General features: G+C 63.6%; 73 protein-coding genes and 1 tRNA gene. 43 read left to right on the top strand and 31 right to left on the bottom strand.

Going from position 1 to position 89,074, the window contains the following annotated elements; all coding sequences use genetic code 11:
• Positions 1-92: 92 nt before the first annotated feature.
• Entirely contained in the window at positions 93-320 is a 228-nt protein-coding gene (locus GM910_RS12030) for a hypothetical protein (RefSeq protein WP_159587792.1), read from the top strand.
• On the opposite strand, the gene GM910_RS12025 is transcribed toward GM910_RS12030, so the two are convergent.
• On the bottom strand, positions 304-1,023 hold the full coding sequence (locus GM910_RS12025; protein ID WP_159587791.1) for a GntR family transcriptional regulator: 720 nt from the start codon (positions 1,021-1,023) through the stop codon (positions 304-306). The two genes, GM910_RS12030 and GM910_RS12025, sit on opposite strands and share 17 nt — an antisense overlap.
• A 311-nt stretch (positions 1,024-1,334) precedes the next feature.
• Between GM910_RS12025 and GM910_RS12020 the strand changes: the two genes are divergently transcribed.
• Entirely contained in the window at positions 1,335-2,501 is a 1,167-nt protein-coding gene (locus tag GM910_RS12020) for a PrpF domain-containing protein (RefSeq protein WP_159587790.1), read from the top strand.
• Here the strand turns inward: GM910_RS12020 and GM910_RS12015 are convergent.
• Both GM910_RS12015 and GM910_RS12010 read right to left on the bottom strand, forming a co-directional pair.
• Positions 2,498-4,051 carry a M81 family metallopeptidase gene (locus GM910_RS12015; RefSeq protein WP_159587789.1) on the bottom strand — a complete coding sequence of 518 codons (1,554 nt, stop codon included), beginning with the start codon at positions 4,049-4,051 and terminating at the stop codon, positions 2,498-2,500. The two genes, GM910_RS12020 and GM910_RS12015, sit on opposite strands and share 4 nt — an antisense overlap.
• A 44-nt stretch (positions 4,052-4,095) precedes the next feature.
• The gene (locus tag GM910_RS12010) at positions 4,096-4,449 is read right to left on the bottom strand and encodes a RidA family protein (protein ID WP_159587788.1); all 354 of its coding nucleotides are present in this window, start codon (positions 4,447-4,449) and stop codon (positions 4,096-4,098) included.
• A 239-nt stretch (positions 4,450-4,688) separates the two neighbouring features.
• On the opposite strand from GM910_RS12010, the gene GM910_RS12005 reads away from it, so the two are divergent.
• Positions 4,689-5,390 (top strand): GntR family transcriptional regulator, encoded by a 702-nt coding sequence (locus GM910_RS12005; protein ID WP_159587787.1) that lies wholly within the window; start codon positions 4,689-4,691, stop codon positions 5,388-5,390.
• Between the two features lie 41 nt (positions 5,391-5,431).
• On the opposite strand, the gene GM910_RS12000 is transcribed toward GM910_RS12005, so the two are convergent.
• The 8 genes from GM910_RS12000 to GM910_RS11965 form a co-directional block, all read right to left on the bottom strand.
• The gene (locus GM910_RS12000; RefSeq protein ID WP_159587786.1) at positions 5,432-6,322 is read right to left on the bottom strand and encodes an alpha/beta hydrolase; all 891 of its coding nucleotides are present in this window, start codon (positions 6,320-6,322) and stop codon (positions 5,432-5,434) included.
• A 180-nt stretch (positions 6,323-6,502) separates the two neighbouring features.
• Entirely contained in the window at positions 6,503-8,998 is a 2,496-nt protein-coding gene (locus GM910_RS11995) for a CehA/McbA family metallohydrolase (protein ID WP_159587785.1), read from the bottom strand.
• Between the two features lie 203 nt (positions 8,999-9,201).
• Positions 9,202-9,978 carry an NAD-dependent epimerase/dehydratase family protein gene (locus GM910_RS11990; RefSeq protein WP_281354892.1) on the bottom strand — a complete coding sequence of 259 codons (777 nt, stop codon included), beginning with the start codon at positions 9,976-9,978 and terminating at the stop codon, positions 9,202-9,204.
• A gap of 45 nt (positions 9,979-10,023) precedes the next feature.
• Positions 10,024-10,416 (bottom strand): nuclear transport factor 2 family protein, encoded by a 393-nt coding sequence (locus tag GM910_RS11985; RefSeq protein WP_159587783.1) that lies wholly within the window; start codon positions 10,414-10,416, stop codon positions 10,024-10,026.
• A 53-nt stretch (positions 10,417-10,469) separates the two neighbouring features.
• A complete protein-coding gene (locus GM910_RS11980) occupies positions 10,470-12,560 on the bottom strand; it encodes an oxidoreductase (RefSeq protein WP_246226042.1) in 2,091 nt (696 codons plus the stop codon).
• 93 nt (positions 12,561-12,653) lie between these two features.
• Complete coding sequence (locus GM910_RS11975) at positions 12,654-13,049, bottom strand: nuclear transport factor 2 family protein (protein ID WP_159587781.1); 396 nt, start codon at positions 13,047-13,049, stop codon at positions 12,654-12,656.
• A 77-nt stretch (positions 13,050-13,126) separates the two neighbouring features.
• Positions 13,127-15,211 carry an oxidoreductase gene (locus GM910_RS11970; RefSeq protein WP_159587780.1) on the bottom strand — a complete coding sequence of 695 codons (2,085 nt, stop codon included), beginning with the start codon at positions 15,209-15,211 and terminating at the stop codon, positions 13,127-13,129.
• Positions 15,212-15,341: 130 nt separating this feature from the next.
• Entirely contained in the window at positions 15,342-16,865 is a 1,524-nt protein-coding gene (locus tag GM910_RS11965; RefSeq protein WP_159587779.1) for an ABC transporter substrate-binding protein, read from the bottom strand.
• 442 nt (positions 16,866-17,307) lie between these two features.
• Between GM910_RS11965 and GM910_RS11960 the strand changes: the two genes are divergently transcribed.
• The 3 genes from GM910_RS11960 to GM910_RS11950 all read left to right on the top strand — a co-directional run bounded on the left by GM910_RS11960 (position 17,308) and on the right by GM910_RS11950 (position 21,045).
• Positions 17,308-18,588 (top strand): aminotransferase class V-fold PLP-dependent enzyme, encoded by a 1,281-nt coding sequence (locus GM910_RS11960; protein ID WP_159587778.1) that lies wholly within the window; start codon positions 17,308-17,310, stop codon positions 18,586-18,588.
• Positions 18,589-18,751: 163 nt separating this feature from the next.
• Positions 18,752-20,122, top strand: a complete 1,371-nt coding sequence (locus GM910_RS11955; protein ID WP_159587777.1) for an aminotransferase class V-fold PLP-dependent enzyme — start codon at positions 18,752-18,754, stop codon at positions 20,120-20,122.
• Between the two features lie 53 nt (positions 20,123-20,175).
• Positions 20,176-21,045: a carbon-nitrogen hydrolase family protein gene (locus tag GM910_RS11950; protein ID WP_159587776.1), complete on the top strand. Its 870-nt coding sequence runs from the start codon at positions 20,176-20,178 to the stop codon at positions 21,043-21,045.
• Positions 21,046-21,054: 9 nt separating this feature from the next.
• Here the strand turns inward: GM910_RS11950 and GM910_RS11945 are convergent, their stop codons facing one another.
• Positions 21,055-23,085 (bottom strand): CocE/NonD family hydrolase, encoded by a 2,031-nt coding sequence (locus GM910_RS11945; protein WP_159587775.1) that lies wholly within the window; start codon positions 23,083-23,085, stop codon positions 21,055-21,057.
• A gap of 251 nt (positions 23,086-23,336) precedes the next feature.
• Between GM910_RS11945 and GM910_RS11940 the strand changes: the two genes are divergently transcribed.
• From GM910_RS11940 to GM910_RS11915, 6 genes are all read left to right on the top strand, one after another.
• Entirely contained in the window at positions 23,337-25,367 is a 2,031-nt protein-coding gene (locus tag GM910_RS11940; RefSeq protein ID WP_159587774.1) for a CocE/NonD family hydrolase, read from the top strand.
• Positions 25,368-25,756: 389 nt separating this feature from the next.
• Positions 25,757-27,304 (top strand): ABC transporter substrate-binding protein, encoded by a 1,548-nt coding sequence (locus GM910_RS11935; RefSeq protein ID WP_159587773.1) that lies wholly within the window; start codon positions 25,757-25,759, stop codon positions 27,302-27,304.
• A 39-nt stretch (positions 27,305-27,343) separates the two neighbouring features.
• Positions 27,344-28,288: an ABC transporter permease gene (locus tag GM910_RS11930; protein ID WP_159587772.1), complete on the top strand. Its 945-nt coding sequence runs from the start codon at positions 27,344-27,346 to the stop codon at positions 28,286-28,288.
• Between the two features lies 1 nt (position 28,289).
• Entirely contained in the window at positions 28,290-29,195 is a 906-nt protein-coding gene (locus tag GM910_RS11925) for an ABC transporter permease (protein WP_159587771.1), read from the top strand.
• Positions 29,192-31,237, top strand: a complete 2,046-nt coding sequence (locus tag GM910_RS11920; protein ID WP_159587770.1) for a dipeptide ABC transporter ATP-binding protein — start codon at positions 29,192-29,194, stop codon at positions 31,235-31,237. Before GM910_RS11925 ends, GM910_RS11920 begins: the two co-directional genes overlap by 4 nt.
• A gap of 1 nt (position 31,238) precedes the next feature.
• A complete protein-coding gene (locus tag GM910_RS11915) occupies positions 31,239-32,387 on the top strand; it encodes a PrpF domain-containing protein (RefSeq protein ID WP_159587769.1) in 1,149 nt (382 codons plus the stop codon).
• Here GM910_RS11915 and GM910_RS11910 read toward each other — a convergent pair.
• The 4 genes from GM910_RS11910 to GM910_RS11895 form a co-directional block, all read right to left on the bottom strand.
• On the bottom strand, positions 32,367-33,728 hold the full coding sequence (locus GM910_RS11910) for an MmgE/PrpD family protein (protein ID WP_159587768.1): 1,362 nt from the start codon (positions 33,726-33,728) through the stop codon (positions 32,367-32,369). The two genes, GM910_RS11915 and GM910_RS11910, sit on opposite strands and share 21 nt — an antisense overlap.
• 164 nt (positions 33,729-33,892) lie before the next feature.
• A complete protein-coding gene (locus GM910_RS11905; RefSeq protein ID WP_159587767.1) occupies positions 33,893-35,143 on the bottom strand; it encodes an MFS transporter in 1,251 nt (416 codons plus the stop codon).
• Positions 35,144-35,513: 370 nt separating this feature from the next.
• Positions 35,514-36,170 carry a TetR/AcrR family transcriptional regulator gene (locus GM910_RS11900; protein WP_159587797.1) on the bottom strand — a complete coding sequence of 219 codons (657 nt, stop codon included), beginning with the start codon at positions 36,168-36,170 and terminating at the stop codon, positions 35,514-35,516.
• 104 nt (positions 36,171-36,274) lie between these two features.
• Positions 36,275-37,828 carry a trimethylamine methyltransferase family protein gene (locus GM910_RS11895; protein WP_159587766.1) on the bottom strand — a complete coding sequence of 518 codons (1,554 nt, stop codon included), beginning with the start codon at positions 37,826-37,828 and terminating at the stop codon, positions 36,275-36,277.
• Positions 37,829-38,079: 251 nt separating this feature from the next.
• Between GM910_RS11895 and GM910_RS11890 the strand changes: the two genes are divergently transcribed.
• On the top strand, positions 38,080-38,553 hold the full coding sequence (locus tag GM910_RS11890) for an SRPBCC family protein (protein ID WP_159587765.1): 474 nt from the start codon (positions 38,080-38,082) through the stop codon (positions 38,551-38,553).
• Positions 38,554-38,670: 117 nt separating this feature from the next.
• Here GM910_RS11890 and GM910_RS11885 read toward each other — a convergent pair whose 3' ends face one another.
• From GM910_RS11885 to GM910_RS11875, 3 genes are all read right to left on the bottom strand, one after another.
• A complete protein-coding gene (locus GM910_RS11885; protein ID WP_159587764.1) occupies positions 38,671-39,984 on the bottom strand; it encodes a CapA family protein in 1,314 nt (437 codons plus the stop codon).
• 256 nt (positions 39,985-40,240) lie between these two features.
• Complete coding sequence (locus GM910_RS11880) at positions 40,241-42,649, bottom strand: GcvT family protein (RefSeq protein ID WP_159587763.1); 2,409 nt, start codon at positions 42,647-42,649, stop codon at positions 40,241-40,243.
• 75 nt (positions 42,650-42,724) lie between these two features.
• Positions 42,725-44,296: an FAD-binding protein gene (locus tag GM910_RS11875; RefSeq protein WP_246226036.1), complete on the bottom strand. Its 1,572-nt coding sequence runs from the start codon at positions 44,294-44,296 to the stop codon at positions 42,725-42,727.
• A 160-nt stretch (positions 44,297-44,456) separates the two neighbouring features.
• On the opposite strand from GM910_RS11875, the gene GM910_RS11870 reads away from it, so the two are divergent.
• Positions 44,457-45,722 (top strand): amidohydrolase family protein, encoded by a 1,266-nt coding sequence (locus tag GM910_RS11870; protein ID WP_159587761.1) that lies wholly within the window; start codon positions 44,457-44,459, stop codon positions 45,720-45,722.
• A 127-nt stretch (positions 45,723-45,849) separates the two neighbouring features.
• Positions 45,850-47,232 carry an MmgE/PrpD family protein gene (locus GM910_RS11865; protein WP_159587760.1) on the top strand — a complete coding sequence of 461 codons (1,383 nt, stop codon included), beginning with the start codon at positions 45,850-45,852 and terminating at the stop codon, positions 47,230-47,232.
• Here the strand turns inward: GM910_RS11865 and GM910_RS11860 are convergent.
• Entirely contained in the window at positions 47,224-47,934 is a 711-nt protein-coding gene (locus GM910_RS11860) for a GntR family transcriptional regulator (RefSeq protein WP_425482676.1), read from the bottom strand. The genes GM910_RS11865 and GM910_RS11860 overlap by 9 nt on opposite strands.
• Position 47,935: 1 nt before the next feature.
• Positions 47,936-48,712 (bottom strand): maleate cis-trans isomerase family protein, encoded by a 777-nt coding sequence (locus tag GM910_RS11855; RefSeq protein ID WP_159587758.1) that lies wholly within the window; start codon positions 48,710-48,712, stop codon positions 47,936-47,938.
• A gap of 105 nt (positions 48,713-48,817) precedes the next feature.
• On the opposite strand from GM910_RS11855, the gene GM910_RS11850 reads away from it, so the two are divergent.
• Genes GM910_RS11850 through GM910_RS11840 form a run of 3 tightly spaced genes read left to right on the top strand, consistent with a single transcriptional unit; the run spans position 48,818 to position 51,576 of the window.
• Complete coding sequence (locus tag GM910_RS11850) at positions 48,818-49,993, top strand: M24 family metallopeptidase (RefSeq protein ID WP_159587757.1); 1,176 nt, start codon at positions 48,818-48,820, stop codon at positions 49,991-49,993.
• 12 nt (positions 49,994-50,005) lie between these two features.
• Positions 50,006-50,215 carry a hypothetical protein gene (locus tag GM910_RS11845; protein ID WP_159587756.1) on the top strand — a complete coding sequence of 70 codons (210 nt, stop codon included), beginning with the start codon at positions 50,006-50,008 and terminating at the stop codon, positions 50,213-50,215.
• Positions 50,212-51,576, top strand: coding sequence for an amidase (locus GM910_RS11840; protein ID WP_159587755.1), 1,365 nt, complete (start codon positions 50,212-50,214; stop codon positions 51,574-51,576). Before GM910_RS11845 ends, GM910_RS11840 begins: the two co-directional genes overlap by 4 nt.
• Here the strand turns inward: GM910_RS11840 and GM910_RS11835 are convergent.
• Both GM910_RS11835 and GM910_RS11830 read right to left on the bottom strand, forming a co-directional pair.
• On the bottom strand, positions 51,567-52,592 hold the full coding sequence (locus GM910_RS11835; RefSeq protein WP_246226032.1) for a GlxA family transcriptional regulator: 1,026 nt from the start codon (positions 52,590-52,592) through the stop codon (positions 51,567-51,569). The genes GM910_RS11840 and GM910_RS11835 overlap by 10 nt on opposite strands.
• A gap of 2 nt (positions 52,593-52,594) precedes the next feature.
• The gene (locus tag GM910_RS11830) at positions 52,595-53,938 is read right to left on the bottom strand and encodes an NAD(P)/FAD-dependent oxidoreductase (protein WP_159587754.1); all 1,344 of its coding nucleotides are present in this window, start codon (positions 53,936-53,938) and stop codon (positions 52,595-52,597) included.
• A 219-nt stretch (positions 53,939-54,157) separates the two neighbouring features.
• Between GM910_RS11830 and GM910_RS11825 the strand changes: the two genes are divergently transcribed.
• The 3 genes from GM910_RS11825 (at position 54,158) to GM910_RS11815 (ending at position 57,805) form a co-directional block, all read left to right on the top strand.
• Positions 54,158-55,390: an aromatic ring-hydroxylating oxygenase subunit alpha gene (locus tag GM910_RS11825; RefSeq protein ID WP_159587753.1), complete on the top strand. Its 1,233-nt coding sequence runs from the start codon at positions 54,158-54,160 to the stop codon at positions 55,388-55,390.
• A 10-nt stretch (positions 55,391-55,400) separates the two neighbouring features.
• Positions 55,401-56,462 carry a flavin reductase family protein gene (locus GM910_RS11820; protein ID WP_159587752.1) on the top strand — a complete coding sequence of 354 codons (1,062 nt, stop codon included), beginning with the start codon at positions 55,401-55,403 and terminating at the stop codon, positions 56,460-56,462.
• A gap of 266 nt (positions 56,463-56,728) precedes the next feature.
• Positions 56,729-57,805 carry a DSD1 family PLP-dependent enzyme gene (locus tag GM910_RS11815; RefSeq protein WP_159587751.1) on the top strand — a complete coding sequence of 359 codons (1,077 nt, stop codon included), beginning with the start codon at positions 56,729-56,731 and terminating at the stop codon, positions 57,803-57,805.
• Positions 57,806-57,836: 31 nt separating this feature from the next.
• On the opposite strand, the gene GM910_RS11810 is transcribed toward GM910_RS11815, so the two are convergent.
• Positions 57,837-58,517, bottom strand: a complete 681-nt coding sequence (locus tag GM910_RS11810) for a GntR family transcriptional regulator (protein ID WP_159587750.1) — start codon at positions 58,515-58,517, stop codon at positions 57,837-57,839.
• A gap of 523 nt (positions 58,518-59,040) precedes the next feature.
• Here GM910_RS11810 and GM910_RS11805 point away from each other — a divergent pair.
• Genes GM910_RS11805 through GM910_RS11790 form a run of 4 tightly spaced genes read left to right on the top strand, consistent with a single transcriptional unit; the run spans position 59,041 to position 64,099 of the window.
• Positions 59,041-60,624: an ABC transporter substrate-binding protein gene (locus tag GM910_RS11805; protein ID WP_159587749.1), complete on the top strand. Its 1,584-nt coding sequence runs from the start codon at positions 59,041-59,043 to the stop codon at positions 60,622-60,624.
• A 22-nt stretch (positions 60,625-60,646) separates the two neighbouring features.
• Positions 60,647-61,588 carry an ABC transporter permease gene (locus tag GM910_RS11800; RefSeq protein WP_159587748.1) on the top strand — a complete coding sequence of 314 codons (942 nt, stop codon included), beginning with the start codon at positions 60,647-60,649 and terminating at the stop codon, positions 61,586-61,588.
• Positions 61,557-62,426 (top strand): ABC transporter permease, encoded by an 870-nt coding sequence (locus GM910_RS11795; RefSeq protein ID WP_159587747.1) that lies wholly within the window; start codon positions 61,557-61,559, stop codon positions 62,424-62,426. Before GM910_RS11800 ends, GM910_RS11795 begins: the two co-directional genes overlap by 32 nt.
• A gap of 11 nt (positions 62,427-62,437) precedes the next feature.
• Positions 62,438-64,099: an ABC transporter ATP-binding protein gene (locus GM910_RS11790; protein WP_159587746.1), complete on the top strand. Its 1,662-nt coding sequence runs from the start codon at positions 62,438-62,440 to the stop codon at positions 64,097-64,099.
• A gap of 57 nt (positions 64,100-64,156) precedes the next feature.
• Here the strand turns inward: GM910_RS11790 and GM910_RS11785 are convergent, their stop codons facing one another.
• Positions 64,157-64,543 (bottom strand): ectoine synthase, encoded by a 387-nt coding sequence (locus GM910_RS11785; protein WP_159587745.1) that lies wholly within the window; start codon positions 64,541-64,543, stop codon positions 64,157-64,159.
• A 131-nt stretch (positions 64,544-64,674) separates the two neighbouring features.
• On the opposite strand from GM910_RS11785, the gene GM910_RS11780 reads away from it, so the two are divergent.
• Complete coding sequence (locus GM910_RS11780) at positions 64,675-65,568, top strand: LysR substrate-binding domain-containing protein (RefSeq protein WP_159587744.1); 894 nt, start codon at positions 64,675-64,677, stop codon at positions 65,566-65,568.
• On the opposite strand, the gene GM910_RS11775 is transcribed toward GM910_RS11780, so the two are convergent.
• Positions 65,534-66,268 (bottom strand): creatininase family protein, encoded by a 735-nt coding sequence (locus GM910_RS11775; RefSeq protein WP_159587743.1) that lies wholly within the window; start codon positions 66,266-66,268, stop codon positions 65,534-65,536. The two genes, GM910_RS11780 and GM910_RS11775, sit on opposite strands and share 35 nt — an antisense overlap.
• A gap of 92 nt (positions 66,269-66,360) precedes the next feature.
• On the opposite strand from GM910_RS11775, the gene GM910_RS27820 reads away from it, so the two are divergent.
• The 3 genes from GM910_RS27820 to ltrA all read left to right on the top strand — a co-directional run bounded on the left by GM910_RS27820 (position 66,361) and on the right by ltrA (position 69,484).
• Positions 66,361-66,651, top strand: coding sequence for an autoinducer binding domain-containing protein (locus tag GM910_RS27820; RefSeq protein ID WP_159587742.1), 291 nt, complete (start codon positions 66,361-66,363; stop codon positions 66,649-66,651).
• On the top strand, positions 66,651-67,064 hold the full coding sequence (locus GM910_RS11765; RefSeq protein ID WP_159587741.1) for a S26 family signal peptidase: 414 nt from the start codon (positions 66,651-66,653) through the stop codon (positions 67,062-67,064). The genes GM910_RS27820 and GM910_RS11765 overlap by 1 nt, the downstream gene beginning before the upstream one ends.
• 1,088 nt (positions 67,065-68,152) lie before the next feature.
• Positions 68,153-69,484, top strand: coding sequence for a group II intron reverse transcriptase/maturase (gene ltrA, locus GM910_RS11760; protein WP_159587740.1), 1,332 nt, complete (start codon positions 68,153-68,155; stop codon positions 69,482-69,484).
• A 335-nt stretch (positions 69,485-69,819) separates the two neighbouring features.
• Here the strand turns inward: ltrA and GM910_RS11755 are convergent, their stop codons facing one another.
• A complete protein-coding gene (locus GM910_RS11755) occupies positions 69,820-70,089 on the bottom strand; it encodes a helix-turn-helix domain-containing protein (protein ID WP_159587739.1) in 270 nt (89 codons plus the stop codon).
• A gap of 77 nt (positions 70,090-70,166) precedes the next feature.
• On the opposite strand from GM910_RS11755, the gene GM910_RS11750 reads away from it, so the two are divergent.
• Positions 70,167-70,652 carry a hypothetical protein gene (locus GM910_RS11750; protein ID WP_159587738.1) on the top strand — a complete coding sequence of 162 codons (486 nt, stop codon included), beginning with the start codon at positions 70,167-70,169 and terminating at the stop codon, positions 70,650-70,652.
• A gap of 201 nt (positions 70,653-70,853) precedes the next feature.
• Entirely contained in the window at positions 70,854-72,803 is a 1,950-nt protein-coding gene (locus GM910_RS11745) for an ATP-dependent helicase (RefSeq protein WP_246226028.1), read from the top strand.
• 16 nt (positions 72,804-72,819) lie between these two features.
• Here GM910_RS11745 and GM910_RS11740 read toward each other — a convergent pair whose 3' ends face one another.
• Positions 72,820-73,272, bottom strand: coding sequence for a hypothetical protein (locus GM910_RS11740; RefSeq protein WP_159587736.1), 453 nt, complete (start codon positions 73,270-73,272; stop codon positions 72,820-72,822).
• Between the two features lie 221 nt (positions 73,273-73,493).
• The gene (locus tag GM910_RS11735) at positions 73,494-75,647 is read right to left on the bottom strand and encodes a ParB/RepB/Spo0J family partition protein (RefSeq protein WP_246226040.1); all 2,154 of its coding nucleotides are present in this window, start codon (positions 75,645-75,647) and stop codon (positions 73,494-73,496) included.
• 466 nt (positions 75,648-76,113) lie between these two features.
• Here GM910_RS11735 and GM910_RS11730 point away from each other — a divergent pair, with 466 nt between their 5' ends.
• Complete coding sequence (locus GM910_RS11730) at positions 76,114-76,968, top strand: type IV toxin-antitoxin system AbiEi family antitoxin domain-containing protein (protein ID WP_425482675.1); 855 nt, start codon at positions 76,114-76,116, stop codon at positions 76,966-76,968.
• Complete coding sequence (locus GM910_RS11725) at positions 76,958-77,875, top strand: nucleotidyl transferase AbiEii/AbiGii toxin family protein (protein WP_159587734.1); 918 nt, start codon at positions 76,958-76,960, stop codon at positions 77,873-77,875. The genes GM910_RS11730 and GM910_RS11725 overlap by 11 nt, the downstream gene beginning before the upstream one ends.
• Positions 77,876-78,119: 244 nt before the next feature.
• Here GM910_RS11725 and GM910_RS11720 read toward each other — a convergent pair.
• Positions 78,120-78,196, bottom strand: a tRNA-Arg gene (locus GM910_RS11720).
• A gap of 265 nt (positions 78,197-78,461) precedes the next feature.
• On the opposite strand from GM910_RS11720, the gene GM910_RS11715 reads away from it, so the two are divergent.
• From GM910_RS11715 to GM910_RS11675, 9 genes are all read left to right on the top strand, one after another.
• Entirely contained in the window at positions 78,462-78,722 is a 261-nt protein-coding gene (locus GM910_RS11715) for a hypothetical protein (protein ID WP_159587733.1), read from the top strand.
• A 405-nt stretch (positions 78,723-79,127) separates the two neighbouring features.
• On the top strand, positions 79,128-81,302 hold the full coding sequence (locus GM910_RS11710; protein WP_159587732.1) for a malate synthase G: 2,175 nt from the start codon (positions 79,128-79,130) through the stop codon (positions 81,300-81,302).
• A gap of 295 nt (positions 81,303-81,597) precedes the next feature.
• Entirely contained in the window at positions 81,598-82,275 is a 678-nt protein-coding gene (gene tsaB / locus GM910_RS11705) for a tRNA (adenosine(37)-N6)-threonylcarbamoyltransferase complex dimerization subunit type 1 TsaB (RefSeq protein WP_159587731.1), read from the top strand.
• Positions 82,272-82,766: a ribosomal protein S18-alanine N-acetyltransferase gene (gene rimI / locus GM910_RS11700; protein ID WP_201285482.1), complete on the top strand. Its 495-nt coding sequence runs from the start codon at positions 82,272-82,274 to the stop codon at positions 82,764-82,766. Before tsaB ends, rimI begins: the two co-directional genes overlap by 4 nt.
• 21 nt (positions 82,767-82,787) lie before the next feature.
• Positions 82,788-83,576 carry a lyso-ornithine lipid O-acyltransferase gene (gene olsA, locus GM910_RS11695; RefSeq protein ID WP_159587794.1) on the top strand — a complete coding sequence of 263 codons (789 nt, stop codon included), beginning with the start codon at positions 82,788-82,790 and terminating at the stop codon, positions 83,574-83,576.
• A 155-nt stretch (positions 83,577-83,731) separates the two neighbouring features.
• A complete protein-coding gene (gene miaB, locus GM910_RS11690; RefSeq protein WP_246226038.1) occupies positions 83,732-85,180 on the top strand; it encodes a tRNA (N6-isopentenyl adenosine(37)-C2)-methylthiotransferase MiaB in 1,449 nt (482 codons plus the stop codon).
• A 44-nt stretch (positions 85,181-85,224) separates the two neighbouring features.
• Positions 85,225-86,220 (top strand): PhoH family protein, encoded by a 996-nt coding sequence (locus GM910_RS11685; RefSeq protein ID WP_159587793.1) that lies wholly within the window; start codon positions 85,225-85,227, stop codon positions 86,218-86,220.
• Entirely contained in the window at positions 86,213-86,707 is a 495-nt protein-coding gene (gene ybeY / locus GM910_RS11680) for an rRNA maturation RNase YbeY (protein ID WP_159587728.1), read from the top strand. Before GM910_RS11685 ends, ybeY begins: the two co-directional genes overlap by 8 nt.
• Before the next feature lie 27 nt (positions 86,708-86,734).
• Positions 86,735-87,790, top strand: coding sequence for a hemolysin family protein (locus tag GM910_RS11675; protein WP_159587727.1), 1,056 nt, complete (start codon positions 86,735-86,737; stop codon positions 87,788-87,790).
• A 6-nt stretch (positions 87,791-87,796) separates the two neighbouring features.
• Here the strand turns inward: GM910_RS11675 and GM910_RS11670 are convergent, their stop codons facing one another.
• The gene (locus GM910_RS11670; protein WP_159587726.1) at positions 87,797-88,402 is read right to left on the bottom strand and encodes a CDP-alcohol phosphatidyltransferase family protein; all 606 of its coding nucleotides are present in this window, start codon (positions 88,400-88,402) and stop codon (positions 87,797-87,799) included.
• 151 nt (positions 88,403-88,553) lie between these two features.
• Between GM910_RS11670 and apaG the strand changes: the two genes are divergently transcribed.
• On the top strand, positions 88,554-88,946 hold the full coding sequence (gene apaG, locus GM910_RS11665; protein WP_159587725.1) for a Co2+/Mg2+ efflux protein ApaG: 393 nt from the start codon (positions 88,554-88,556) through the stop codon (positions 88,944-88,946).
• Positions 88,947-89,074: the final 128 nt, after the last annotated feature.

Here is an 89,074-nt window from a genome sequence, read left to right as displayed (position 1 = left end):
GGCTTGTGCTTCTTCTGGGGCATTCCAACGTCCTCTCTACGGCTCAATAGCCTACTTCAGGGAGGACCACTTTCCAGGGGGCAGGCCAAGCCGTGAAATGCGTCATCCGCATCGGCTCCGTCGGCATTGCGGACGCGCCCGGGGAGAACCGATGCCAGGCGGCCTTGGCAGGCGCGATGTATCTCGGCGGTCATTGGGAGCACATCTTCGACATCGGCGGCACCACCATCCGTGCGCAGCACTCCGAACGCCTGCGGAACGGCGACTACTGGCTCGACTTTCCGGCCGATCGTCTATGGGTGTTCAATCGGTCTTGCTAGCGCGGCGCCGCTTGCGGGGCGCTTGCGCGACCTCGGAGGCTTTCTGCGCCTCGAGCGCCTTGATCAGCTCCTCGCGGCGGCTTCCTATATGACGCCGGGTCATCAACTCGGCCAGTTCAGCGTCCCGGTCGGCGAGAGCGTCGACAATCCTCGAATGCTCGATAAATGCTCGCCTTGCCGGCCAGCGCTCCTGCGGAATGATGTTCTGGATCTGGAAGCGGGAGAGTCTGATGAGGTTATAGTAGGTGTCGCAGAGGATCGAGATCAGGCTCTCGTTCCGCGTGCATTTCGTGATGAAATAGTGGATGTCCTGGTTCTGGACGCCTTGGACGTAGGGCTCGGCGTCGAGGTCGGCGATTGCCCGCTCGTGCGCTGTCAGAAGACCGCGCAGATGCCTGATCTCGTCGTCGGTGATGTTTGCCGCCGCCTCCCGGGCGGCGACAACCTCGAGCTGCTCGCGAATCGTATAGATCTCGATCAGCGTCTTCAGCGAAAGCGTGGCGACGCGCACCCCGCGCCGCGGAATGCGGGTGATGAGCTTGCGTTCCTCGAGCCGCCTGGTCGCCTCGCGCAGCGGCGCCCTGCTGACGCCGAATTCCGCCGAGAGCTCGGCCTCGCTGAGGCGCTGGCCCGCCGTGTAGCGGCCTTCGAGTATGGCCGCGCTTATCATTTCGAAGACCCGATCGCTGAGCGTCTTGGACATGGACTGTTCGCCTCGCATACCAGCTCGAAACGAGCTAGTGGAACTGCATGGAACGAGAATCCTAAGGACCTGTTACGACGCTTGCAAATGAGCCGCAGTCCTTGGGTCGTTTCGCGCTGGAATATGGATCGGCTTACGTGGCGAAAACTTTCTACCTGCTCAGGGGTCGATTGCCTCTCATTTTGGAATTCGGTATACAGATCGATGTAGGCAAGCCGTTTCGGTCGTGCAGTGGAAGCTTGGGCGTCTGCCTAGTCTGAAATTGCCGGTCGTCCACGAGGCGTTGGTCTTTCCTGTTCTGAAGAGGCGATATGAAATATTTTTCCCAAGACGGCGGCTGGAAGGAGGCCCCGCGTATCGAGCACGGCCTCGTGGCGGTCCCGTGCGCGCTCTACCGCGGCGGCACGTCCAAGGGCCCCGTCTTCCTGGCCTCCGACCTGCCCGCCGACCGGGTGTTGCGCAACCAGCTCATTCTGGCCGCGCTCAACCCCGATCATCCCGGCCAGATCGACGGCGTCGGCGGGGCGGAGACCTTGTCGAACAAAGTCGTCATCGTCTCCCCCTCGCGCGAGCCCGGCGCCGATGTCGACTACAAGTTCATCCAGCTCACGCCCGGCAGCACCGTGGTCAGGGACGATTGCGGCACCAGCGGCAACATGGCGGCAGCCGTCGGCCCCTTTGCCCTGGAACGGGGGCTGGTCCGGACGAATGGGGACGAGACGAAGGTGCGCATATTCGCCGTCGACTCGCGCATGCTGATCTCGGCCAAGGTCCGCTCGCCCGACGGAGAAGTCACCTACCGGGGCGAGACGGCCATTGCCGGGATTTCGCATGCGGCCGCACCCGTGGTGCTCACCTACCGCGCGCCCTTCGGCAATCTCACCGGCACGGGCGCCCCGACGCCCACCGGCAATCGGCGCGAGGTGATCGACGGCGTGCCGGTGACGGTGATCGACGCCGGCGGCGCGCTGGCGATGATCTTCCGTGCCGATGCGGTCGGCCGGACCGGTTATGAGAGCAAGGCCGCGCTCGATGCCGACGAGGCGCTCGCGGTGCGGATGGAGCCCATCCGGCGGGAGGCCGGCCGCCGGCTCGGGCTGCGCGAGGCCTTTGTCGACGACGCGCTCGGAACCATGATGATCGCGCCGGCGCGCGACGGCGGATCGATCAGCTCGCGCAAGCTGTCGACGCTGGCCGACGCGCCCGCACGCTGCCACGCCGCCCATTCCGGCTCCGGCGCGGTCTGCCTGGCGATCGCCGCGATGCTGCCCGGCACGGTGGCGGCCGAGATCTCGACCGCCGGTCCGGGTGGAGGGCAGAGGGAATTCGGGATCGAGCACCCGTCGGGCATCATGAGCGTTGTCGTCGAAACGGAGGGTTCGGGTGCGGGCACCTCCGTTTCGGGGGTCTCGCTCTTACGTACCAGCCGCAAGCTCTTCGACGGCACGCTCTACGTCCCGGCGGATGTGTTGCGCTAAGGTGCCGGGAAAGTGCTGACAAGTTCGCCGTCCAGCACGTTCCAACGGACATCCCGGTCCAGCGGGTAAATGGGGCGGCGGATGTTCCTGAAGTCGATGCGGTCGAGGCGCCGCATTGTCAGGCCCGGCGCGTCGATGTCGTGAATTTGCGCGCCCGTGAAAAATTCGTCGAAGCCGGCTCGGAAATGGCCGCGGGACTTGATGACGAGCGCGCGCACCTTCTTCAGGTCGACGCCCAGCATCTCGAACATGACCGGATCGGCCGTTTGCAGGGGCTTCGAGATCACCGCCGCCAGCACGGGACCGACCTGCAGCAGGCAACTCGGCCCAAGCGACAGCGCCTGACCCGCATAGAGGCCTTTGCGCCCGACACACTCGCCGTCGTGCAGCCGCAGCACGCACGCGGGCGCGTCGAACCGGCCGGAGGTCGGCTCGGTCTCGTCCCGATTGAACTCGGCGAGGAGAGACGAGCCTTCCCCCGCCTGATGTGCTGCCCGCGCAAGCGCGGGATCACAAAGCGCGCCGATCAGGGCCCCCTCCACGCCGCCTTCCACGAATGCCTTCAGCGCCCAGATCGTGTTGCCGCGGGCGCCGCCGCCGGGGTTGTCGTTGGTGTCGGCGAAGGCTAGCGCGGGCAGGCCTGGGTTGCGCACGGCCTTCAAGGCGAGCTCCACCGCCTGCTCGAGGCCCATCAGATCGAGTTTGAATTCGTCCCGCGACTCCCAGAGCAGCGTTGCCGCACGCCTTCCCGCCGTTCTGACCTCCCGTAGGCAGTCTCCCTCTCCGGTCACGATGACCGACATTCCACTCTTGGGGCTGTCACCGTGGGTGTATCCGGTCAGGATCGAGATGTTGAGGATCGGCGGCCGCCAATGGCGGCGCATCTCTCGCCAGATGCTCCTGATCGGATCGGCATCCGTCAGATGGGTGGGCGAGGGCGCGATGAGCGGCAGCTTGTAGAAGGCCGAGACGACCCGTGCTCCGCCCACCAGGCGCCCGAGAATTTGAGCGGCCTCCGCTCCGCGCTCATACATGTCGACATGCGGGTTGGTGCGGTAGCCGATCAAGGCGGAGGCGGCCCGAACCACTTCCGCCGAAACATTTGCGTGCATGTCGAGCGTTGCCACGACCGGCATTCCGGCGCCGACAACGGAGTGGACTTTCTGAAGCAGCGTCGCCTCCGGATCCTCGTCCCGCGTCGTCTTGGCCGCACCGTGGAGAGCCAGATAGACCCCGTCGAGCGGCAGCACCGCGCTCAGCATCCCGCACAAGCGCTCGACGATGTCCTCGAAACACGCGTGATCGATCGGCCCCGCCGCCGAAGCGTCGGCATAAAGGAGGGGGACCAGTTGGGCTCCATCCATCTCCTGCAAGGCCGTGTCGTAGAAGCCCTTCAGCTCCCGGGACACCGCAGGCGCGGCAAGGCTCAACTCCTTCAGCAGAGCCTCGCCTTCCCGGTAGCCGATGGCCTCGAAATGCGGCCAGGCGACGGGCGGTGCGTTCGGATTGCACTCGCCCATGAAGCTTCCGATCGCTATCCGCTTCACCATCGACCTCTACCCCTACCTCATGTGATGGGATGCTTCCGTTCCGCCTATTCCGCGCCGGCCGCGGCGGTCACGGTGATTTCGAGGAGGCACTGGTGGCGCGCCGGAGTAGCGCGCGCGCATGTGCGCGCCGGAGCGCAACCCTCCGGAACCCACTCCTCCCAGATCCTGTTGATCTCCGGGATGTTCTCGATTTCGCGCGTCCAGACGATGCCGGTCAGAAGCCGGCTCTTGTCCGTCCCTGCCCTCTCCAGGAAATGATCGATCTTGCGCAGGATCTGCCGTGTCTGGGCGGCCACGTCGTCGTCCGGATCGTCGGGCGTGAGGCCGGACAGGTAGACCACCCCGTTGTATTTGACCACTCGACTTGATTTTTCGCTCGTTTCAAAACGTTCGATCATAGATCGGTCCCTCCACCTTGCCTGCACGGGGCAGGCCGGCCCATTGCAAGTAGATATGGAATACCGTATTCATACCCCATGCTGTCAAGCGCAAAAATGGCTCGAAGGAAGGCGACCAGTGAGTGGAGGCACCGGAACAATGCTCTCTGGTGGTGGCGTTCGAGGTAGGCTAGAAAAGGAAATGGTTGTATTCCGAATTACAAATACCATGATCTCAAGGCTCATCGGCGGTGGACAGTATGCTGAAGGACAAGAATGAGCCCGGGCTGCCCGAACGGTCTGCTCACCTTTTCGAGCAGATCCACGAAATCCTCTGGGACAAGATTCTGAACGGCGAAATCGAGCCTGCTCAAAGGCTGAGGGACCGTGAGTGGGCGAAACGCCTTGAGGTTAGTCGTACGCCGGTGCGGGAGGCGATGAGGAAGATGCAACAGGAGGGCATCCTCCTGCCTCTCAGCCAAGGCGGCTATGAAGTTCGAAGTGTCTCCAACAAGGACCTGCAGGGCTTGTACAGTTGCCGCGCCGCCCTGGAGGCGCTGGCAGCGCATCAGGCCGCCGAACTCACGACCCCCAAGTCGGCCCGAGCGCTCGAGCTTATTATTGAGCAAACGGAAAAGGCACTGGCAAAGGAGGATCTGGATCGCGTGTTTGCCGGCAATTCCTCGTTCCATGGCCTGATAATAGACCTGAGCGACAATGCGCATCTAAAGGGCTTGTGCGAGGCGATTCGGAAGCTGATCCTGTTTTACAGGGCCACACTGCTGAACAAGGTCAAGAACGAGTTGAAGGACAAGGGAGCCTATCTGGAGAGACTTCGAGTGAAGAACGAAGAACATAGAAACATACTGGATGCGCTGAGAGAAAATGACGCGTCGCTGGCCAGCAAGCTCATGCAAGACCACCTGATCGAGTCCGCGATGGACATGCGCGTCGACGGCTGAAGAGTATTCGGCGACGCCCTTGCCGATGCGCTGTATCGCGGTCAGCCCAGGTGACGGTGGAAGAACGGCATGGCCGCCGCCAAGACTTCGGGCAGGGCCGCGGTGAACAGGTCGCCATGCTGCAGACCCGGGATGGTCGTGTGTTCCTTCGAGCCGGGCCATTTCCGGAAGATGCTTTCGGACTCCGCATCCGGCACGACGAGATCATTCACCATGGAGATGATGAGGCCCGGCCGCGGCTGGCTCCGCGCTACCTCGTCCTCCGGACTCCACTCGATGATCGTCTGCGCGCATTCGAGCGGCATTTCGAAGATACGTTCCGGCATTTGGGCATTGAGCGTCTTCTGCCGTTCCGACGAGGCAGGATCGAGAACCACAACATAGTCAGGACTCACACGTCGAGAAATCCCGGTCGTCACTCTCCCGATACGGTCACGTTCAATGTCGACAAGGAATTCGAGCCATTCATGATGTCGCCGCAGGCTCTGGAGCCACCGACGCCCGTTGCCCACCCCGACTGAGCAGGCGGTGCATTTGACGCGATCGTCCTGGGCGGTCGCGCTTAGGGCAACGCCACCTCCGAAGCTCGAGCCGTGAAGGCCAACCCGGTTCGCATCGATCTCCGCCTGGACCGAAGCGAAAGTGATGGCGTTGCGCGTGTCCTCCACCTGCCGGCGCGGGTCCAGACGGCCGCGATCGCCTTCGCTGTCGCCAAACCCGCGATAGTCGCAAGAGAGTGCGGCAAAGCCTTCCTCTGCATACCGTTTCGCCATGGCCGGTATCGACGTCTTTCTCAAGCTGCCGAAGCCTTGCAGGCACAGAATGACGGGAAAGCCGCCGTCTGGTGCGGGGCCTGCCGGTAGCCAAAGGTCCCCCACGACGCGGTCGCCGCGACTGAAGAAGGTGACCGTGCGTGTTTCGATATCAGCCATTTCCTATTCCTTCTCCAGCTTCCTTCTCCCGTTCCGTGAACTAGCAAAGGCTGATAACTCCCCTCGGGTCCGAATGGCTGGAAGCGGCGTTCGTGCGGGGATGTCTGGATAGCCCGTGGCCGCGCTCATCTATGCCGGCCCAATCTGCGGCGCGCCAACCAGACGGACCGATGATGTCGCTCAATGATGATGATGGCGAGTGATGTGGCCGTGATCAAGGCCCAGCTCATGCATGCGGTTGTGAAGCCGACGGTGAGCAGATTCCAACACCATTCTCATTGCTTTGTAGCGTTCAGTCTCCGCGCGGGTACCAATCGTGTCCACATAGGCCATCGCACCTTCAATCTGCTCAAGGATCGTCAGTGCATCTGTCGCAGAAAAGAGCTCCGACCCTGAGACATTCACCGCGACAGGCGAAGAATGAGCGGCAATCATCTGCGGCTTGTCCGGGTATTTCGCGCGAACGAGCAGTGCGATCCACGAACTTCGATCTATCGATATCGGCCAGCAACCCGAATCCTTGTCTTTCCTGATCTTCCTGCTCTCGCGAACCATTCCGTTCACGATCAGCTGCACTTCAGTCATTGGGACGGTTACACTCGCGACTTCCCAACTGACATTCACGGTGCCTCCGGAAGCCGCCAGATCAAGCCGGCTTCCTACACCCTGGCCTTCGACGGATAGCTCCATCAAGGGCCCGTAGGTGACAAACGTTCGAGAGGATCGAACGGCATCCATCCAAGTCTCGTAGCTGAACTCCTGGTCGGGCGGTATCCGGGCGTAGGTTCGGACCGTTCCGACCGCGAACTCCGCGCTCATTTTGTCCGTGCCGCCGACGGCTGCCACGAAATACCCGTTGTTCAGATATCGATACCAGTCAGAAAGCGTGTAAGGGTCGATGCCGGCATAGAAATCCGAAAGGGAGCACATCTCCACGGCGTCCGCCTTGCGCAGGACGTATGTTGCAGCGCTCTCCAGCCGCGGGTCGGGGAAATGAGGAAGCACCACGAGTCCACCCTGTTCGCGGCACCGTTCCGCCCACTCGGTGACAAGAATATCCACCGGATCACCGATTGCCGATTCGTTGGGCCCCCCAGCACAAAGCGGCGTGATGATGTTACCCTTGTAGCCAAGCAATGAGATATGGCCGAGAATGCGTTGGCGATTTTCGGTGCCAACCCGAACGAGATGCTCGCCGTCCCCACCTGCTTCCTTCGATCCGTAGGTGCTCTTGCCGTCAAAATCGCCGACATTGGTCATCATCTCACCCCACTGGCTTGCGAGCAGATTGATGACATTGATCCCTTCCGCCGCGCCTTCGAGCATGGCGGTCGCAGGTGAGAGAAAGTGGACGTGGGTATCCGCGGTTACCCAGCCCCTCTCCCGCCAGTTCAATCGCCTTCCAAGCTCGATCGTGACAACGTCGGTTAAGGAGTTCACCTCGAAGGTTTGGCGGACGGGTTCGAACTCGAATCCCTTTGTGACCTCGATATGGATCGCACCTAACGGTACCTCGATGGTCGTCTCTCCAGGAATGTACGCGCACACGTGATCGCCATGGACCAGGTCGGCGCCATCCAAACCTTCGTACCAGCGCGGGTTCGGGATGCGATGGTGGTCCAGGGGAGCCAGATAGTCGCCATAGGGACCGTGGACATGCAGCTTGGCCGGCGTGATCCTGCCGGTAAGCTCGTCGATCACTTTGATGATGATGCGCTTTCTTCTGGTTCCGATCGAGCAAAGAGACCAGCCGTTTTTCGAACTTGACCGGTCGAGATCTGCCGCGGGAATTCGTACGCCGCCTGCCAGATGAAATACGGCATCGGGATGGGCGGAGTATTCGACGAACATCTCGTTCGGAGAACGCAGAGGCTGCAGATTGTGGCGGGTGGCGCTCCACTCGTCGTCTGGATAGATCAGCCGCGGCACGGCGGAGATGACTTGGCCAAGATCGAGCTGTATTTGGCCGAACTGCCCGAATTCGTCCATGGATGAGTCAAATTCGACGCCTTCAGGCAAGCCGAGAACAGCTTTGCGCCGGGCTTGCCATCGCAGGGGCATCGACGTTGCGTCTCCGGCCGCCAATCCGGAAACGATCATGGCTCCGGATGCCGGCTCGAACCGAACCGCCCTTATCGTCTTGTCCGGATATGGATTTTCGAGCGCCCAGACATAGTTGTTCCAAGGTCCGCCTTCGATCATCACCCTCCTTTGGCGCATCCCCCAACTGTCAGGGCTGCGAGCTCGACCAGGATCGCTTCGCGCAATCGGCTGATCGGCAAAATCGCCTACCGGCTTTGGCTTTATTGCCTGAACTGCGCAGACGCAGAATTCTCCCCATCTGGAGTGAAAAGGCCCGACGTGGTGGCGGCGCAGGACACGTGCCTTCTCCACCGATCCGTCGTCGTAGATCAGCGCATAGTAAGCGGCGAGCTCACCGAGCTTTCCTGTGCCGCGCATGGGTGAGATGAAGCCATGTTCATCGCTGTCATCTGGCCTGGCATCGGACGTATGAATAAATACAAACCATCGTGCGCGTGTGGGTCTGATCTCCATTTCGACAGGCGCGTCGCCGGCGCGGATGACAACCGGGTCCAGAATATCGAATGGAATCCCCCAGGCAACGCAACGGCCCGTGTGTGCATGGGGCGCGGCGTTGACAATCCCGCTGGACAATCCCGTTCGCCGGATTGCGTGAAAGCTACAGTTTCCTCGCAGTATAACCGGCGAAAACCTCTCTGAAGCGGGGCCATCTCGAAGCGCTGCCAATGTGATCGCTCTCAATTGAGGAATTGTGGTGACATTTCGCCGATTCAACGCCCTCAGAGCCGGTAATCAAGCTTTTGCACCGATGGTTTTCCGGCCCGCTCCGACGAGGTTCAAACACCTCGCTCCTCGGCAGGGCGGCGATCGAATTCCGTCGTGAACTGGATTCCCAGGCTTTTCTCCGTCCTCGCAACGTCGAACACCTGCTTGGCCTCCGGCGCGCCGATCAGGTGAAACACCTGGAAGCCTTGCGGATTCTCCTCCAAGGCGCGCAGGCAAGCCCTGCCGACGTCGTAGCGGTCGATCCAGCTGTGTTTTCTCATGCTCTTGTTCCAGCCCTCCGGTCCGCCGTGCCGCTTGCGGCCGAGCTTCAAGTCGACGATTGTACCAAGCCGGAACGCCACCACGTCGAGCCCGTACATTGCCGCGAACCAGCTGCCAATTTCCTCCTGGAGCCGCTTGGTGAGGTCATAGATTTTCGGCACGCCGCGATAGGGAGTCTTGTGGTCAACAAGGGTGCCGGGGGAATGGTCGACATGGGTCTCGGCCGCGGCGATGAGAATGATCCGCTTGATTCCCGCCAGCCTCGCCGCATCGAGGATATTGTAAGTGCCCCACACATTGACGTCGAAGGGATGCGGGTCGCCTACCTCGTGCATGCCCGCGCGCCAGTCGGCGACCGCGGCGTGAATGACCGCGTCCTGTCCGGAGACGGCGTCCGCCACCGCCTGCCTGTCGGTGATACTGCCAACGATGCCTTTTACATGCAAATCTTTGCGGATGTCGGGAAAGGGCTGGGGATCAAAGGCTCGTACGACGTGGTGTTGCGCCACGACCTCGGAGAGAGCCATGCCCAACCAACCCGCTCCGCCTGTTATCAGTACGTTCATAGAGTCATCCTTTCCTTGGGTTCGTCGTTGAATTGGTCGGCGGATCTACGCGTCCGGTTCGCTACCGAGCGAATACCAATGCTGCCACTCGCGCAGTTTCGTGCAGCGCATGGCATCGTCGAAATCGAGGATGAAGATGCCGTTGCCGGCGCGCCGCTCATCGGTTTTGACGCGCAGATAGGTCGCCTCGAAATTGGCGAATGCGCGATCGGCGCAGATCCCGAGCAGCTCAAAATCAATACGGTTCTCGGCCTGGCGCGTGGCGAGGTCCGACCAGAACCGGTGAAAATCGCGTGCTTCCACCGGCTTGCTGAACGGCCGGTCGATATAGACAGCATTGTCCGTGTAGAGCGAGACGAACGCATCCGCGTCCTGCTTCTCCCAGCTGTGCTTGTAACCGGATAGCCATTGCTGAACGTCCTCGGGATCCAAGGTCATTGGCGGCTCCTTTCCTTCCATGCTGTTGCTGGCCTCCAGTGCAGATGCCACGCCTACAGTTTCGATGCTTGCAGGGGCGTCGTCGTATGCATTGCGATGCGAGCCTGCGGAGTGACAACGGCGCGATCCAAAAGATGCAGCCCTCGAACTGGTCCCAGCTCAGCGGTGGCGCCTGCCTTCAGGCCATCGAGAACGGCCTCTTCGGCCGTTCGCGGCGCGAGGCAGTCGCCGACGATATGGACGATGCCGGTGTAGCCCGATAGGGATTCTTCGAGTTCCGTTTCGGGCACAGGCGGTGCAACATGGATGACGGTGTCGACCGGCCGCACCAACACCTCGCGGCCACCGGTCATATGGGCAAACCGGGCGGTGTCGCCTTCCGCGCCCAGGTACCGCATATAGGGGAGCACCTCGACGCCGAGCCGGTGCAGGACACCGGCCCAATGGTCGCGGACCTGCTTGGGTATGTTCTGGCCGGGCATGTAACCCAGGACGGCGAGGCGCACCTTGCAGCCTCCGAGCGCCAATTGCTCGGCAAGCCCCATCGCCAGCCAGTCCAGGCGGCTGTCGACGACGACCACCTCGGCCCCGACATTCGCCTGGCCGAGTTCCCAGAAAAGCTTGCGCCGACGATGTTCGCCGGCATGGTCATGGAGAATCTGGAACAGCCGCCACGCGTCGACCTCGTTCTGTCCGAGATCGGGCGTTCGGCGCCGGACCCCCGTCGCGACGATTACGACGTCCGGGGCTTCGCGGTCCACCAACTCGCGGGTGACGGTGACGCCCGGCACGAGCCTGGCGCCGGCCCGCTCCGCCTCGCCGACAAGGTTGCTGACGATCCCGCCGAACTCCTCGCGGCCCGGCAAGGCGGCGGCGAGCATCGCCTGGCCGCCCAATTCATTACGCTTCTCCAACAGCGTGACGTCATGGCCGCGCGACGCCGCGACCGCCGCCGCCTTCAATCCAGCCGGCCCGCCGCCGGCCACCAGAACCCTGCAGCGCCTTGCCGCTGGCGGCAGATCGCCGAACTGAAGCTCGCGCCCGCTTTCGGGATATTGGATGCAGGAAATGGGCGCGCCCTTGGGGCTGTGACCGATGCAGGCCTGGTTGCAGCCGATGCACAGCCTGATGGTCTGGGGCGTGTCGGCGGCCGCCTTGCTGGGCAAATCGGGATCGCAGATCAGCCCGCGTACGATGCCGCAGAGATCGGCCTTTGCCGAGGCGATGATTCCTTCCGCGAGATCCGGCGTGTTGATGCGGCCGGTGGCGATGACGGGCTTCGTCACCACTTTCTTGATGGCTGCGGAATATTTGCCGACATAGCCGGCCTCGATCGCCATCGGGGGCACGACGTGGATGCTGCCGTCGAAGGCCGAGCAGGAGCCGGAATTGACGCTGAAATAGTCGACCAGCCCGAGCCGGTCGACTGCCTGGGCGATGGCGTTGGTCTCATCCGGCCTGAGGCCGAAGGTCGCCTGCTCGTCGCCCGATATGCGCACGCCGAGCGCGAAGCCATCGCCGATTTCAGCACGCACTTCATGGAGGATCTCGACGAGGAAGCGCATGCGGTTCTCGAAGCTGCCGCCGTAGGCGTCGTTCCGCCGGTTGCTTCGCGGATTGAGGAACTGCGAGACGAGATGGCTGTGGTGGGCCATGACCTCGACGCCGTCGAGACCGGCCTCCGCCATGCGCCGGGCCGCCTCGCCATAGCTTCGGACGATCTCGCGTACCAGGCCGACCGGCATGGCCCGCGGCGTCAATTGCTTGCTTTCGCAGGCGATGGCGGACGGCGCGTAGATCGGAAAAATCGTTCCATCGTCGCTGCCGCCGGCGATATCGCCCCGGCCAGGGTGATAGAGTTGGCCGAAAATTTTCGTGCCGTGCCGGTGCACGGCCCCTGCAATGCGCCGGTAGCCGGGGATGCAGTCGTCGGTGTAGGCGACGGCATAGCTGCTCGATCCGCCGGCCGTTTCATGGACGGAGGCCGCCTCGCAGATGATGAGGCCCACACCGCCCCTTGCCCGCGCCTCGTGATAGGCGACGAGGCGCTCGTCCGGCACACCGCGCGTGCTCATCTTTGTTCCATGCGCCGAAAACACGATGCGGTTGCGCAACCGCACGGGCCCGATTTCGGTCGGGGACATCAGGTTCGGATATGGCATCGGCGTTTCAACCTTGCATTGATCGTCCAAGCGGCCGACACGGCCGTCGTCTGCGCAATCGGCGCAGGCCGGGCTCTATCGTGCCGGTTTGCCATCGACGGGATACCAGTGCTGCCACTCGCGAAACACGCGGCAACGGCCGCTCTCGTCGAAGCTCAGCACAAAGATTCCATCGCCCGTGCGATGCTCGCCCGTGGTGGTGCGGTAGTAGTTCGCTCTGAAATGCGCGATGCCGACCGGTCCGTTGACCCCCAGGACTTCGAACTCGATGTGGTTTTGCGCCTGCCGCGTGGCGAGTTCCGTCCAGAACCGGTGAAAGTCGCGCGCCTGCACCGGCTCGCTGAAAGGCCGATCGACATAGACCGCATCATCCGTATAGAGAGAAACGAACGCGTCCACGTCCTGCTTCTCCCAGCTGTGCTTGTAGCCAGCCAGCCATTGTTCAAGTTGCTCAAGACCAAGTTCGCTCACTAAGAATTCTCCTTCCGTCTTCCTGGGTTCATCACGAGCCGCCACCTCCACGAGAGTCGGCGACCCGGTCGCGACACCTAGGCCGCTCCCAGCCTGACCGGTACTGGAATGTCGGCGCCGCCGAGAAGATGCAGGCTGCGGCGTTGCTCCAGCTCGGCAGCGGTTCCGGCCTTCAGCCCCTCAAAAACAGCTTCCTCGGCTGTTCGCGGCGACAGGCAATCGCCGATCACATGCACGTTCCCGGAATAGCCGACGAGCGATTCCTCCAATGCCGTGTCAGCTATGAAGGGAGCGACGTCGATGATCGTGTCGACCGGCCGCACCATGGATTCACCGCCCCCGGTCATATGTGCGAGGCGTGCCGCATCGCCGCTCAGGTCGAGGAAGCGCATGTAGGGCATGACCACCACGCCGAGTTGATGCAGCACCCCGGCCCAGTGATCACGCACGTGTTTGGGAATGTTCTGGCCAGGCATGTAACCAAGGACGGCAAGGCGAACCCTGCAGTCACCGCGCGCAAGCTGCTCGGCCAGCCCCATCGCAACCCAATCGAGGCGGCGATCCACGATCAGGACATCCTTTCCCACGCCCGCCTCGGCAAGTTCCAAAGAGAGCTTGCGCTTGCGATGCGCGCCCGCATTGTCGCGCAATATCCCCAGTATCTTCGAAGCGTCCGCACCATCAGGCTCGGCGTCTGCGTTCGGCCTCCTGCCGGTGGCGCCCGTCGCCACAATCACCACGTCCGGTGCCTCGCGCTCGACAAGCTCTCGCGTCACGGCAACGCCGGGCACGAGTTGCGCCCCGGCGCGTTCGGCTTCGCCGATCAGGTTGCTGACGAGGCCGCCAAATTCGGCACGTCCCGGAAGGGCCGCGGCAAGCAGCGCTTGTCCGCCGAATTCCCTGGCGCGTTCGAAAAGCGTTACGGTATGACCCCGCGCGGCGGCTGTCGCGGCCACCTTCAGCCCTGCCGGACCGCCGCCGGCAACAAGCACCCTGCACGGTTCGTTAGCCGGGATCAGATTGCCGAACTGAAGCTCCCGACCGCTTTCGGGGTATTGGATACAGGAGAGTGACGCTCCTTTGTTGCTGTGACCGATGCATGCCTGGTTGCAGGCAATGCAGACACGGATCGTTTCGGCAGCTCCGGCGGCTACCTTGCTCGCCAATTCGGGGTCGCAGATCATTGCACGCACCATGCCGCAGAGATCGGCTTTCCCGGAGGCGATGATGGCTTCGGCAAGCTCCGGTGTGTTGATGCGGCCGGAGGCGATGACGGGCTTTGTGACCACGTCCCTGATCATCGCCGAATACGCGCCGATGTATCCCGCCTTGATCGCCATCGGCGGCACCACGTGGATGCTGCCGTCATAGGCGGCCACCGATCCGGAATTGATGCTGAAATAGTCCACCAGCCCGAGCCCATTCACCGCCTGCGCGATGCGACGGGTCTCGTCCGGCCTGAGCCCGGATGTCGCCTGTTCGTTGCAGGAAATGCGCACGCCCAGCGCTATTGCCTCGCCCACGCTCGCGCGGATTTCACGGAGGATTTCAATGAGAAACCGCATCCGGCCGTCAAAGCTGCCACCATACACATCCGACCGTCGATTGCTTCTTGGGTTGAGGAATTGCGAGACGAGATGGCTGTGGTGGGCCATGACCTCGACTCCATCCAGGCCGGCTTCGACCATGCGCCGGGCGGCGTCGCCGTAGCTTCTGACGACGTCGCGGACCAGGCTGGTCGGCATTGCCCGCGGCGTAAAGTGCTTGATCTCGGCGGGGATAGCCGAGGGCGCATACATGACGGCGATGGTGCCGTCTTGGGTGCTGCCCGCAATCGAACTGCGCCCGGGGTGGTAGAGCTGTCCGAATATTGCCGTCCCATGCCGATGCACCGCCTCCGCAAGTCTTCGGTAGCCGGGGATGCACGCGTCGGTGTGGGCCGTCGCATAGCGACCTGTGCCGACGGCCGTCTCATGAACGGAAGCTGCTTCGCTGATGATCAGGCCGGCGCCGCCCCTGGCGCGCGCCTCGTGGTAGGCGACGATGCGCTCGCTGGGCAGACCGTTGCTGCTCATATCCGTCCCATGAGCCGAGGAGACAATGCGGTTGCGGAGCGTCACACGTCCGATCGCGATCGGCGAAGTCAGGTTCGGATATGGCATGAAGCCTTCAACCTCTCGTTCATCTGCGGTCGACTTTGCTCAGGCCACCCGCGTAGCCGGTGCCGGCTCAAAGTCCCACAGGGCCTCCATCAGAAGACGAGCCCGGTGCGGGCACGTCCCTGCGCAAATCTCAAAGTGTCCTGAATCTGCGAAGATCCATGTTGCCTGTCGGCGTGATGGAGATCTCGATATCGTCGGGATGGATGAAAGCCTCCGGCTCATGCCAGAGCCAGACATAGGCACCCGTGTCTTCCATGATCTCCTGCATCCGAAAGGCGGTCTCGGCCCGCTTCTTGTCGTCGGTCTCTACCCTCAGACTTTCATACAGTTTGTCGAACTCGGGGTCCGACCAACGCTCCCAGTTCCAGACGCCGATCTGGCTTTTGACAAACCATTCGAAGGAAGCCTCCGCCACCAGACCGGTCCCGAAACGGGTCACGTAGATCTGCAGGTCCTTCCACTCGTCTCCCTTGCTTTCCCGGCCCTGGTTCCAGAACGTGCCGGTTTCGAGGGGAATGACGTTCACCTTGATGCCGACATCCGCAAGATTGGCCTGGATGACCTGGGACACGTTCATGCGCTCCTGCATGTTCATTACCTTCAGGTCCAGCTCCAGACCCGAAACCCCGGCTTCGTTTAGAAGTGCCCGCGCGCGGTCGGGATCATAACTGTGGCCTTTCTCCTGGCGTCGGCCGGGAACTCCAGGCGCGACGACGCCGTAGGAGACCATGGCCGCATCGCCGAAACCGGCAGCCACCGCCGTTTCGGTATCGATCGCGTGCTGGATAGCCTTGCGAACCCGGATGTCCGAAAGCTTCGGATGCTGCGTATTCATGCCGAGCCACCCATAATTGAGGTAGCCTGCGATCGTGATCTTGGAATTGGGAGGCGGATTTTCCGTATAGCGCTTCAAGGTCGCGGCCGCGATCCGGGTACAGTCGATTTCGCCGGCCTCGTATGCGAGATCTGCCGCCGCTGCCTCGGTGATGACGATGTGCTGAATCTCGTCGAAATCCGGCTTTGGACCCGGCCATTCGTCATTGCGTGCGAATACGATGCGCTGCTTCGGCATCCACTCCTTGACCACGTAGGGACCGCAGGTTGCGGGTATCTCCGTCGTGTATTTCCCGCCCATCGCCTCGGTCGCCTCCTTGCAGACCAGGCAGCCTGGATCTCCGCCGATGGTGTTCACCGCAAAGGCCTCTTCAGGCTGCTTCAGAACGATGGCGCCGCTGTATTTGCCGGTGACCTCGACGTGATCGAGGGCGTTGAAGAATCCGGTTCCATACTGGGAACCTATCATCCGCCCATAGGAATATTTGACGTCTTCGGCGGTCAGCTCGCCATAGCCGTTGGTCCACATGAACCCCGGCTTGAGTTCAAAGGCGTAACGGGTCGGATCGGTCTGCTCCAGCCTTTCCATGTATTCCGTTGGAGCCCAGGTAAAGAAATCCCCCTCCTTCACGACCCTGGCCAACCGCGGCATCGTGGGCATCTGGGTTTCGATGTCGACGTTTCCTATCATGTATGCCGGGTCTAGATTTTCCAGGTCTCGATAGGCCCGGGTCCTCAGGATTTTCTTGCCTTGCGCGTGGATGATTTCGACTGAGGAACCTAAAGCCGTCAGTCCCGCGACACCGGCGGCTCCGTGCATGAACATGCGGCGTGACAGCTGTTTCCTTGGCATTGAAACCTCCTGTTCCGGCTTATTTGGGCCAGTTCCCCTCGAACTCTCCTCTTCTCGCATCGTTGGTGCCAATGAGAGTCCTTCAATAGTATACAGAATACAGAAATTTGCAAGAAGTTTGAATTCTGCCGGGAATGAACGACGCCATCGCCCCTCGGCCTTCGGGGGCAATCGGAAAGTTCGGCGTGCAGGTGCGTCGATTCCTCGGCCGACAAGTCCGAATGCTGCTCCCTCGGCGGTGCCAAGTTCATTGGTTGACCAAACAACGCACATCCGCTATAAAAGTATACCGTATTCAGAAAAAAACGTTTCGTTGAGGTTTCGATGGCCCGCGAAATTAACGCGGCCCGTTCCCGTCGGAGCAATCATCTCGAGAAGCGGAATGGAGAGGGCGGAGACCGCCAAAATCATGCTGCATAGCAACATTGCAACCGGCCAGGAACATCGCAACGTGTTCGAGGATGCGAGAAGGCGATTTCCGCGAGCCGCCAACGGAACCTATCTGGACGTGGCGGCGAACGGCCTACTCTCCGTTGATTCCGTCACGGCGATCGAGAGGCATCTCGATACCTTGCGCGACGGTCGGCTGGACAAGCGGGAATGCTTCGAGAGGGTCGAAAGCTGCCGCGGAAAGATCGCCCGGCTGATCAAGGCCGAGCCGGACGAGGTCGCCTTCACCAAGAACGTCTCGGACGGGCTGAACATCATCGCCGCCGCGATGGATTGGCGGGCCGGCGACAATATCGTCCTGTGCATGAGCCTCGAGCATCTGAACAACGTCTTTCCCTGGCTCAATCTCGAAAGGCGGCGCGGCATCGAAGTGCGCGCCGTGGCGGACCGCAGCGGCGCGATCGACATCGACGCCATGATCGGCGCGATCGATGAGCGGACCAGGCTGGTAACGCTCTCGCCCGTCACTTTCGCGCCCGGTCTGGCCGTCGATGTGACACCGTTGGGCAAGGTCTGCCGGGGGAGGGGGATCTTCCTCTTGGCGGACGGCGCCCAGTGGGTCGGCGCCAGCGGCATCGACGTGGGCAGGATGCAGGTGGATGGGCTTGCGGCATCGACCCAGAAGGGCCTGCTCGGTCTCTACGGCCTCGGTTTTCTCTACTGCCGGCGCGAATGGGCCGAGAAGCTCAACCCGGTAGCGCTCGCGCGTTTCAGCGTCGATCTCGGAAGCGGGACCCACGAGGCCTCCATGGGCAACCACTATGGCGCTCATGCGCATGGACGCGACTACGTTCATATGCCGGGAGCAAGGCGGTTTGACATCGGCAATTACAACTATCCGGCGATCTTCGCGCTGGAGCCGTCTCTCGACCTCCTCCTGGAAATCGGCACCGGTGAAATAGAAAACCATACCCGGAACCTGGCGGTACAGCTCACCGATGGCGTGCGACGACTCGGTCTTCCGGTCTGCGCGGATGGCGCCATAGCGGGTGCATCGCGTCCATCGCACATCGTGACCGTCGGCCGGTTCAGCCGGACAATGCGCGACAACGAAGCCGATCCGGAGTTGGCGGGCCTCTACCGGTTCCTCAGGAGCCGGAACGTGGGGCTGACCATACGAAGAGGCATGCTTCGGTTCTCGATGCACCTCTACAACAACAGCGATGACATCGAACGCGTCCTCGGGTTGATCAAGTCATATGGCAACGGGGCGATACAGAGCCAACGAACCTCTTGGTAAGAAGAACCTTGGACGAGCAAATCGATACGGTTCTCAAGAGCCGGTCTCATCGTCCACCCGGAGCTGTCGGGCTCTGCGAAAAATGGAAGACCGAGATTGCGGATTGACCGGACGCCGAACATTCGTTAAATGTGTATACTGTATTCCACATTGAGGTAGAGCGATGCTGGCCGGATCGCTGCAGAACCCGGTCGATATGGCCCTCTCCGCCGACAATTGCGGCGACAGAGCGGAAGGAGAGGGCGCGGCCCGGCAACACGAGGCAACCATGCTGCAAAGCGAACCATCGACCGCCCCCGAGCGCCGTGACATCTTCGAGCGCGTGCGAGGACGATTTCCCGGGACCTTGGACGGAACATATCTGGACGTAGCGGCGCGCGGCCTGCTCTCCATTGACACCCGTATGGCGATCGAAAGGCACCTCGACATCCTGCGCGACGGTCTCTTGGACAAGCAGGAGTGCTTCGAGAAGGTCGAAAGCTGCCGCGGAAAGATCGCCCGGCTGATCAAGGCCGAGCCGGACGAGGTCGCCTTCACCAAGAACGTCTCGGACGGGCTGAACATCATCGCCGCCGCGATGGATTGGCGGGCCGGCGACAATGTCGTCCTGTGCATGAGCCTCGAACACCCGAACAATGTCTTTCCCTGGCTCAATCTGGAGAAGCGCTGCGGCATCGAAGTGCGCGCCGTGGCCGACAGCAGCGGCGCGATCGACCTTGACGCCATGATCAAAGCGATCGACGAACGCACCAGGCTGGTGACCGTCTCCCCTGTGACATTCGCGCCCGGGCTTGCCGTCGACGTGTCGGCCCTGGGCAAGGTCTGCCGCGAAAGGGGAATTTTCCTCCTGGCCGACGGCGCACAGTGGGTCGGCACCAGCGATATCGACGTGCGCAGGATGCAGGTGGACGGGCTCGCTGCATCGACCCAGAAGGGGCTGCTTGGGCTCTATGGTCTCGGCTTCCTCTATTGCCGACGCGAATGGGCGGAGAAGCTGAGGCCGGCGGCACTCGCGCGCTTCAGTGTCGATTTGGGAAGCGAGACCCATGAGGCCTCTATGGGGAGCCACGAAAGCGACCACGCCCATGGGCGCGGCTACATGCACATGCCCGGCGCGCGGCGGTTCGACATCGGAAACTACAACTATCCGGCGATCTTCGCGCTGGAACCGTCTCTCGACCTCCTGCTGGAGATCGGCACCCGTGAAATAGAAACCTATCTCCGCGACCTGGCGCTACGGCTGACCGAAGGCGTGCGGCAACTCGCTCTTCCGGTCTGCGCGGACGGCGCCATGCCGCGGGCATCTAGTCTGTCGCACATCGTGACGGTCGGTCGCTTCAGCGAGACGATGCGCGATGACGAAACCGATCCGGCGCTGCGAGAGCTCTACCGCTTCCTGAAAGACCGGCAGGTCGGGCTGACGACCAGGCGGGGCATGCTCCGCTTCTCCATGCACCTCTACAACAACGGTGACGACATCGATCGCGTGCTCGGCCTGATCAAGACATATCGTGACAAGGCGATGCCGAGCTAGAATTCGCCGATGAAGAACGGACGAGCTGGGAAGGGACCCGGATGGGCGGATCGATGAGCTTCTACTCTCATGACGGTGAGCGGCGCCGGATTCCGAGCCGCGTTTCCCGAAACGCCGCAGCGTTTTCCAATCGCGCGCCCGACCGGCCGCTGCGCCTCGCTCTTTTCCAGATGGCTTCGAACGATCTTGGCGCCGATGCTCGGCTCGAGCGGCTGGATGCGCTTTTGCGCGAGACCGGCGGCACGGCCGACCTGCTTGTTTGCCCGGAACTGTTCCTGTCTGGTTACGATATCGGCGAACGCCTGCCCGAACTCGCCCAGCCGAGCGACGGGCCGTTCGCCCGGGCGGTCGCAGGGCTTGCAAGGAAATGGGGCACGGCGGTCGCCTATGGCTATCCCGAGGAGGCGGCCGGCCGGTTCCACAATTCCGCGATCTGCTTTGATAAAAAGGGCGACGTCTTGGCGAACTTCCGCAAGCTGCACCAGTGCAACGCCTTTGAGCGCGCGAATTTCACGCCCGGCGAGGAGCTTGTCCTGTTCGATCTGGAAGGTTGGCGTGTCGGGATGCTGATCTGCTATGATTTCGAGTTTCCGGAGACTGTTCGCGGCTATGCGCTGGCGGGTGCCGACCTCGTCGTCGCGCCCACCGGCGTCGGCGACCGCTGGAGCGTCATTTCCGAGCGCGTGGTGCCGGCGCGCGCCTTCGAGAACGGGCTGTTTGTCGCCTACGCCAACTATGGTGGGGCGCATCTCGACGGCCGTCCCTTCCTGGGAAAGAGCTGCATCGCCTCGCCGCACGGCACCGACCTCGCGCGGGCGGAGGACGCCCGGGAGACCATGCTGACGGCCACGCTGGACCGGGCGGCGATCCGCGAGGCGCGGGAGCGCATAGCTTATCTGGAAGACAGGCGCAGCTTGGGTTGAGAGGCGGCTTCAGATCCCGTCGCGCGGGATCTTGTCGAGCCAGCTCCTGGCAAAGACAGGCCGTCCGTTTTCATAGGCGCTCATGCGCGTTTCGAGATGGAAATGGTCCTCCGTTGAGGTCATCGCCGTGGACCCCTCGATGCACAGGTCGAGGTCGCCGTGACGACCGAAGGCCAACTCGCAGCGCATCCATACACGCGCCGACAGCGGATCGCCTTCGACGATCGACCGCTCGGTTTCGACGATGGAACTGTATTCCCAGCCGCTCGCGTCGATACGGACCCTACCTGTGTCCCTGACGTCATGCACCGTGATGCGGCCCTGGCCGAGATCGCGCAGGACCGTGGCCGTCCGGCCGGCGGGAGGGCGCAGCTCCGTGGTCGGCAATGCCGGCGATTGCTCGGCCGGCGCGAACGACCTCAAATCCGCATCCTCCGATCGCGGCGGGCGGACGGGCAGTCGTAGCTGGCTCGCGCCCGTGTGGACCGTCAGCGTGACCGGAGAGGGCGACGGCCAGACCAGGGGCCAGAACGATGTCGAGCAGGCGACACGGATGCGGTGTCCGGCGGGGAAGCGGTAGGCGGCATCGTTGAGCCTGACCTGGATGCGCTTCCGTTCGCCGGGGGTCACCGGCTCGACCCTTTCATGCGTCGCGTCATGGGTGAGGTTGAGGAGACCGTAGCTTATGCGGGTCGACGCGCCGCCCGGCGCGACGTCGCACAGGCGCACGCAGACGAAGGCGACGGGCCGGTCGACGGAGACCTCCAGGACGACGACCGGCGCTCCGAGGATCTCCAGGTCCTCCTTAAGCGGTGGCGTATCGAAGGAGAACGAGCGGGCATCGTCCACCCGCTGGTCCTCCGGGTCCTCCGGCGCTCCGTCGCTCGTGCCCTTGTTCATCCAAAAGGGGCTGGCCTGGCCCACCGTCTGGCATGGCTCGAGAGTAAAAGCCGCCTCGGCCTTGGCGGTGTCCCCCGGCCCGTCCGGATTGATCGCGAATTCCCGCGTCTCGATGCGCGGCGAGGGCCAGCGGTCCTCCGCCACCCAGCGGCCGGGCAGTTCCTCCTGGACCGAGGAGGGCTCCACCGTGTCCTGCATCCAGACGCGATAGGCCGGCTCCTCCATGATGCCGGTGTCGATGCCCTTCAGCCAGTGGTCCCACCAGCGCAGGCATTCCTGCAGGAAGCCGATGCGCGGACCGGGGCTCGCCCGGTGCGCATATTGGTGACCCCAGGGACCGATCAGCCCTTTGCACGGCACCTGGAGGCCGGCGAGCAGTCGCGGCACGGCATTGGAGTATCCGTCTCCCCAGCCGCCGACGGCATAGACCGGACACTTGATCGCCGCAAAATCCTCACACACGGATCCGTGCTTCCAATAGGCGTCGCGGCGCGGGTGCTCGAGCCACCGGGTGAGCCATGGGCGGTTTTCCTCGAGCCGCGCGAGCCACATCTCCTTCCAGCGCGGCCCGACCAGATCGGGATCCGGCGGCTGGCCGTTGCGGCAGAACATGCGGAAGCCCCAGTCGACATTGTGGGTCAGCAGACAGCCACCCATGTAGTGCACGTCGTCCGCATAGCGGTCGTCCGTCGAATAGACGGTGACGATGCAGGCGAGCGCTTGCGGAGCGCGGGCGGCGATCTGCAGCGTGTTGAAGCCGGCCCAGCTCTTGCCGATCATGCCGACCTTGCCGGAGCACCAGGGTTGCGCCGCGATCCAGGCGATCACCTCCAGCGCGTCGTCCTGCTCCTGGGCGAGATACTCGTCGTGGAGGATGCCGTCGGACTCTCCGCTGCCACGCAGGTCTACGCGGAACGCGCAATAGCCGTGGCCGGCAAAATAGGGGTGCATCGTCTCGTCGCGCACGCGCGTGTGGTCGCGCTTGCGATAGGGATAATATTCGAGGATGGCGGGAACCGGATTCTCGGCGGCATCCTCCGGAAGCCAATAGCGTGCCGAGAGCTTGGTGCCATCCGAGAGCGGTACCCACGCGTGCTCCACTTCACGGGCGCGATGCGGAAATTCGGTCCTCGTCTTCATCCACTCCCCTCCTCTCTCCCAAAGGCTCTCGTCGTTCCGGCACCATGCCTCCGTCCCGCCGAACGGCAGGCCCCCCTCCGGAAATCGCCGGAGTCGTTCTTGAATACCGTATACATCAATGCTAGAACCAATTGCAAGCCGGCGGAGGATCCCTCGCGTCATTCGGGTTCGAAAGGCTAGAAGAGAGGGCGGATGGCCCAAGGGATCATGGCGGGACGGATGAAGGCAGGAATGTAGGAGAGGAGTGGCCAATGCGCGTGAGATTGACATTTCCCCACCGAGTCCGGGAAGTCGAGAACGAGTGGATACCGATGTCGGACGGAACGCGGCTCGCCACGCGCTACTGGCTGCCGGAGGGCGCTCTGGACAATCCGGTGCCGGCGATCCTCGAATACATCCCCTACCGCAAGCGCGACCAGACGGCCGGCCGCGACGAGACGATGCACCCCTATTTCGCCGGTCACGGCTATTGCGCGATCCGGGTCGACATGCGCGGCAGCGGCGATTCCGAGGGCATCCTGCACGACGAATATCTAAAGCAGGAGCAGGACGACGGGCTGGAGGTGATCGCCTGGATCGCGGCACAGCCCTGGTGCACGGGCAAGGTGGGCATGATCGGCAAGAGTTGGGGCGGCTTCAACGGACTGCAGGTCGCAGCCCGGCGGCCGCCGGCGCTCAGATGCATCATCACGGTCTATTCCGTGGTCGACCGCTACACCGAGGATATCCACTACAAGGGCGGCTGCCTGCTCACTCACAACCTCTATTGGGCTTTTCAGATGTTCGGCCACAACGCCCGCCCGCCGGACCCCGACGTCGTGGGCGAAAAATGGCGCGAGATGTGGCTGGAGCGGCTGGAGGCGAACCAGCCCTGGGTGATCGACTGGCTCCGACACCAGCGCCGCGACGCCTATTGGAAGCACGGGTCCGTGTGCGAGGACTATGCCGCCATCGAGTGCCCGGTCTACGCGGTGGGTGGCTGGGCCGACATCTATCCGAGCACCGTCGCCTCCGTAGTCGAGCACCTGAAGGCGCCGCGCAAGGGCCTGGTTGGGCCGTGGGGCCACAACTACGCGCACCAGGCCGAGCCCGGGCCGCAGATCGGGTTCCTTCAGGAATGCCTGCGCTGGTGGGACCACTGGCTGAAGGGCGCCGACACCGGCATCATGGACGAGCCGGCTTACCGTGTGTGGATGCAGCACAGCGTGCCACCGAGGACGCGGCACCGGGAGCGCCCGGGCGAGTGGATCGCGGAGGAAGTCTGGCCGTCGCCGCGCATCGAGAGGCGGGAACTTGCGCTCAATGCCGACGGAATCGGGGCCGAGGGTGGCCCCGAAACGCCGCTGACCGTGCGATGTCCGCAGAGCGTCGGGATTGCAAGCCCTGTCTGGTACAATCACGGCGACATGGACGCGGCGGCGGAAGATCCTGCCGACCAGAGGATCGACGATGCGCGCTCCATCTCCTTCGACGGCACGCCGCTCGAACAGCCGACCGCCGTGCTCGGCGCTCCCGAGGTGGTGCTCGATCTCGCCGTGGATCGTCCAAAAGCCTTCGTCTGCGTGCGCCTGTGCGATGTCGCGCCCGACGGGTCGTCGACGCGCGTCGCCTTCGGCCTCCACAACCTTACCCACGATGCGACGCACGAGACCGTGACGCCAGTCACGCCCGGCGAGCGGCGGCGGGTGACGGTGAGGCTGCACGAGGTCGCGCACAAGTTCGCGGCTGGCCACCGCATCCGTATCGCGGTCTCCACATCGTTCTGGCCGAATGTATGGCCCTCGCCCGAACCGATCTCGCTGATGCTTCACGCCGGCGCCAGTCGGCTCTTCCTGCCGATCCGGCCCGACCGCAGAGAGGATGCGGATCTGCCGGCGTTTCCCGAGCCCGAGGGGAGCGCGCCGCTTGCCGCGACGGCCATTCGCCCCGTCAGCCCGAAGACCACGACGATCACGCATGACCACGCCACGGGCCGCGTGACCGTCACGAACGAAAAGGATTTCGGCCGCAAGCGCATCGACCGGTTCGGCTGGAAGTTCGGCCGCCGCTGGCGGGAGCGGCGGTCGATCGTTGACGACGATCCGCTGACGGCGACGGCCGAGTTCGAGGCCGAGATGGTCTATTTCCGCGCCGGGCAGCTCGACCTCCGGGTGGAGATGTCCTGTACAGTGACGGCCGATGCGGAGCACTTCGCGGTGGAGGCGCACCAGCAGGCCTATGAGAGCGGCCATCCTGTCTTCGCTAGAAGCTGGCTGGAAAAGATCCCACGGGACGGTATCTGAGCGTCATCAGCCGCGCCCGTCCTTCCGGGATAAATATTTCCACAGGCCGATGCCCGCGATCCCGGTCGTTTTTCTGCAGCAAGACGCCGACAGCGGAATTCGCGGTCGAGCCTGGCCGCGCTGGCCGCCCCGGCGCGGGATGCGCCGGGCCCATCCAGCCGGATGGCTTCTCTCACCCCGCCCCCTGGCGCGATCCTTGTCGAGGAATGCGTCACGGAGGCCGATCTTCGCTCTCACAGAGCCTCGTCTCGCCTAATCCTCCCGCAAATTTCAGCTTGAAAAAGAATGTATCCGGTATACAATTATCTTTGGAGTGGAACGTTGATAGTGGCGCATCAGGGCCATCTCGAAGAGGGAGCGACCTGCCAGCGCTGAAAGCGGAGGTAATCATGTTGCAGGAAGGGATTTCACGCCGCGACCTGATGCTGGGCGCCGGGGTGTTGACCGCCGGCTGCCTGACCGGCGAGGTGATATATGCCCAGGGCAGGACGATCCTGCGCTCGCGCAACAAGGCGGATATCGAGTCCCTCGACCCGCTGACGATGGGGACGACGCAGGAGCGCGAGGTGATGACGGCCACCCTGCCGCGTCTGGCGCGCGTGGTGACGACTGGGGGTGCCTACGACTGGGAGCCCAGCGTCTATGTCGAATCCTTCGAGATTGTCGACGATACGACGATAGCATTCAAGCTCAAACCCGGCTTCAATTGGTCGAGCGATTTCGGCGAACTGACCGCCGAGGACGTGAAGTATTCCTTCGAGCGCGCCAAGGGGGACTCGCAATGGAAGGACAAGTGGGCCGCTTTCGACCGCGTGGAGGTGACCGGCGAATACAGCGGCAACATCGTTCTCGCCTACCCCTTTCCGGCATTCACGCTCACCGTCCTGGCGCATGGCATGGCCTGCGTCGTAAGCCGAGCGGCGGTCGAGGCGGCCGGCGGCAAATATACCGTTGAGATGCCCGCGACCTGTGGTCCCTACATGGTCAAGGAGTGGATTCCAAAGCAACGCATGTCGTTGGTGCCGGACCCGCAGTGGCCGGGGGAAAAGCCGGATTTCGACGAGGTTCAGGCGATTCTCGTGGCCGAGATCACGGCCGCCGAGCTTGCCTACGAGGCGGGTGAACTGGACGTGACACAGATTTCGCCGGAGGGGTTCCTTCGCTATGAGGAGGCGCTCCCGGCAGGTTCGGCGATCGCCAATGCGGGGCATCTGAACTACGCCTGGCTCGGCATGAATACCGAGCACCCGAAATTGTCGGACATTCGGGTGCGCAAGGCCATCCAGCACGCGATCGATGTCGACACCGCCCTGCAGGCGGGCTTCTCGGGATCGGTGATCAAGGCGAACGGGATCATCCCGCCCGGCCTCGCGGGGCATCGCGAAAAGTCGGGCTATGATTACGATCCCGAGAAGGCGCGCGCCGTTCTGGCGGAAGCCGGCGTTTCCGGGCTCGAGCTGGACCTGAAGACCATGAACCTTCCCGAGCGGCTGGTCATCGCCCAGGTCTTCCAGGCCAATCTCGCGGCGGTCGGCATCAAGGTGAACATTATTCCCCTGGAGGTCGGAACTTACTGGAATCAGGGTCGCGAGAAAAAAGGCGAGGAGTGGAAGGACCTGCAGATCTACCTCACGCGTTTCGGCGGCGGGCTCGATCCGTCCGGCTACGTCAACTGGTTCGTCAAGGAGCAGATTGGCAACTGGAATTGGGAGCGCTGGACGGATCCGGAGTTCGAGGAACTCTATCTGGCGGCGGCCAAGGAGTCCGACACGGAGAAGAGAGCCGAAATGTATCTGCGCATGCAGCAGATCATGGAAGACACCGGCGCTTATGTGTGGCTATGGCACGACCCCGAGTCCTTCATCCATCGCACCGCGATCGTGCCCTCTATCGTTCCCGGCGGTGAATTCGAATACGCTTACTTCAAGAAGGCTTGAACGAGGACCGGTTCTCGCCGCCAATGGAGGGCAAACCCGTTGCTGTTCTACGCCGCAAAGCGCATCGGCCTGACCGCGGTGATCGTCACGGCGATCGTTTTCACGCTGTTCTGCCTGATTCATCTGATCCCGGGCGATCCGGCTGCTGTGGCGCTCGGACCCTACGCCACGCCGGAGATGGAGGCGCGCTTTATCGAGAAGATGCAGCTCGACAAGCCGGTCCATGTACGCTTTCTCTCCTTCGCCTGGAACGCGCTGCAAGGTAATCTGGGCGAGGATATCTTCTCGGAGCGGCCGGTGAGCCGCATCGTTGCCGAGGCGCTGCCCTACACGATCGCGCTCGCCTTCGCCTCGCTCGGGTGGGCCATCCTCATCGGCATTCCGCTCGGCTGCTTCTCGGCGGCCCATCCCAATTCCTGGATCGACAGGCTGACGGGTGTGATCTCGATCGCCACGATCACCATCCCCTCCTTCGTGGTTTCGATCTATTCCTTGCTCATTTTCTCGGTGACCCTCCGTTGGTTCCCGGTGATCGGCGCGGGCGAGGCGGGCGATCTGGGCGACCAGCTCTGGCATCTGGTGCTGCCCGCCTTCGCGGTCGGGCTCGGCTGGGTCGGCTATCTGGCGCGCATGGTGCGCGCCTCGATGCTGGAGGTGCTGGGCGAGACGCATATCCGCTCGGCCCGGGCCTTCGGCCTGCCCGAGCGCGTCGTCGTCTACCGCTATGCGCTGCGCGTGGCGATCCTGCCCACGGTGACGCTTCTCGGCATGGGCTTCGGCAGCGCATTTTCGGGCGCGGTGTTCGCCGAGATCATCTTCTCCCGGCCGGGCATCGGCAAGCTGATCTACGACATGGTGGTGGCGCGCAACTATCCGGTCGTTCAGGGCGGCGTGATGACCGCGGCGATCCTTTTCGTCACCGCCACCCTCATCGCCGACCTGGTCGCGGCCGCCCTCGACCCTCGCATGAGAGCGAATCTCTGACATGGCCGTCGCACCCGATGTCCCTTCCTCCTCCCTGCCCGAGACGCCGGCTGCAAGGCGCGCCCGCGCCTTTTGGCAAGGCCTGAAGGAGCTCACACGCAACCCGTTCGGCGCGGTCGGTCTCGTAATCGTCGTCCTGTTCTTCCTCAGCGCTCTCTTCGCGCCCTATCTCACGCCCTACGATCCCTATGCCCTCGACGTTCCGTCGCGGCTTGCGCGGCCCTCCTTCGAGCATCTTCTGGGTACTGACCAACTCGGCCGGGACACTTTTACGCGCGTGCTCTATGGCGGGCGGATCGCCATGCAGCTCGCCCTGGTCGCGGTGACGGCGGCGCTGGTCATCGGACTCGTGCTCGGCATGATCGCCGGCTACGGCCCGCGCTGGCTCGACAGCATCCTGATCCTCGTCTTCGACACGCTGCGCTCCTTCCCGACCATCATCATGGGGCTCGCCATCGTCGCCGTGACGCAGCCGAGCCTCACGGTCATCATGGTGATCTTCGTCCTGCACGCCGCCCCGGCCTTCGGCCGTATCGCCAGGACGCAGACCATGGCGCTCAAGAACACCGAGTTCATCTTGGCGGAGAAATCGCTCGGCGCGCGCACCCCCCTGGTGCTCACCCGCCACATGATGCCGAACGTGCTGGGGCCGCTCCTGATCCTGGCCGCCATGGACGTGCCGGTGGTGGTGACGGTCGAAGCGGGCCTGAGCTTTCTCGGCCTCGGCATCCAGCCGCCGACGGCGAGTTGGGGCGGCATCCTCAAGGAGGGCTATTCCGTCCTGCGCGAGACGCCGTGGCTGGTCATCGCCGGCGGCATGCCGCTGGTGCTCACCACGCTCGGCTTCACCTTCCTCGGCGAGGCCCTGCGCGACAGCTTCGACCCCAAGCTGCGCGAGGCGAGATGACGCCGACCATGACCGACGTGCTCGACATCCGGAAGCTGAGTGTGGAATACGCCACGGCGCGCGGCGCGGTCCACGCGTTGCGCGACGTCAGCCTCTGCGTGCCGAGGAAGAAGACCGTCGGCATCGTCGGCGAGTCCGGCTGCGGCAAGAGCACGCTGATCGCCTCGATCCTGCATCTCATGTCGAGGAACGCGCGCGTGCCGGCCGGCCAGATCCTCTTCAACGGCATCGATACGTTGACGCTCGGAGAGGACGCGCTGCGGGATCTGCGCGGCAACAAGGTCTCGATGGTCTTCCAGGACCCGATGACCGCGCAGAACCCGGTGATCCCCATCGCCCGGCAGATGGTCGACATCCAGTACCGCGAGCGGCTGAGCACGGAAGAAAAGCGCAAGCGCGCGGTCGCGATGCTGCGTCGGGTCGGCATCCCCGATCCCGAGAGCAGGATCGACGGCTACCCGCACGAGTTCTCCGGCGGCATGCGGCAGCGCATCTCCATCGCTATGGCGCTCCTGGTAAGGCCCGACCTGCTGATCGCCGACGAGCCGACCACAGCCCTCGACGTCAACATGGAAGCGCAGATCATCTTCCTGTTGCGCGAATTGCAGCAGGAGTTCGGCACAAGCCTCTTGTTCGCCTCGCACAATCTCGGCCTCATTGCCGAGCTGTGCGACGACGTCGTCGTCATGTATGCCGGCGAGGTGGTGGAGAGGGGCAGCGTGCGCGACATCTTCCATGAGCCGCAGCACCCCTATACGCAAAGACTGCTCGAATGCGACCCGGCGCTGGTCAAGGACGGAAGGCGGACCCTGCCGACCATCCCCGGGCGCGTTCCCGACCTCAGGGTGATTCCGGAAGCCTGCATCTTCGAGGCGCGCTGCCACAAGGCCTTTTCCGTGTGCCGGGAACGGCATCCGGCACCCGTCGAGATCTCCGACACGCAGTCCGTCCGTTGCCATCTGGCGAGCGGGCTGACGGGGGCGCCGGTGCGACGCGCCGAGCCGCGTCCGCAGGGCGGGGGCCTTCGCCGCAAACATGCCGGCGAGCCGCTGCTTGCCGTCGAGAACCTCCGCGTGCGCTATAGGACCGAGGGTTTTCTCAAGGCGCTCGCCAGCGGCAACCGCGATCCGTTCCTCGATGGCGTGAAGCAGGTTTCGCTGATGTTGCGGCGGGGCGAGACGCTGGGGCTGGTGGGTGAAAGCGGTTCCGGCAAGACCTCGCTCGGCCGGGCGATAATCGGCCTCACCCCTTGCCATTCGGGATCGATCCGATTCGACGGCACCGAGCTCGTGGGGCTGCCCGATGCCGAATACAATCTCCAGCGCCGCAAGATGGCGATGATGTTCCAGGACCCGATCGCCTCCTTGAGCCCGCGCCGTACGGCGCGCAGCCTCGTCATGGAGCCCTTCGAGATCCACGGCATCAAGCTGGAGGACGAAGACGCGGAAGCCGAGCGCCTGTTCGCCATGGTCGGGCTGTCGACCGCCTTCTTCAACCGCTATCCGCACGAGCTTTCGGGCGGCCAGGCGCGGCGGGTGGGCGCAGCGCGCGCTCTGGCGCTCTCGCCGGAGCTGATCATCGCCGACGAGCCGACGGCGGGCCTCGACACGTCCGTGCAGGGCGAGATCCTGAACCTGATGGGCGAACTACAGCGCGAGCACGGGCTGAGCTATCTCGTCATCTCGCACAATCTGCCCGCCATACGGCACATCAGCGACCGCATCGGCGTCATGTATCTCGGGCGCCTCGTCGAGGAGGGGCCGGTTGCCGAGATTTTCGAGAACCCGGCGCATCCCTATACCCGCGCCCTGATCGAGGGCACGCCGCACCCGGACCCCGACCGCCGCCGCACCCTCCTGTCCATCGAGGGCGAGGTGCCGAGCCTCAAGGACAGGCCGCGCGGCTGCGAGTTCCACCCACGCTGCCCCATTGCCGAACCGATGTGCAGCCGCGAGGCGCCGCAAGCACGCGACATCGCGCCGGCGCATGCCGCCGCCTGCCACTTTCCGCTCAACCGCGAGCACCTGAAGCAGAGGGCCTGAGATGAACGAGATGACGCCGCGCTGGACGCCCCGGATCGAGAACGACCTCTTGACGCTGCCCTGCACCTTCTATCGCGGCGGCACCTCGAAGGGGCCCGCCTTCCTCGCCTCGGACCTGCCGCCGGACCCGCGCCTGCGCAACCGGGTGATCCTCGCCGCGCTCAATTCCTCTCACCCGCGCCAGATCGACGGCATCGGCGGCGCGGAAACCCATTCGAACAAGGTGGTGATCGTCTCGAAATCGCGCCGTCCGGACGCCGATGTCGATTACAAGTTCCTCCAGTTCTACCCGGGCAGCAGCCATATCGGCGACGACGAGGGCACCTGCGGCAACATGTCGACCGTCGTCGGCCCCTTCGCTCTGGAAATGGGGCTGGTCGCAGCGACGGACGGCCGGTCCGTCGTGCGCATCTTCGCTGTCGATTCCAACATGCTGATGAGCGCGCGGGTCGAGACACCGGGCGGCCGCGTCAGCTACCGGGGCGATGCCAGGGTCGCGGGCGTCGACGGCACGGCCGCACCCGTCGAGCTCACATACCTCCCGCCCTACGGCAAATTCACCGGCAAGCTCCTGCCGACCGGCAACAGGCAGGATGAGATCGACGGCGTGCCGGTCACCATCGTCGACGCCGGCGGCGGCGTTGCGGTCATCTTCCCAGCCGCCGCCATCGGCAGGACCGGCTATGAAAGCGCGGCAGAGCTCGACGCCGACGACACGCTTGTCGCCCAGGTGGAGCCGATCAGGGCCGCGGCGGTGCGCCTCGCCGGTATGAATGGAACCCCCATCGCCGCTATCCTCAAGCCGATCATGGTCGCGCCCCCGACGCAGGGCGGCACGATCAGCGCCCGCGACCTCACCACCAAGCCCGAGGCTCCGCACCATTGCCACCCCGCGCACTCCGCCTCGGGCGCCGTGAAACTGGCGCTCGCCCAGGCGCTGCCGGGCACGGTCCCGTTCGGCCTTGCGGACGTACGCCGCGACGGGAACACCACCTTCGTGGCTCTGGAGCATCCGTCCGGCACCATGAACGTATCCGTCGAGATGGGCGAGGAGGATGGGAAGGTCGACGGCGTTTCGGCTCTCAGGACCTGCCGCAAGCTCTTTCGCGGCGAGGTTTGCGTTCCGGTTTCAGTGCTCGATCCGGTGTGAAGGCTGGCACGGCGCACCGATGCCGTCCGTGACGAGGTCGAGCAGCTGGCCAAGTGCCGTCTCCGGTCCAAGCCCTTCGACGAGTCGTGCAATCTCGGCGCTGCGCTCGGGGCCGAGCGAAGGCACGGTCATGTCCTGATATTTGCGGCGGACCTCTTCATGGGCCGCCGGCCGCTCCGGATCGCCGGGCGCTTCGGTTGGCGGCGAGGTCAGCCGCCGGCCGTCGGAGAGGACAAGGCTTACCCGCGCAAGCCGGCGGGCGGGAAAGGCCTCGTTGAAGCCCTGCTCCTCAGTAAAACTCATGCCGTCCGACAGGCGCATGACCTCCGGATCCGCGAAGGCATCCTCGCTCACGTCCCGCGGCCCGAGCCCGCCGCGCACGAGGACGACCGCCGTTGGGAAGGATGTCGAATACTGCGCCTGCTCGGTCGTCAGCGGGCGCCGCACGGCCAGGCGGATCGCCTGGTGGAAGGTCGCGACCTCGACGCGCTCGATCTGTTCCGACGCAAGGCCATGCTCGCGGGAAAGATCCAGGGCCGCCTTGACGGCCGGCTGGGCCCAGCGGCACACGGGATAGGGCTTGTAGTACTGCTCGCATATCCGCCAGTTGCTGCCGAGATCGGACCAGAGGTCGGCGACCTCGTCGCCTTCGACTGTGACCGCCGGCGCGCCCGTGAAGCCGGCCTCGGCCAGGAAGGCGGCCGACACGCCCGCCATCGCGCCCCAGCCGGAGCCGTCCTTCACCATGGTCGGCCAGTCGATGCATCGCATCATCTGGCTGCGCGGCCCGTGATACTCGGCGATGCCTATCGCCTCGCGCGTGGCGGCGGGGCCGAGGCCGAGATAGCGCGCGCCGATCGCCGCCGCCGCGATCGTCACCCAGGCGCCCGAGGAGTGATAGTCGGGCGCCGTGCGATGCAGCGCGATGCCGGCGCGCGTGCCGATCTCGTAGCCGAGCACGAGTGCGGTGAGGAATTCCCCGCCATCATCCTGCCGCTGCGTCTCGGCGAAGGCGAGGCAGGCCGGCAGCACGCCGCAGCCGACATGGCCCTTGGTCAGCTTGTGCCCGTCATGACCGTCGAGCGCATCGATGGTCATGCCGCCGGCGAGCGCCGCCCCGGCCGGGCTGACGCTGCGCCCGTCGAACAGCATGCGCGCGCTGCTCCCTTCCGTGCAAAAATGTTCGGCTGCGTGATCGCAGATGATCTGCGCGAGCTGGGTCCGGCGTCCGCCTACGGCGACGCCGACGAGGTCGAGCAGCCAGCGCCGCGCATGGCCACGGACCGCCTCCGGCAGATCCTCATAGGTCAGCCCGTGCACAAAGTCGTCGAAAGCAGCCATCGTTCGACCAATCCGGCGTCTGGGCGGAACGCGGTCCCCGCTGAGAATTTTCGTATGAGAGAATACGCCGGCGGGCCGAACTGAACCGCGAGAATCCGTCAGCCGACGGCAAAGCTCCGACATCGTCCGCGGCGGCCGGCGCGTCTTGACAAAGGCGCGCCGCCTCAGGGCCAGCGCACGCGCAGGACGCTGCGCAGGACCAGCATGTTGACGACACCGATCACGCCGCACAGAAGCCATGTCGGCGTCGCGCCGATGAGCGCGAAGCCCCAGATGCCGATCAGCGGCCCGAGGCTGCGGCACGCCGAGACCGTCGCGAAATAGACGCCGAGCAGCTTTCCCTTGTTCTTCTCGAGCACCAGGAAATAGGCCAGCGACACCATCGACGGGGCGAACAGCACATCGCCCACCGACATGACGACGCACAGAAGGAATGCGACGGCGATGTGGGTGCTGACCGGCAGCAGGGCGAGGCTGAGGCACAGGAGCAGCGTGCCCCACCCGGCGACCTTGCGCTGGTCGACATGTTTGAGCAGGTTCGTCGTCACGAGCCCCATCAGCGCGATCAGGAGGCCGTTGACCGCGAAGATGGCGCCGAGTTGCGTCGTGTCGAGGCCGTAGTGGCTGGTCAGGTACAGGGGATAGATCGCGTGCCGCTGATTGCCGACGCAATGGTGCAGCACGGCCGCACCGCAAAGGACGATGAACGGCCAGCGGCCCTTGGGCGGCGCGTTCGCATCTTCAGGTGTCGCGGGGGCGTTCCCGGGCATCCCGGCCACACCGCCGGCGAGATGAGCGGGCAGCCAGACGAGCACCGCGGCGGCCGCGGCCAGATACACGCCGCCGCTCGCCCAGAACATCAGGGAAAAATCGATCCGGGAGACGAGCCCGCCGATCACCGACCCGACCGCATAGCCGAGACCGATCGCGGTGTAGTAGACCGCGTGCGCGCGCGGCCGGTCGATCGGCGCGCAGTGCTTGAGAAACAAGAGCATGATCGGCGTGCGAAGCGCCCCCTCGAAATTCGCGCAGGCAAAGATGCCGGCGAGAAAGAAGAGAGGGCTTGCGACGGCGGAGAGCAAGATGAAGCCAGCGCCGAGGCAGACCATGGACGCGGCCATCTGCGCAACCGCCGACAGGCGGGCGGAGGCCCAGCCGCCGATGAGCGTACCGGTGACGATGCCGGCGCCATAGGCGGCGACGGTGATGCCGATCTGGTTTTCCGAGAAATTCAGCACCGCCAGGAGATAGACGGCGAGAAAGGTCGCCACCATCTTCCCAAGCGACGTGAGGAACGAGATCGCACCCAGCACCCAGACCAGTCGCGGCAAGCCGCTGACGCTCGCCTTGAGCTTCAGCGGGACCAGGGTGCGCAGGCCGTTCGGCAACGACGTTTGACCCCTCCCTCCCGTCATATCTGGGTCCCGCTGCGGCCATCAGTCGACGCGGGCGTGCAGTCGCAGCCGGCCGCAGGGAGCTTCCCAGCCTCGCCTCTCGAGATTCGAGCGATAGTTCATGTATACTGGATTCTCTTATCCAGCGATGGGGATGATGTCAAATCGTGCCATTGTGCCGGTGGGAGTCGGGAAAGGGGCAGATCGATGAAAGGATCGGATACTGAACCTGGAATGCCGCGATCTGTCCCCGCGGACATGGCACTTTGACACGCTGGAGAATGGCTGCCTCTGGGGCGGGATGCATTCAAGTGGCGTCAGGTTTGCCCGGCAGGGCAGAGGAGGGACAAAGGCAGAGGCTACACCCGCATCGAGCTAAGCACGGCTTGCTCTAGCTGCTCTCGCTTGTTGCCGAGGCTTGGACATGGCGGCGGAAGGATTCGAGGTCGTCCCGGGCCGGCTCCTCTCCGGTGAACGCCCGGAGGTAGGCCTCCACATGCGACAGGCGGCTTTCCATGGACTCGCGGAGCTCAAGTGCATAATAACCGATCTGCATGTAGTACAGCACCCGGGCCCGAACGAAGGCATCCTCGTCCGAATAGCCGTGGCGCGCAAACATTTGCCGAATGGCGTCGACCCTCTCATCATCGGCCTGATCGATGGCGCGCCGGACGGAGCCGGACTTGCGCGACCATGCCCGAATTGCAAAGTCAAGCCGCGGGTCAAAAAGCTGATCATTGACCCAGCATTCAAAAACGTTGAGTACCCCGCGAACAATGACCCGTGAGGGCCGCCGAGTTCGTTCGACTATGACGCGCGTATTCTTTACCCGCCAATAGTCGAGCAACTGATCCAGCAAATCCTGTCTGCTCTTGAAGTACCAGTAGAAGCTCGACCGGGAGACACCCAGCTTATGTCCCAACGTCTGCACGCGAACGCTTTCGACTCCATCGGAGATCAACGCGTCGAGCGCGGCATTTATCCAGTCTTGCTTGGTCGCCTTGATGTTTCCGTTGGCGATCGGAGAGTCTGTACTGATATCGCTCATTGGCGTGAAATGCCACGGTTGATCACGCAAATCAAACCCCCATCGTCGCTGGGGAAGCGCGGCTTGGTCCGGCATGACGCTATCTGCGCAACTCGCGTGGGAACTCAGGAAATCGGCGGGGCCCCTCCCTCCGCAATGCGTGGTGCGATGAACGCGTCGAGCACTTCTCCGGCGGCCGCAGCAGACGCGGGAGGCTCGAAATCGACGAGGACCTTCTTCCAGACGAGGTTTGCCCGCTGCGTCGCATTCAAGCTTCCTGACTCGGTCCAGTTGCCGAAGTTAGACCAGTCCGCAACAATTGGCTCGTAGAACGCCGTCCGAAAGCGGCCCATGGTGTGCGGCGTCGAGAAGAAGTGCCCGCCCGGCTGGACATCGGCGACGGCATCATAGCCGATAGCCTCCTCATCTCCCGGTGGTGCCGAGAAGAGCTCGGCCATCCCTTGGAGGACTTCAACATCGGTAACTAGCTTTTCATAGGAAACACTGAGGCCGCCTTCGAGCCATCCGGCGGCATGCACGAGCACGGTTGCGCCAGCCAGCACCGCTCCCCAAAGCGCGAACTGCGTTTCGTTCGCGGCTTGCGCATCGGCGTCGTTCGATGCGCTGCCGCCGCCCGCCCTCCAGGGAAGGCCGATATATCTGGCGAGCTGCCCCGCGCCGAGCGTTGCCTTCACGTGCTCGGGCGTACCGAAGGCCGGTGCCCCCGACTTCATGTCGACATTCGATGAGAAGCTTCCGTATATGACCGGCGCTCCCTTCCGGCTTGCCTGAGCCAGAACAATACCTGCGAGCGCTTCGGCATGCTGCAGCGCGAGCGCACCAGCAACGGTGATTGGCGCCATGGCGCCTGCCAGGCAAAATGGTGTGATGATCGAGGCCTGCCCGGCCCTGGCAAAGTCGATGATGCCTTGCGCCATCGGCACGTCGAGCTGGCGCGGCGAGTTGGTGTTCACGATCGTGTAGCAGTGGACGCCGTCGCGGAACTCTTCCCGTGAAAGTCCACGCGCCAGACGAACCATCTCGAAGCAATCTTCCACCTGCGGCGTCCCGCGTGAGAAGATGAACGGCAGCTTGTCGGAGAGCGTGAGTTGTGCGCGCATCGTTCCGTAGTGGCGAACGGGCAGTTCGAGATCCTGCGGCTCCACATATGGTCCATGTAGATGCAGGACGTCGAAATGCTGCGCAAGGCGCACGAGGTCCTCGAAATCGGCAAGCATCCCCGTGCGGCGGCCGCGGTCGAGATCCGTCACGTTCGGCGCGCCGCAACCGGCCACGAAAGCCAGCGTCCCGTGCTCAAATACGGAGTCGCGTTGGCGGCTGCCCGCTTTCGCGGAAATGGACTTCGGTGAGCAGGAAAGCGCATCGGCCACAGCCTCCGGTCCTATGCGGACGAGAAGGCTCTCCTCATCGACGCAGCACCCGATGGAGCGAAAAATCTCACGCGCCTCGGGAAGAAGGATCCTGATGCCGAGGTCCTTCAGAATTCTCACGGCTGAATGGTGAATGGCCTCGATCTGATCTGCTGAGAAGATGGGCTGCGGCTTAAATGGATTGCGCAGGGCTTTATAGCCAGTTGTGCGGACTGCCGGTATGCTGTCAGAACTCCGACGTCGGCGTCTTCGCTCCTGCTGTTGTCCGCCCTCGGAGTCGCTCGCCATCGGGCACTCACCCCTTGCCGCAGTTCAACGGTCTTCAAAAATGAAGATACATGTACTAGACATCAATGTCTAGTACATCGAGAGCCGATCACGGGCTGCACCGGCGTGGCAGCAGCCCTTCGATCAAGACGAGCAATCGGCAAGGCTCGAAGCCAGACTGCTCAGAATGCCGATTATCGAGCCGTCGATCAGATTGTCGAAGAGGTGTGTGCTTCGCACTGCAGCCACTCGCAAAATCTATGCACCATCCCATGAACTCTTCGGCCATCCGCGACCACGCAGTAAAAGCATCCCTCCGGCTTGTGGGCGTGCTGCAAGACCCCCACCAATTGGCCGGATGCTTCCAGCCCGCCGGTCAACCCCGACCAGCCCTGGTTGAAATCAAACGGTGGGAGAAAGCCGGCGTTCCCTCGAAGCTTGTCGAAGAGATGACCGGGTGCGCGACACCTTTCCGCACAGAGCGTTTCGCCATCGCGGGTGCGCGGGAGTCGTTGACGATCGATACACGCGCCGCCTGCGAAAAGCCGCTCGGGAGCGTCCCCCAGAAGCGCTTCGGAGACTTCCACTTCTTGTCACTCAACTCGTGGAAACACTTCCGTGGCGACCATGCGGTCACCACGTTCATCCTTCCGCTAGCTCCTCGGCAAACGCTGGTCCGGACGCGTTGGCTTGTCCACAAGGACGCGATGGAAGGCATCGACTACGACCTGGATCGATTGGGATAAAGGCACGGGAAATCGAATGGGACTGGATCCTGCCCTGCTGTAGCAAGCCGAAGTCAGACGTGGTGTTGGATTGCTGAATCCGCCCGTGCCGAGGTTGAATCCGCTGGCGTAGGTTCCTTACAATGCAACAACGCCTACCCCGTCTTCAAACCTTACCCTGGTACCAAACTGCTGCGACAGTTGTTCCAGCTCTCGAACGACGTCCTCCGCCTTCCCGTTGCGCGCGACCATCGGTCGCCCCTGCTGTGCCCGGTGCGCATGCTGGCCGAGTTCAACGGGATAGAGGAACAGCCTTGCCAATTTGCCTGCTTCGAAATCGCAGCGCGCGATAATCGTGTGCCACCAGCGCGGGTCACGCCGCAGGCCGTAATCCCACATGCGGGCGTCGGACGTATCCGCCGGAAGCCCCCGGAGCTCATCGAGCCCGTGCTGTTCGTAGACATCCGCAGGAAGATATTCGATGGTCTGGCTCTGATAGATGAAGTTTCCCAGGCTGTAGAAGATCGGACATCCGGAATAGATCTCGACGCCCTGGAGAATGTGAGGGCCGTGGCCAAGAATTGCGTGCGCCCCCGCGTCGATGCACGCTCTCGCGAAGGTCCGCACGAATTGGCTTGGATTTTCTATCGCATCATCGGTCTCGTGATGATGAAGACTGACAAACACGAAATCAGCCTGGCGTTTTGCCGCTTCAATGCCCTTGATCATCGCCTGAAGGTCTGAAGCATCCGGCTCGCTGCATGCGCCGGGATTTTCGCCGGAAATGAACTCGTGGCCGAGGAAATCGTACCGACCGAGCTTAGCCTCGGAGTCGCCGCGTTCTGTCGTTGCCGGTTCAGATTCTTCCAATCCGATGCTGCTTCCGATGCGCCGCAACGCGTCGATTTGCTCTACCGGTACGACAAATCTCTTCTTGTGCCGCAGCCCGCTGATTCCGGGCCGCCCCTGCATGTCCGGTCGCTGCTGGCCCGCCCGCGACCCCGGCGGACAGGTGGAGCAAATCGAGAGCAGGGCGATACGGCCCCTGGGAGTGTCCAGATAGGCGGGGCTGCGAGCTTTGGCGAGGTTTTCCCCGACACCCGAATAAGCCAGACCTTGAGCGTCGAGGTGACGGGACGTGGCCGCCAACCCGCCGTGCGAAAAATCCATGGCATGATTGTTGGCGCGAGATAAGAGATTGAAACCTGCCCACTTCATTTCCTCGGCGATGAAAGAGGGCATTGCCATATAGGTTCCGCCGCTGTGCTCGGAAGGAAAGCCTTCGAAGTCGTTGATGAGCACTTCCAGATTGGCGAAGGAAACGTCTGCTTGCCGGATGCGGTCGATCACAGCCTTGAATCGTTCCTCACCATGTATCGACAGCCGCCGACCAACTATCGCGTCGCCCACTGCGACCAAGCTCAGGTTCCCGCTTTCCGCCTCATACAACATGTCCATCTCCAAATGATCGTATTCCGTATCCAGATGATAGCTACTTTCAATACGGGTTCAATCGATGAGTTGCCCAGTGAAGCCTGCTCATCGCATAGGGCATGTGCGGCGAGGTCGCCATTGATCGTGGCCGGTGGCCGAATGCTCTTTGGCAGGTTTGGGGACGGATGGGCGCTTTCGCGACTGGAGACGGCACGCCTCCGCTCAACGCCAGACAACGTCCGAGAGGCCGATGCGCGGCGGCATGCATGGCGCATCACGCGCGCATCTTCAGGCCTTCCGGATCGTAGGGGGACGGCGGGATTATCCGGGCGCTCCGCTCGACACCCACGATATGGGCCGTCAGCTCGAGGCCGGTCTCGGAGGCTTCCCAATCTACAAGCGCCATTGCCAGGCTCTTGCCGATCGTATGGCCATAGCCGCCCGATGTGACGAACCCGATCCGCTCGCCGTTGCGCCAAACGGGCTCGTATCCGCTGGCGTCCGCATCCTTTGCGTCGACTTCGAGCGTGACCAGCAGCCTGGAAGGGCCGGCACACCTCTCGTCCAAGGCGGCCTGCCTGCCAATGAAATCGCCCTTGTCGAATGCGATCCAGCGGTGCATTCCGGTCATGCCGGGGGTGTATTCCTGGGTAAATTCACGCGACCATATGCCGAAGCTCTTCTCCAGCCGAAGCGCGTTCAGTGCGTTGAATCCGTATTCCCGCGCCTCGAGGTCCTTGCCCGCCTCCAGCAATGTCCTTCTAAGCGTCGCGTGCTCATTGGCTTGGCAATGGATCTCATAGCCGAGTTCGCCCGTCACGGAGAGCCGTCCGACCTTGGCCCGGATCAGCCCGACATCCACCTCCGTGCACCCCATAAAGCCCAGCGTCTCGTGGGAGATGTCCTGGTGCGTGAGACGCTGCAAGAGTTTGCGGGAATTCGGCCCAGAGAGCGAGAGTCCGACAACCGCGTCCGAAATGTCGCGTATGGCGACACCTTTGGCCAAATGCTTTTCAAACCAGCGCATATGCCACTCGCGCAAATAGTAAGATCCCATGATCCACCATTTGCCGCCGCCCCAGTTGAAGACCGTGAGATCGCCATGCAGCTTGCCGTTCGGCTTCAACATGGGCGCCAACTTTGCCCGCCCCGGCCTCGGGAGACGGCAGGCAAGCAGCCGGTCGAGCCATGCCTCGGCTTGCTGGCCGGTGATCTCGTACCTGGAGAAGGCCGTGATATCGAGGATGCCGACGCCCTCGCGCACGCTGCGACACTCCTCGCCGACGATGTCGAAGGCGTTCGAGCGGTTGAGCGTCGGCGTTTCGGAAAAATCCTTCGGCGCGAAATAAAGGGGAACTTCCATCCCCCATACGCTGCCCCAGCGGGCACCTGCCGCGTCCATGGCGTCATGCGCGCCTGCCATGCGCCGAGGCCGTCCGGCAGGAAGCTGCTCGTTCGGATAGCTCATGACGAAGCGCCGGGAATAGAACTGCCCCGTCGTCTGCCGGACATATTCGCGGTTCGATGCGAAGGCGCCGTAGCGCGCGATGTCCATGCCGTAGACGTCGACCTCCGGCTCGCCGTGGACCATCCATTCGGCGAGCGATTTGCCGACGCCGCCCCCTTGCAGAAAGCCGGCCATGACGCCGCACGCGACCCAGTAGTTCGGAACGCCGCGCACAGGCCCGACGAGCGGATTGCCGTCGGGTGAGAAGGTGAAGGCGCCGTTCACCCACCGCTTGATGCCAGCCCTCTCCAAGCAGGGATATCTGCTGAACCCGAGCGCCAGCTCGTCGGCGATCCGATCGGTGTCCTCCTGAATGAGCTCAATGCCGTAGTCCCACGGCGCGCCATCCATGTTCCAGTGCTTGTGCTGGATCTCATAGATGCCGAGGAGCAGCCCCTTCTGCTCCTGCCGCATATAAGTGAAGCCCTCGAGGTCGACGACGAGAGGTAGCTCGCGTTCAAGCGCCCCAATCTCGGGAAGGGCTTCGGTGACGAGATAGTGGTGCTCCAGCGGCGAGACGGGCAGGTCGATGCCCGCCATGCGGCCGACCTGTTTGGCCCAGAGGCCTCCGGCGTTGACGACATGCTCGGCCACGACGGTGCCTTTCTCCGCGACGACATCCCAATTGCCGTCGCTGCGCCGGTTCAGTTCCAGGACCCGGTTGTGCTCGATAATGTCGGCGCCGCGCAGCTTGGCAGCCCTGGCATAGGCGTGGACCGTTCCCGACGGGTCGATGTGGCCTTCCCGTGACGCGTATAGCCCTCCCAGGACTCCATCGGTGTCGAGGATCGGACAGAGCTTCCCTATCTCGTCGGCGCCCACCAGATATACGTCCTCGATGCCCATTGTCTGGAAGACGCGGTAGGAGGCCTTGAGCCACGTCCAGCGCTCCGGTGCCGATGCGATCGATATGCCTCCGGTCATGTGCATGCCGATATTCTGACCGGATTCCCGCTCGACTTCCGAAAGAAGATCGATCGTATAGGCTTGCAGCGCGGCGATGTTGGGATCGGCGTTCAGGGCATGGAATCCACCCGCTGCGTGCCAGCTCGAACCGGCCGTCAGAACGTTGCGCTCGATCAACGCGACATCCGTCCACCCCAACTTCGCCAGGTGATAGAGCACCGATGCTCCGACGACGCCGCCGCCGATCACGATTGCGCGGTAGTGTTTCATGTGCCCTCCGGAACTAAGGCTCACCGCTCGACCGCCATACAGCCGCTCGAAAGGCAGCTATCGCCTATGGCTCACTCACCAAGTCGCACGAGACCGCTCGCGCGCTCGCAAACGGCTGAAAGCGGAGCCGACTTGCTCAACTTTGTCTTCCCAGCGGAACCGTGCGGCGTTCCGGCCCGCTATCTCGCCGCTCACGAAGCATTCGGTGACATTTCCGCTGCCCAGATAGAGATGGCCGAACGCGCTGCTGCACTCTCCCGCCACATAAAGGCCCGGAATCGGATCACCAAAGGCGTCGAGGACGCGCTGCTCCTCGTCACGCAACGGGCCGCCTTGCGTGTTCGAGACGATCTGGTGAACCTCGGCGACGTAGAACGGCGGCTCCCGCAGGGGATGCATTGAATTCGGGGGACGGCCGAATTCCGGATCAAGCCCGTTGGCGCAGGCGGAGTTCCACCGGTCAATGCTGTTAGCGACCACCTGCGGGTCGGCATCAATCAGGCTCGCGAGTTCCTCCACGGTTGCCGCCTTCCGGAAGAGGCCGCTGGCAATCTCGCGGCTGTTGTCGCGGCTCCATTCGTAGCTCACCTCAGGGTCGTTCCGGATTGGGCGACCTAGCGGGTAGAGCAGGCGTCCTGCCTCGTTCGTCACCAAGTAGGATGGCTTGCGCGGATAGGATTGCGTTGCCGGGTCGAAGTGAGCGAGAGGGCGGTGCCCCGTGTCCTGGCCGTATGGCTCGTACTCGTTCATGAAGCGCCGGCCGTAGCAGTCCAGCAGAATCCAAACCATTTTGGGAATGTGGGGATTGTCGATCGACCACCAATTGGGAAGAGACTTCACGCGGATCCCGTATGGGTAGCTAGGATCAGGAAGTCGGTAGCCGTAGGATCCGTGGTAGTGCCACATATGCCATAGGCCCGCCCCGAGTGCTTGCGCCATGCGCAGACCGTCACCGGTATTGTGCCTATAGCCGCATGGAAGGGCTGGTCCGCCGGGCCAGTATTGCGCTTGAAGCTCGGCATCGGCTTCAAAACCACCGCAGGCAAGGATAATGCCCCCCCTGGGTGCGACGGTTGTGCCGCCGGCGAGTTCAAGCTGCAAGGCACCGCTGTCGGTCCGGCGCAGACGCCTGGCGGCGCAGTTCGTCACGACCTCGATCTTATCCGTATTGGCGGAGACATTGTCCTCCATGACCTTGAACAGCAGCGCCCCGTTCTCGGCGGAGCCCCTTACATGCGGATAAGACACGGCGGGGTCGAAATTCGGTATGCTCTCGATGAACATCGAGCCAAGAGACCCCGTGCCGGGCAAGGGATAATTGCCGGGATACACGCGCTGCGCGACCACGGCGCCGTTGACCCGCGCGAATCCGGTGAGTGTCTCGCGCATCCTGACCATGCCCTCGGCGAGCCGACGCAATATCGGGTCCGGGGTTTTTCCCGCGCAAGTGGCCTTCAAATAGGCAAATGCGTTGTCCTCATCCGTCGCGGCGCGAACGCCGCCACCTGAACAGATCGAGATACCCCCCGGCGTTGCTGCCTTTTCCAGGAGCAGCACGCGGGCACCGCTGCTGGCGGCGGAAAGCGCCGCGGCCGCACCGGCATACCCGTAGCCGACGACCACAACATCAATATCGCTACTTCTCATTGGCATCCCCAAGCCTGGATTGTGGGGGTTCGCGGGCCTTTGAGGGAGTCCGTTCACCCGTCCGGAACATCACTGCGCCAACGGACTCGACAGATATGTCCGTGTGCACTACGCTGAATACTGAATACAGAATTGCTTGACTAGACACATATGTCAAGTAGTGTCGAATGGTGCCCGGCAGGCGTGCAGTTCTGCGTTCTTTCGGCTCACCCACGGCAAAACAGGAGGGATTTTCATGTGGCTCAAATCCGGCCGAATCTTCGACGCCAATACCGGCGAATACCGGAATGCCGATATCTTGGTGGAGGACGGTCGCATCGCCGATGTCGCGCGCGCGCCCAACCAGGGGGCAGAGGTTGTCGATCTGGATGGCCGCTATCTCTTCCCAGGGTTCATCGATTGTCATGTGCATATCTGCGTCAAGTCGGACAATGCCAATCCGCACAATCCCTGGCGCGATGTATTGCCTGGCACCATTGCCATCTGGGGAGTGCGGGCCGCAAAACGGATGCTGCACGCAGGCGTGACGACGGCCCGCGAGGTGGGCGGCTGGGACTATCACGAGATCGCAGTGCGCGATGCGATCGATGCAGGCTGGATCGAGGGTCCTCGCCTGTTCTGCTCAGGCAGGATCCTTACGATCACCTCCTCCACCACCCCTTACTTTGCGGGCATGTATGAGGAGGCGGATGGGCCGGAGGCGGTTCGAGCGGCGGCGCGCAAGCAGTTTGCCAAAGGGGCCAATCTCATCAAGATACTCGCTTCCGGCTCGCTTCAGTCGTCAAGATACGAAAGGGCGGATGCCATCCAATACCGCCCCGACGAAATCCGCGCCGCCGTCGAAATCGCTGAGGACAACTTCACCCATGTTGCCGCACACGCACATGCGAACAAGGCCATTCGCAACGCCGTCGAATGCGGTTGCCACAGTATTGAGCATGGGACCTATGGTTCGGCCGATATATTCGATCTGATGGTCGAGCGCGGAACCTATCTGGTGCCCACGTTGTGCACTACGCCTGGCCTGCTCGGGGACGAAACCTTTGCAAGGGACGTTCCACCGCACATTCGCGAACGCAAGGAGAAGGCGCATAAGATCAAGGTCGCCAATCTGAAGCTCGCTCGCGAGCGTGGCGTCAAGGTGGCGATGGGCTCGGACGTGGGGGCTCCGGGATGCCACTGCGGCGACAATCTGTTCGAGTTGGAGGTCATGGTGGAGGAGGCAGGCTACCAGCCCGTGGAAGCCATACGTTCGGCCACCTTGATCGCAGCTGAGCTCATGGGCCTGGAAAAGGAACTGGGCAGCCTCGAAATCGGCAAGCGCGCCGACGTCGTGGCTTTCACCGACGATCCCCTGAACGCTATCGGAGCACTGCGTCGGCCGATCTTTGTCATGAAAGACGGCGCTATTGTCCGGAATGAATAGGGCATGCGGATGTGGAGACGAAACGACCGTTCGCCCGGTCGCCTCTCGCATCGCCTTAGTTGGATCGTGGACCACCCCGAGTGGGGCGACGACATCCAGTGAACCGGTATTGGTGGGATCAAGGAAAATGACTTTTTCAATGGAGTTGGCGACGAGAGCCAACGCGATCCGAAAGCACGAGGTGCCGCCCGAGGCCATCAGGATCGCCAAGCGCGCCGTCCTCGATACGCTCGGCGTGGCTCTCGTGGGTTCCCGAGCGAGATTTGTCCCCAGTATCCTCGCCACCTTCCCACCGGCCACGGGAAAAGATGCGTGCACGACGATCGGCCACCCAGGCAAGAGGGGGATGCTGGATGCGGCGCTCGTCAACGGCGTTTCTGCTCATGCGGTCGATTTCGACGACGATTCGACCACCATGGGCGGGCACCCCTCCGCACCCGTCGTGCCGGGAATTCTGGCGCTCGCCGAGGTCGAGGGGTCGGGCGGCAGGACGTTGCTGGAAGCCTATGTCGTGGGCTTCGAAACGCAGACGCACCTCGCGCGCGCGCTCATGCCCGTCCACTACGACAAGGGATGGCACCCTACGAGCACCATCGGCACCTTCGGTGCGGCCGCCGCCTGCGGGTTCCTGCTGCGGCTCGACGACGCGCGTTTGGCGGCCGCATTCTCCATCGCCGCCTCCTTCGCGGCCGGTCTGAAAGCGAATTTCGGTACGCCCGTGAAGCCGCTGCAGGTGGGCCAGGCCGCGCGCAACGGGCTTGTTGCGGCGCTTCTGGCAAAGAACGGCATTGACGCGAACGGGAGCGCGTTCGAGCACCCGCAGGGCTTCTTCAACCTCTTCAACGGTGCAACGGGCTTCGATCCCGAAAAAGCTCTGGGCGCGTGGCACGAGAATTGGGAAATTCTCGCAAGCGGCATCTCCATCAAGCAGCATCCGTGCTGCGGCAGCGCGCATTCGGCGATCGACGCCGCGATCAAGCTGCGCCGCGAGTTCGGCTCCTTTCCGCCCGACTCCATCGCCGGCATCGAGGTCACGCTGCACGAGCGCCGCCTGGCGCATGTGGACCGGCCGTTTCCCAAGTCGGGGCTGGATGCCAAGTTCAGCGTGCAGTTCCTCACCGCCAAGGCGCTGCTTGCGGGCGCCATTACCCTGGACGATTTCGACGACGGAGGCTTCATGACACACGATACGCACCGTCTCATGGACGTCGCCGGGGTCCGTGCGCATCGGCTGGACGACGAATATTTCGCCGAGGTGGTCGTTCGGATGAGGGACGGCACCGTACGACGCGCGTCGGCTTCGACCCCGTTCGGGCGCGGTCGCGACAACCCCATGAGGGACGAGGAACTGCGGTCGAAATTTCTCGATTGCGCGGCCCGCGCCATCGCGCCGGGGCAGGCAAGCGAACTTTACGAGCGCCTGATGCGGCTGGAGCAGGCGCCGGACATCACAGCCATCGCCGCGCGTCTTGCGCGCGCGCCCGCGGTGCTTCCGGCCGCCTCAGCCTGAGACATATCTTGCCACGCGCGACAGGCCGAAGGCGATGTGGTTGCGCTGGATGAATCCGACTGCGCGCAGGTCGCCCGCGCGCAGCGCTCGGCGATGCTCCAACAGCTCTTCGAGCAGGAAATCGACCTCCTCTTCCCACATCTTGTCGACGAAGCTGTACCAGACCCGCGACGCCTGGAAATAGAGCCTGTCGTGGACCTCCTTTAAGGAGGCGTTCGCAATCAGGCTGTTGGTGGCGAACTGCAGTTCGTGGTTGACCGCCCAGAACTCCTCGAAGTTCTGCGAGCCCTTGAGCGCCTCGACGCGGGGTATGAGGCCCTCGATCCGCTCCAACGCTTCAGGCACGCCGTCAAGCGAGCTGAAGTCGCCGATCATCTCGCTCAGCCGCAGCCTGAAGGCATAGATCTCCTTGAACTCGGGGAAGTCGACGCCGGTCACGCTCGTGCCGACGCCGTTCCTCGTCTCCGCTAGTCCCTCATAGACCAGCCGCTGCAGCGCCTGCCGGATTGGCGTGCGGCTGACCTGGAACTCGTTGGCGAGCGTCGTCTCCACGAGCAGTGTGCCCGGTGGATAGCGCAGCAGGCAGATCCGTTCGCGCAAGGCGCGATGGATGTCGGGAGCCTGGCCACGCGGCGCCGGGAACCGCTGCGCGGCACCCTTGCTCTTCCGCGAAGGACGGGCCTGTGTAGCGTGATCCTGCAAATCAGTGGTCCCGGAGCAACTGGCCATGGCGGGGCATCCGGTCGTGCACCCCTGCCAATCTCAGACAGTTCCATAGCATAGCCTGGTTGCTGGTGATAACCGGCTTGTTCAACTGGGCCTCGAGTCCATCGATGATCTCGACGGCGCGCAACGCACCGCAACTGACGAACAGGGCATCGGCCTCAGCGCGGTCCACGTAGCGGGCGAACTCAGCGATGAAATCCGGTGCAAGGCGTGCCATGTCCGCATCGTTCTCGATGCCGAGCCCCTCCATGTTGACGATCTCGAAGCCGTTCCTCTCGAGATAGACACGTTCGATCTCGTTGACGGGGTCGAGATAGGGGGTCGCGACTGCAACCTTCCTGGCCCCCACGGCACGGAGCGCCTGCATGACCGAGCTGATCAGGCACGTGGCGCGGGCCTTGGGCGCGCCACGGCGGAGTTCGGCGAACACACGCTCCTCGCCGATGACGACGCTGCCCGAGGTGCATGCATAGCACACGACGTCTGGTTGCCGGTCGGGGAGCAGGAGCGCGGCCGCCTCGCCGATGCCTTCCGCCATCTCCAGAAGCGTGGCGACGTCGATGCGGTTGGCCATCGCCGCGCGGGAGAAGTGGACGCCGACGCCGGGCGGCACCAGGGCGAACATGTCGCTTTCCACCGTCTGCTCCATCGCCAGCACGACGAAACCCAGCCTGGCGCGATGGTGGCGCCCCCCATCGAAGCGGACTTCGGGGCTGGAGCGGGCGCGCGGCTTCGTGACTTCCCCACTGTTCATCGGGGCCTCCATCGGCAATCTGTGCACAGCTTACATGACTTTGCAGGAAAGCCAGCTATTTTTTCCGCGTTGACGGGAAATTTATGACGTGATCTACAGTGCGACATGCAAGCTGCATACAGCTCGGGAACGCATTCAAGCCTCCGGAAAAGGACGGCCGACCTGCGCGCCGCGCTCGCCGAGGGCGGCCTGTCGGCGGCGGTACTGGCCGATCCTGACTCCATCGCCTATTTCGCCGGGTACTGGAACTACCTCGGCGTCGAGTTCGGGCGACCGACGCTGCTTGCCGTCTTTTGCGACCGCGATCCCGTGATCGTCACGCCACGCATGGAAGCCGAGATGTGCACCGCCATGACGTGGATCCAGGATATCCGCCCCTGGAGCGACGGGGCTGGCGAGGAATGGCGCGGCGCTCTGCGATCGGTTCTCGGCAGCGGACTTGCAGGCCGGATCGGCATCGAGAAGCGGTCGATCCCGGCGCTCGTCGCGAACGAGCTTCTGCCGATGCTGGCCGACACCGAAATCATGGATGTCGGCCCGCTCGTTGCCCGGATGCGGATGGTCAAATCGGCCGACGAGATCGCTGTCATGCGCCGGGCGGGCGAGGTGGCGATCGCAATGGTGGAGGGCGCGAAGGAGGCGATCGGCGAGGGCGCGCCGGAATACGAGGTCGCCCTTTCGGTGATCGCGGCGGGCACGCGCAAGGCGGCGTCGTTCCTCGAAGACGGCAACGACCGCTTCGTCTCCCCGACCATCCACAACCTGCAGATCCTGCAATCGGGTTCGGACACCTGTATGGTGCACCGCCGCTCTTCCGTGCGACGCATGCAGCGCGGCGATCCCGTCTATCTGTGCTTTTGCGGCATCGCCAATTTCCGCAACTACAAGCTCGGCTTCGACCGCGAGTTCTTCGTCGGAACGGTGACCGACGAGGAGGCGCGGGTCTACGAAACGGCGGTTGCCGCGCAGCAGGCCGCGCTCGCGGCGATCCGGCCCGGCATCGCTTGCGAGGAGGTCAACGCCGCCGCCGAGGAGGTCTACCGGCAGGAAGGCTTCGAGGCGGGCTACCGCACGGGCCGCTCGATCGGCTGCTCCTTCCTCGAGCCGCCGGAGCTCAAGCGCGGCGAGAAGAGTGTGCTCCAGCCGGGCATGACCTTCGCCGTCGACGGCGGCATCACCGTGTCGGGCAAGTTCGGCGGCCGGGTCGGCGATTCCATCGTCGTGACCGAGGACGGGTTCGAGTACCTGACGCCCTATCCGCGCGATCTGACGATCATCTGAAGGGAGGATTTGATGTCCAAAGTGACGTTCGAGACGCTGAGAGCACTGAACAGGGAGATGTTCGGCGGGCGCTGGAGCGAGGACGATCTGCGCCAGCTCGTCGATCCGCGCTTCGGCGTGGTGTCGGACTTCGAAAGCATGCTGCACGGTCTCGAGCGAATCCTCGACAAAGATTTGGGCGACCTGCCGCCCGACAGCCCCGTTGCGGGGTGCGGCGAGTGAGCGGCGGCCGGTCGGTCGAAAGCTTCGCCGCCGATCTTTTGGCGGGCCGCCGGTCGGCCGTCGAGCTCACGAAGGCGAGTCTTGCTGCTGCCAAGCGCACGCAGGCCTCGCTCAGGAGCTTCATCACGATTGCTGCCGAAGAAGCGCTGGCGCAGGCTACAGAGTCCGACCTAAGGCGAAAGGTCGGGGGGCAGCTCGGTCCTCTGGACGGCATGCCTTATGCCGCCAAGGACATCTTCCAGACGCGAGGAATCCGCACCACTGCGGGCAGCCGGGTGCTCGAGGACTGGATTCCCGACCGGTCGGCCGTCGCCATAGAACGCCTTGCCGATGCAGGCGCCGTGCTGATCGGCAAGACCAACCTGCATGAATTCGCCTATGGCGCGACGGGGGAGAACGCCTGGTCGGGCACCGTCGCCAATCCGCACGACGAGACACGGCTGGCGGGCGGGTCGAGCGGCGGGTCGGCGGCGGCCGTCGCCGTCGGCGTTGTGCCCTTCGCGCTCGGCACCGACACGGGCGGCTCGGCGCGCGTGCCCGCGGCGCTCTGTGGAATCGCAGGCTACAAGCCGAGCATGGGGCGCATCAGTCTCGAAGGGGCCATTCCCTATTGCTGGAGTCTCGACCACGCCGGCATTCTTGGTTCGACCGCCGGAGACCTGATCGCCGTGGCCGAATGCCTCGGCGCGGTCGGCGTAGGCGTCGTCGTGGCTGCTCTGCCCGCGCGGCCGCTGCGGGTGGGCTTGGTGCGCGGATGGGCGGAAAGGTCGGCGCCGGCGGTGCGACAGGGCTTCAAAACGGCGCGGGACGCCCTCGCCGGAATGGGTGCGGTGCTGTGCGACGTGGACCTCCCGGACCTCGAGGAGGCGCGGACCGTCTCGCTGACCATCCAGCTTGCCGAAACGCTGACCTATCACGGGCCGAACCTGCGCCGGCCGGGTGCCGCCTTCGGCGACGACATTCGCGCCGGATTGGTGCTCGGCCAGTTCCTCTCCGCCGAGAGCTACATCCAGTGCAAGCGGCTCGTTGCGCGGTATCTGGAGGCGTTCCGGGCTCTTTTCGACGACGACGTCGACATCCTCCTGACGCCCGCATGTCCCGTCGTCGCTCCCCCGATCGGCGCCGTTCACGTCGAGGTCGGCGGTGAAAAGATGCCGGTCGGCAACGCGCTGACCCTGTTCACCTCGTTCTTCAATCTCGTTGGCGCGCCGGCCGTCGTGCTGCGCGCCGGCGCCGACCCGGCCGGCCTTCCGGTCGGGGTCCAACTCGTCGGCGATGTCGGAGCCGACGCCCTCGTGCTCGCCGCCGCACACGCGCTTGAGGGGCAAGGCCTGGGCATGTTGGCCGCGCGTCACCCCTGAAGCGTGCTGCGGACGCGCGCCTCCGAGGGCTTTACGCCGAAGACGCGCCGATAGCAGGTCGCGAAGTAGGAAGTGGATGCGAAGCCCGTCTGCACGGCGATGTCGATGATCGGACGGTCGGAATAGATGAGCAGCTCGCGCGCCCGCTCCAGGCGCATCTGCATGTAATAGCGGTGCGGCGTGAGGCCCGTATGCCTCATGAATAGGCGCTCGAGCTGCCGTGAGCTCGTTCCGGACCTCTGGGCGATGGCGGGAAGCGGGACCGGGTCCTCGATGTTGCTGCGCATGATGCCGACGGCGGTGCGCAGGCGCTCGGGCATTCGCTCGACGAATTCCATGCGCCCGCCGCGCTGCTCCGCCCCGTCGCCGCGGATGCGCTCGTGGTGGAACTGGTTGGCGACCGCGCAGGCCAGCTCCTCGCCGTGGCGCGCCGCGATCAGGTGAAGCATCAGGTCCATCGCCGCCGTGCCGCCGGAGCAGGTCATCCGGTCGCGGTCGATCTCGTAGAGATTGTTGGTGCATTCGATGTCCGGGAAATCCTCCTGGAAGGCGGTCCGGTTCTCCCAGTGGATCGTGCAGCGATAGCCGTCGAGCAGGCCCGCGCGGGCGAGCAGATAGGTGCCCGTCGACAGGGAGCCCAGAGGAATTCCCTTGTGCGCCGCGTAACGCAGGACCTTCAGATAGGCGCGTTCGTAGGATGCATCGACGGGCGGGCCGCCGCAGACGAGCAGATGATCGGCACCCTCCAGCGCTTCCCCGTAGCTGACGGTCTTCACCGCGATGCCGTTCGATGCCTCCACTTCGCCGCCCTCGGGGCTCACCAGCCGCCAGCTATAGGCCTGCCTGGCAGAAAGTCGGTTGAGCGAGCGCAGCGGCTCGATCGCCGCCGACAGGCTCATCATGGAAAAGCTCGGCACCGGCAGGAGCGCGAAGGCCTGCGTCCTGTCTTCCGCCTGGACCCGCAGCGATGGATGGAAGACGTTCATCATCGAACTCTCGCCCCGCGCCGCTTCCACCGTCAGCTCCAGGGAAAGGGGCTGTGCGAGACGGGATGCAGCCTGCCTTCCTCATAGCGCGACATCCGGAACGGCTCCAGGAGCGCGCTCTTCTCGCCGAGAAGCTCGCCGGCGACCAATGCCCCCACGCCCAGCATCTTGTAGCCGTGGTTGGAGTCGGCGATCACGGTGCAATTCTCCCGGAAGACGTCGAAGACGGGGAAGGAATCGGGCGTGAAGCAGCCGATCCCGCCGGAGCTCTCCCGCCGATAGCGCATGTGCTTGCCCTCGAAGCGCTTGTGGCAGAAGGCGAGCGCGGACGTCCACATGTCGGCGAAATCCGCCGAGGCGACGAATTGCGGGCTCTTGGGGCCGTAGGGGTCGACGGCGACCTCCTCGGCGGGAAGGCCCACCTCGTAGGGCATGGCACCGCCCTGAATGCCGCCGAAATTGAAATCCGGCTTGTAATAGACGCCCCACAATCCCTCGGCGATGAGCCGGCCTGTTGCCTGCGAATAGAGCGGCGCGTCGGTATCGAGGTGGATCACGGGCGGCATCCCGCCGTCATTGGTGACGAGGCAGCCGGGCTCGACCTCCAGCACGCCCTCCTCGAGCTGCCAGTAGCGCCACATCGGCACATCATCGTGCATGCGACCGTCGCGGCCCTTGACGCGGATCGCGCGCGGCAGGCCGAGCATCGCCCAGAAATCGCGCACCCACGGGCCGGCTCCGATCACCACATGGTCGCAGTCGAACCGCCCCGCATGCGTGTTCACCGCCGCGACAGCCCCGCTTTGTCGCCCGAACTCGAAGCCCGTGACGGTCACGCCCTCTCGGATCGTCACGCCGGCCTCCCTCGCCTTGGCGGCAAGTCCGCCGAGCGAGGCGAGATTGTTGGCATAGCCGCCGCGCTTTTCGTGCAGGACCGAGGTGATGCCCTTCGCCTGCCAGTCCTCGAACAGGCCTCTCATGTAGCGGTGACAGTCCCGCTCTCCCTCGATGAAGACGGAGTCGTAGCCGATCGCCTGCTGCTGCGCGAAGATGGCGGCGACGTCCTCGCGCATGACCTCCGGGCTTATCTGCATATAGCCGACCGGATGATAGGCGTAGGCTTCGGGATCGCTCTCCCAGACCCCGACCGAATGCGCCATCAGTTCGCGCATGGCCGGCTGGTAGTAGTTGTTGCGCACGACGCCGCAAGCGATGCCGGAGGCGCCGGAGCCGACCGTGCCTTTGTCGAGAACCGTGATTTCCGCCGAAGACCGGCGCCCCTTGGCCTCCAGCATGCGGGCAAGGTTGTAGGCGGTCGAAAGGCCGTGAATTCCCGCGCCGATGATCACATAGCGCGTCTTCACCTGAGGGGGCATGGGTCGCTCCAGATTGTCGAAACGACGGATATCCTCCCAAGCTTCGGATCGCTACAGGACCGAATTTGCGACCATTTGCTCTAGAAATGCGACCAGAGGCTGCGAATGCACGTCTGGCGTATTCCGTATCCGAGCTGTCGGAAAGGTGAAAGTCCCGACTTCACAGGCGACTATCCTCCGCTCGTGACGATAGAACCCGATACGGAACCGCGACATCTCATGAAGAACCGACTTCGCGCCCTGCTGGACGAAGCCCGCGATGGCTTTTCCCTGCCGCAGGCATTCTATACCGACCACGACCTCTTCGAGGCCGACATACAGGCGATCTTCGGGGGCGAATGGCTGTTCGCCTGCAATGCCGCCGAGATTTCGCGGCCGGGGGACTATCTGACCTTGGAGGTCGGGCGCGAGTCCATCGTGGTGCTGCGCGGCCCGGACGGCGAGATCCGCGCCTTCCACAACACCTGCCGGCATCGCGGCGCGCGCATCTGCACCGACGCGTCCGGCTCGGCGAGCCGCCTCGTCTGCCCCTATCACCAGTGGGTCTACGGGCTCGACGGCAGGCTTCTTCATGCGCGCCAAATGCCCGCCGGCTTCGACACTTCGCGCTACGGCCTGGCGCCAGTGGCGGTGCAGTTCGTCTGCGGGCTCGTCTATGTTTCGATGGCGCCGGACCCGCCGGCCTTGGAAGGCTTCCGCGCGGCGGTCACGCCCTATATCGCGCCGCACCAGCCGGACCGCACGAAGGTCGCCTTCACCTCGACCATCGTCGAGAAGGCGAACTGGAAGCTCGTCATCGAGAACAACCGCGAGTGCTACCACTGCGCCGGCAGCCATCCCGAACTCCTGGTTTCGCTGGTCGAGTTCGCCTTACCGGAGGATGCCGAAGAGGAGGAGGGGTTAGCCGCGCTGATGCAGGATGCGGCGCGGCGGTGGGAGGCACTCCGACTGCCGCACCGGCCTGCCGAGGGCGGCGACGAATTCCGCTGCATCCGGCTTCCCTTCAACCGCGGCGCCGTCTCCTTCACGACGGACGGCAAGCCTGCATGCAAAAAGCTCCTCGGCGACTTCACGGACCCGGACCTCGGCTCGGTGCGCATGTTCCGCGCGCCGAACAACTGGCATCATTTCCTCTCCGACCACATCCTGCATTTCCGCGTCACACCGCTTTGCGCCGACCGCACCGCCGTTCGTACGACCTGGCTCGTCCACGAGGATGCGGTCGAAGGCGTCGACTACGATCTGGAGCGGCTGACGAAGGTGTGGCTAGCCACAAACAACCAGGACCGCGCGCTTGCCGAGAACAACCACCGTGGCGTGCGGTCGAGCGCCTATCGCCCGGGCCCCTATGCGCCATCGGAATTCATGATCCGCAATTTCGTGAACTGGTACAGGGCGCGCATGGGCGCCTTCGCCGGCCGACCCACTGCGGCGCTGGCGCGAGCGGGGTAGGGCCGCCACCATGAGCGATGTTCTGGAGATTCCCGAGAACGCCTCGGCGCGGGCAAGGTGTGGATGGCTTCGGCTGCGCTGCACGGGCGTGCGCGTCGAGACGCCGTCGATCAGGACCTTCGCCTTCCGCTCGGAAGACGGGACTGTCCGGCACGAGCCCGGACAGGCGATCACGCTTGCACTCGATTTGGACGGAGAGCGCCACTTCCGCACGTTCTCCATCTCCTCGGCGGTTGGCGAAGGCGAGGGGATCGAGTTGACCGTCAAGGCGCACCCGCAGGGGCGGGTGACGCCGTGGATGCACCGCGCCTTCACACCGGGTTTCGCGGTTGAGGCAAGCCCGCCGCACGGGCGCTTCACCCTCGGCCTGCGGCGAGGCGGACCGCTCGCCTTCATCTCGGCGGGCTCAGGCGCCACGCCGCTCGTTTCCATGCTCCGCCGTCTCGCTGGCACCGAACCGGAGGCGGATGTCGCGTGGCTGCATTTCGCGCGCACACCCGCCGAGATGCTGTTCTCCGGCGCTTTGGCGCGCTTGCAGGGCCGCATGGGGCGGCTTTCGGTCGGCTTCGTCGCCAGCCGGCCGGAGCCCGGCTGGTTCGGCTATCGGGGCCGCATAGGGCGCCGGCTTCTGTCTGTCGCCATACCCGACCTTGCGCGGCGCGAGGTATTCTGCTGCGGTCCTGGGGACTTCATGCGCGAAGCGAGGCTGATCCACCGCGCCGAAGGCGGCGACCCCGATGCCTTTTACACCGAGTCGTTCGGCGCCGAACTCGAGGAGCAGCATCGGGAGGATGTCTCGTCCCCTGCCGATGCTGCGGCGTTTCGCCTGAAGGTCGGCGGCCAGACGATCGGCATCGGCGCCGGCGAGACGATTCTCCAGGCCTGCCGCCGCCAGGGCATCGCGCTTCCCTTCGGCTGCCGGGAGGGCCTGTGCGGCACGTGCCTCGTTCGGAAGAAAGGGGGGACGGTCCTGATGCACGACCGTGGCGGAGTAACCGAAGGACAGAAGGAGGGCGGTTTCGTCCTCGCCTGCGTGACACGCGTGGCATCCGACACCGAGATCGAGATCTGACATCGCCTCGAACCACCCTTCCGATACTCCCGTTACCGACCTCGCCCATTCCGCGAACCGGACGTCGAAGACCAGCGTCGGAAAGAAAGTCTTCTTTCCGGCAGCGCTGTTGTCCGATCGCGAGAAATTGTATACGGAATACTGATATTGATGAGGCCCTGCCGAATCGGAGGCGCGGAATGCAGAGCCTACGGACGTCATGCGCAGTCGCCGGACTCGGCCCCAATGGTGCGCTCGTCGGCCTTCTTGGATCGCGAAACCGCTTGATGACACCCTGCCTCGTGCTCGATATCAATGCCCTTGAAGCGAACATACGCGCCATGTCGGACCACTGCCGGAGCCACGGCTTTGCGCTGCGCCCCCATGCCAAGACCCACAAGTGCGTCGAGATCGCCCGAAGACTGCAATTGGCAGGCGCAGCCGGAATCTGCGTGGCCAATATCGGCGAGGCTGAAATCTTCGCGGCAGGCGGCATAAGCGACATTCTGGTCACCTCGCCTCTGGTGTCCGAGGCGAAATTCGAGCGGCTTGCCCGGCTCTTGAGGCAAGGAAATCGCGTTTCGATCGTCGTGGACAATCGGGACGCGGCCAAGAGGCTGGGCGAATTTGCCGATCAGTCGGAGCTCGGCCTCGACGTGCTCCTCGACATCGACATGGGCCGGCACCGGACCGGCGTCGGCACGATGGAGGCGGCGATCGAGCTCGCCCGCTTTCTCGCATCGCATGGACGATTGACGTTCGCCGGCCTGCAGGCCTATGCGGGACATCTGTCGCATGTTCCCGATCACGACGAGCGCCTGGCCGGCGGGCGTCTGGCGGCGGTCAGGATAGCCGAGATCGTCGCATCACTGACCGCCGACGGGATTTGCGTGGAGCGGATCTCGGGCGGGAGCACCGGCACTCTATTCATCGATGCCGAGCTGAAGCTCTATACCGAGCTCCAATACGGCAGCTATGTCTTCATGGATGTCGAGTACGACGCGGTGGCGCTGGATCGGCTTGGCCGCGCACCTTTTCTGCCGTCCCTCTTCGTCCGAACGAGCGTCATCAGCAACAATTGGCTGGGGATGGCGACGACCGACGCCGGCTTCAAGCACTTCTCCGGCAACAAGGCTCTGCCCGAGATCGTCTCGCCCAAGGGGCTCGGGCGGTATGAGCCGCGGAGCGACGAACACGGGGCGGTCCACCTGAGCGACGACCGACGACATCTGGCGCTCGATGAGGGGATGGAGTGCCAAATCCCGCACTGCGACCCGACCGTCAACCTCTACGACCGCTATCACGTCGTCGATGGCGAAATGCTGGTCGACATCTGGAAGGTCGACGCACGCGGCGCAATGTGACCCGCCCCCCGTCTCCTGATATCACGGGAGCCTAAGGGTCAACGTGCATCTCCTGAACCGTCTTCAGGAGGTGCCGTTCGATAAGCCGGGCTGCAGTCTCTCCCTCCCCTGCCTTCACCGCGTCGAGAATGGCATGATGTTCCCTCTGCTCCGCAGCGAGATGCTCGAGATACTCTGCCTTGTTCGTCTTGCCGGTCTTGACGCGGTTGAGCCGCGCCGAGCGGTAGAGATGCACGAGCTTCTGCACCGTATTGCACAGCCCAATGAGATGCTTGTTCTGGCTGAGATCGATGAGTTCTCGATGAAAAGCTGTATTCAGCTCGAAAACATGGTCGATGTCACCCTTCCTGATCGCCTCGTCACCGTCATGAAGATAGCGCTCGAGTTTCTTGATTGCACGCGGCTTGGCCTTGCCGGCCGCCTCCCGCACGGCGACCGCTTCGAGCGCCGCACGGCACAGGTAGAGCTCGCGCCGATCCTCATCGGAGACGGGGCGCACCTCGTAGCCTCCTTGGCTCAGAGGCCGCAGGATTCCCTCCTGCTCCATCTTCCGCATGGCTTCGCGGACGGGCGTCCGGCTGACGCCGAGCTTCTGCGCCCACTCGACATCCTTGAGACGCTCCAGCGGCTCGATCTCGCCGTGCAGGATCTTTTCCCAAAGGATGTCGTGGATTTGCCGGTAAAGATGGGATGTCCGGGTCGGGAGTTCCATGAACCGCCTCTCTCCTGATCTGGTCGTTTCGCGCGCCGCTCCGCGCCGCATGACATTGGGTAAAGAATCCCGCATGCATGATTTTCAGCACATTTCCTTAGGCCGTCCCCGCGTTCCCGTCAATCTGACCGCGCATGCAGTCAGCACGGGACGAAGACGGATGAATCGCCGGTCCTTCAAGGGGTTCGCCGCCGAAACCGGCACCTCCGAAAGGCACCCCATTGCCCAGCCGGCAAGGGCGGGTGCCGCCTTCCGATGAATTCCCGCCTGCAGAGATGCCGGTTGAAAATTACGAGTTGGGTATTCCGTATTCCGAATTTTGCGCTATAGTCGGGTTGTCGTGCCGATAAGAATCCCGTGGAGAGATTCGACAGGCGAATAGCAAGCAGCAGAAAAGAGGATGACCTGTATACAGCATCGATGCTATAGGCAGAGTCGCCAGTGTCGAACTGTCATCCGCATCAAGCGCGCGAAGACGCGTGGTGGGTGGTGGCGGTGGCGAACTTCAGAAGGGAGAAATGACATGAATTCAATGGGAAAAGGCATCGCAGGTTTGATGCTTGCGGTCGCCGCCAGCGCGGCTTCTCCGTCGCAAGCGTCGGCCGAAACCACCCTCTACTATGCGCCGTCTTCGGACCTGGCCTCGCTCGATCCGATCGCATCGACGGGAAGCGTACCGAAGATTCACGCCCTCATGATCTATGATACGCTGTTTGCGATCGACGGAAAGGGCATCGTGCAGCCTCAGATGGTCGAGAACTATACGCTTTCGGAGGGCGGGCTGACCTACAGGTTCACTCTCCGGGAGGGCCTGAAATGGCACGACGGCGTGCCGGTCACGCCGGAGGATTGCATCGCTTCTCTGAAGCGCTGGGGCGCAGCGGACACGAGTGGAAAGCTGCTGTTTGACTTCATCAAGGAATTCCGCGTCGTCGATAGGTCGAACTTCGAATTCGAGCTGAACGAGCCTTTCGGCGCCACCATCGAGGTGCTGGGGCGGAGCCTCTCGCGAATTCCCTTCATCTTTCCCGAGCGGGTGGCGATGACCGATCCGGGCACACCCATCACCGACTATACCGGGTCGGGCCCCTTCATCTTCGTCGAGGAGGAATGGGTTCCCGGCAACAAGCTCGTCTACCGTAAGAACCCGGACTATGTGCCCCGCAACGAGCCGGCGAGCGGCTGGGCCGGCGGCAAAGTCGTCAAAGTCGACCGTGTCGTATGGAACATCCAGCCCGACAAGCAATCCGCGATGACCGCCCTGTTGGCCGGCGAGATCGACATATGGGAGGGGGTGCCGAGCGATCTGCTCCCCATACTGGAAGCCGATCCGACCGTCAAATTCGAAGACTCCACAGGCTGGTTCGCGTATCTGATGGTCAACCATCGCCACCCGCCCTTCGACAATGTGAAGGCGCGCGAGGCCTTGGCCTGGCTGATCGACCAGACCGCCTATCTGCAGGTGATGGTCGGCAATCCAAGCCTCTACTTCACTTGCGCTTCGATGTACGACTGCAAATCCGCCTCGGCATCGGATGTGAACAGCGAGGCCATTGCCGGCTACGATCCTGAGAAGGCGCGGCAGCTATTCGAAGAATCGGGGTGGGATTTCTCCCAGCCGATCGTCATTCTCGACCCCACGGATGAGCCGGAGATCCACGCCGCCATGCTGCTGACTACGGACCGGCTGAGGAGTATCGGCCTGACCGTCGATCACCAGGCGATGGACTGGGCGACGCTCACCAAGCGCCGCGCCGTGACCGGCCCCACCAGCGAGGGCGGATGGGACATCATGATGACCTTCGGAGCCTCTACAACCTTCGGCGATCCGTTTTTCCATTCGCGCTTCGGCGTCGATTGCGAAAAGCCTTATCTCGCAGGAGCATGCGACAAAGAGCTGCAGGATCTGAGGCTCGCATGGGCCAAGGCGGGCAGTCACGACGAGCGCGTCGGCATTGCCGGGGACTTCCAGGCGCGGGCCTTTAGCCTCCACACCCCCTGGTATCCGCTCGGGCAGTGGGCGGTCCCGTATGCTGTCAGCACCAAGATTGACGGCTTTATCGCCGGGATCAACTATCCCGTCTTCTGGAATATCGAGAAGCAGTAGTAAGCATCCGCCGGGGGTATCGATGCTGAACTTCACCATAAGACGCCTTCTGGGTGCCGTGCCCGTCCTGGGGTTCATCGCCCTGTTCGTCTTCGCACTGCTCCATCTTGCCCCCGGCGACCCCGCCGGGATCATCGCCGGCGAGGAGGCGAGCCCGGAAGATATCGCGCGAATCTACGAGGCGCTGAACCTCGACCGCCCGCTTCCCGAGCAATTCGGGCTGTGGCTCTGGGGCCTCGTCAACGGCGATTTCGGCGTCTCGATCTACACCAGCCTGCCGGTTCTGGAACTGGTGCGGCAGCGGCTGGAGCCGACGATCTCGCTGGCGATCACGACGATCATCTTCTCGGTCGTGGTCGCCATACCGCTCGGCGCCTATGCCGCCTGGCGGGCGGGGAGCCTCGGCGATCGGGCGGTAATGATCTTCTCGGTGCTCGGCTTCTCGGTTCCAACTTTCGTGCTCGGCTATCTGCTCATCTATTTCTTCGCCGGAAGGGGAACCCCCTTCCCGGTGCAGGGCTTTGTCAGCATCAGGGAGGGCCTCGCGCCCTTTCTGAGGCACATCGCCCTGCCGACCTTCATGCTGGGGACCAGCTACATGGTGCTGATCATGCGCATCACCCGCGCAAGCGTGCTGGAAATCCTCAACGAGGATTACATCAGGACGGCACGGGCGAAAGGCGTTCCGGAGCGGAAAATCCTGACCCGACACGCACTGCGCAACGCCGCGGTGCCGATCGTCACCGTCGTCAGCCTCGGCTTCGCCTTTCTCGTCTCGGGCGTCGTGATCACGGAAAGTGTGTTCAACATCCCCGGGCTCGGGCGGCTAACGGTGGAGGCGATCTCCAAGCGTGACTATCCCGTCATACAGGGCCTCATCCTGCTGGTCTCGGCGACCTACGTGCTCATCAACACCGCCACCGACATCACCTATGCCTTCTTCGACCCCCGCATCCGCTACTGACCGGGAACACGACGCCTTGAAGAAAATTCTCGACAACCCCAGTGTCGCCCTCGGCCTGGTCATCGTGGTGATCATGGCCGTCCCGGCGCTCTTCGCTCCCCTTGTCTCAAGCATCGACCCGACCGCCATGGCGCCCATGGAGCGGATCAAGCCGCCGTCTGCCTCCCACTGGTTCGGCACCGATCTGTTCGGGCGCGACGTCTATAGCCGGGTCGTCCATGGCGGGCGGACGAGCCTGCTCGTCGGTCTGACCGTCGCGGCGATCTCGATCGTGATCGGCATGGTGATCGGCGCTGCATCCGGCTACATCCGCGTGATAGATGCCGTCGTCATGCGGATCATGGACGGGCTGATGGCCATTCCGAGCCTGCTGCTGGCCATCGCCATGGTGTCGGTCGGCGGCGCGAGCCTGACGAGCGTCGTCGTCGCCATCACCCTGCCGGAGATCCCGCGTGTCGTCCGGCTCGTCCGGGGCATCGTGCTCACCATCAGGGAGGAGGCCTATGTGGAGGCGGCGGTCACCGCCGGCACGAGCACGGTGGCGATCCTCTGGCGCCACATCCTGCCCAACACGATCGCGGCCCTCATCGTGCTCGCTTCCTACATCGGCGCCTCCGCGGTGCTGACGGAGGCGTCGCTGGGCTTTCTGGGTGCCGGGATTTCGCCGGAGATCCCGAGTTGGGGCAACATCATCGCCGAAGCCAGGGTGTCGTTCCAGATCGCGCCCTGGATCCTCTTCTTCCCCAGCGCCTGCCTCGTGCTCATCGTGCTCGGCGTCAACGTCCTCGGCGACGGCTTGCGCGATACGCTCGACCCGCGGCTGGCAAAGAAAATGTGAGGCGTCCCCAGATGAACCTATCCGAAAAGACCCGGCCGGCGAGTGGCGCGCCCGTTCTCGACATCCGGAACCTGACCGTCCGCCTCCCGAAGGGCGCGGACCGCGAACACGCCGTCGAGGGTGTCAGCCTGTCGATCGCGGCGCGGGAGATCCTCTGCCTGGTCGGCGAATCCGGGTCGGGCAAGTCGATCACCTCCTTTGCGGTCATGGGCCTTTTGTCGAAGGAACTGGTTCCGGTCGGCGGCGAAATCCTTTTCCAACGAGAAGACCTGCTGCGCGCCTCTCCTGAGCGGCTGAGGCAATTGCGCGGCAGCCGCATGTCGATGATCTTCCAGGAGCCGATGACGGCGCTGAACCCCGTGATGACGGCGGGCAGGCAGATCGAGGAGGTGCTGACCACGCATACCGACATGAGCCGGGACCAGCGGACGCGCCGCGTCCTGGAGGTGATCCGTGCGGTGAGCCTGCCGGACCCGGAGCTCATCCGCCGTCTCTATCCGCATCAGCTTTCGGGCGGCCAGCGGCAGCGGGTGATGATCGCAGCCGCCCTTGCGCTGGAGCCCAAGCTGCTCATCGCCGACGAGCCGACCACCGCGCTCGACGTCACCACGCAGGCGCAGATCCTGCGCATTCTGAAGGAGATCCAAGGCTCCCACGACACCGCGATCCTGTTCATCACCCATGACATCGGCGTGGTGGCGGAGATCGCGGACCGCGTGGTGGTCATGCAGTCGGGCCGGGTGGTCGAGCAAGGCGATGCCGGCCGCGTGCTCGACGCGCCGGAGCACCCCTATACGAAGATGCTCATATCGTCCGTCCCAAGCCTGACGCCAGGAACTCGAGCTGAAGCGCCCGTCAAGCCGGTAGCGCTGTCCGTCGAGGGGCTGTCGAAGATCTATAGGGGCACAAGCTTCTTCGGTTCGAAACGCGAGGTGAGGGCGATCGACGACGTCGGCTTCACCGTGCGCGGCGGAAGGGTGCTCGGCGTCGTGGGCGAGTCGGGCTCCGGCAAGACCTCGGTCGCCCGCTGCGTGATGCGCCTGATCGACTGCGACGGCGGCAGGATCAGGCTGGACGGGGTCGATCTCGCCGCGGCCTCCAAGCGCCGCCTGCACGACGCGCGCAAGGACGTCCAGATGGTCTTCCAGGACCCCTACCGGTCGCTCAATCCGCGCCGCACGGTGGGTCAGTCCATCATCGAGGGGCCGATGAATTTCGGCGTACCGAAGAGGGAGGCCTGGGAAAGGGCGCGGCGGCTGATGACGCTCGTCAGCCTCGATCCGGACGCGCTCTCGCGCTACCCGCACCAGTTCTCCGGCGGGCAGCGGCAGCGCATCTGCATCGCCCGGGCGCTGGCCATGGAACCGCGGCTGCTGGTGGCGGACGAGATCGTCTCGGCGCTCGACGTCACGGTCCAGGCGCAAGTGCTGGAGCTTCTGAACGGCATCCGCGAGAAGTTCGATCTGGCCATCCTCTTCATCACGCACGACCTGCGCGTGGCCGCAAAGGTGTGCGACGAGGTGGCGGTGATGCATCGCGGCCGCATCGTGGAGATGGGCAGCACGTCGGAGATCTTCGCCAGTCCGAAGCACGAGTATACCCGCAGCCTGCTCGCGGCCGTTCCGGGACGGACATGGAGCGCAGAGGCGGGCCTGGGCGCGGGTGGGGCTTGAAGCGGAAGTCGGCGCAAACAGGAAGTGCGGTACGGCAGGCAAGGTGCGATGGGTGATCTAGTATTCGGATCCGGAGGCATTGCTGAGGTCGTGCCGCTCCGTGCCCTTGAGCGGCGGGTTGAAGACGCTGACCAGAATCAGGTCGCTCGTCTTCCCGCTGCGCAGATAGTGCCGGTCGTGCCGGTCGAGCACATACATGTCGCCCCTACGGATGGAAAAGACGTTGCCGTCCATGTCCTCCACCTCGCCTTCGCCGCCGATGCAGTAGCAGGCTTCGAGATGTCGGCGGTACTGGAGCAGCGAGACGGTACCCGCCCGCACCATCGTGTGGCAGATCGTGAAACCCATGCCGTCTGCCTCGGTCAGAAGCCGGTGGCTGGTGCCGTTGCCCCACTCGACGAAATGCCCGGACGCCTCGACGTCCCGCAGGCTGCGCACGAACATGAACCTTTCCCCGTTCTGGGAGCCGTTGCTGAAACAGGGCGGCACGACAGGGACCGCGCCCTTCTTATTCCGCAGGAGCGGCACTCTCACAAACGAGGAGTTCTCACCCGGTCGTCAAAGAGGGCTCACACATGCTTCCGCCGCTCGGTGCGTTGAGGGTCTTCGAGGCGGCCGCGCGGCTTTCCAGCTTCTCGCGGGCCGGCGACGAGCTGCACGTCACGCACGCCGCCGTCAGCCACCAGATCCGCCAGCTCGAGGCGTGGTTCGGACGACCGCTGTTCCTGAGGGAGAGGCGGGGCGTGCGACTGTCGCCGGAAGCGGCAGGGCTTGCAGCCACGCTGACGGCCGGCTTTGAGAGCATCGCCGGCGAGGTGGAGCGGCTGAGGACGAGGGCATCCGGCGACATCACCGTCGCCTCGATCCCGTCCGTCGCCGTCCGCTGGCTCATCCCGGCGCTGCGCGATTTCCTGGAACGGCACCGGGATGTCGGCGTGAAAGTGATCTACGCGGGAGCAGGCCAGCGCCTGCGCGAGACGGACGCGGATGTGCTGATCACCGTCGGCGCCGACCGTTCGGAAGCCGTTCGGTGCAAGCGGCTCTTCTCGCGCAGGACCCTTCCGGTCGCAAGCCCGCGCTATCTCGAAAGGGCCGGTCCGCTTGCCACCGCGCCGGAGATTGCCGCAGCCGACCTGCTGCACGACGAGACGCGAGCGCGCTGGCGGGACTGGCTCGACAAGGCGGGCGTCCCCTCGTCGGGCCGGCCGCGGGGGCCGGTGTTCCAGGACATCAACCTGCTGGCTGGAGCGGTTCTGGCCGGCAGCGGCGTGGCGCTCTGCCCAGTCGAGGTCTTCCGCCGGGAGATCGTTCGCGGGGAGCTTGTGGTGCTATCGGATGTCGCCATGCTGGAGGATGAAAGCTATTTCCTGATCACGCGGACCTCGCGCGAGAAGACCGTCTCGAGCTTCGTCTCCTGGTTCTGCGACGCCGTCCTCAGCGATCATCGAGCGCGCAGACCTTGCGGATGAAATCCGAGCAACGTTCGCACAAGTGTTCGAAAATCTCCTCGCCGAGCGCAGCCGTCGCCTTCGACGGGTCGTCGCCGTAGCCCGGCCCGAGCCCCAGCCGCTTGCCCGCCTGAAAGACCCGCACACCGTCGATGCGGCTCTTGGTCACCATCTCGGCCGGTCCCGGCAGCGTTGCGGAGACCAGCTCAGGCGTGAGGTGCATCATGACCGCGGTTTCGGCCTTCCCGGCGTGCCCCACGACGATCCCCTCCGGATCCTCGTAGAACTCCCACACGTCGAGCGCCGTGATGGTCACATCGTGCCGATAGTTCATCTCGCGGGCAATGATGTTCATGACGTCGACATTACCGCCGTGGCCGTTCAGGATGGCAATCCGCCTGAAACCGGACCCGACCAGGCTGCCGACCAGGTCCTCAAGGATGCCCAGCATGTTCGCCGTACCGACCGTCATCACGCCCGGATGCGGCTTGTGGTGATGGGAAATGCCGTAGGGCAGCGTCGGCGCGACCAGTATCTTCAACTCGGGCGCGAGGCGGCGGGCGATCGTGTCGGCCACTTGGGTGACGATCATGGTATCGGTCGAAATCGGCAGGTGCGGGCCATGCTGCTCGATGGCGGCGATGGGCAGAACCACCAGGGAATGGGGGGCACTCTCCCTGATCTCGTCTCGAGTGAGGGTGGCAAGGTGTGTCTTCTTCATGGGCTTTCTCCAACGGAGATCGAGCAACTCGGCAAAAACGGCTTTTTGGGGCTGCGCTGGCAGGTTTCATTCGTGAAGTTTGGACATTATAAATGGTATTCCGTATTCTTCAATGGCTCTCAATTGGACCGCTCCGGTTACAGGAAATGCAGCCACATCGGATTTTCGAGTCTTTCTTCGAGAGTTTGCTGGCGAGCGTTGATGCAGCCGATCTTCGCCGTACCATGTCCGCGGCGTCTGCTGCCCTCGATCTGCGGACATATGCGTATCTGTCGCTCCCACCCAAGCCGGCCGACAAGCCCATCCTCATATCGAACTACCCGTCCAGTTGGACCTCCCACTACCTGCTCCGTCAATATGAGCAGATCCGTCTCCACGGCTGATGTGGAACGTCTCGGCCAGCGCGTCGGTCGGGCTTTATCGCATCGACTCCGCCGCGCCCGCCCGCGGCGAATTCGTGCTCGTCCGCATGCCGGAGTCCCTCACCGCGTTCGCCGCCGGACGCGGCTATCTGCCCCGCAACCTGCCGCTGGTGAAGCGGGTCGCGGCACTCCCTGGCGGCCATGTCTGCGCCTTCAAGGACGCCATCATCATCGGCGGCGAGATCGTCGCGCGCCGGCTTAAGGCGGACCGCCAGGACCGCCCGCTGCCCTGGTGGAATGCCTGCCGCAGGCTCACCGGCAACGAGGTTTTCCTGCTCAACGGCGGCACCCCCGGCTCCTTCGACAGCTGGTATTTCGGGCCGGTGCCGCTCGCCGGCATCGTCGGGAGGCTCGTGCCGCTATGGACCGAGTAACGCCTTCAGCCTTGCGCAGAGTGCGACCGGTTTCCTCAGGTTGAACGTTTCTCAGGCACAAGATGAGCGCACACTCGCCGTACTTCGCTCAGCGTTGGATGAGTTCGGCCGCTAAAATCCACGTGGGGAAGCGCCATTGGGCCGACGTCTTGTGTGGATGGCTCCTGCATTGCAAGGCTTTTTTGAAGTTTCGGCATACCGTAGTCAGTTACAGTCTTGTGTCCGGCCTGTTGTCGCAGAGTGTTTGCCGCTGGCCCTGATGGTTTCCGTGGATCGAGTCCCATTCTACTTCGCGGACATTTGATGTCCCAGACGTCGGGCGGGTTTGCTCGGCCCCCGGTCTGACCCGGATCGCCATCACTTCTCATCGTCCTTGCAAGCTTGATCTCCTTTTCTGGCCGAGCCGGTTACGGCGTCGAATGCATCATCCCATTCCTGAGCAGGGGAAATGGCTAAGGCAAGTCGTGGCTGGCCACTTCGCTTACTATGCGGTCCCGACCAACAGCCGGGCGCTCTCGGCGTTCCGGCGTTATGTGACCGACCTCTGGCGGCGAACGCTTCGGCGGCGCAGTCAGAAGGACGGATTCACATGGGAACGCATGGCGAAGTTGGTTGCTGATTGGCTTCCTTCACCCCGCGTCCTTCATCCCTGGCCAGACGAACGCTTTGACGTCAGACACCCGAGGTAGGAGCCGGATGCCTTAGTTGGGCGTGTCCGGATCTGTGCGGGGGGGCGGCCAGTAATGGCCGTCCCTACCGCGATACGCTGAGCAAGCCTCGAAAAGGTCGATGTGCAGGCCGACCCGACCGCCCTTTCGGGGAAGGCTGATACGGCTGGGTGAATGAGCGAAGACGACGCCCAGCCGCTGCACCGGGGTAGTGGCGGCAGCATGTACGCAAGGAAAGCGCACGCAACACGGGAAGCCCCAGGACGTGGTCAGGGATGACCAACCGGACACCCGCGAGGGACAGGCCGGGCGCCCTGGGGTGGCGGAGGGGTTCGTAGTACTGTTGAAGCCGGGTAATGCCGGAGGAGGGAAGGGACCTCAGTTCAAGACGAACGCAACAAGTGGAGAGGGACCTGGAGATTGGGCAACCTATCAACTCCGAAGAGTGTCCAGAAACTGCAGACGGCGTTACACGCGAAAGCGAAGGCAGAAGCCGGCTATCGCTTCTACGCCCTGTACGACAAGATCAGCCGCGAGGATATTCTGGCATACGCCTATGCCCAGTGCCGCTCCAACAAGGGCGTGCCGGGCGTAGACGGTCAGGACTTTGCGGACATCGAAGCTTACGGGGTCGAACGGTGGCTCGGCGAACTGGCGCTTGCGCTCAGAAAGGAGACTTACCGACCGGAACCAATCAGACGAGTGTTTATACCGAAGGCCAACGGCAAACTCAGGCCGCTGGGCATCTCGACCGTGCGGGATCGGGTCTGCATGACGGCAGCAATGCTGGTGCTGGAGCCGATCTTCGAAGCCGACCTTCCACCGGAACTCTACGCCTACCGTGCCGGGCGCAATGCCCAGCAGGCGGCGATCGAGGTGGAGGAGTTGCTGTTCCGTGGTCATCCGGACGTCGTTGACGCCGACCTCGCGGACTACTACGGGAGTATTCCCCATGCCGAACTGATGACGTCAGTGGCGCGCCGGATCGTTGATCGGCGCGTGCTGCACCTCATCAAGATGTGGCTGGAATGCCCCGTGGAAGAAACCGATGATCGAGGCCGGAAGACACGCACGACCGAAGCACGGGACAAGCGGCGCGGCATTCCGCAGGGCTCACCCGTCTCACCCTTGCTGGCAAATCTGTACATGCGCCGGTTCGTGTTGGGATGGAAGAAGCTCGGGCTTGAGCAAAGCCTCGGCACTCGGCTCGTCACCTACGCCGACGATCTTGTGATCTTGTGCAGGAGGGGCAATGCGGAAGCGGCGCTCCAGCACCTGCGCGCGATCATGGGCAAGCTGAAGGTGACGGTGAACGAGGACAAGACACGCATCTGCAAGGTGCCGGAAGGCGAGTTCGACTTCTTGGGATACTCGTTCGGACGGATGTATTCTCCGAGGACCGGCCAGGCTCGCCTGGGACAGCGGCCATCGAAGAAGAGCATCAGGCGCGCGGTCGAAAATGTCCACGCGCTGACCGACCGAAAGGGTACATGGCAAGAGACCACAAAGCTGGTGGGCAAGTTGAACCGCACGCTGCGCGGATGGGCGAACTACTTCTCTGTAGGCACCGTCAACCCAGCGTATCGGGCACTCGACAGCTACACCGCAGTGCGGTTGCGCCGGTGGCTGCGCTCCAAGCACAAGACCAGACGAAGCAAGGGCGGGGCCTATCCAGACTCGCACCTTTATGAGCACTTTAGGCTCGTACGTCTGACCCAACTTGGACGTGGTGTGCCGTGGGTGAAGGCGTGAGTTCTTGTCCGAGAGCCGGATGCGGGCGATCCGCACGTCCGGTTCGATGAGCGGGGTGTGGAAACGGAGCCAGGGTTGAACCAGTAAGGCACCGCCAGACGAAAGGGGCGGAAACAGATATGTTCAACCTACCGCCACCGCGCCACACCTCGACTCTACCAGGATTGCCCCATCAGCCTCCGCGCGGGAACTTCCGCAAGGGTCATGGGTGTGAATTCGGCAGGGGCGAACGAACTTCCGAAAGGGGTCGGAACAGGTATTCCGCATCGGGTACCAAACGTCAGATTGGACTAGATCATTTCAGTTTCGGCGATCTGCTTTCGATACAATCGCAATCATGCCGTCTTGGACGCCGTTTCATTCTCTCGCGATATTGCAACGACTTCGCGGATGATTTCATGAGGATCGAAACCTATGACTTCCGCCAGTTCCAAGAATTCGACGACATCGACTCGGCGGCCGCCGGATTCGATAGCCGCCACAACTGACTGGTATCGATCGAGGGCTTCGGCCAGATCGGACTGGCTCATGCCGGCTTCCTTGCGTTTGTCGACGATGAGCTGAATGAGGCGCATATGCCTTGGAGATCGAAGCGTTTTCTGCATATGCCCTGCCGGCCATTGACGAAACCGGCAGATCAATTAAACCGAAATACAGATAACCAGAAAATCTGGTTGAACTCGTGAACGACGACACCTGCATGGATTCTCGATTGATTGCGGATCGCCATCCGGTGCTAGGACGGCTCTATCGGGTCTGGCTCGCGCGGGCAGACGGTGCCGCCATGCCTCTGGCCGAAGCTATCACGCAGCGTCTGGCTGATCTGGAGGATGTGATTGTGGTGATCCTCCGGCCGATCGGACCGGACGCAACGCCGCAGATTGTGCGCAGCGGCAAGATGGTCGATCAGCTTTACGGAATCGCGCTTGCAGGCGAAACAATCAGCCGGCTCACGCCGTCGAGCGAGGATGCGGAGAATGAAGCGGCTATCGTGTTCGAGTCCGGCGCTAATGATGGAAGATCATGTGCAACTTCCACGCGGCCCTACACGCATAGCGAGGCTTTATCTGCCGTTTGCAGATGCTGTCGATCGCGTGAGCGGGATCATAGTCGGAATCACCAAGGTTTCCTGAAATCCATAAAAGCAGGTCTACGTAAGCGAAGGTAACGAACGCTCGGCGTGCTGATCCCAGTGATACGCCGCGCGGCTTCGGCTGTCACCTTGCCTCCCCTACGAAACCATTTGCCCATATCTCACTCCCCAAAGCCGAAGACTATAGAATGAAAGCAATTCATGAATAACTCGCGCCGGCAACCGACTTGAATTAGGCTCTGAACCATTCTGGGCACAAGAATCTTTGGGGGGAACATGCCTTGGTCTGATCGATTAGCGATAGGAAGTCCTGCGCACCAAATCGCATCGTCAACTAACCCTCGGGTGCGGGTGGTGGCAGGTCCCGGCACTGGCAAATCTTTCGCGATGAAACGGCGCGTGGCTCGGCTCTTGGAGCAAGGAGTAGAGCCTGCGGTGATTCTACCCGTCACATTCACCCGTGTCGCTGCAGAAGACCTTCATCGTGAGCTAGTCAGCATGGACGTGGAAGGCAGCGACGGATTGACGGGCGTTACGCTCCATAGTCTCGCCATGCGTATGCTAATGCGAAATCACGTGCTTGGCGCAACCGGCCGAGTGCCAAGGCCGCTTAACGACTTTGAACTTGAACCCCTCATCTGCGACCTGATGGCCGCGCATGGAGGAAAGAAGGCAGTAAAGAAATTCAAGCAAGCTTATGAGGCGGCATGGTCTCGACTGCAACATGAACAGCCGGGGTATGTCCTGAATGCGGAGGACGCTGCGTTCCAACAGGACCTGTTAGGCTGGCTCCGTTTCCATCGCGCGATGCTGATCGGTGAGGTGATCCCGCAGCTATATCAATACCTGCGAAACAATCCGGCCGCTCAGGAGCGCAGCGAATTCCAACACATACTGGTGGACGAATATCAGGACCTGAACAGGGCCGAACAATCGGTAGTCGAGCTTCTTTCAGATCAGGCACATGTCTGCATCGTTGGCGACGACGATCAATCGATCTACAGCTTCAAGCACGCTCATCCGGACGGTATACGCGAATGGCTTGTTGTAAATGCTAGCGCGGACGATCTTGGGCTGGATGACTGTCGGCGTTGCCCGACCCGCGTCGTTCAGATGGCTAACAGCCTAATCGGCCACAACCAAATCAGGCCAGTGCCTCGCGCGCTTGTCACCATGCCGGCAAATGGGCCGGGCGATGTCAGGATCATCCAATACCCGTCGCTCGCAAACGAGGTGAATGGTGTCGCGAACATCATTGCCGGGATGGTCGCGAACGGCACGCCTCCGGGCGACATACTGGTGCTTGCGCAGCGCGGCGTGATCGGAACGCCGATCTATGAGGCGCTTGTGGCCCGACACATTCCGGTTCGCTCTTACTACGCGGAGGCAGAGCTTGACGCGCCAGAAGCCCGCCGTGCGTTTGCCAAGCTAAAGCTCCTCATCAACCGAGACGACCGTGTAGCTCTGCGATGGCTGGTCGGCATTGATGGAAACAATTGGCACGCGGCAGGCTACCGGCGTGTGCGCCAGCATTGCGAGGCGTCTGGCCTGACGCCGTGGCAGGCGCTGGAGCAGATCGCGGCAGGAAACCCTGCTCTACCGCACACTGGCGGAATCGTCGTCGCCTTTAATAACCTCGTGGCCGAACTTAACGCCTTGGAGGCACTCCCTGACCTAGCTGCGATCGTCAACACGCTATTCCCACAGGGGCAGCTTGCGACACGCGACATTAGGCAACTGTCGCTTGATATTCTGGCCGAAATGGACATGGAAGATGATGTCGAAGGCGAGGATGTCAGAAGTGAGTTCTTGGCGCGCCTTCAAGAGGCGATCAATCAGCCTGAAATCCCTTCGGAAATCCAAGACGTAAGAATCATGAGCCTGCACAAGAGCAAAGGCCTCAGCGCGCCCGTCACAATTATTGCAGGCTGTATTCAAGGCTTGCTCCCTAAGCAACCCGACAACGCCCTTCCCGCCGTTCAACAGGCTCTAGAAATGGAGGAGCAACGACGGCTGTTCTATGTCGGCATAACGCGCGTAAAGGCAGCACCGAACGTAGGTAGCCCGGGCACGCTGATCCTGACCTATTCACAGACCATGCCGGTGGCGTCCGCACTTGGGGCGGGCATTGCGCCTGCACAGATGCAATACGGTCTTGCATCGCTCCACGCGAGCCAATTTATCGCTGAATTAGGTCCCGCTGCGCCCCAGGCAATCGCTGGCTGAATCTGGCTCTCGCGATTTAGACATCGTTTTCGGCGTGTGCTTCTTCGACCGCCTGCGCTGTGATTGTTGTCATTGCGCTGGCAATCTGCCACGCATTGAAGAGTTCGTCATGCAAGCTCTCGAGGTCGGCGAGCATCGCGTCGCGTCCCTCATCGGTCTGTATCCTGAAATTGTGTTTTTCAAAGAAGCCGTGGTTTAGCCGGTTCCGCGCCTGCAGTGCGGACGCGAAGCGATCCTCAAGATCGTCGCCAAGGTCGATGTGCTTTTTGAGAGTGGTGAGCAGGCGGCCTAGTGTGCTGCGGTTTATGTCGTTCAGAGCCGCCTGCGCGCGCTCACCGTCAGGGGTGACATGCCAACCGTTTCTAAGACCGCGGGCGCATAGAAGCAATGTACCCAACTCTGTCTCGAAGAGCTGAGCTGCTTCTGCCGTTATGCCGAATTTGGCATAGACCTCGTCCCGCGTCGCCATGACCCCAGATTACGCACGGCGGGTCTGTCGTCCAAGTACAGTTTTCGAGTTCTTTGAGAATGGAGAAACGCGGCAGCGACGTGTAGGCGGAGAACCTGCTGGTCGTGATTCCGGTTGTTGTGCTGTCGAGGTCTCCGGCCGCGCAGACGGCGCGGCCGGAAATTTCCTCGATTCTGATGGGGGAGGCTGGCCGGAGCCGTCGCGGCTCCGGCCTGGGCGGCTTACTCGGCCGCGATGTGGAAGGCTTCGCCATCCGAGCCGCTGCCATCATCGGCAGACGAAACGCCCGAACCATCCGGCGCTCCTTCTGCCGCAGGCTCCGCATCCGCCTCGGCCAGAGCATCGCTTTCCAGCGCGTCCCGTCGTTCCATTTCCGGTTCCGAGAACCAGGCAGGCTTGGCCGTCCGCATCATCGCGGGGAGCCAGCCGGTTGCGGTAAGCAACTGCTCGGCAGCTTCCGCCATCGGCTGCTTCTTCATGGACGAAAGCCTGTCCGCCGCCTCGTCGCTGACGGCTTCGCGCACGGCAGCGAGGATATGCGCCTTGGTGACGCGGCCGAGATAGGTCCGCACCGTCGGGGTCCAATGCTCGGCCATGTCGAGGGACACCGCCGTTGCCAGCCTATCCGCCGTCTGATGCGCATGGGGCTTGCACTCCCAAGGCTGCTTCACGGCGTTGACCGTGAGCGAGGCGCAATGCGCGAACAGCGCCATGACGCTCGCATGGTCGAGCGAGGCGATGAAGCCCCACAGGTCGCCTACATCACGGGGCATGTCCGCCGCCCATGCGGCCTGCCGATCCGCCAGCAGCTTCGCCGGGGCCGTGTCCTCGATGCCGTCCGCGTGTCCGCCAAGATGTGCGCTGGTGGGGCGGATTTCGAGGCAATGCGCTTCCACGCCGCGATAGAAGGTCTGCACGGCCAGCGCATGGGTGACGGCAATCAACGCCATGTCCGGCTGCTCGCCAAGGGCAAGGCGAAGCCCAAGCGTGCGGTGAGCGGTCAGGTCGCGGATGAGAAGGTCCGACAGCGGCTTGCCGTCATCCTCCGGTTCCTCGTCCTCAGCATCGCGCGCGGAAACTTGGGTATCCCGCTCGTCATAGTCGCCGTCCTCGATGATTTCGCCATCGGCGTTGACGCGAACACCATCACCATCTGCGCCATCCTCGGCTTCTTCCGATTCTGGCTTCTCGTCTTCCGGACGGATGAAACCGCGCTCGATACGGGCCTCCCCGTCATGGGAGAGGACTACAAGCACGCCGCCGCGCGCGATGTCGTCGGGATCGTAGGCATGACGCAGGCCGTCAATGCGCTCGATCTCGGTTTCCAACTCCCCGAAACGCTCATCCACGTCATCGGGCAGTTCGTCGGCGCTGTCGTATTGCTCGGTCAGCGCGTCATATTCCGTCTGCACCGCTTCCCGTGCTGCTTCATCTTCCGTCGACAACGCCACGGACTGCGGGTAATTCCGGCGCAGGCCATGTGCATGCGGGAAGTCGATGTGGACGGAAGCCCATTTCCAGCCTTCCGCTTGAACCTCGGCAGCGATGCGCTCCAACTTTTCCAGCACAAGCTGGTCCAGCAGCGCGGCATCTTCATAGAAGCCGCCGCGATCGTCCGTGAACAGGTCGCGGATGATGACGCCGCCGGCCTCGGTGTAGGCTTCCGCGCCGACGAAGATCGCGCGCCGATCCGTCGCCGCCACATTGGTCTTGGTCAGGTCACGGCGGATGATCCACGGCTCGCGGTTATAGGAGAGGTTTTCATAGACCTGCTCCTGCCGGGCGTGGTCCTCGGTGATGGCGAAGGCCATCAACTGGTCGAGGGTCAATTCGCCGTCGCGATAGACTTGCATCAGCCGAGGCGAGACCGCGCCAAGGCGAAGCCGCTGCTTGACCACATGCGCCGTCACGCCGAACCGGGCGGCGATTTCCTCTGCTCCCCATCCGCGATTTTCTGAAAGCTCGCGGAAGCGTTCGTATTCGTCGGCGGGGTGCAAGTCCTCGCGGTTGACGTTCTCGTCAAGGCTGATTTCGCTCGGGTCGTTCTTGGTGTCGATGACGCAGCGGATCGGTTCGGTCTTCTTGATCTGTTTGCGCTTCACGCGCAGCAACTGCGCCAGCCTGCGGCCTTCGCCGATGGTGGCGAAATAGAAGCCGGTCGGCTCGCCTGCCTCGTCAAGCTCCGGCTCCACCACAAGGTTTTGCAGGATGCCCTTGGCATGGATGCTCGCGGCCTTGGCTTCGATAGACGCCTCGCTGTGCGGGGTCTTCCGCGCATTGCGCGGCGACTTCTTCAACTTGTCGAGCGGAATGAAGATTTCCGCTCCGCTGGCGGCAACGGCGGCACCGTCCACGCCGGCGATCTCACCGGTCATATCAACCTGATCCGCCATCGCCTCGATGACGGCTTTCGTCTTCCTTGAATTCCTAGCCATTGTTTGATCCTTTCTCCGTTAATGCCGAAGGCATGTCCCTCGACATGCCTTCCGGGGGCGCGTGAGCGCGCGGGAGTGAGGGGGGCCAATGCCGGCGAGCAGAGCTGGGCTGCACGGCGAGCGAGGCGGATCGGTTCAGTTCAGATGGTGAGGGCTATGCATCGCTTTGCGAGCAAGCGGCCCCGCTCTGGCGCAGGCGGCGTTGGCGGGGGAGCGAGGGGAAAGTCTCCTCGCTCCCCGGTCGGGCACACGGCCGATCGATTATGATTTACCTATCGCAGCCTGATATGGGGTAGCGTCGCGAGTGGCGACCGTGCTTTGAATAGGGTGTGTTTTGTCCACGCTAGGTTGACTAAAACTATCACTTGTAAAGTTCTGCTCGTAGCCACTTTGAAATCATGCCATAATGTCCATTATGGATGGACATAACGCCTCGAAGCTAAAGCTACTCCTTCAAGCCGTGCCACCGGGCTTTCTGGTCGATACGGCTTGGATGACGCGCCACGCCATCTCACGACAGTCGGTGTCGGCCTATATCAAGCAGGGCTGGCTTGAGAGGGTGACGCAGGGCGTCTATCGCCGCCCTTTCACGACTGGAGAAAATCCGGAAGCCATCACCGGGTGGAAAATCCCTCTGCTATCCGCCCAGTGGATCATGGGGCATGACTTCCATGTCGGTGGCCAGACCGCCCTGAGCCTTCGCGGTCATTCACACTATCTGCAGTTGGGTGGCGGCTCCGCAATCTATCTCTACGGGCCGGACATACCGACGTGGCTAGCGAAGCTGCGAACCGATGTCCGCTTCGTCCGGAGGAACGATGCTCTGTTCGGCGAGGAAGCCACCGGCGTCGAAGACCGTGAATTCAGCCTGTCTGAGGGATTGGATGCGGAACTGGGACTTAGTCCCTGGCGCTGGCCGATAAGAATGTCGTCGGCCGAGCGGGCGACCCTTGAGGCACTTGACGAGTTGCCAAAGAACGAGAGCTTCCACACCATCGATATGATGTTTGAAGGCCTGGTCAATCTGCGCCCCAAATTGCTGATGACGCTTCTGGCTCACTGTCGGAGCGTGAAAGTCAAACGCTTGTTCTTCATCTATGCCGACAAGCATGCGCATGCCTGGCGCAAGCATATCGACATGTCGAACATCGACATGGGAAGTGGCGATCGGGCGCTCACTCCGGGTGGTCGCCTTCATCCAATCTACCGCATCACGGTCCCCGCCGACCTGTTGCCACAGGAGGCTGCGCATGGCGCGTGACCAATACATGCGGCAGGTCGAACTGCTGGTCCGGACACTGCCCTACATCGCGCGACACGAGGCGTTCGCGCTCAAGGGTGGAACCGCCATCAATCTCTTCTATCGCGACATGCCGCGCCTGTCGGTCGACATCGACCTGACTTATCTGCCGATCGAGGATCGTGAAACGACGCTGAACGGCATCGACACCACGCTCGACCGCATCCGCGAGGACCTGCTGCGGAATTTGCGCGGCGTCGCCGTCCAGCGGATCGCCGGCGGCGGCAACAACGATACACGCGTGCTGGTGCGGCAAGGCGGCACCGAAATCAAGATCGAGACCTCGCCGGTTTCGCGAGGGACAGTGCATGCTTCGGAACTGCGACCTGTGACTGACGTGGTCGCCAACACATTCGGCTTTGCCGAAATGCAGGTTGTGTCCTTCGAAGATCTGTTCGGCGGAAAGCTCCATGCGGCTGTTGACCGTCAGCACCCGCGGGATCTTTTCGATGTGAAGCTGCTCTATGAAAACGAAGGGCTGACGGACGCGCTGTTTCGCACCTTCCTCATTTATGTCGCCAGTTCCGGTCGGCCGCCACACGAACTCATCAAGCCATCCTTTGCCGATCTCGACGAAGGTTTCGTCAAGGAGTTCGAAGGCATGACCGCCGAGCCGGTAAGCCTGAGCGAGCTAGAGGATGCGCGGGTGCGGCTGACCGGTGACTTGCACGCGCGGCTGGATGACAAGGCTATGCGGTTCCTGCTTTCATTGCATGATGCCGAGCCGGATTTTGAAGCCATCGGCATGCCCCAGGCGGCGAACCTACCTGCGGTGCGGTGGAAGCTGCTCAACCTCGCAAAACTGAAAGAGCAAAACCCCGAGAAGCATGCCCAGCAGCGCCAAGCGATCGAGGAGATGCTGCCCTAGCCGAGCCGTCCATGCCACCCGGCTGATCCGAAGTCGATCACGTGGAGAATTGCTGCGACTCTATCTAGCGCAGCACAGCCAGCGCTTGACACGACGAGAATCTGGCTGACTCAGCGATACCGAGGAGGCAAGAGCGAATTTTTTTGGCGCTTCCTGTGGATGAAATTGGCCGCCGTCTGCTTCCTATATGCTTCCTGTAGCAATTTTTGGAGTAGCGCCTTGTCGGCTAAGTAACTGATTTTGTTGGCGCACCCGACAGGATTCGAACCTGTGACCTCTGCCTTCGGAGGGCAGCGCTCTATCCAACTGAGCTACGGGTGCAGGGCTTGACCGGGCCAAAAGCCCGAAAGCGCGCCGCGCTTACATAGCCGAACACGCCCCGCTCATCAACGGCGAAAGCGGCGCCCCGCCACGTGGCAGCGCGACGCCTTGCCTCACTCAGACGTGAAAACTCGTGCGGAACAGTAAATCCGTGCGCTTCGTTAGGCCCGTGAGCAAGGCGAAATGAAACCATGAAAGGGAAGATAAATGCGTAAGATTCTCCTGGCTACCTCGGCTTTGGCCCTGCTCGGCGCGGGTGCCAGCTATGCCCAGGATTTCGAACCTTCCGGTGCCAGATGTCGTGGAGACGCAGGACGTCGACACCGACTTCACGACAGGCGCCGTTGAGCCCGAGCCGCTGGTGCCGTTTTTCCCCAATCAGGTGGACGCGGCGGACGGCTTCAAGCCCAGCGATCCCAATGATTCTCCTACGCCGGACATCGTTCAAGGCGATGATTTGGGCGATGAAGGCATCACGACCAGCGCCATGACCTGGCCTCTGAGCAACAGGGACGCGCAATATTGACGGTCCACCGCAGCACCGCGGATACCGTTCCTGCGGGGGAGGAGCGCGATCGTAAGCTCCACCGCAGGAAAAAGTGGATACAGCCACGCTGAAGCCCTCCCTCCCAGGGCTGACCGCGGAAAGGCCGCTCGGGCTCGTCCCGGCGCGGCCTTTCATCTTTGCGCTTCCCGAGCAACGTGCCGTGCGCTACAGCGGCGCCGAAAAAGCGTCGCGGCGCACGCCTGCCGCGCATAGAGCACTGTGCGTCCGTTCGGACGCACAGTGCTCTATGTTTTGAATCTACGCATCGTGCTTCCCGAAAATCGATTCCGATTTTCGGGCCGATGCTGTAGTCGGATGACCAATTGACCCCTCGCCTCCGCCGTGGTCAAACGCGGGCAGGCAAGCACTGTGGAGACGTTGCGAATGAGCGATCGCGTCGAGATCAACGGGCTGAAGATCGCCCGTACGCTACATGATTTCACGGTGGAGGAAGCCCTTCCCGGCACCGGCGTCGACGCGGAAACCTTCTGGTATGCGCTTTCCGACATCGTGCATGCGCTTTCGCCGAAGAACCGGGCGCTGCTTGCAGCGCGGGATGCCATGCAGTCCAGGATCGACGCCTGGTACCGCGAGAACGGCGCACCGGTCGATCCGGCCGGCTACGAGGCTTTTCTGCGCGAGATCGGCTACCTGCTGCCGGAGGGGCCGGATTTCCGGGTGACGACCTCGGATGTCGACCCCGAGATCGCTCACGTCGCCGGCCCGCAGCTCGTCGTGCCGGTGATGAACGCCCGTTACGCGCTGAACGCGGCCAATGCCCGTTGGGGCTCGCTCTATGACGCGCTTTACGGCACCGACGCCATTCCTGAGAGCGACGGCGCGGAGCGCGGCAAGGCGTATAATCCCAGGCGCGGCGAGAAGGTCATCGCCTGGGCGCGCGCCTTTCTCGACGAGAGCGCCCCGCTCGAAGGCGCAAGCTGGCGCGAGGTGACCGGCCTCGCCGTTAAGGACGGGAAGCTCGTCGTCGACACGGAAGCCGGCCCCGCCGGCCTGAAGGACCCGGCGCAATTCGTCGCCTACGGCCACGAGCCGGACAGCCTCGAAGAGGTGATGCTGACGCGCAACGGGCTGCATATCGACATCGTCATCGACCGCGACCACCCGATCGGCAAGACGGACAGGGCCGGCATCGCCGATGTCGTCCTCGAGGCCGCCATGACCACCATCATGGATTGCGAGGATTCGATCGCCGCCGTCGATGCGGAAGACAAGGTGCTGGTCTACCGCAACTGGCTCGGCCTCATGAAGGGCGACCTGACGGCGTCGTTCGAGAAGGGCGGAAAGACCCTCACGCGCGATCTGAGCGACGATGTGCGGCTCAAGGCGCCGGCCGGGCAGCCCTTCACGCTCCCCGGCCGCTCCCTGATGCTGGTGCGCAATGTCGGCCACCTGATGACCAACCCGGCGATCCTCGACCGCGAGGGCAACGAGGTGCCCGAAGGCGTCATGGACGCCATGTTCACCGCCATGATCGCCCTCCACGACATCGGCCCGGGCGGCCGCCACAAGAACAGCCGCGCCGGCTCCATGTATGTGGTGAAGCCGAAGATGCACGGGCCGGAAGAGGTCGCCTTCGCGGTCGATCTCTTCGCCCGCGTCGAGGATGCGCTCGGCATGCGCGCCAACACCGTGAAGATGGGCATCATGGACGAGGAGCGGCGCACCACCGTCAACCTGAAGGAGTGCATCCGCGCCGCTGCCGAGCGCGTCGTCTTCATCAACACCGGCTTCCTCGACCGCACCGGCGACGAGATCCACACCTCCATGGAAGCCGGCCCCATGATCCGCAAGGGCGACATGAAGGAAGCGCCCTGGATCAAGGCCTACGAGGACTGGAACGTCGACATCGGCCTCCAATGCGGGCTTTCCGGCCGTGCCCAGATCGGTAAGGGCATGTGGGCCATGCCCGATCTGATGGCCGCCATGCTGGAGCAGAAGATCGGCCATCCCAAGGCCGGCGCCAACACCGCCTGGGTACCGTCCCCCACCGCCGCCGTCCTCCACGCCACGCACTATCACAAGGTCGACGTGAAGGCGGTGCAGGAAAGCCTCAAGAACCGCCCGCGCGCGAAACTTTCCGACATACTTTCGGTGCCCGTGGCGGTCAGGCCCAACTGGACGCCCGAGGAAATCCAGCGCGAACTCGACAACAACGCGCAAGGGATCCTCGGCTACGTGGTGCGCTGGGTGGACCAGGGCGTCGGCTGCTCCAAGGTGCCGGACATCAACGACATCGGCCTGATGGAGGACCGCGCCACGCTCCGCATCTCCTCCCAGCACATCGCCAACTGGCTGCACCACGGCGTGGTGACGCGCGAACAGGTGACGGAGACCATGAAACGCATGGCAAAGGTCGTCGACCGCCAGAACGCGGGCGACCCGGGCTACGAGCCGATGGCGCCCGATTTCGACACCTCCATCGCCTTTAAGGCCGCCTGCGACCTCGTCTTCAAGGGACGCGAGCAGCCGAACGGCTACACCGAACCCGTCCTGCACGCGCGCCGGCTGGAGAAGAAGGCGCGGGACCGGGCGGGGTAGAACGGGGTTCAGCCATGTCCGGAGCCGACCACGCCCCTTCGCGCACCCCTCTGTCCTGCCGGGCATCTCCCTCACACGGGGGGAGATCGGCCGTCGCATATGGCTTCGCCAACCATCGGCGTTGCAGAACAGGTGCCGGAGCAAGCGGCCAGTCTAATCTCCCCCCTTGCGGGGGAGATGCCCGGCAGGACAGAGGGGGGCGCGAAAGGGCGCCGGCCCCTCCCTTTACCCCAACACCCGCAAGTCCGGTGTCCACACGCCTCGTCAATCGACCGGCATCGGACGCCACCCTCCCATGAACATCCTCGCCATCGACACCGCCGCCACGCTCTGCGCGGCCTGCGTCTACGATTCCACCGCCCGTGTGGAGAAGGGACGTGCCGTCTTGGAGCTTGGCAAGGGCCACGCCGAGCATGTGATGACGATCGTCGGCCAGGCACTGGAACATGCCGGCATTCCTTATGAGGCCCTCGGCACAGTCGCGGTCTCCGTCGGCCCCGGCTCGTTCACCGGCGTCCGCGTGGGCGTGGCCGCTGCGCGGGGGCTCGCGCTGGCATTGAAGGTCCCGGCCATAGGTGTCACCACGCTCGAAGCGCTGGCAGCCGAAGCGCGCGAATCTTTCCCCCATCGCCCGGTGCTCGCCGTCATCGGCAACAGGCCGGAAAGTCTTGCCACGGCCCGCTTCGATGCCTCCGGCGCCTGTATTGAGGGGCCGACCCTGGCCACAATCGAGACGGTCACCGCGACAGCGCGCGCCGGGCGCCCCGTTCTCGCCGGCGACGCGGCGGGCCTGATCGCTGAGGCTGCGGGCGGCACCCTCGACATGGGGCCGCAAAGGGCAACGGCGGATATCCTCTTCTACGCCCGCATCGCCGCCCGGCGCCCACCCGGCGACAAGCCGAAGCCGCTCTATCTGCGCGCCCCGGACGCCAGGCCGCAGGGCGCCTTCGCCCTTCCCCTGAAAGACCGCTGATGGCGTTCTCCTTCACCCCCTTCCGGCGAAGAGACTTCACCGTGCGCCCGCTCGAGAGCGCCGACAGCGATGCGGTCTCCGCCCTGCATGCGGAAGATTTCGCACGCCCCTGGACGGATGACGAATTCGCCGCGCTGATCGCCCAGGACGCCGTCTTCGGCTTCGTCGCGGTGGAGGTGGGCGCAGTGGGGGCGAGGCCGTGCGGCTTCGTTCTGGCCAGGCTGGCGGCCGGCGAGGCGGAAATCCTCACCATCGCCGTCTCCCGCCCGTATCGCCGCCGCGGCCTCGGCCGCATGCTGATGGACGCCGTTCTGCGCGCCCTGCACGCCGAACGGGCGGAGGCGCTCCTCCTGGAAGTGGACGAGAACAACCTGCCCGCCGCCGCCCTCTACCGCCGCCTCGGCTTCCGCGAAGTCGGACGTCGCCCGCACTACTACGAGAATGCGGCAGGCCGCACGAACGCCCTCGTCATGCGGCGGGACTTGCGGTAGGGGCGCATGCGCAACAGGTCTATCTTCCCGACAATCCGCCTCGCCGGCGCGCTGTTGCTCGTGGCGGCCGGCACCGTGCCCCTGGCGCTTGTGCAGGCGCTGGTGTTGCGTACCGGATGGTGGAGCGATCGGGTCGTGCCGCGGCTCTGGCATCGGCTGGCCCTCAAGGTGCTGGGCATTCGCGTTCAAACAAAGGGCGCCGCGGCGGCGGAGCGACCGCTGCTGATCGCGGCGAACCACATCTCGTGGACCGACATCATGGTGCTCGGCTCGCTCGGCGGCATGCATTTCATCGCCAAGTCCGACGTGCGGGACTGGCCGGTGATGGGTTCGCTTGCGCGGCTGCAGCGCACCGTCTTCGTCGAGCGTGAGCGCAGGCGCGCCTCGTCCGGGCAAATGCGCGAGATTGCCGCGCGTCTGGCCGACGGCGATCCGATGGTGCTCTTCGCCGAGGGCACGACCGGCGGCGGCAGCCGCGTGCTGCCCTTCAAGTCCATGCTCTTCGGCGCCGCCCAGCTTGCGCTCGGCGCGCTCCCGGCCGAGCGCGTCCTGGTGCAGCCGGTCGCCATCGCCTACATGCGCAAGAACGGTTTGCCGCTCGACCGGCGCGAGCGCGGAGACGTCGCCTGGATCGGCGACACCGCGCTTCTCCCGCATCTCAAGACCATGCTCGGCGCGGGCGTGATCGATGTGGAAGTGCACTTCGGCGAACCGATCCCGTTTTGCGCGGAATCGGACCGCAAGGCGGTGGCGCGCGCCGCTGAAAACGAGGTGCGGCGGATGCTCGTGGCAGCGCTGCGACGCCGCTAGTGGTCTGACCCGAACAGATGGTGCCCATCTGTTTGGAAAAGTCAGCCCACAAGCTATCAATCTGGTGGTGCGTAAGGTGAAACGTGGCAGCGTTCAAAAACCGTCTGTTTTTTGACCTCCAAAGACGCTAGGTAACCGGCATGGAACAGAATACGATGCCGGACATGATGAGCCGTGAAGAAGCGCCCGACACGGGCGCAACGGGCGCAGCGCCCAAGAAGGTCTTCGTGAAGACCTACGGCTGCCAGATGAACGTCTACGATTCCCAGCGCATGGCCGATGCGCTGGCAGCCGACGGCTATCGTCCGACGGAAGCGATCGAGGACGCCGACCTCGTGCTCCTGAACACCTGCCATATCCGCGAGAAGGCGGCGGAGAAGGTCTATTCCGAGCTCGGCCGCATCCGCCTGCTCAAGGAAGAGCGCGCCAGGAACGGCCGCGAGACGGTGGTTGGCGTGGCCGGCTGTGTGGCGCAGGCAGAAGGGCGCGAGATCCTGCGCCGCGCGCCGGCGGTGGACCTCGTCATCGGCCCGCAGACCTATCACCGCCTGCCGTCCGTCGTCAGCCGGGCCAGGGGCGGCGAGAAGATCGTCGAGACCGAATACGCCATCGAGGACAAGTTCGAGCACCTGCCGGCGCCCGAGCGCAAGGCCGTCCGGAGCCGCGGCGTCACCGCCTTCCTCACCGTGCAGGAGGGTTGCGACAAGTTCTGCACCTTCTGCGTGGTTCCCTATACGCGGGGCTCGGAAGTCTCGCGGCCGGTCGGCCAGATCGTCGCCGAGGCCGAGCGGCTGGCAGAAGCCGGCGTGCGCGAGGTCACCCTCCTCGGCCAGAACGTCAACGCCTGGCACGGCGAGGGCGCCGACGGGCGCGAATGGGGCCTGGGCGAGCTTCTCTTCCGGCTGGCGGAGGTGCCGGGCATCGAGCGGCTGCGCTACACCACCAGCCACCCGCGCGACATGGACGACGCGCTGATCGCCGCCCACCGCGACCTGCCGCAACTGATGCCCTATCTCCACCTGCCGGTGCAGGCGGGCTCCGACCGCATCCTCAAGGCAATGAACCGCCGCCACACCGCCGATGATTACCTGCGCCTCATCGACAGGATTCGCGCTGCCCGCCCGGATATCGCCATGTCGGGCGATTTCATCGTCGGCTTTCCCGGCGAGACGGACGCGGATTTCGAGGAAACGATGCGCATCGTGCGCGAGGTCGGCTACGCGCAGGCCTTCTCCTTCAAATATTCGCCGCGGCCGGGAACGCCCGGCGCGGACATGGAAGACCAGGTGCCCGAGGCCGTGAAGGACGCGCGCCTCAAGCGGCTTCAAGCCCTGCTCACCGAGCAGCAGCGCTCGTTCGCGCAAAGCCTCGTCGGAACGACCATCGATCTTCTCTTGGAGAAGCCCGGCCGCGAGGCGGGTCAGCTTGTCGGCCGCTCGCCCTGGCTGCAGCCGGTGATCGTCGATGAAGAGGCTGGCGAAATCGGCGACATTGTGGAAGTGCGAATAACGCGGGCAGGCTCCAACAGCCTGTTCGCCGATCCAGTGCAGCCTATCGATTTTGGCGCGGCCAGAACAGCCGCCACGAAGGAGGAACACGTTTGACGGCTGGCACGCAGTTGAAGAATACGCCCTCCGGGGCGTCCGACATGGCGCACATCGTGCTGACCTTCGACAACAACAAGCTTGCTGGCGTCCTCTACGGCCCGTTCGATGAGAACCTGGCGCGCATCGAGCAGAAGCTGGGCGTCGACATCCATTCCAAGGGCAACCAGCTTGCCATCAAGGGCGAGCCGACCGCCGCCGAGCAGGCTCGCCGGGCGCTCGATTATCTGTACGAACTCGTGCAGGGCGGCACGGAGCTTTCGGCCTCCGAGGTGGATGGCGCCGTGCGCCTTGCGCAGGCGACCGACGATCAGCTGAGCCTCCCCACCATGGAGGGCAGGGGAAAGCTTGCTGCCGCGCAAATCTCCACGCGCAAGCGCACGGTCTACGCCCGCTCGCCCAACCAGGACGCCTATATGCGCGCGCTGGAGCGCTCCGAGCTCGTCTTCGGCATCGGGCCCGCCGGCACGGGCAAGACGTTCCTGGCCGTCGCCTACGCCGCCATGCTTCTGGAGCGCGGCATGGTCGACCGCATCGTGCTGTCGCGGCCGGCGGTGGAGGCGGGCGAGCGGCTCGGCTTCCTCCCCGGCGACATGCGCGAGAAGGTCGACCCCTATCTGCGCCCGCTCTACGACGCGCTCTACGACATGATGCCGGCCGACAAGGTGGAGCGCGCGCTCGCCGCCGACGTGATCGAGATCGCGCCGCTGGCCTTCATGCGCGGGCGCACGCTCAACAATGCTGTGGTGATCCTCGATGAGGCGCAGAACACCACGCCCATGCAGATGAAGATGTTCCTGACGCGATTGGGCGAAAACGGCCGCATGATCGTGACCGGCGATCCGAGCCAGATCGACCTGCCGCCGAACACCAAATCGGGCCTCGTGGAAGCGTTGCAGGTGCTGAAGGACGTGCAGGGCATCGTAACCGTCCGCTTCAACGAGAAGGACGTGGTGCGCCATCCGCTGGTGGCGGCCATCGTCGAAGCCTACGACCGCGAGATGCCCGGCGGCTCACCGTCGCCCAGGAAAGATGCCTGACCGACAGCCGTCGTCCGCTCCTGACGTCGCCATCGATATCGCGGTGGAAGCCGACGGCTGGCCGGCGGCGGAGGCGTTGCAGCGTCTGGCCGGGGAAGCGGTAGCGGCGGCCGCCGCCACGACCGGTGCCGGCGGCGGCCGGACACTCGGCATCCTTTTCACGGACGACGAGAACATCCGCGCGTTGAACGCCCGCTTTCGCGGCAAGGACAAGCCGACCAACGTCCTGTCTTTTCCCGCCCCACCCGGCATGCCGCCGCATGGTGGGCCGCCGCACCTGGGGGACATCGCGCTCGCCCGCGAGACGATCGTCCGCGAGGCCGAAGCGGAAGGAAAGGCCTTCGATCATCATTTGACTCATCTTGTCGTTCACGGTTTCCTTCATCTTGCGGGCTACGATCACGAGACGGCAGAGGAGGCGGACGAGATGGAAAGCCTGGAAAGGCGCATCTTGAAGGGCCTTGCCATTGGCGACCCCTATGCATAACTGTGTAGGTGAAACGACTGAAAGACGATGACTGACACATCCATGATCGCCGCCGGCGGCACCTCGGACGCCGAAGGCGGTTCTCCCGCGGAGGGAGAAGAGGGGTCGAGTAGACCGCCTCAACGCGTCCAGACCAGACCAACGTTTCTTCGGCGGCTTGCCGTTTTGCTGGGCTTGCGCAACGGCTCGTCGCTGCACGACGATCTCGCCGAGGTGCTCCACGAGCACACCGCCGACACGGCTCCCTTCTCTGCGGGGGAGCGGGCGATGCTGCAGAACATCCTGCGCCTGCGCGAGTTGCGCGTAGAGGATGTCATGGTGCCGCGCGCCGATATCGAGGCGGTCGACCTCTCCACGACGCTGGGCGGGCTTTTGAACATTTTCGAGCGCGGGGCCCATTCGCGCATGCCGGTCTACGCCGAATCGCTCGATGACCCGCGCGGCATGGTGCATATCCGCGACGTGGTGGCCCATCTCATCCGCACCTCCCGTCAGAAGAAGGGGCGCGGCAGCCGCAAGAATCCGGCCGCCATGCCGCTCGACCTCGCCAATGTCGATCTCGGCCGCACCATCGGCGAGCTCAACATCATGCGGCCTCTGCTTTTCGTGCCGCCGTCCATGCTCGCCTCCGACCTCATGGCGCGCATGCAGGCCGGCCGCACGCAGATGGCGCTCGTCATCGACGAATATGGCGGCACCGACGGCCTCGTCTCGCTTGAGGATATCGTCGAGATGGTCATCGGCGACATCGAGGACGAGCACGACGAAGACGAGCCGATGATCGAGCGGACGGGCGACGGCATCTTCGTCGTCGACGCCCGGGCCGAGATCGAGGACGTGGCAAAGGCCATCGGCGACGGCTTCGGCGCCGGCGAGCACGCCGAGGACGTGGACACGATCGGCGGCATGATCTTCAACACGCTCGGCCGCGTGCCGGCGCGCGGCGAGGTGGTACAGGCGATCCCCGGCTTCGAATTCCACGTGCTCGACGCCGATCCACGCCGCGTCAAGCGGGTCCGCATCGTCCAGGGCCGCACCGCCGAACGCCGCCGCCGCATCCTCAAGCCGATAGCCGAGAAGTAGGCCGCTTCACCGAAACACCTTCCCCGCCAGCACCACGCGCGCCGCCGCCGTATAGAGCGTGATCGCCGCAAAAACGTAGGCGATGAGGGGAAACCACCCGGGAAACAGGCAGGCAAGCGCAAAGGCGATCAGCGTCTCGCCGGCTTCCGCCAGCCCGGTCGTGAAGAAGAAGGATTTCTCGCCCCGCTCCAGCGTTTTCATGCGGCGCTTTTCCGCCAGTGCCGCATAGGCGAGGAAGCTTGCGCCGTTGACGTAGAAGGCAAAGAGCAGGAACGCACCGGCCACGCCGTTGGCGCCGGGATCGTAGAGGACGAAGCCGAGAGGAATGACGCCGTAATAGGCGAAATCGAAGACGATATCGATATAGCCCCCGAAATCCGTGTTGCCCCCTATGCGCGCCAGCGCGCCGTCGAGTCCGTCGCCCAGCCGGCTCAGGACAATGAGCGCAAGCCCCACCCAGAAATGGCCCGTGGCGATGGCCGCGCCGGCGCCGAGCCCGGCCAACAGGCTCAGGACCGTCACGGCATTGGGCGAGACTCCCGCCGCCGCCAGCCTTGCCGCCAGCGCGGCGAGAACCGGCTCCAGCCTCCGTTTTCCCCAACCGTCGATCACCGTTCTCTCCTGCCCGGCATTCACCCAAATTGACCTATAGCCTTGCCGGACACATATCACCTGTCACAATGTCGTCAGACTCTTGCGAGGCGGCGCGCGGCAAGGTGGGACCCAAGGTGGACCCCCGAGGTGGGACCCCGAGGTGGGACAAATGTATCGAGCGATAACCCACGACATAGAGGTGTGCGTCGAGCCCTTCTTCCTGCCCGAGCGATCGGACCCGGAGGAAAACCGCTATGTCTGGGCCTATCAGATCACCATCGCCAATTTCTCCCGCGAGACGGTCAAGCTGATGTCGCGCTACTGGCAGATCACCGACGGGCTCGGGCGCATGCAGGAAGTGCGCGGCGAAGGCGTGGTGGGTGATCAGCCCGAGCTCGAGCCGGGCGACAGCTATCAGTACACCTCCGGCTGCCCGCTCACCACGTCCTCCGGCATCATGGCCGGGCGCTATACGATGCGGAACCCGCACGGGGCGACCTTCGAGGTGGAGATCCCGGCCTTTTCCCTCGACCTGCCGGGAGAGCAGGTTTCGCTCAACTGAGGGAGCCTGATGAATTCAGGCCGGGTCATTCCAACCGCCGTCATCCCGCTCCAAGGCATCTTCCCCCGCCCACGTCAAAAGCGGGCCGTCATTGCCGCATATGATGGACAATCGTATTGACATTGAAA

The organism is Chelativorans xinjiangensis, from assembly GCF_009812055.1.
In the GTDB taxonomy this organism is placed as follows: domain Bacteria; phylum Pseudomonadota; class Alphaproteobacteria; order Rhizobiales; family Rhizobiaceae; genus Chelativorans; species Chelativorans xinjiangense.
This window is presented reverse-complemented; position numbering and strand designations above follow the sequence as displayed.

Excerpts from the sequence above, each read along its gene's own strand:
- GM910_RS12025 (WP_159587791.1), bottom strand. The coding sequence starts at position 1,023 with ATGTCCAAGACGCTCAGCGATCGGGTCTTCGAAATGATAAGCGCGGCC.
- GM910_RS12020 (WP_159587790.1), top strand. The coding sequence starts at position 1,335 with ATGAAATATTTTTCCCAAGACGGCGGCTGGAAGGAGGCCCCGCGTATC.
- GM910_RS12015 (WP_159587789.1), bottom strand. The coding sequence starts at position 4,051 with ATGGTGAAGCGGATAGCGATCGGAAGCTTCATGGGCGAGTGCAATCCG.
- GM910_RS12010 (WP_159587788.1), bottom strand. The coding sequence starts at position 4,449 with ATGATCGAACGTTTTGAAACGAGCGAAAAATCAAGTCGAGTGGTCAAA.
- GM910_RS12005 (WP_159587787.1), top strand. The coding sequence starts at position 4,689 with ATGCTGAAGGACAAGAATGAGCCCGGGCTGCCCGAACGGTCTGCTCAC.
- GM910_RS12000 (WP_159587786.1), bottom strand. The coding sequence starts at position 6,322 with ATGGCTGATATCGAAACACGCACGGTCACCTTCTTCAGTCGCGGCGAC.
- GM910_RS11990 (WP_281354892.1), bottom strand. The coding sequence starts at position 9,978 with ATGAACGTACTGATAACAGGCGGAGCGGGTTGGTTGGGCATGGCTCTC.
- GM910_RS11985 (WP_159587783.1), bottom strand. The coding sequence starts at position 10,416 with ATGACCTTGGATCCCGAGGACGTTCAGCAATGGCTATCCGGTTACAAG.
- GM910_RS11980 (WP_246226042.1), bottom strand. The coding sequence starts at position 12,560 with ATGTCCCCGACCGAAATCGGGCCCGTGCGGTTGCGCAACCGCATCGTG.
- GM910_RS11970 (WP_159587780.1), bottom strand. The coding sequence starts at position 15,211 with ATGCCATATCCGAACCTGACTTCGCCGATCGCGATCGGACGTGTGACG.
- GM910_RS11965 (WP_159587779.1), bottom strand. The coding sequence starts at position 16,865 with ATGCACGGAGCCGCCGGTGTCGCGGGACTGACGGCTTTAGGTTCCTCA.
- GM910_RS11960 (WP_159587778.1), top strand. The coding sequence starts at position 17,308 with ATGCTGCATAGCAACATTGCAACCGGCCAGGAACATCGCAACGTGTTC.
- GM910_RS11955 (WP_159587777.1), top strand. The coding sequence starts at position 18,752 with ATGCTGGCCGGATCGCTGCAGAACCCGGTCGATATGGCCCTCTCCGCC.
- GM910_RS11950 (WP_159587776.1), top strand. The coding sequence starts at position 20,176 with ATGAGCTTCTACTCTCATGACGGTGAGCGGCGCCGGATTCCGAGCCGC.
- GM910_RS11945 (WP_159587775.1), bottom strand. The coding sequence starts at position 23,085 with ATGAAGACGAGGACCGAATTTCCGCATCGCGCCCGTGAAGTGGAGCAC.
- GM910_RS11940 (WP_159587774.1), top strand. The coding sequence starts at position 23,337 with ATGCGCGTGAGATTGACATTTCCCCACCGAGTCCGGGAAGTCGAGAAC.
- GM910_RS11935 (WP_159587773.1), top strand. The coding sequence starts at position 25,757 with ATGTTGCAGGAAGGGATTTCACGCCGCGACCTGATGCTGGGCGCCGGG.
- GM910_RS11925 (WP_159587771.1), top strand. The coding sequence starts at position 28,290 with ATGGCCGTCGCACCCGATGTCCCTTCCTCCTCCCTGCCCGAGACGCCG.
- GM910_RS11920 (WP_159587770.1), top strand. The coding sequence starts at position 29,192 with ATGACGCCGACCATGACCGACGTGCTCGACATCCGGAAGCTGAGTGTG.
- GM910_RS11915 (WP_159587769.1), top strand. The coding sequence starts at position 31,239 with ATGAACGAGATGACGCCGCGCTGGACGCCCCGGATCGAGAACGACCTC.
- GM910_RS11910 (WP_159587768.1), bottom strand. The coding sequence starts at position 33,728 with ATGGCTGCTTTCGACGACTTTGTGCACGGGCTGACCTATGAGGATCTG.
- GM910_RS11905 (WP_159587767.1), bottom strand. The coding sequence starts at position 35,143 with ATGACGGGAGGGAGGGGTCAAACGTCGTTGCCGAACGGCCTGCGCACC.
- GM910_RS11900 (WP_159587797.1), bottom strand. The coding sequence starts at position 36,170 with ATGAGCGATATCAGTACAGACTCTCCGATCGCCAACGGAAACATCAAG.
- GM910_RS11895 (WP_159587766.1), bottom strand. The coding sequence starts at position 37,828 with ATGGCGAGCGACTCCGAGGGCGGACAACAGCAGGAGCGAAGACGCCGA.
- GM910_RS11890 (WP_159587765.1), top strand. The coding sequence starts at position 38,080 with ATGAACTCTTCGGCCATCCGCGACCACGCAGTAAAAGCATCCCTCCGG.
- GM910_RS11885 (WP_159587764.1), bottom strand. The coding sequence starts at position 39,984 with ATGTTGTATGAGGCGGAAAGCGGGAACCTGAGCTTGGTCGCAGTGGGC.
- GM910_RS11880 (WP_159587763.1), bottom strand. The coding sequence starts at position 42,649 with ATGAAACACTACCGCGCAATCGTGATCGGCGGCGGCGTCGTCGGAGCA.
- GM910_RS11875 (WP_246226036.1), bottom strand. The coding sequence starts at position 44,296 with ATGAGAAGTAGCGATATTGATGTTGTGGTCGTCGGCTACGGGTATGCC.
- GM910_RS11865 (WP_159587760.1), top strand. The coding sequence starts at position 45,850 with ATGACTTTTTCAATGGAGTTGGCGACGAGAGCCAACGCGATCCGAAAG.
- GM910_RS11855 (WP_159587758.1), bottom strand. The coding sequence starts at position 48,712 with ATGAACAGTGGGGAAGTCACGAAGCCGCGCGCCCGCTCCAGCCCCGAA.
- GM910_RS11850 (WP_159587757.1), top strand. The coding sequence starts at position 48,818 with ATGCAAGCTGCATACAGCTCGGGAACGCATTCAAGCCTCCGGAAAAGG.
- GM910_RS11845 (WP_159587756.1), top strand. The coding sequence starts at position 50,006 with ATGTCCAAAGTGACGTTCGAGACGCTGAGAGCACTGAACAGGGAGATG.
- GM910_RS11830 (WP_159587754.1), bottom strand. The coding sequence starts at position 53,938 with ATGCCCCCTCAGGTGAAGACGCGCTATGTGATCATCGGCGCGGGAATT.
- GM910_RS11825 (WP_159587753.1), top strand. The coding sequence starts at position 54,158 with ATGAAGAACCGACTTCGCGCCCTGCTGGACGAAGCCCGCGATGGCTTT.
- GM910_RS11820 (WP_159587752.1), top strand. The coding sequence starts at position 55,401 with ATGAGCGATGTTCTGGAGATTCCCGAGAACGCCTCGGCGCGGGCAAGG.
- GM910_RS11815 (WP_159587751.1), top strand. The coding sequence starts at position 56,729 with ATGACACCCTGCCTCGTGCTCGATATCAATGCCCTTGAAGCGAACATA.
- GM910_RS11810 (WP_159587750.1), bottom strand. The coding sequence starts at position 58,517 with ATGGAACTCCCGACCCGGACATCCCATCTTTACCGGCAAATCCACGAC.
- GM910_RS11805 (WP_159587749.1), top strand. The coding sequence starts at position 59,041 with ATGAATTCAATGGGAAAAGGCATCGCAGGTTTGATGCTTGCGGTCGCC.
- GM910_RS11800 (WP_159587748.1), top strand. The coding sequence starts at position 60,647 with ATGCTGAACTTCACCATAAGACGCCTTCTGGGTGCCGTGCCCGTCCTG.
- GM910_RS11795 (WP_159587747.1), top strand. The coding sequence starts at position 61,557 with ATGCCTTCTTCGACCCCCGCATCCGCTACTGACCGGGAACACGACGCC.
- GM910_RS11790 (WP_159587746.1), top strand. The coding sequence starts at position 62,438 with ATGAACCTATCCGAAAAGACCCGGCCGGCGAGTGGCGCGCCCGTTCTC.
- GM910_RS11785 (WP_159587745.1), bottom strand. The coding sequence starts at position 64,543 with ATGTTCGTGCGCAGCCTGCGGGACGTCGAGGCGTCCGGGCATTTCGTC.
- GM910_RS11780 (WP_159587744.1), top strand. The coding sequence starts at position 64,675 with ATGCTTCCGCCGCTCGGTGCGTTGAGGGTCTTCGAGGCGGCCGCGCGG.
- GM910_RS11775 (WP_159587743.1), bottom strand. The coding sequence starts at position 66,268 with ATGAAGAAGACACACCTTGCCACCCTCACTCGAGACGAGATCAGGGAG.
- GM910_RS27820 (WP_159587742.1), top strand. The coding sequence starts at position 66,361 with ATGGTATTCCGTATTCTTCAATGGCTCTCAATTGGACCGCTCCGGTTA.
- GM910_RS11765 (WP_159587741.1), top strand. The coding sequence starts at position 66,651 with ATGTGGAACGTCTCGGCCAGCGCGTCGGTCGGGCTTTATCGCATCGAC.
- GM910_RS11755 (WP_159587739.1), bottom strand. The coding sequence starts at position 70,089 with ATGCAGAAAACGCTTCGATCTCCAAGGCATATGCGCCTCATTCAGCTC.
- GM910_RS11745 (WP_246226028.1), top strand. The coding sequence starts at position 70,854 with ATGCCTTGGTCTGATCGATTAGCGATAGGAAGTCCTGCGCACCAAATC.
- GM910_RS11740 (WP_159587736.1), bottom strand. The coding sequence starts at position 73,272 with ATGGCGACGCGGGACGAGGTCTATGCCAAATTCGGCATAACGGCAGAA.
- GM910_RS11735 (WP_246226040.1), bottom strand. The coding sequence starts at position 75,647 with ATGACCGGTGAGATCGCCGGCGTGGACGGTGCCGCCGTTGCCGCCAGC.
- GM910_RS11730 (WP_425482675.1), top strand. The coding sequence starts at position 76,114 with ATGTCCATTATGGATGGACATAACGCCTCGAAGCTAAAGCTACTCCTT.
- GM910_RS11725 (WP_159587734.1), top strand. The coding sequence starts at position 76,958 with ATGGCGCGTGACCAATACATGCGGCAGGTCGAACTGCTGGTCCGGACA.
- GM910_RS11715 (WP_159587733.1), top strand. The coding sequence starts at position 78,462 with ATGCCCAGGATTTCGAACCTTCCGGTGCCAGATGTCGTGGAGACGCAG.
- GM910_RS11710 (WP_159587732.1), top strand. The coding sequence starts at position 79,128 with ATGAGCGATCGCGTCGAGATCAACGGGCTGAAGATCGCCCGTACGCTA.
- tsaB (WP_159587731.1), top strand. The coding sequence starts at position 81,598 with ATGAACATCCTCGCCATCGACACCGCCGCCACGCTCTGCGCGGCCTGC.
- miaB (WP_246226038.1), top strand. The coding sequence starts at position 83,732 with ATGCCGGACATGATGAGCCGTGAAGAAGCGCCCGACACGGGCGCAACG.
- GM910_RS11685 (WP_159587793.1), top strand. The coding sequence starts at position 85,225 with ATGGCGCACATCGTGCTGACCTTCGACAACAACAAGCTTGCTGGCGTC.
- ybeY (WP_159587728.1), top strand. The coding sequence starts at position 86,213 with ATGCCTGACCGACAGCCGTCGTCCGCTCCTGACGTCGCCATCGATATC.
- GM910_RS11675 (WP_159587727.1), top strand. The coding sequence starts at position 86,735 with ATGACTGACACATCCATGATCGCCGCCGGCGGCACCTCGGACGCCGAA.
- apaG (WP_159587725.1), top strand. The coding sequence starts at position 88,554 with ATGTATCGAGCGATAACCCACGACATAGAGGTGTGCGTCGAGCCCTTC.